The following is a 112477-nucleotide window of genomic DNA, read 5'->3' as shown; positions in this document are numbered from 1 at the left end:
AGGCGCGTGGTCTGGGCGTCGAAGGCCACGATGAGGACGATCGCCATCACCGCGAGGAACACGATGCCGTTCGAGTACGCGAGCCGGTCGCCGCGCGAGGCCAGCGCCCGCGGCGCGAACCCGTCCCGAGCCAGGATCGAGCCCAGCACGGGGAAGCCGTTGAAAGCGGTGTTGGCGGCCAGCACCAGGATCAGCCCGGTGACCGCGACGACGAGGTAGAAGCCTGGCGGGAAGAAGTCCCAGACCGCCTTGGAGACCTGGGCGATCACGGCGTTCTGGGTGTGGTCGTCGCCCAGCGGGACTCCGTTGAGCGTGAGCCGGTGCATGTCCGAGGGATCGACGAACCGCAGACCCATCTTGTTGGCCAGCAGGATGATGCTCAGCATCATCGTGATCGCGATGAGGCCCAGCATGAGCAGCGTCGTCGCCGCGTTCTTCGACTTCGGCCGGCGGAAGGCCGGGACGCCGTTGGAGATCGCCTCGACACCTGTCAGCGCCGCACAGCCGGAGGAGAAGGCCCGCATCAGCAGGAAGATCAGCGCGATCCCGGCGAGGTTGCCGCCGCCCTCCTTGGGGACGATGTCGTACTGCGCGCTCTCCACGTGCGGCAGGTGGCCGCCCGCCAGCCGGACGACCCCGACCACCGCCGTACCGAGGATCGCGACCATGAACGCGTACGTCGGGATGGCGAAGGCGGTGCCGGCCTCGCGGATCCCGCGCAGGTTCATCGCGGTGAGCACCACCACCAGCGCGACCGCCAGGAGCACCTCGTGCCCCTGGAGGGCCGGGATGGCGGCGCTGACGTAGTTGGCGCCCGAGGAGATCGAGACGGCCACGGTGAGCATGTAGTCGACGAGCAACGCGGCGGCCACCGTCGTACCGGCGCTGCGTCCGAGGTTGACGGTGGCGACCTCGTAGTCGCCGCCGCCGCTGGGGTAGGCGTGCACCGTCTGCCGGTAGGAGGCGATGACCGCTGCCATCACCAACGCCACCGCTACGGCGATCTTCCAGGACCACACGTACGCCGACGCGCCGGCGATCGAGAGCATGATGAACACCTCGTCCGGCGCGTAGGCGACCGAGGAGAGCGCATCGCTGGCGAAGACCGGCAGCGCGATGCGTTTCGGAAGCAGGGTCTCGCCCAACTGCGAGCTGCGCAGCTTGCGGCCCAGCAGGATTCGTTTGGAGACGTCCGCCATACCCACGACGACGAGGCTAGGGCATGGAGGCCCGCTGGCGTCCGTCGGCGACGCGGCTGCGGACGCCGCGAAGGACGCGGGCGGTGGCGACCTGCTCGACGAGTGGGCGGTCACGGGCGAAGTGCGGATACGGTAGCCGCGTGCACGTCGTGATCATGGGCTGCGGCCGCGTGGGCTCCACGCTCGCCCGCAGCCTCGAGGACCGCAACCACACCGTCTCGGTGATCGACAGCGAGCCGGACGCGTTCCGCCGCCTCGGTCCAGGGTTCAACGGCGACAAGGTCACCGGCATCGGCTTCGACCAGGAGGTGCTGGAGAAGGCGGGCATCCGCCGCGCGGACGCCTTCGCCGCCGTCTCCAGCGGTGACAACTCGAACATCATCGCCGCCCGGGTCGCGCGCGAGACGTTCGGCATCCGCAACGTCGTGGCCCGCATCTACGACCCCGGTCGTGCCGAGGTCTACCAGCGGCTCGGCATCAGCACCGTCGCGACGGTGAAGTGGACGGCCGACCAGGTGCTGCGCCGGCTGCTGCCGCAGGGCAACGAGCCGGACTTCCGCGACATGTCGGGCACCATCCGGCTCGACTCGGTCCCCGCACCGGAGGTGTGGATCGGTCAGCGCACCATCCACCTCCAGGAGCAGTCCCGCTCCCGGATCGCGTGGATCGACCGGCTCGGCGAGGGCGTCCTGCCCACCCGCGAGAGCGTCATCCAGGAGGGCGACGTGCTCCACCTCGTCATGCGCGAGGAGAACGCCGCCCACGCCTACTCCGCTATCAAGCACGGTCCTGAGGAGGGCTGAGGGACATGCGCGTCGCCATCGCCGGAGCCGGCGCGGTCGGTCGTTCGATCGCCCGCGAGCTCATCGCCAACGGCCACGAGATCCTGCTCATCGACAAGGACCCGAACTCCATCCGCCCCGAGCGCGTCCCGGACGCCGAATGGCTCCTGGCCGACTCCTGCGAGCTCTCCTCGCTCGAGGAGGCCCGGATGGAGCGCTGCGACGTGGTCATCGCCGCCACCGGTGACGACAAGGTCAACCTGGTCACCTCGCTCCTGGCCAAGACCGAGTTCGGTGTGCCGCGCACGGTCGGGCGGGTCAACCACCCGAACAACGAGTGGCTCTTCACCGAGGCCTGGGGCGTCGACGTCAACGTCTCCACCCCGCGGATCATGTCGGCCCTGGTCGAGGAGGCCGTCACGGTCGGCGACCTCGTCCGGCTCTTCTCGTTCCGACAGGGCCAGGCCAACCTCGTCGAGCTCACCCTCCCCGCCGACAGCCCGTACGTCGGCAAGCCGTCAGGGCTGATCCCGCTTCCCGAGAACTGCGCCCTCGTCACGATCCTGCGCGACCGCAACGTCTACGTGCCCACCCCGGAGGAGCCGGTGGAGGCCGGAGACGAGCTGCTCTTCGTCGTACCGGCCGAGCACGAGGATGCCCTCGAGCGCCTCCTGGCCCCCGGCACCCACGGCGGCTGAACGGGACATCACCCGGACGCGGCGGCGCGGCCGGACGGACGGTGCCCGAAGACGTGTTGCGCGGCGGCACGGCCGGACGGACCGTGCCCGAAGGGGCGCTGCCGTAGGACGCGCCGCGACGAAGGAGCGCCGCGCGGCCGAAGGCCTGCCCCGAGGGTGCCGTCCGGCCGTCCGCGCCGGACTCAACCCGGACGGAGGGCGGACTCAACCCGGACGGAGGCCGGACTCAACCCGGACGGAGGCCGGACTCAAGCCTCGAGCGGGGTGGCGTTGCGGGCCAGCAGCCAGACCATCCCACCCCAGGCGACGAGCCGCAACGGCCAGCCGATCCCGAGCCGGATGATGCCCAGCACCAGGACGGCCGCGTCCTTGTGCATCGCTCCGCCGTACCCGAGCAGGATCACCACTCCCTCGACGATGGCCAGGATCGCGCCCGGGGCCAGGAAGAGCCAGGTCAGGCGGGTGCAGAGCGAGACGATCTGCTTGTTCTCGTGCCACTCCAGCGGATCGCCGGCGACGCTGCCGACCATGAACCCGATCGCCGGCCAACGCACCAGGCAGCTGAGCACCAGCACCACCGTGTAGACGCCGGTGATCACCACGCCGGGCACGAAGAACGCCAGCGCCTGGTCCTCCTGGCTGCCGCCCATCCCACGGGCGATGTGCACGACCAGCCAGCCGATGGCGATCCCGACGACGGCGTTCGCGACGTACTGGATCGTGGAGCGCTGCACCAGTCGCAGCACCAGGGCGACGCCGGCCAGCGCCGCGCCGGCGATGAGCGCGACCCTGATGTCCTTCACGATCAGCCAGGCGGCGGTGAAGGCGAGACCGGGCAGGCCGGCCTCGAGCATGCCGCGCCGGCCGCCCAACGAGGCCGACATCTGGCGGCGTACGACCGCCTCGACGGTCTCCACGTCGACCGGATGGGACTCGGCGTGGGTCTCAGGCTGCTCGGGGTCGGTCACGGGGTCCGTCCCAGGATCGGCGGAGGTGTCGCTCACGGGATGAGCTCGTAGCGGGGGTTGTAGATCGTGCGGGTCCCGTCGTGCCGACCGATCCGGCCCTGCACCTGCAGCGAACGGCCGGGTGTGATCCCGGCGATGCGCCGCCGGCCCAGCCAGACCACCGTCACCACGTCGGTGCCGTCGAACAGCTCGGCCTCCAGCGCCGGTACGCCGCCGCGCGGTCGCAGGGTGACCGTCCGCAGCGTGCCACGCAACCGCAGCAGCTCCCGGTCGGGCGCCTCCGCGATCGGGGTGACCCCGGCATCGGCGTACTCCTGCTGGAGGTCGCGTGCGTGCTGGTCCTCGTTGTTGGCCCAGTTGCTCAGCGTCTGCCGCAGTCGTCCCTTGCTCATCAGCGGTCCCCTGTCACGCCTCGACGACCTGCTGTGCCTCGGGCGGGATGACGATCGGCAGCGCCTCGCCCTTGGGCATGGCGGTCCTGCCCCGGCTGACCACCACGTGGTGCAGCACCTGCTCCCAGGCCTCGCCGACCTCCTGCTCGACCGCGGGGCGGCCGAGGAAGGTCGCCCGCAGCAGCCAGCGGGGGCCGTTGATGCCGAGGATGCGCGACGGCTGCACGCCCTCCTGTCCGTCGGGCATGGTCACCGTCAGCTGGCAGACCAGCTCGGGACCGAAGTTGCCGTCGCGCTGCCCCACCTGGCCACCGCGCTGCTGCACGTCGGCGATGAGCTGCGGCAACACCTCGCCCCACAGGTCGCCGTTGCGTGGCGCGGCGAACGCCCGCAGCTCGATGGCGCCGTCCTCACCGGTGAGCAGGACGGCGGCGATCTGGCCGGTGGTCTCGTCGACCTGCAGCCGCAGCTCCAGTCCCTCGACGGCGGGGATGTGCAGCGAGCCGAGGTCGACGCGGTTGACCGGCGCGGCGTCAGCCGGGATCTCGTCGATGTCATAGGGACCGTGCGGCCCGCTCGCCTCGGCGGTCCCGCTCGCGACCACACCCTCGCCCTCGGTCGTGCCGGCGCTCTCGGAGTCGGCCTGGGGGGCGGACTCGGTGACGGTCTCGGCGACCTCGGTCCGGTCCTCGGCCTTGGACTTGCGACGGAACTTCAACGCGCTGCTCTCTCTGACGTCTTCTCCCGCAGGCTCAGCCCTGCGAGAACCCTCCGGTAGAACCGTAGCCTCCCGCGCCGCGGACCGAACCAGGAAGGACCTCGACCTCCACGAAGCGGGCGGTCTCCACGCGCTGGATGACCAACTGCGCGATCCGGTCGCCGCGGCGCAACACGATGCTCTCGGCCGGATCGAGGTTGATCAGCAGGACCTTGATCTCCCCACGGTAGCCCGCATCCACGGTGCCGGGGGTGTTCACGATCGACAGACCGTGCCTGGCGGCCAGTCCCGAGCGTGGGTGCACCAGCGCGACGAAGCCGTGCGGCAGCGCGATCGCGATCCCGGTGGGGACCAGCGCGCGCTCCCCCGGCGCCAGGGTGAGATCGACGGCGGTGACCAGGTCTGCGCCCGCATCGCCGGGGTGCGCATAGGCTGGCGCCGGCAGATCGCCATCGAGACGAAGGAGGGCTATGTCCACGGTCGGACCGGAGCTCACCTCAGGGCCTGTTTCAGAGCACGCTTCGGGCACGGGGCGGACCCTATCTCGCACCGGCGACGGCGGGATGAAAAACTCTCCCCTCGTGAGCACCCCTGGCTACGACGAGCGCCTCAGCGTGCCGCTGCGCTGGTGGGTGCAGGGCATCATGTTCGAGGCCACGCTGTGGCTGGCCATGATCGTCTCCATGCCGGCCGCGCTGGCCTGGGGTCTGACCGCCGCGATCGTGGCGCTGCTCGTGCTGGCCTTCAACGCCTACGGCTCGGCGCGCCTCGTGGTCGCCGACGGCGTGCTGCGGGCCGGCCGCGCCCGGATCGAGGCGACGTACCTCGGCACCGTCGAGGCGCTCGACCCGGAGGCCACCCGCCGCGTCGCGGGCATGGAGGCCGACGCGCGCGCCTTCCTGCTGCTGCGGCCCTACCTGAAGCGGGCCGTCAAGGTGCAGATCGTCGACCCCGCCGACCCGGCTCCGTACTGGCTGCTCAGCACCCGGCATCCCGACCGACTCGCCGCCGCCATCCAGTCGCTGGCGGCGGACGCCCGCTGACCGCCTACGCGGCGCCGGTCTCCTCGCCGGTCTCCTCGCCCGTCTCCTCGCCGGCCCCACGCCACTGCGAGCGCGCGCTCCATCGGCCCCGTTCCCGCTCGACCCGGATCGGGTGCTCGAACGCCTCGGAGATCGTCCGGGTGGTGATCGCCTCCGCGACAGCGCCCGCGGCGACCACCCGGCCGTGCGAGATCACCAGCGCGTGACTCGTGCTCACCGGGAGCTCCTCGAGGTGGTGGGTCACCAGCACCGACGCCAGTCCCGGATCGGTGCGTGCGAGCGTGCCGATCGTCTCCAGCAGCTGCTCGCGGGCTGCGACGTCCAGGCCGGTGGTCGGCTCGTCGAGCAGCAGCAGCTGCGGCCGTGAGATCAGGGCGCGCGCGATCAGGGTGCGGCCACGCTCGCCCTGCGACATGGTCGGCCAGGAGGCGTCGATCCGGGCAGCCAGCCCGACGTCGGCCAGCAGCGAGCGCGCCAGGTCCTGCTGCTCCTCGGTCGGCGTCCAGCGCATCGGCTGCTCCACGGTGCCGGTGAGGCCGGTGAGGACCACCTCGGCGGCGGTCAGCGGGGACTGCAGCGCGTGCCGCGGATTCACGTGTCCGATCACCCGGCGCAGCTCCTGCAGGTCCACCCGCCCCAGCCGGCGGCCGAGCACGTCGACGGTCCCGGACGTGGGGTGCGTCAGGGCGCCGCAGAAGCCCAGGATCGTGCTCTTGCCGGCACCGTTGGGACCCAGCAGCGCCCAGTGCTCACCCGCGCGCACCGTCAGGTCGACGCCGTGCAGGATCTGGTTGCCCTTCCGACGGAAGGTGACCTCGCGCAGCTCCAGGACGGGGTGACTCATCGCAGGCTCTCCTTCAGCGACAGCAGGTGGGCGCGGCTCAGCTCGGCGGCCGCCGCCGTGTCGTGGGCTGCGATCGCGTCGTAGAGCCGCACGTGGGCGTCATGATCGGCCTGGTCGAGGTGACCCTCGCTGTCCCGGGCCGGGTTCGGGCGCAGCCGCAGCATGTCCACCATCGCGTGACGCAGCCGCGGGACGAAGCCGTCGAACAGCTCGATCAGGATCGGGTTGTGGGCAGCGCTGACCACGCTGCGATGGAAGGCGGTGTCGGCGTCGACGTGCTGCTCCAGGGAGGGGCTGGGCGCGCCGCGCAGGTCCAGGGCGCGGCGGATGGCGCGCAACTGGACCGGCGTACGTCGTTCGGCGGCCAACGCCGCAGCCTCGGACTCGATGGCGACCCGGGCCTCGATCACCGCGACGATGTCCACGCGGCGCAGCACCGCGTCCCAGTCCTCCGGGACGTCGAGCGCCGTCACGAAGACGCCTGCACCCTGGCGGGAGGTCAGCACGCCCCGGCCGGCCAGCTGGCGGATCGCCTCGCGCACCGTCGAGCGGCCGACCTCCAGCTGCACCGCCAGCGTGGTCTCCCCGGGGAGGCGCTCACCGAGCTGCCACTCCCCGGACCGCACCCGTGCCAGCAGCACCTCCGCCGCCTGGTCGGCGAGCGGTTCGCGTCGTACGATCATCGGCCTCGTCATCTCTCCGCAACTTGTCTGAGGAGCAGCCTAATCGTCGCCGCAGCGCGGCGGGTGTCGGCCGTCCGCGCGGAACGCCGACGGGCGATGCCCTAGGGTGAGGTCATGGCGAAGAAGAAGTCGGCAGGCGGGTCGAACTCCAAGGCCTGGTCGGCGATGGCGCTGATCTCCGGCCTGGTCGCCGCGCGAGGCGCCAACATCGCGCTCAACAAGTTCTGGAAGACGAGCACCAAGCGCAACCCGCCGGCGAATCCCGCCGACCCGGACGTCGAGCTGTGGGAGGCCGTCGCCTGGTCGGCGCTCACCGGCGCGACGGTGGCACTGGTCAGGATGTTCGCGCAGCGTCGGGCCGCGCGCTACTACGTGAAGTCGACCGGCCAGCTGCCCCCGCAGCTCGCCAAGGACGGTCGCTGAGCGTCACGAACGACGAAGGGCCCCACCGAGGTGGGGCCCTTCGTGATTCGCTGTGGTTCAGGCACAGTCCTTGCAGATCATCCGCTTCGCGTCTGCGAGCTGGCTGCGGTGGTGCACCAGGAAGCAGCTCATGCAGGTGAACTCGTCGTCCTGCTTCGGCTTGACCTCGACGGCAAGCTCCTCGTGCGACAGGTCCGCGCCGGGGAGCTCGAAGGACTCAGCGGCCTCCGCCTCGTCCTCGTCGACCTTGCCGGAGTTCTTGTCGTGACGGCGCGCCTTGAGCTCTTCGATGCTCTCCTCGGACTGCTCTTCCTCGTTCTTCCGCGGTGCGTCGTAGTCCGTCGCCATGCGTCACTCCCCTTCTTGGTCCTACAGAGCATCGTCTGCCCGACCAGCTGTCCCCATCGGCCCCCGGTCGGGCCGTGATTGTGCCCTATCGGTGCCGGTCCGTGCACGCTGGTACCGGGATCGACGCGTGAACATCTGGTGACGCACGCCTATTCCCCGGCTCATCGCAAAGGATTCACCCGCTCTCACGCCTCGGCGAAGTAGCCCGCCCCCAGGGCGGCGGTGCGCAGCTCGTCGAACCCGTGCTCGGGGGCGACCAGCAGCAGTCGCCCCCCACCCAGTCCGGTGGCCACCTCGACCCGGGCACCGGCACCCTGCGCGATGAGACCCGCAGCAGCATGATCCCACACATGGACGCCCTCCTCCAGGTAGCCGTCGAAGGTGCCCTGCGCCACGTCGCAGACGTCGAGGGCGCAGGAGCCGGCGCGCCGGATGTCGCGCACCTGCGGCAGCAGCCTCACCAGGCACTGCGCCTGGAGGCGGCGCAGGGCCGCGTCGTACCCGAACCCGGTGGCGACCAGGCGCTTGCCGAGCGGAGCCGGCGCGGCGACCTGGATCTGCTTGCCTTCGCGGCGTGAGACGATCGCGCCGTCCGCGGCGCGGTAGCCGGTGAACTCGATCCCGTGCGGCACGTCGATGACCACCCCGGCGACGACCTCGCCGTCGCGTTCGGCCGCCACCGAGACGGCGTAGCGCGCGATGCCGTAGAGGAAGTTCACCGTGCCGTCGATGGGGTCGACGATCCAGCGCACGCCCGAGCGGCCCTCGGTCTGGCCCTCACTCTGGCCGTCACTCTGGCCGTCACTCTGGCCGCCCTCCTCGCCCAGGAATGCGTCGTCGGGTCGCTTCGCGGCCACGATCCGGCGGATCAGGTCCTCGCTGGCGCGATCGGCCTCGGTGACGACGTCGGTGTCGGTGGACTTGGTCGCTGCCACCTCGACCGTGCGCGCGGCGCGCTCGCGGACCAGATCGGCCGCCGCGCGGGCGGCCTCCTGGGCGAGCGCGAGCAGCTCGGTGGCCGAAGGAGAGGCCGAAGGCGTGCTCACGCCGGGTCTCCGACCCCGGTCAGGGCCGGCTTCTCCGCACGGAGATTGGCGCAGCACCCCACCGGGCAGCGGTCCCACAGCGCCCCGATCTCGCCGACCGCCGTGCGGGCGACAGCCTCGCCGCGCTCCACCGCCGCCCGCTCGAGGAGCAGGTCACGCACCGCGGCGACGAAGCGCGGGTCGTTCCCGGCGGTTGCGCTGCGCGCCGCGGGCAGGCCGAGCCGCTCGCAGGTGGCCAGCGCCTCGGTGTCGAGGTCGTAGACCACCTCCATGTGGTCGGAGACGAAGCCGACCGGGCACATCACGACGGCGGGCACGCCCTCGGCGACGAGCTCCTCGAGCCGGTCGTTGATGTCGGGCTCGAGCCACGGGATGTGCGGGGCACCGGAGCGCGAGCAGAAGGCGAGCTCGTGCTCGTGGGCCACGCCGGTCTCCGCATGGACCCGGTCGATGACGACCTGCGCCACGTCGAGGTGCTGGGCGACGTACGCCCCTCCGCCCTGGGCCGGCGGACCGGACGCGTCGTTCATCGCCGTCGGGATCGAGTGGGTGACGAAGACGATCCGGGCGCTGTCGCGCACCGGTTCGGGAAGCTGCTGCAGCGCCTCGAGGACACCGTCGACGACCGGCTCGGTGAAGCCGGGGTGGTTGAAGTAGTGCCGCAGCTTGTCCAGCTCGACGCCGCGCCCGACGCCGTCCCAGGCCTCGAACAGGTTCTCCCGGTACTGCCGGCACGAGGAGTAGGACGAGTAGGCGCTGGTGGTGAAGACAGCCGCCCGCCGGATGCCGTCCGCCTTCATCCGCGCCATCGTGTCGGTCAGATAGGGGTCCCAGTTGCGGTTGCCCCAGTAGACCGGGAGGTCGAGCCCGTGCTCGGCGAGATCGGCGCGCAGCGCGTCGAGGAAGCCTCGGTTCTGGTCGTTGATCGGCGAGCGGCCGCCGAAGAGGTAGTAGTGCTGGCCGACCTCCTCGAGCCGCTCGCGTGGGATGCCCCGGCCGCGGGTGACGTTCTCCAGGAAGGGCACCACGTCCTCCGGTTTCTCGGGTCCACCGAAGGAGAGGAAGAGCAGCGCGTCGTACGGCGAGACGTCCATGCCGCCCATCGTATTTGCCAACCGCTAGCCTGCCGCACATGGGCTGGAGCAACTGGTCAGGACTCGAGCACGCCGCGCCGTCCCGCGTGGTCACGCCTACGACTGTCGAGGAGGTGGTGGCCGAGGTCGTCGCGGCTCGCACCGGCGGTCGGACGGTGAAGGCAGCCGGCACCGGGCACAGCTTCACCGCCATCGCCTCTCCGGGCCGCGGGGTGCACCTGCTGCCCGGCGGGATGAGCGGCATCCTGGCCGTCGACCGGGACGCGCTGACGGTCACCGCTCGCGCCGGGATGCAGCTCAAGGCATTCAACGCGGCCCTGGAGCACCTGGGCCTCTCGCTGCACAACATGGGCGACATCGCCGAGCAGACGCTCGCCGGCGCCGTCTCGACCGGGACGCACGGCACCGGGGGCCACGCTGCCGGCCTGGCGGCCCAGATGGCCGGGTTCACGCTGGTCAGCGGCACCGGCGAGGTGCTGCGGTGCAGCGCGGAGGAGAACGCCGAGGTCTTCGACCTGGCGCGGGTCGGTCTCGGCGCCCTCGGCGTCCTCGTCGACGTGACGTTCCGGGTCGAGCCGCTGTTCGCGCTGGAGGCCCGCGAGCAGCCGATGTCGTGGACGCAGTTCCGCGCCTCGTTCGAGGACATGACCGCGAGCGCCCACCACGTCGACGCCTACTGGTTCCCGCACACCGACCGGCTGCTCACCAAGCGCAACAGCCGGCTGGCCTCGCTGGCCGAGATCGAGCCGCTCCCCCGCGCCAGGGCCTGGTTCGAGGACGACTTCCTGCAGAACACCGCGTTCGGGGCGGTGACGGCGGCCGCCAACCTCGCCCCCGGCCTGATCCCGCGGATGAACCGGATCAACGCCTCCCTGCTCTCGGCCCGCACCTACTCCGACATCGCGCACCGGGTCTTCACCACCGAGCGTCGCGTCGTCTTCCGCGAGATGGAGTACGCCGTTCCACGCGCCGACGGGCTCGAGGTGCTGGCCGAGTGTCGGCGCGTCATCGACGCCTCCCGGGAGCGGATCTCGTTCCCGGTGGAGCTCCGGGTCGCACCCGCCGACGACGTACCGCTGTCGACCGCCTACGGGCGCGACTCGTTCTACCTGGCCTTCCACACCCACAAGGCCGCCGAGCACCGCGCGTACTTCGCGCTCGTCGAGCCGATCCTCAAGGCGGCGGGCGGCCGGCCGCATTGGGGCAAGGTGCACACCCGCGGCGCCGACGACCTCGCCCCGCTCTACCCGCGCTTCGCGGACTTCCTCGCCCTGCGCGACCGGCTGGACCCGGACCGGGTCTTCGCCAACGACTACCTGCGGCGGGTGCTGGGCGACTGAGACGGGGCGGTCTCCACGATCCGGCCCACCGGTCCGCACCCCCGGCGACGGCTCCGTCACGAGCGGGCCGCACCGGGCCGTACCGGGCCGCCGCGATCATCGACCGGGCGTGATGGGCATCCTCCTCGCCAGCCTCGGCCTGACGACGATCGACATCCACAAGGGATCGAGCGCTATCGCCACACCGGCCTCGCGGTGTGCACGCCGCTGTTCGGCAACCTGATCTCGGGGATCCTGATGCGGGTGGACGACGGCAACCGCCAGCACCGCCCGCGGGGGTAGCCCGCCGCGGGCCGGCGGCGCTAGACCGAGGCCGGCCCCTGCGGCATCGGCGCCTGCCAGTTGCGCCAGATCGCCAGGATCCGCCACACCGCCACCACGAGCGCGCCCACCGCCGTCGGTGCGGCGTCGTGCAGCCCGAGCCGCAGGCCGAGCACCGCCACCGCCGAGCCGGCCAGCGCCGGGATGGCGTAGAGGATGCCCGGCTTGAGCACCAGCGGCACCCGTCCGGCCAGGACGTCGCGCAGGATGCCGCCGCCGATGCCGGTGACCATGCCGAGCAGCGTGGCCGGCAGGAACCCGAGGCCGAAGTCGACCGCCTTCAGCGCACCGGCCGGCGCGAACAGGGCCAGCCCGAGGGCGTCGACGACCAGCATCGAGCGCTCCATCCGGCCGAGCGTGGGATGGAACCAGAACGTCAGCAGGCCGGCCGCGACCGGTGCCAGCAGGTAGCGCCAGTCGTTCAGCGCGGCGGGCGGCGTGGCGCCGATGAGCACGTCGCGGATGAAGCCGCCACCCAGCCCGGTGCACGCGGCCAGGACCGTCACGCCGAAGACGTCGAGCTCCTTGCGCACCGCCACCAGAGCGCCGGAGATACCGAAGACGAAGATGCCCAGCAGATCGAGGACGACGAGGGTGGTGGAGTGCTCGGTTGCCACGGCGACATGGTTCCAGCACGGCGTGAGGAGAAAGGCGCAGGCACGCCGGTGTGCCACGTCGGATCGCCGTCGCCGGTGCCGTAGGCTGACGGGCATCATGTCGGCCGAAGAACTGCCCCTGACGGCTCCGGCACACCAGCCGGAGCAGGACGCTGACACGCGTCCGGTCGCTGTCACGCTGGCTTCGGTCACCCGCGACGGGCGGCGCGCCATCCTGGTCGACGAGCAGGGGCGCGAGTTCACCCTCGAGCTCGACCCGAGGCTGCGTCCCGCCGCACCCCAGGAGCAGTCCCGCCGAACGGAGGTCCCGATGGAAAGCGCCTTGCGCCCCCGCGACATCCAGGCTCGGATCCGCGCGGGAGAGAGCCCGGAGCAGGTCGCCGAAGCGGCGCGCAGCACGGTCGAGAAGATCATGCCCTTCGCGGCGCCGGTGCTCGCCGAGCGCGAGCACACCGCCGAGCGGGCACAGAAGGCGTCCGTACGCCGCCGGCCCGGCGAGGCCTCCGCCGTACGCACGCTCGGCGATGCTGTCGCCACCCACCTGCGTGGCTTCGAGCTGGAGCCGGACGCGATCGCCAGCGCCGTCGCGTGGGACTCCTACCGCCGCCACGACGGGCGGTGGAAGCTGATCGGCTCCTACGACCTGCCCTTCCGCGCAGGCACCGCCGAGCTCACCTTCGACATCCCCGGCAACTACGTCTCCCTCGACAACGACGACGCCCGCTGGCTGGTCGGCGAGCAGATCGCCGAGGAGCCGGCGACGGTGGTCCGCGACGACCTCGAGGCGGCCCGGCTGAGGAGGCTGCAGCCGGCTCCGGCCGAGCCGACGGCGGAGGCTGCGCCCACGACCCATGTCGAGGAGGTCGAGGAGGTCGACGAGGCCGAGCAGGTCAGTGCGACCGAGCAGACCATCGAGACACCGCTGATCGACATGCCGGCCGAGGCCTACCTGTTCGACGCTCCCGCGACCCCCGAGCCGGCGACCCGCGAGGCCGACGAGCCTGTCGCCGAGGCAGCGCCGGAGCAGCCCGAGGCCGAGGTGACTGCGGAGCAGGCACCCGAGGCGCCGGTGCGGCGTACGAAGCGCAAGGGCCGCGCGTCGGTCCCGAGCTGGGACGAGATCATGTTCGGCGGCGGGCCCTCCAAGTAGGACGGGGCGGTCGAGGCGACGGTCGGGGTAGTCCGGGGCGGAAATCAGGGGTTTCCGGCTCGCAGGCCTGATTTGCGCCCCGGACTACCCCAACTCCCCCGTGGAGCCGACTGACAGTGGCTCGTTGCGACCTCAGTCGACGACCTCGACCAGGTGTCCCTGGTCGAGGTACCAACGGATCGGTCGGCCCAACACGACCATCGCGCCGCCACCCGGCTGGGCGAACCATGGGGCGGCGACTCCCTCCTGCGCCTCGGGGAGCTGCGAGAGCACCAGATAGCGATGGTAGGGAGCATCCACGTCGGTCGGTGGCTGCGAACGCTCGGCGAACGGCGTGCCCAAGGCGTAGAGATGGTGGGTCGTCGCGGCGCCGAAGGTGTCGAGGGCCTCACCGGCGGCGCCAGCCGCCGGACCGGCCGCCCCTTCACGGGCCCGCGTGCGCTGCTTGATCGCCGCGGCGGCGACCTCGCCGCGGCGCTCCAGCGCCTCGACCTCCGCCGAAGGCACGGTCCGCGGCCGCGTCAGGACGAGTCTGGTGACGATCGCCGCGGCGGCGTCGAGGTCTGCTGCGCTGCCGTAGGGGGCGAACCGTCCACGAGCCACCGCGCCGACCACGAAGGCGTCCCCGTAGGGGACCACGACCCAGACGCCCTCGGGCGGCGGCGGCGTGCCCGGGGTCGGAGGGCGCGTCAGAATCGCGGACGTTCCGGGAACGCCGCCCGCCCGGAGCCGCTTGCCGAACTCCTCCTGCTGGCGCGCGGTCACTGCGATCCTCCGTGCCGGCTGCGCAACCGAGCCAGGACGTCCTGCGCGACGTGCTGCATCCGCTGGCCGTCCCGGCGATCCTCACCGGCGGTGCGCGCGGGTGGCGCCGGCGAGAGCAGGACGCGTGCCAGCTCCTGCACCGCCGCCAGCTCGCTGGCGAACGCCTCGACGTAGTCGTCGTTGTCCCCACGGCCGAAGGTCACGATCTCCGCGCGGCCGTCCGGGAGCGTCCGCACGGCGCTGGATCCTTCGGCGTGGGAAAGGCCCGGGTCACCGAATCGCCCGACGTTCTCAGGAGGGCGATGAGACCGGGCGAGCGCATCCTTGAGGTCCTCGACCGTCCGGATCGCTGAAAGCTCGCTCATCTGACCACCTTCAGGGATCCGTGGTCGACGTACCACTGGACCGGTTTGTCGAACTTGTACTGGACGCCACCGCCGGGCTGCTCGAACCACGGCGCGATCTCGCCTTGGGTGACGTCGGGGGGCAACGGTTTCTCCACACGGTACTGGTGGTAGGGCTGGCCCGCGCTGTCCGGCGGGATGGCACGCTCGTCGTACGGCGTCGCATCGGGTGAAGCGTATCTTCCGCGCGGCTCGCCGAACCGGTCGATCGTGTCACCGGGGCTCAGCGTGTTGGGCTCCAGCATCGGTGCACCATCAGGGCCGATCTGGAAGCCATCCTCCGGCGGATACTTCCAACCGCCCGCACCGCCGCTGCGTCAGCCCGCTGAGCACCCCGAGCGCCGCGAGCAACGACAGCCCGGTGTCACCCATCGCGGCCTGCACCTCGTGCGTAGGGACTGCTGGCCGCCCAGCGCGTGCTCATCCCTTGGCTGAACGGCCGGGATCGGCCGGGCGCCCGCCCGGCGAAAGGACCACGTCGCCTCGGTATCGATAGGTGACTTCCCTTCCGAGCTGATCCGCCACTTGCTGGCTCAGCGCTCGACCTCGAGCCGCGAAGTCGTGCTCCGCCTCCTCCGAGCCGAACGATGCTTGACCCGGATCTTGGGGATCGAAGATCGCATCGAACTCGTCGGCCCACGCAACCAGCTCATCGGCAAGCGCCGAATCGACGAGGTCGTGCGGATCCGGGTTGTCGAGGGTTCCTGCCAGATCCGTGGTCCATGTCGGCCAGCACTGCCACTCCGCCGCGATCCGGATCTGAGGGTCGGTCACTTCACGCTCCTTGGATTCGCCCCGACGATATAGCCATTCTTGCCGACGGTGATGGCGACGTGTCGCACCTCGCCGTCGACCGTGACCTCATAGATCAGCCGCCCGCGCCCCTGCGTTCCGACGACATTTCCGTCGGTGAGTGCCTGCTTGATCACCGACTGAATCTCACTCTTGGGTATGCCCGCCTTGACGAAGTCGTCCGCATGTTCGCCAAGGATGTGCTCGAAGCCGGCATTCGCGTTGCCCTTCTCAAGAAACACGATCCGCCCGTCGGAGTCTCGGAAGACCATCATCACGTCGTCGCGACTGAACTTCACTCCCTCGCGGTCGAGTTCCGCCAGCAGTGCTGCCGGCCGCTCCCCTCGCGCGACGCCCACCCCGGCCTTCTCCAGGGCCGTGACCAGCTTGGCGTTGACGAACTTCCCGAGCTTGAGCACCACCTCACCGATCGACTTGATCGCCGTCTCGATCGCCGTCTTCACGGTGCGAGCCAGCTCGATCAGCTCATTGAGAATGCGGATGACCTTGGACGCGGCATTGGCCACCTCAGCACCCTCGGCCGCCTGAGCGGCCGCCTCCGAGATCCCGACCGTGACAACCGACAACAGCCCACCAGCAGCCTCGATCCCGATCGTCCACTCGATGAAGCTCCTCAGCTCATCCTCGATCTCCTTGTGCTTGTCATCAACGTGCCGCGCATAGTCGTCACACGCCTTCCCGACCGCCGCACAGGCCCCACCCAACGTCCCCAGATGCCCCGAAATCTCCCGGCACGCACCATGCACGTCATCCATCTCCGGCGAGACAATGGCATACAGCGCACCGTCGGCAGCATCGACCGCATACTGCTGATCAGTGATCGACGCTCCAGCCTTCACCCAGGCCGCACCCGCACCGCGCAGCTTCCCGGTATCGGCATCAGGCCACAGCAGACCACCCACATGGCCGGCGATCCAGTGCCACCAACCCGGCTGGTCACCGGTGCCACCCGCCGCGGAGGGCGGCGCCGGCGCACTGAGACTCTCGGTGCCATGCGCAGGATCGGTGTCGCCACTGGCCGCAGCCGGCATCCCGGGATACATCAACGCGGCATGCTCGGCACCCTCATGGTTGGCCAACGAGCCATTGAGCAGATTCGCCATATTCGCCAGCGCATCGCCCATCGAGCAGCCGGCCTGCACCAGCTGGGCCGCGGCGGGATCGTACTGCCGGGCCCACTCCTCTCCACCGGTATCGGTACCGGCCATCGCACCACTGGCATAGAGAACATCGGTCAGCGAGTCGACCGCGTCCACAACGGCCCGATTGGCACCGGCCAACTGGCCGACCGCATCAACGTAACCCGTGCTGTCGACCTCCACCGGCAGCATCAGCGCAACTGCTTCCAAGTCGAGGAGTTGGCCCGGACCGCGGCCGAGTAGGACGCGTGCGCCTGTCGGGCCGCCTGGTGCAGCTCCAGCACCGCGGCGTGGATCTCCCGGCCCCCCTTCGCGAGCCGCGCCTGCGCGAGGGCCTGCGCCTCGGCGGCCTCGCCGAGCCAGTCCTGCTGCAAGGCGTCGACAGTGCTCTGCAGGTCGGTGAGCCGGGCGGCGAGCGCTGTGCTGAACGTCTCCAGGCTGCTGACGACATGGTCCAGCTCATCGAGGTCGACCTTGAACGCTGTCATCGCCTAGCCCAGCCGGTCCGTGAGCCGCTGGTGCAGTGCCTGCGCCGCGTCGGCGCGGTCACGGTCGGTGCCGGCCAACTCCGCGCGCGTGGCCGCTATCGCGGCGCTCTCCAGCCCCAGCCCGGACAGGACGTCGGACATGCCCTGGCACCACTGCGTCCAGGCCGTCCGGAACTGCTCTGCCGCCTCCCCCGACCAGCGCGCGTCGAGCAGGTCGTCGACCTGCGTCTTCAAAGTGGTGTGCTCGTCGACCAGACCCGCACGGATCTGGCCGATCTGCTGACTTGCCCGGTCGAGGGCGGCGAGCTCGGCTTGCAGCGTCATCTGGAGGTCCTTCCCGAGGTTCCTCCGTGTTCTACCGCGCCCGAACGCCACCGAAACCTGGCGAGTCGACCGGCCCTCAGTCGAACGGCAGGGGCTCGGCGCCGAGCGAGACAGCGCGAGCACGACCGGCCGTCATCCGGCGCCGGTGGTGCTGGCGGCAGAGGACCTCATAGGAGACGACGCCCGGCTCGTCGAGCGCCGGCGGCGCCTCCTCGGTGTCGCCCACCACGATCACCTCGCCCTCGGTGACCATGATCCCGTCCTCGACCCGGGCGTTGTGGGTCGCCCGCTTGCCGCACCAGCACAGCGCCTCCACCTGGAGGACCTGGGTGGCGTCGGCGAGCTCGACCAGCCGCGCCGATCCGGGGAAGAGCCGGGTGCGGAAGTCGGTGAGGATGCCGAAGCAGAAGACGTCGATCTGCAGCTCGTCGACGATCTTGGCGAGGGCGTCGATCTGCACAGGGCTGTAGAACTGGGCCTCGTCGCAGATGAAGTAGTCGATCCGCCGGCCGTGGGTCAGCGCGTCCACCGTGAAGCGCCAGAAGTCGAACTCGGGCGCCACCTCGATGGCGTCGTGGGTCAGCCCCAGGCGGGAGGAGACCATCGCCGACCCGGCCCGGTCGTGCGCGGTGAAGATGAGCCCCGCGAGGCCGCGAGCGGCACGGTTGTGGTTCGTCTGCAGGGCGAGGGTGCTCTTGCCCGAGTCCATCGGGCCGGTGAAGAACGTCAGCGAAGCCACGACCGAGGATCCTCCCACGAGGGGTCAGCTGATCAGGATCGGGATCAGCATCTCGTCGGCCGTCAGTGAGCCGTGCAGGCCCACCAGGGTGTTCTCGTAGGGGAAGTCGACGGTGGAGACCACGGCATGGTCGCCCCGGGAGGCGACGACCACGTCGCCCAGGCGCGGGAGTACGCCGGGCACGACGGATCCGAACCAGCCCTCGGCGATGGCATCCTCGCGGGTCATCACCTCGGCGCGCTCGCCCAGCACCTCGCGCCAGGTGGCGACCACGTCCCCGACCGCCCCGCGGGCGCAGTACAGGTGGCGGAACCGGGCCTCGCCGCCCAGCAGCGCCACCCCGTCGCGCAGCTCGAGCCGCTCGTCGACGTCGATGCGCCGCTCGGGCGCGGAGTCGATCATGCCGTGATCGGCCACCACCATGAGCCGGGTGCTGTGCGGCAGGGCGTCGCGCAGCTGCTCGGCCTCGGCGTCGATCATCGAGAGCTGCTGCAGCCAGGGCGCCGACGCGACCCCGTGCCGATGGCCGGTCCAGTCGAGATCGCCGTCGTAGAGGTAGGTCAGCGAGCACCGGTGCCGGGAGGCCTCCACCGCCGCGGCGATCCGCTCGCCGACCCGGTCCGCGCCGACGAACTCGGCGCCCCGGTGCGCCGCCACCGTCAGCCCCGACCCCTCGAACTCGCGCTTGTTCACCACCGTCACGCTCGCGCCGCCCTCGACCAGCCGCTGGAACGCGGTGGTGTTGGGCTGCCACTCCAGCGGGTCGACGTCCTTGCGCCACTGCAGGGCGTTGAGCAGGTGGTCGGTCCCGGGGATGCGCGAGGTGTACCCGACCAGGCCGTGCGAGCCCGGGGTCAGCCCGGTGCCGAAGGAGGTCAGGCTGGTCACCGTCGTGGACGGCACACCCGCGGTCCCCGGCTCGGAGTGGGCGAGCAGCGAGGACAGGAACGGGGCTGCGTGCGCGTAGCGCTCCAGCAGCCTGGCGCCCAGGCCGTCGATGAGCATCACCACGTACGCCGGCGCGTTCGGCAGATGCAGCCCCGCGGGCACGCCGTCGCACCCCAGGGCGGCGGCGATCGCCGGCACCACGTCACCCAGCGACCGGTCGGCGTACGCCGGGGGGACGAACGTGGGATCGGGCCCGGGCCTCACGCGCGGGGCCCGCTCACGCGCGCCCGGTGCGCGCCGAGAGCGACTCGGCGAAGGCCAGCATCTGGGTGACCGCCGAGACCCCGTCGGCGGCGGCCGAGACCCGCAGCGAGAAGTCGTCGGAGGACAGCGAGCCGGTGTAGCCGTGATCGGCCTCGCAGTTGGGGTCGGCGCAGCCTGCGGGCTCCAGGTCGAGCCGGCCGACGGCTCCCCACCCGATGGTGAGCACCGCCTCCGCGGCCCGACCCGCGCCCTTGGCGGGGTTGGTGACCATCCGGGTCACCACCACCGACTTCACCGCCGAGAGCGCGACGGCCTCGGTCGAGGTCGAGGTGTAGGGCTCGGGCAGCAGGTCGTCACCGGCGTGCTCGTCGGTGTGGGCGAGGATCAGCCGGCTCGGGGTCAGCACCAGGACGCTGAGGTGGCGCCGTACCTCGTCGTGCTCGAAGGTCGGCTCGTGATGGACGAAGTAGGCGCTGACCTGCTCGCCGGCCACGGCTGTGCGCACGCCGTCGAAGACCACCTCGGGGTAGTAGCCGGTGCGCTCGATCTCCGCTCGCAGCTCGCGGCTCTGGTCCACGTCTGTGAAACTCATGGCCTCAGTCTCTCACCCGTCGCCGACACGGCCCTAGGACGGAAGGGTGTCGGCGGCCGGGGCCGTCAGCCGCCGCACGAACCAGTCCGACCGCGGGTCGTCGACCGGGTCGATCCGTGCCGAGGCGGTGAGGACCGCCGCGCCCTCGAGGCCGACGAGCACGAGACCGAGCTCGATGCCGCTGACCTGCGGCAGGTCGTTCTGCAGCTGCGCCACCCGGCGCACCAGCCGCTCGACCTCCTCGACGTCGACCACGTCGGCACCGCGGTAGCCGAACAGCAGCGGGGCGGCCTTCACCTCGCGCACCATCGCAGCGGCGTCGCGCTTGGTCAGCGGCGGGATCCGGTAGGACCTGTCGCCGACCAGCTCGGACAGCGGGCCGGCCATGCCGAAGGAGACGACCGGACCGAAGAGCGGGTCCTCGCTGGTGCGGATCGTCACCGGTACGCCGGGGCGCGCGTTGGGCTGCACGACGAAGCCGGTCCGATGGGCCGGGTCGGGCTCGCCGATCGCCTCCAGCAGGAACCGCCAGGCATCGCTCATCTCGGCGGCGCCGAGGATGTGCTGCACGACGTGGGCCTGGTCGGGGCGCTCGCGGAGGTGGTCGGCCGTCGCCTTCAGCACCACGTCCCACCCGAACTCGGCGCCGGCCGCTATCGCCTCCTCCGGTGTCGCGACAGCGCGCGAGGGCCACAGCTCGACGCCGTACGCCGCCAGCAGCCCGGTGACCTCCTCGCGCTCCAGCTCGCCCCCGGCGGGTCGCCGGCGCAGGATGTCCTGCACCAGGCGCCTGGCGGCCACGATGTCGGCGGCGTCGGCCTGTTCGAACTCGGCGGGACCGTCGTTGCGCAGCCACACGGCGTACTCGACGACCTTGGCCAGCGCCCGGACGGCACTCTCCACGCTGGAGTAGGACGGCACCGAGCCCCGGCCGGCCGTCGAGCCGGCGACGTCGGGCACGCGCAGCAGCTCGGGCACGCCCTCCGCGCCGAGGAAGGAGGTGACCAGGGGCTTGTCGGACTGCTCGCCGACCGCTGCCAGCACGTTCGCCACCTCGTCGCCGGAGACGTTGAGCGGCGGGATGTAGACGGCGACCACGGCGTCCACGTCGGGATCGTCGATCGCCGAGTCGAGGGCGTCCTCGAAGTCCTCCGGCGAGGGCTCGGCGGGCAGCGCCACCTGCTTGTTGACGGCGAGGCCGACTCCGGCGGCGGCATCGGCTGCGAGCAGCCCGAGCGCGTCGGAGTTGCCGACGATGGCGACCCGGCGGCCGCGGGGCAACGGCTGGTGGGCCAGCAGCTGCGCGACGTCGAACATGTCCTCGAGCGTGTCGACCTGGATGATGCCCGCCTGCTTGAACATCGCGTCCACGGCCTGCGGCGGCGCCGCGATCCGGCGCACCATCTGGCCCATCGGCACGCCCTGGGTGGTGCGCCCGGAGCGGACCGCCACCACGGGCTTGCGCAGCGAGACGCGCCGGGCGATCCGGGAGAACTTGCGCGGGTTGCCGATCGACTCGAGGTACATCATCACGACCTCGGTCGACTCGTCCTCCTCCCAGTACTGGAGCAGGTCGTTGCCCGAGACGTCGGCACGGTTGCCCGCGGAGACGAAGGTGGTCAGCCCGAGGCCGCGGTTGTTGACCTTCTCCAGGATCGCGCTGCCCAGCGCGCCGGACTGGCAGAAGAACCCGGCGCGACCGCGCGGCGGCATCGTGGGGGCGAGCGAGGCGTTGATCGAGACCTGCGGGTCGGTGTTGATGATGCCCAGCGCGTTCGGGCCGATCAGGCGCAGGCCGTAGGACCGGGACAGGCCGACCAGGCGACGCTGTCGGCGGCGGCCCTCCTCGCCCGTCTCGGCGAAGCCGCTGGAGATCACGACCAGGCCGTGCACGCCCTTGGCGGCGCAGTCGAGGACGACCTCCTGCACCGCCTCGGCCGGCACCGCCACGATCGCCACGTCGACGTCGCCGGGGATCTCGGCCACGGACTTGTACGCCGGCATCCCGCTGACCGCCGTGGTGTTCGGGTTGACGACGTAGACCCGGCCGGTGAAGTCGCCGGTGACCAGGTTGCGCACGATCAGCTGCCCGACCGTCTCCTGGCGGCGGGAGGCGCCGATGATCGCCACGCTGCGGGGGTTGAAGAACCGGTGGATCGAGGCGGCCTCCGCCTCGTGCTCGCGCGCCGCGAGGACGCCGATGGCGGTGTCGGTGACCTCGATCGGGAACTCCAGCGAGATCACGCCGTCCTCGTAGCCGCTGGCCACCTTGTAGCCGGCGTCGCGGAAGGTCTGGATCATCCGGTGGTTGTCGGGCAGCACCTCGGCCACGAACCGCTGCACCCCGCGCTCCCGGGCCGCCTGCGCCAGGTGCTCGAGCAGCAGCTGGCCGATGCCGCGACCCTGGTAGGCATCCTCCACCAGGAAGGCGACCTCCGCCTCGCCCGCCCGGACGACGTCGTAGCGGCCGATGGCGATCATCCGGCCGCGCAGGGTCAGCACGAACGCCACCCGGTCGACGTAGTCGACCTCGGTGAAGCGGTCCACGTCCTTCTCGGACAGGACCGGCATCGGTGAGAAGAACCGGTAGTACTTCGACTCGTCCGAGACCCGGGCGTAGAACTCGACCAGGAGCTCCTTGTCGTCGGGAGTCACCGGCCGGATGTGGGCGGTGCGGCCGTCGCGCAGCAGGACATCGGCGGTCCAGTGCGCCGGGTAGGTGGGGGCGTCCTGCGAGGTCACAGCGCAAATCTAGCGGGGCCGCGGCCCGGTACGGCGTGGCCTGCAGCCGAACTGTCGGTGCCACCAGGGAGAATGCGCCCCATGGCACGCAGCAAGACCCAGCAGGAGCTCCCGGATGACGACTTCGAGGAGCACATCCTCGACACCGACATCAAGGACGAGATGCAGTCGTCCTTCCTGGAGTACGCCTACTCGGTCATCTACTCGCGCGCCCTGCCCGATGCCCGAGACGGTCTCAAGCCCGTCCAGCGCCGGATCCTCTACACCATGAACGACATGCGGCTGCTGCCCGACCGCGGCCACGTCAAGTCGGCCCGCGTGGTCGGCGAGGTGATGGGTCGCCTGCACCCGCACGGCGACGGCGCCATCTACGACGCGCTCGTCCGGCTCGTCCAGCCGTGGGTGATGCGGCTGCCGATGGTCGACGGGCACGGCAACTTCGGCTCCCCCGACGGCGTCTCCGGCGCTGCGGCGATGCGCTACACCGAGTGCCGGATGGCGCCGCCGGCTGTCGCGATGACGGCGAGCATCGACGAGAACACCGTCGACTTCCGGCCCAACTACGACTCCCGCGAGCTGGAGCCGACCGTCCTGCCGGCCGCACTGCCCAACCTGCTGGTCAACGGCGCCTCCGGCATCGCGGTGGGCATGGCGACCAACATGGCGCCCCACAACCTCGTCGAGGTGGTCGCGGCCTGCCGCCACCTGATCACCCGCCCGCAGGCGGACCTCGACGAGCTGATGCGGTTCATCCCCGGCCCCGACCTCCCGACCGGCGGCACCATCGTGGGCCTGGACGGCATCCGGGACGCCTACGAGACCGGTCGAGGCACGTTCAAGATCCGCGCGACCGCCCGCGTGGAGCCGGTGGGCCGGCGCAAGGGCATCGTGGTGACCGAGCTGCCGTACGGCGTCGGCACCGAGAAGGTGATGGAGCGGGTCAAGCAGCTGGTCCAGGCCAAGAAGCTGCAGGGCATCAGCGATCTGGTCGACCTGACCGACAAGACCCACGGCACCCGGCTGGTGATCGAGGTCAAGAACGGGTTCGTCCCCGAGGCTCTCCTCGAGCAGCTCTACAAGCAGACGCCGCTGGAGGACTCCTTCGGGATCAACAACGTGGCGCTGGTCGACGGGCAGCCCCGCACGCTCGGGCTCAAGGCCCTGCTGGAGGTCTTCCTCGGCCATCGCTACGAGGTCGTGCGCCGACGCTCGCAGTTCCGGCGGGACAAGGCGGCCGCGCGGCTGCACCTGGTCGAGGGTCTGCTGCTGGCCATCCTCGACATCGACGAGGTCATCCAGCTGATCCGTTCCAGCGACAACGCGCCGGCCGCCAAGGAGCGGCTGATGAGCGTGTTCGACCTCTCCGAGCTCCAGGCCGAGTACATCCTCGACATGGCGCTGCGCCGGCTCACCAGGTTCTCCCGCATCGAGCTGGAGAAGGAGCAGTCCGAGCTCCAGGCGACCATCGAGCAGCTCGACGCGATCCTCAGCGACGACACGCTGCTGCGCAAGGTCGTCTCCGACGAGCTCGCCGAGGTCGCCAAGACCTACGGCACCCCTCGCCGCACGGTGCTGCTCTCCTCGGCCGGTACGGCGGCGGCCGCCGCTGCGTCGACGCCCCTGGAGGTGGCCGACGACCCCTGCTACGCCCTGCTCAGCTCGACGGGACTGCTCGCTCGCACGCAGGGCGACGAGCCGCTGGGCAGCTCGGAGGGCGGCGCCCGCGCCAACCACGACGTGATCGTCTCGGCGGTCGCGACGACCGCCCGCGCCGACATCGGCGTGCTGACCTCGCAGGGCCGGCTGCTCCGGCTCGGCGTGCTCGATCTCCCGGCCATCCCGCCCACGGCCGGCGAGCCCAACCTCCAGGGCGGCCTGCCGCTGAGCGCGCTGCTCTCGCTGGATCCGGGCGAGCGCGCGCTGGGGCTGTGCACGCTGGTCGCCGACGGACCGGGCCTCGCGCTCGGCACCCGGCTCGGCACCGTCAAGCGGGTCAACCCCGAGGTGCTGAACAAGGACGAGTGGGAGGTCATCCGCCTGGCCGACGGCGACGAGGTCGTCGGCGCCGTCCAGCTGCGGACCGGCGAGGAGACGCTCTGCTTCGTCACCTCCGATGCGCAGCTCCTGCACTTCACCGCCGACCAGGTGCGCCCTCAGGGCCGCTCCGGCGGTGGCATCGCCGGCGTGCGGGTGGCGCACGGCTCGCGGGTGGTCTTCTTCGGGGCGTTCGACCCGGCCGGCCCCGACGGCGCGTCGGTGGTCACCGTGGCCGGTGCCTCCACCGCGCTGCCCGGCACGGAGACCGGCTCGGTCAAGGTGACGCCCTTCAGCGAATACCCCAGCAAGGGGCGCGCGACCGGCGGCGTGCGCTGCCAGCGCTACCTCAAGGGCGAGGACAGTCTGATCTTCGCCTGGGCGGGTCCGGCCCCTGCGCGGGCAGCGGCCAGCAGCGGCGCGCCCGTCGAGCTGCCGCCCGCGGACGGCCGCCGCGATGGCTCCGGCGTACCGCTCGCGCAGCCGATCGACGCCTGCAGCGGCCCGGTGAGCGCGTTGCAGTCGGGCGCCGGCGCGCACTGAGTGTGGGAGGCTGTGGCGCGTGCGCATGCTCCGACGTACGGCCCTGTCCCTGGTGGTCACGGCCCTTCCCGTCCTGGCGCTGAGCGCGTGCGGCGGCGGGAGCGGCGCCGGCGCGCCGCCGCCCGCCGAGGCGATCGCGCAGGCCAAGTCGGCGCTCGACCATGCCGCCGGGGTGCAGCTGCATCTCGTCGGCAAGGACCTGCCCAGCGGCAACGTCCTGGTCGGCGCTGACGGCACGCTGACCCGAGCGCCCGCCTTCGACGGCACGATCGCGATCAAGGTGCTCGGCGCCACCGCTCAGGTGCCGGTGGTCTCGGTCGACGACAAGGTCTACGCCAAGCTGCCGCTGACGACGTCGTGGCAGACCATCGATCCGGCACAGTACGGCGTGCCGGATCCCGCGACGCTGATCGCACCCGACACCGGCATCTCCCGGCTGCTGACCGCTACCACCGACCTGAAGAAGGGCGACACCGTGCGCGGCGGCAAGGACAACAAGCAGGTGCTGACCACCTACACCGGCACCCTCCCCGCCTCGGCGGTGGCGGCGATCATCTCCCAGGCGGCCGGCACGTTCGCCGTCTCCTACACGATCGACGACGACCACCGGCTGGAACAGGCAGCGATCCGCGGCCGGTTCTACGGCGCCGACACGGCTGCGTCGACCTACACCGTCACGCTCGACGACTACGGCGTGACCAAGACGATCACCAAGCCGTGAGACAGGGGCGCCTGCTCGCCCTGGCCGCGATCGCCGTGGCCTTCGCGGCGGCCGACACCTACGTGGTGGTGCTCGCGCTGCCCGAGATGATGGCCGGGGTCGGGCTCTCCGTGGAGCAGCTGCAGGAGGCGGCCCCGATCGTCTCGGCGTTCCTGCTGGGCTACGTCGCCATGCTCCCGCTCATCGGCTCGGTGGCGGACCGGCGCGGCCGCGTCCCGGTGCTGACGGCGGGCCTGGTCGTGTTCGCCTTCGGCTCGCTGCTGACGGCCCTGGCATACGGGCTCGGTCCGATGATCGCCGGCCGGTTCCTGCAGGGACTCGGTGGCGGCGCCCTCGTGCCGGCCACCCTGGCCCTCGTCGCCGACCTCTACCCGGCCGAGCGTCGCGGCGTCCCCCTCGGCGTCGTCTCCGCCATCCAGGAGGCGGGCTCCCTGCTGGGTCCGCTCCTGGGTGCCGTCGTGCTGGCGGTCGCCGACTGGCGCGCCATCTTCGCGATCAACCTCCTGGTCGCGGCGGTACTCGCGGTCGCCGTCGAGCGCTCCTCGTCCCTCCGGTACGCCGAGCCCGGCCCGGCTCCCCGACGGGCCCGGCCGGGGGCTGCGCCACGGGCGTGGCCCGACCCCATCGGCATGCCCCTCCTGCTCGTCGCGGCCGCCACCGGCGCCCTGGTCTTCGTCGAGCCGACGGCCATGATGCGCGACCTCACCTGGGGCAGGCTCTACATCCCGATCACCGGCGAGAGCCGTTGGAGCACCCCGCTCGGCGTGACCTGCCTGGGAGCGGCGGTCCTGTTCGCGCTCAGGTGCACGCTCGCGCGGCGCACGAGGTGGCCGCTGGTCGACGTACGCGGCTGGGCGGCGAGCCTCCGGGAGGTCGACGTGCCCGGCGCGCTGCTGCTGGCAGGGGCGCTCGCCGGCCTGATCCTGACCTTCGCGACGGCCGACCCACAGGTGCAGGCGATAGCACCCGGAGGCTGGTGGTACCTGGCCGGTGCCGTCCTGGCGCTCGCCGCGTTCCTGGTCCGGCAGCGCACCGCCGCCACTCCCCTGCTGCCCCGCGGCGCGTTGCGCGCCCGGCCGGCCTGGGGTGCCGTGCTGGTCAGCCTGCTGGTGGGTGCGGCGCTGGTGGCGGCGCTGATCGACGTACCGCTCTTCGCGCGCACCACGGTCTACCCCGACAGCCAGCTCGATGCAGCGCTGGTGCTGGTGCGCTTCCTGGTGGCGCTGCCGATCGGGGCGATCGCCGGCGGCCGCCTCACCCGGCGCGCGTCCGCCGGGGCGATCGCCTGCGCGGGACTGGTGCTGGCGGCCGCCGGACTGGCCTGGATGGCCCGCTGGGACGTCGACGCGCTGCGACACGCCACCGCCACGGTGCCCCTGCTGCTGTGCGGGCTGGGCTTCGGGGTGGTGCTCGCCCCGGTGAACGCCGCCGTGCTCGCCGCCACCGATGCGGCCATCCACGGCCTGGCCGGCGCGCTGGTGGTCGTCGCGCGGATGATCGGCATGCTGGTCGGCCTGTCGACGCTCACCACGCTGGGACTGCGGCACTACTACGCCGCCCAGGCCGATCTCCCCTCGATGAGCTCGGTGTGCGGGACGCACGGGCTGTGCGACCGCTACCAGATCCTGTTGCAGCGGGCGGGGATCGCCCAGGAGCACACCGTGTTCGGAGTCGCGGCCGTCGTGGCGGTGGCCGGCGCCGTACTCGCTCTGGGTCTGCTGCGGGGCGCTGCCACTCGAGAGGTGGACACTCGCGAGGCGCTGCAGGGGCTCGGCTAGCCTGCGGGCATGGCTGATTCCGCTGACTTCGACGACCTCCTCGCCGCCAACGCCGACTTCGCCGCCGACTTCCAGTACGGGGGCTTCGACGGCATCGCCCGGGCCGGGGTCGCGCTGGTGACCTGCATGGACTCCCGGATCGACCCGCTGCGCATGATCGGGCTCAAGCCCGGCGACGCGAAGATCTTCCGCAATCCCGGCGGCCGGGTCACGCCGCAGGCGATGGAGGCGCTGGTCCTGGGCGTGCACCTGCTCAACGTCTCGCGCATCCTCATCGTCCCGCACACCCGCTGTGCGATGGCGTCGGGTACCGAGGCGGAGATCCAGGCCCGGATCGCTGCCTCGGCCGGCGTGGACGTCTCGTGGCAGCCGATCGGTGTCATCACCGACCAGCACCGCGCGCTCACCGAGGACGTGCACAAGGTCAAGGCGCACCCGCTCATCCCCGACAGCGTGCAGGTCGGCGGCTTCATCTACGACGTGGACAGCGGGCTGCTCAAGCGAGAGGCCTGAGATGGCGCTATCCCTCCAGGAGACGCTGTACCCGCAGCTCACCTGCTTCGGCTGCGGGCAGGCCAACGCCAAGGGGCTCCGGCTGCGCAGCTTCCGGGAGGGAGAGCGGTACGTCGCTCAGTTCCTGCCCTGGCCCGAGCACGACAACGGCACCGGCTTCCTCAACGGCGGGATCATCGGCACCCTGCTGGACTGCCACAGTGCGGCGGCGGTCGTCGACACCGCCTACCAGCACGACTGGCGCCCGCTGGGCGATGCGCTGCTGCCGTACCTGACGGCGGGTCTCGACGTGCGCTACCGGCGCCCGGCGCCGCTGCACGAGCCGGTCAGCCTGGGGGCCGAGGTGACGGCCGCGGCCGAGAGTGAGATCACCGCGCATGTCTGGTTGGAGCACGACGGCAAGGTGCGCGCCGAGGCCGAGGCGCTGTGGAAGCGGTGGCGGCCACGGCCGTGAGGACGGGCACTGTGTCACGGGGACACGGTGACATTCGCGCGAACTGTCGCCGTGACCGTTCGCGCCGCGTCAGTCGACCAGGTCCTCGCCCGCGTACACGTTGAGCTGACCGCCGCGGACCATGCCGGCCAGCAGCAGACGGTGCTCGCGGGCCAGGTCGACGGCCAGCGAGGACGGCGCGGAGACGGCGACGATGCCGGCCACGCTCGCCGCGACGGCCTTCTGCACGATCTCGAACGACACCCGGCCGCTGACCACCAGCAGCTCGCCCGTGGCCGGCAGCAGGCCGTCCAGCAGGGCCCGGCCGATCACCTTGTCGACCGCATTGTGCCGTCCGACGTCCTCGAACGCGTGCCGCAGGGCGCCATCGGCCCCCGCCAGGGCCGCCGCATGGACGCCGCCGGTCTTGTCGAAGGCACGCTGCCGGCTCCGCAGCGCATCGGGCAGCGCCGTCAGCACGGCGGCCTGCACGCGCCAACCGTCCTGGTGGGGTACGGCGCGACGCAGCGGGGCCAGGTCGAGCACGTCGGCGCTGCACACCCCGCAGGCCGCCGAGGTCACGAAGGCGCGTGGCCGGGGCGGTCGTACGCCGGAGGCCAGCGTGATGTGGACCCGGTCGGTGTCGTCCTCCCGGCAGGAGCGCAGCTGCACGATGTCGGTCGGCCGCTGGACGCCTGACTCCACCGTCAACCAGCCGGCTGCGAGCTCGAGATCGTGCCCCGGCGTCCGCATCAGGGTCGCGATCGCCTCGCTCTCCCCTCCCGGGCTCGCCGGCTCCAGGCCCAGGACCAGCGGCGACTCCACCGCCAGATCGTCCGGGGCGCGCACGCCGCGCCGTACGATCGCGCGCCGGGTCGTCATCACTGCCACGGCTCCAGCCTAGGCCGACCTACCAGCGACTCGGGCCTCCGTCCCCGTCGAGTCGGGCCTCCGTCCCCGTCGACTCGGGCCTCCGTCCCCGTCGACTCGGGCCTCCGGACAGCCGGCCCCGCCTCACCGGTCGACCCGAGCGGCCCGGATTGGGTATTTCCGCACCGATGCCTGGTCCGCCCACGGGTGCCGGCCCTAGCGTCCTGACATGCCGCTCTACATGGATGTCCATCACGTCGGCGAGGTCAGCCTCGACGACGTCGCGAAGGCGCATGCCGCCGACCTGGCGACGCAGGACGAGTTCGACGTCAACTACATGAGCTACTGGGTGGACGAGGCCAACGGGACGATCTTCTGCCTCGTGGACGCCCCCGACGCCAGCGCGGCCAGCGAGGTGCACCGCAAGGCGCACGGCCTCGTCGCCGACGAGATCCACGAGGTGCGCGCCGGCACGTGAGGCTCAGCGCTCCAGGACAGCGCGCAGGTTCTTGTCGACCAGCGCGCCCTCGAGCGCGCCCCGGGCGACGAACGCTCGCAGTGCCGCCACATCTGTCACCGGCGCGAGCAGCGCCACCAGCGCCTCGGCCGCAGCGATCACGTCCGCGCCGATCGGTACGTCGGCGAGCAGCGGGCAATCGATCGCGCCGCCCTCCGGCTCGGGGCCCGCAGCGGGCAGCCAGCCGCCTACCTCGAAGACGAGCTCCGCCGTCGGCGCGGGTGAGTCGGCGCGGACGTCGACGTACCAGAACACCTCGCCGGCCTGCAGCCGCAGATGACCCTTGCGCGGCTTGGCGCCCCCCGCCTTGAGCGCCTTGGTGATGGCCGCCCGGCGGGTCTTCTGGTCAGCGGGCATCGTGACGTCGGTCTCGGGCGGGCATGGGGCAAGTGTTGCGCATCACGCCGACGGCCGACGGCGCGGGGTGACTACGCGTCGATCGCGTCCGCGTCGACCTCGTAGGCGCCGGCGATGACGAACTCCTTGCGCGGCGCGACGTCCGAGCCCATCAGCAGCTCGAAGACGTCGGAGGCGGCCTCGGCGTCGTCGACGGTCAGCCGGCGCAGGGTGCGGTGCCGCGGATCCATGGTGGTCTCGGCCAGCTGGTCGGCGTCCATCTCGCCCAAGCCCTTGTAGCGCTGCACCGGATCCTTCCAGTTGACGCCGCGCTTCTTGAGGTCGGCGAGCTTGCGCTGGAGCTCGTCGTCGGAATAGGTGTAGACGTACTTGTCCATCCCCTTCTTGGGGTTGGACAGCTCGATGCGGTGCAGCGGCGGTACGGCGGAGTACACGCGGCCGGCGTCGATCAGCTCGGGCATGTACTTCATGAACAGCGTGGCCAGCAGCGTGCGGATGTGCGCGCCGTCGGCGTCGGCGTCGGCCATGAAGATGATCCGGCCGTAGCGACGCGCCTCCAGGTCGAAGGTGCGCCCGGAGCCGGCGCCGACGACCTGGATGATCGAGGCGCACTCGGTGTTCTTCAGCATGTCGCCGACCGAGGCCTTCTGCACGTTGAGGATCTTGCCGCGGATGGGCAGCAGCGCCTGGAACTCGGAGTTGCGCGCCATCTTCGCCGTACCGAGTGCGGAGTCACCCTCGACGATGAACAGCTCGGTGCGGTCGTTGTCGTTGGACCGGCAGTCGGCGAGCTTGGCCGGCAGCGAGGACGACTCGAGGGCGTTCTTGCGGCGCTGGGTCTCCTTCTGCTGCCGCAGCGTGAGCCGCGTCTTCGCGGCGCCGTACACCTTCTCCATCACCCGCTTGGCGACGGCCTTGTCGGCTGCCTTCGCCGAGGTCAGGAACTTCTTCAGCTCGGCGGCGACGACCTTGCGCACCACCGTGCGGGCCGCGGGCGTGCCGAGGATCTCCTTGGTCTGGCCCTCGAACTGGGGCTCGGCGAGGCGCACCGTCACCACCGCTGTCAGGCCTTCGAGGACGTCGTCCTTGATCACGTCGTCGTCGTTGGCCTTCAACACCCGGGCGGCCTTCATCGACTCGTTGAAGGTGCGGGTGATCGCCTGCTCGAAGCCGCTGACGTGGGTGCCGCCCTTCGGCGTGGCGATCACGTTGACGAAGGAGCGCAGCTCGACGTCGTAGCCCATCCCCCAGCGGCACGCGACGTCGACGGTCAGCTCACGCTCGACGTCCTGCGGCGTCATATGACCCTGCTCGTCGAGCATCGGCACCGTCTCGGTGAAGGTGTCCGAGCCCTGCAGCCGCAGGATCGGGGTGACCCCCTCGTCGTGGGCGAGGAAGTCGACGAACTCCGCGATGCCGCCGTCGTGGCGGAACTTCTCCTCCACCGGAACCTCGCCGCGCAGATCGCGGATGACCAGCTCCAGGCCCGGGACGATGAAGGAGGTCTGCCGCGCCCGGGTGACCAGGTCGTCGTAGACGAAGCCGGCGTCCTTGGTGAAGATCTGCCGGTCGGGCCAGAACCGCACCAGCGTTCCGGAGCGACCCTTCGTCACCCTCGCGCCCTTGCGGCTCAGCCCGCTCTGCTCGGTGAAGGCCGCCTTCTCGCCCTCGCCGTCGAACACGCCGGGCACACCGCGGCGGAAGCTCATCCCCTGACGCGCCGGTGAGCGGTCGACGTCGATGTCCATCCGGGACGAGAGCGCATTGACGACCGAGAGGCCGACGCCGTGCAGACCGCCGGTGGCGGCGTAGGAGGAGCCACCGAACTTGCCGCCGGCGTGCAGCTTGGTGGCGACCACCTCGACGCCGGGAAGGCCGGTCTTGGGCTCCTTGTCGGTCGGAATGCCGCGACCGTCGTCGTACACCTCCACCGAGCCGTCGGCGTGCAGCGTCACCTCGACCCGGTTCGCGTAGCCGGCGAGTGCCTCGTCGACGCCGTTGTCGATGATCTCCCACACACAGTGCATGAGACCCCGGGTATCGGTGGAACCGATGTACATGCCCGGACGCTTGCGCACCGCCTCCAGACCCTCCAGGACGAGGAGGTGCGCGGCGTTGTACGTGTTGGTGCCAGCGTGCTCGGCGATGACGTGCTCCCGGTGGTGCGAGGGGTGGTGCGGGGGGTCGTGCTGTGGGACCCGAATCTACCCGCGACACGCCCGCGTGCCCTCCTCGCCACGCTCACTTGGCACTCAGGACTACCGTGAGCGCAGATCAGGATCTACTGATACCGAAGCTCGGGTACCGGGAAGCCGATGTGGAGAACAACTCTTCATGGTGAGATGGAGTGGCAGGTGACACAGGAGCTGGGGAATCTTCGCCAGCCCCGCTACGTTGCACCAGTCGCCGAACGATCGAGAAATGAGGCCGATGTGAACACTGCCGTTGCTCCCAGCTCTCCGCTGACCGCCGCGGACCGCTGCGACCGTTGCGGAGCCCAGGCCTACCTCCGCGTGGAGCTCCAGACGGGCGGCGAGCTGCTCTTCTGCGCGCACCACGCCCGTGAGCACGGCGACAAGATCAAGCAGATCGCCGTCGCCGTGACCGATGAGACCCACAAGCTCTCGGAGAGCTGATCCGCTGACCCAGACGATCCAGCGGCCCCGGACCAGCGTCCGGGGCCGCTGGCTTTCCCGCCCGGGGTCCGGCGGCCTGCGCCGGCCCGCGGAGGACGTGAGAGGCTGACGCCGTGCTGGTCCTGCTCTGTGCTGTCCTGATCGTGCTGGGGCTGGCGGGGATCGTGCTCCCGGTGCTCCCCGGAGGAAGCGTGCTGGTCGCCGGCGCCGTCCTCCTCTGGGCCTGGGCGGGCCCCGACGACCGGGCGGCCTGGCTGGCCTTCACCGTCGCCGCGCTGCTCGTGGTGACCGGCCTGGTCACCAAGTACGTCGTGCCCGGTCGCGGCCTGAAGGCCGCCGGCATCCCGCTGTCGACCCAGCTGACCGGAGCGGTCGCGGGCGTCGTCGGATTCTTCGTCGTCCCCGTGGTCGGCCTGCTCATCGGGTTCGTCCTCGGCATCTACCTCGCCGAGGTCCGTCGCCTCGGTCACGCGACGGCCTGGCGATCGACCCGGCTCGCCGTCCGCGCAGCCGTCACCTCGATCCTCATCGACCTCGCCGCCGCGCTGCTGGCGACCGGCACGTGGATCGTCGCGGTGACGGTGGCCTGATGGCGATCCTGCTCGCGCTCATCTCCGCGGTGCTCTATGGCACCTCCGACTTCATCGGCGGCGTGCTCTCGGCACGCATCCGGCCCTGGACCGCCGCCTTCACCGGCCAGCTCGCCGGCGGCCTGATCCTGGTCGTCGTCAGCCTCGTGACCGGCTCGACGCTCTCCTGGCCCGCCGCCGGCTGGGGAGCGGTGTCAGGGGTCGGCGGCGGCATCGGCGTCATCTTCCTCTACCGCGGCCTGGCCAGCGGCCGGATGGGCGTGGTGGCGCCGCTCTCCGGCGTCGGCGCCGCCCTGGTTCCGGCCGCTGTCGGCGTAGCGCTCGGGGACCGCCCGTCCCTGCTGAGCTGGATCGGCATCGTCGCCGCGCTCCCGGCGACCTGGCTGGTGGCGGCCGGCGAGGGCGATCGCTCCGCGGCCGGTCCCGGCGCGGACTCGTCGCCTCGGCGGGGTGCGGGGGTGCTGGACGGCCTGATCGCCGGCGCCGGCTTCGGGGTCGGCTTCGCGGCCGTCGCCCAGGCCCCGGCGGCCAGCGGCCAGTGGCCTGTGGCGGTCGATCTGCTGCTCGCGGCGGTGGTCGCGGTGGTGGGGGCGACCATCGCCCACGAGGCGTGGCTGCCCCGCGACCGGACCGCGGCCCTCGCCGTCAGCACCGGCATCCTCGCCGCGGCCGCGCTGGTGGCCTTCCTCGCCTCGACGCACCACGGGATGCTCGCCGTCACCGGCATCATCGCGGCGCTCTACCCGGCCGCGACCGTGGTGCTGGCCATCGGGGTCCTGCACGAACGCGTGCACCGCAGCCAGGCGCTCGGGCTGGGCCTGTGCGCCGTGGCGGTGGCGCTGGTCGCGGGCGGCTGACCTCGACTCGGGCCTCCGTCCCAGTTGACTCGGGCCTCCGTCCCGGTTGAATCGGGCTCCGTCCCGCGGGACGGGTCAGATCCGCTGGAACGACCCCGACTCATTGGTCCACACGTCCGTGCCGTCGCGCCGGATGGTGTAGAGCGCCACGGAGAAGTCGACAGCCTCCTGGGCCGCGGCCAGGGCCTCGTCCTCGGTGTCGTACTCGCCCATCGTCTCGCTCGGGGCGTCACCCACTACCTGCACCAGCTCCCACATGAGGGGCAGGTACCCAAAGAGGCCGTTCCGTCACGGTGACGGAACGGCCTCTCGGCGATGCGTAGCGCCTCAGTCGAGGTAGTCGCGCAGGACCTGCGAGCGCGACGGGTGCCGCAGCTTGGACATGGTCTTGGACTCGATCTGGCGGATCCGCTCACGGGTCACGCCGTACACCTTGCCGATCTCGTCGAGGGTCTTGGGCTGGCCGTCGGTGAGCCCGAACCGCATCGAGACCACACCGGCCTCGCGCTCGGAGAGCGTGTCGAGGACCGCGTGCAGCTGCTCCTGCAGCAGGGTGAAGCTGACCGCGTCGGCGGGCACGATGGCCTCGGAGTCCTCGATCAGGTCGCCGAACTCGGAGTCGCCGTCCTCACCGAGCGGGGTGTGCAGGGAGATGGGCTCGCGGCCGTACTTCTGGACCTCGATGACCTTCTCCGGGGTCATGTCCAGCTCCTTGGCCAGCTCCTCCGGGGTGGGCTCGCGACCCAGGTCCTGGAGCATCTGACGCTGCACCCGGGCCAGCTTGTTGATGACCTCGACCATGTGCACCGGGATACGGATGGTGCGAGCCTGGTCGGCCATGGCTCGCGTGATGGCCTGACGGATCCACCACGTCGCGTACGTCGAGAACTTGTAACCCTTGGTGTAGTCGAACTTCTCCACCGCGCGGATCAGACCGAGGTTGCCCTCCTGGATCAGGTCCAGGAAGAGCATGCCGCGGCCGGTGTAGCGCTTGGCCAGCGAGACGACCAGTCGGAGGTTCGCCTCGAGCAGGTGGTTCTTGGCGCGGCGACCGTCCTCGGCGATCCACTCCAACTCCTCGTAGAGCTGGGGCTTGATCTTGCCGCCCTTGGCGAGCTTCTCCTCACCGAAGAGGCCGGCCTCGATCCGCTTGGCGAGCTCGACCTCCATCTCCGCGTTGAGCAGCGGGACCTTGCCGATCTGCTTCAGGTAGTCCTTGACCGGGTCGGCCGTCGCGCCGGCGACCATGACCTGCTGCTCGGGCTCGTCGGTGTCGTCGGCGGCCGAGACGACGAAGGAGGCCTCCTTCTCGTCCTCGGCGATCGTCGGGTCGGTCGCGACATCCTTCTCGAACTGGTCGTCGGGGATGTCGGGCAGGATCTTCTTGCCGTCGGGACCCACGGCGTCGGCCGGCTTCGCCGCGCCCGTGTCGTCCGCACCCACCACATCGTCCTCGACCTCGATCTCGTCAAGCTCGAGATCCTCCTCGTCGACGGCGTCCTCGTCGGCGACGGCCGGCTTGGCCGGCGCCTTCTTCGCGGCCGCCTTCTTCGCCGGAGCGGTCGTGGTGGCCTTGCGGGCCGAGGAGGCAGCGGCGGCGCGACCGGCGACGGCGCCGAGGTCGACGGAGATGCCGAGCGTGCTCAGATGGGCGAGCAGGGCCTTGAGGTGGCGCGGCTCGACGGCAGCGTCCTCACTGGCCCGGCGCACCTCCTCAGGAGTCACGCTCCCGGTGGGCGCGCCTGCCTCGATCAGCGCCACGACGGCGGGATGGGCGAGCACCTCAGCGGGAATCTTGCGTGCGATCGAGGACACTGACACCTCTCGTGGAACTGGCTTCGGGGCGCGGCAAGGCCCGGATACGTCAAGGCCGCGACTCCATTCTGCCACGGACCCGGCGACGATCCAGCCACGGGGCCACACAGAACCTCAGGCCTAGGGCCTCGCAGCTTCCTTGGCCGCCCGCTTGGCCGCCTGCTTGAACTCGCGCACCTTCTGGAGGGAGGTGCCGTCGACGACATCGGCCACGGAGCGGTACCCGCTCTCGGCGTACGCGCCCACAGCGCTCTCCCAACCCTGCGGACGGACTCCCACCTGCTTGGCGAGCAGGGCGAGGAAGATCTGGGCCTTCTGCTTGCCGAACCCGGGCAGGGACTGGATCCGCTTGAGCAGCTCGGAGCCGGTGGTCACGCCGGCCCAGAGGTTGGTGGCGTCGCCGTCGTAGTCCTCGGCGATGATGCCGGCGAGCTGCTGCAGTCGGGCCGCCATCGACCCGGGGAAGCGATGGATCGCCGGCGGTACGGCGCACAGTGCGGCGAACTCCTCGGGGTCCGCCGCCGCGATCGCTGCGGGCTCGAGCGTGCCGAACCGCTCCAACAGCTTCGCCGGACCTCGGAAGGCGTGCTCCATGGGGTACTGCTGGTCCAGCATCATCCCGACGAGCAGGGCGAACGGCGAGTCGGAGAGCACCTGATCCGCGGCAGGGTCCTGAGCGATCTGGAAGGCCATGGGGCCATCCTGCCGCACCCTCGAGCCGCGGGCCTCTGTGCGGCCGGGGCTCACTCCGGCTTGACCGCCAGCACCGGACACGGGGCGTCGAGCAGGATGCGCTGGGCCTGGCTTCCGAGGATCAGCTTGCCGGTCGGTGTGCGGCGCCGGATCCCGATCACGAGAAGGGCTGCCTGCTCGTCGCGGGCGACCTGGACCAGGTCGTCGGCCGCGTCGACGTCCTCGTCGGTCAGGCTCTCATGCACCGCGTAGTCGATCCCCGCCGCCTCGAGCCGCTCGCGGGCGGAGGCGAGCTCGGCCTGCGTCCTGGCCAGCCACTCCGGATCGGACTCGCTCTCCCGGTGGGTGCTCGCCACCACCAGGCGGCCGCCGCGCCGCTGGACCTCCTCCATCGCCGCGAGCAGCGCTGCCTCGCCCTCCGGCTTGGGGACGAACCCGACCACCACCGTCGCCATCGCATCCTCCCTCGCCGTGGCCCTGCCTGGGAACCGTACCCGGCGGCCGAGCGGACCCACACCCCGTCGGCGCGCCGCCGCCTGTGGACAGAGCACGACGTCACCGTGCGAATGCGTGCAGGCTGGACCCGTGCCACGCAAGCGCAACCCCGAGCGCGTCCTCGCCGTCCTCCTGCGGCGGGCGGTGCTGGAGCACGCCACCGCCGAGCGTCGCCGGCGGCACGTGCCCATCCTGCACGTCGGGTCGCCCGGCCGGCCGCACGAGCTCTTCGCGATCGTGCCGGGCGAGGTGATGGACCACGCACTGCGCACCGACATCGTCGCGGCCATGCGCCGCCAGGATGGCCGACGCGCCGCCGGGTCGCCCCCGGACGAGCGCGACAGCGTCCTGATCTGGCTCACCCGCAGCGGCGACCTCGACCTGCAGGACGTCGACGTGACGTGGCATGCCGCCGCTCGGCAGGCCTGCGCCGAGGCCGGCGTCGAGCTCTGCTTCGCGGTCGTCAACCGACGGGGCTGGCACCTCCCCGCCTCCGGCGTGCGTCGGGAATGGTCACGTCCGCGCACCCTCGCCTGACCAGCCGCCCGGATCGACCGCTTCGTCCAGCGCCGGACGCATGGACTCCCAGGCCGTCGGTGGCAGGGCCTCCGAGAGCAGGTGCGCGACCAGCCTGCCGAGGCTGTGTCCCGGGTCCGTCGCGAAGCACCGGTCCAGAGCACACCAGGCGAGCGCGCCGTCACCCTGCAACCAGGCCGCGAAGGCCAGCACCGCTGCCGCCGCGGGCCGCAGGGCCTCCGGGGCACGACGGACGAGGCCGCGCCACAGCCGCACGTGCCCGGACGCGCTGTCGCGCGTCAGCGGCACCCAGGCCGCGTCGCGTCGCGCGCCGACCTGCACGGTCGAGAGAAGGGCCGCCGCCTCCACGTCGGTGGGCACGGTGCCGGCGTCGGCGTGACGCGCGCAGACCGTCGCGAGCTCGGCGGCACTGAGGAGCACCGCCTCCCCCAGCACCGCCTCGACGCCGGCCCGGCCCGGCTCGTCCACGGCCAAGCTCGCCGCGAGCTCATCGCGCGAGCCGAGCGTGACGTGCCCGGCCATCACGGCCTCGGCCCGGAACCGGTGCCGGTCGCTGTCGTAGGGCACGCCACCCGCCGGTACGTCCGGGCGCCGTCCGTCGGCGGAATACCACCGGCCGCCATCGACCCGCAGGCACTCGAGGACCTCGATCCTCTTCCGCTCGAACCCCCGGCGCAACGCCCGCACGACATGGCGCCCGTGGACGGCGCCCGCGCCGTACAACACGAACACGACCCGCGGGGCGGCGTGCAGCAGGCAGGGGCCGAGCAACGACTCCACCACCGCCGCGAGCGCATCGGGGTCTCCGCGTGGTGGCAGGTCGATCCGCGCGTGCAACGGCGCCGGACCACCGAAGGTGAGCATGACGACGGAGTCCTGCGGCTCGAAGCCGAGCGTGACGGGAATGGCGGCGAGGAGGTCCTCGGGGGTCTTGGCGCGCAAGGTGATGGTCATGCCTCCACGCTCCCCGTGCGGCGCCCGCCTCGCGAGGGTCTGGATGCGGGCTGTGAGGAACGCTGTCGCGCAGCAGCCCTGTGCACCGAAACCGCACGATCCAGGCCCGGGCTGGCGTGGCCGACAGCCCCGCAGCGCGTAGGTTGCCTCCATGCGGACGCAGGCCTCGGTGCTCCACCTGGACCTGGACGCCTTCTACGCCTCGGTCGAGCAGCGGGACAAGCCGTCGCTGCGGGGCAAGCCGGTCGTGGTCGGCGGTGTGGGCGGGCGCGGCGTGGTCGCCACCGCCAGCTACGAGGCGCGGCGCTACGGGGTCCACTCCGCGATGTCGACCCGGGAGGCCCGCTCCCGCTGTCCCCATGCAGCCTTCCTCTACCCCCGCTTCCACGCCTACCGCGAGGTCAGCGAGAAGGTGATGACGCTGCTCCGGGCGACCTCGCCCCTCGTCGAGCCGCTCTCCCTCGACGAGGCGTTCGTCGACCTGGCGGCCGCCGACCACCCAGACCTGCCCGACCTCGAGCTCGAGACGGTCAGCGCCTTCGCCGAGGGGCTGCGGGCGCGGGTCAGCGACGTCACCGGCGGTCTCACCGCCAGTGTGGGTCTGGGCACGAGCAAGTTCATCGCGAAAGTGGCCAGCGACCTGGAGAAGCCCGACGGTCTCGTCGTCGTCGCGCCCGGCACCGAGCAGACCCTGCTCCGGCCGATGAGCGTCCAGATCATCCCGGGCGTCGGCCCTGCGACCGCCGAGCGCCTGCGCCGCGCCGGCATCCACACCGTCGCCGACCTGGAGGCGGTCAGCCTCGAGGAGCTGATCAGGCTCGTCGGCAAGGCGCACGGCACCGGCCTCCACGCGCTCGCCCGGGCGGAGGACGACCGGCCGGTCGAACCGGAGCGGGAGACCAAGTCGGTCAGCGTCGAGGGCACCTACGACACCGACCTGACCGACCGGACCCTGATGGAGCACCTGCTGACCCGACAGGCCGGCGAGGTCGCCGCACGCCTGCGCAAGAGCGGCCTGTCGGGACGCACCATCACCATCAAGGTCCGCCTCGGCGACTTCACCACGCTCAACCGCTCCACCACCCTCGCCGGCCCCACCGACCAGGCCGCCACCATCGCCCGGCTGGCCCGCGCCCTCCTCACCGACCTCGACACCTCGTACGGCGTACGTCTCCTCGGCGTCGGTGTCTCCGGGCTGGCCGACTGGATCCAGGAGGACCTGTTCGGCGAGGAGCCCGAGCCGGACGATCTGCCGGAGCTGCCGGTGCCGGAGCAACCCGCACGCAACCGCCGGACCTGGAACCCGGGGATGGACGTGGAGCACGTCGAGCTCGGTCGCGGCTGGGTCTGGGGTGCGGGGCGCGGTGTCGTGACCGTGCGGTTCGAGACCGCCGAGCGCGCCACCGGCCCGGTGCGCTCGTTCGCGGTCGACGACCCCGCCCTCAGCCCGTGGCCGGACCAGCCACCCGAAGAGTGACCCGCTCCCCCGGCCGCACCTGGGCGAGCTGCCACAGGTCGTCGGGGTGGATGACCGCGGCCACCGGGTAGCCGCCCGTCGGACCGTGGTCGGCGAGCAGCACGACAGGGCGCCCGTCCGGCGGGACCTGGACGGCCCCCAGCACCATGCCCTCGCTCGGCAGCTCACCGCTGCGCCGGTCGAGCACCGCGCCCTCCAACCGCAAGCCCACCCGATCGGAGGCCGCTGCCGCCGTCCACGCCGCCTCGGCGAGCCGGTCCAGCACGTCCGCCGCGAACCACGCCGGATGAGGTCCGGGCAGAAGCCGGACCGCTCCGGCCGACGGGGGACGCGGCGTGTCCAGGGCGGCGGGTACGCCGACGGCCGGCCCGATCGGCAGCCGGTCCCCCACGGCGACCGGCGCGGGTCCGACCCCGGCCAGCGTGTCGGTCGCTCGCGAGCCGAGCAGCGGCGCGACGGCGATGCCGCCGCCGACGGCCAGGTAGGACCTCATCCCGATGGCCGGTGCGCCGAGCGTGAGCTCGGCCCCGGCCGGCAGCCGCACCGGCTGCCCGTGGGCGACGGCGACCCCGGCGATCCGCGCGGGTGCCCGCGCACCGGTCACCGCCACCCAGCACGCGTCGGTGGCGCTGACCGCCAGCCCACCGAGGAGCACCTCGAGCACCGCTGCGTCCGGGCCGTTCCCGACCAGCCGGTTGGCCAGGGCGGCGGCGGGCCCGTCCAGGGCCCCGGCCCGCGGGACGCCCAGGTGCGCGTAGCCGAACCGGCCGCGGTCCTGGACCAGCACTTGTGGCCCCACCCCCGTCACCCTCAGCATGCCCGCAGCACCACCCGCGTCCCCGGTGCCAGCAGTGCCGGCGGCTCTCGGTCGACGTCCCAGAGCACCGCGTCGGTGTGTCCGACGATCCGCCAGCCCCCGGGCGAGGCGCTCGGGTAGATCCCGCACCAGGAGCCGGCCAGCCCGACCGACCCCGGCGCCACCCGCTCGCGGGGCGACGTCAGCCGGGGCACGGCCAGCTCCTCCGGCAGGCCCGCGAGGTAAGCGAAGCCGGGCGCGAAGCCGCAGAACGCCGAGGTGAGCTCGACCGAGGTCAGCCGGCCGACCGCCTCGTCCGCCGCGACGCCCCACCGCTCGGCCACGTCGGCCAGGTCGGGACCGTCGAACCGGACCGGCACCTCCACCAGCGCGCCCGTCATCGCCGCCGACCGGGGCTCCCACCCGGCGAGCAGCTCGTCCAGGCCTCGCAGGTCGACGCCGTCGAACAGGACGGTCCGCGCGGCCGGCACGATGTCCTCGACCTCCAGCCGACCGGCCCTGACCGCGGCGCGCGCCCAGTCGGCCAGCGCCGCTGCCTGCATCGCCGACTCGACGTCGGCAAGCGCTGCCCTCTTCCCGTATGGGCGCAGCGGCACCCTCACAGGTCCAGCTCCTCGCTCCACCGCGCCAACAGGGCGGCCAGCAGCTCCCGGTCGGCGTCGTCGAAGAGCCTCAGCAGGCGGTGCTCGTTGGCGAGGTGGTCGGCGAAGGCGGCATCGATCAGGGCCCGGCCCTCCTCCGTCAGCGCGATCACCCGGCCGCGCGCGTCGATGTCGCTCGGGGACCGCGAGACCCAGCCGCGGGCGAGGCAACGATCGACCCGCTTGGTGATCGCACCCGAGGTCACCATCGTCTGGGCGGCGAGCTCACCGGCGGTGAGCGCGTACGGCGCCCCCTGCCGTCGCAGCGTTGCCAGGATGTCGAACTCGCCCTCGGCCAGCCCATGGCTCGCGTAGACGGCGACCAGTTCCTCGGTGAGCCGGTTCGCGATCCGGTGCAGTCGGGCGATGACACCCTGAGGCGCAGGGTCGAGATCGGGTCGCTCCCGGCGCCACTGCGCCATCACCCGGTCGACGTGGTCGGTCATGGCACTGGAATATATCTTCCCGGGAAGCAATAATGTCTTCCATGGAAAGCAAATGGCTGGTGGCCGCGGCCGCCGCGCCGGTCGCGTGGGGCTCGGGCTACTACGTGACCGCCACCTACCTGCCACCCGATCGGCCGCTCTTCGGCGCCACGGTGCGCGCTCTCCCCTTCGGCCTGTTGCTGCTCGCGCTGCGGCCGGCCCGGCTGCGTGGCTCCTGGTGGTGGCGTACGGCGCTGCTCGGCGCGTTGAACTTCTCGGCCTTCTTCACGCTGGTCTTCGTGGCCGCCGAGCGACTCCCGGGCGGCCTGGCGGCGACCCTGACCGCCACCTCGCCCCTGGTGATCATGTCGTTCGCCTGGGCCCTGGCCGGCGAGCGGCCGGCGAGAGCATCGCTGGCCGGGGCCGGCCTCGGCATCGTCGGGGTGGCGCTGCTCGTCCTGCGCGGCGGGACGCACGTCGACGCGCTCGGCGTGATCGCCTCGCTGGCGGCCGTGGCGGTCTCCTCCCTGGGCTTCATCCTGGTCAAGACCTGGCGCCCGCCGGTCGACCTGCTGCCGTTCACCGGCTGGCAGCTGGTCTTCGGCGGCCTGCTCCTGCTCCCGGTCGCCCTCACCGTCGAGGGGGCGCCTCCCCACCTCGACGCCCGAGCGCTGGCCGGCTTCGCATGGATCGGACTGGTCGGCACCGTGCTGGCCTACGCGGTCTGGTTCCAAGGGATGCGCCGCCTGCCCGCCGCGGCCGTCTCCCTGGTGGGGCTGCTCAACCCGGTCGCGGGCACCGTGATCGGCGTGGCCCTGGCCGGCGAGTCGTTCGGCCCCGGCCGCGCGATCGGCATGGTCCTGGTGCTCGGCGGGATCGTCCTGGGCCAGCCGACGGTGCTGCGTGCACTCCGCGGAGACCGTCGGACATCCGCCGGCTCAGTCGACCGGGCGCAACTCCCAGCCGGCAGCCTCCAGCGCCCTGCGGACCAGGCGAGCGTGCTCGACAGCACCCGGTGAGTCGCCGTGCAGGCACAGTGAGTCGACCCGTGCCGCCAGCGCGAGCGCGTTGCCCACGATCGCCTCCCCGTCGGTGACCAGCGCACCCGGCCGGTCGCGCGGCACCAGCCGCCCGCCATCGTCGTACCCCCGGTCGGGGAACCCCTCCCGCCACACCGCGCGGCCGGCGGCCTCGGCCAGCGAGAGGAGCATGCCCGGCATCCCGAGGACGGGCAGCGCCCCCGAGGCGTCCAGCACGGCCCGGGCCTGGTCCTCGTCGTCCATCGTGCGGTGATAGAGGGCGCCGTGGGGCTTGAGGTAGCGCACCACGGTCCCCTCGGCCGAGGCGATCGCCCCGAGCGTCGCGACCTGCTCCTCGACCTGCTCGCGCAACACCTCGTAGGACACCTCCAGCGCGACCCGACCGAAGTTCTCCCGGTCCGCGTAGGAGACCTGCGCACCGACCGCGACGCCGAGACGGGCCGCCTGCGCGCACACCGACCGCATGATGCCCGCGTCGCCGGCGTGGAAGCCACAGGCGACGTTGGCCGAGGTGACCACCGCGAGCAGCCCGGCGTCGTCGGTGACCTCCTCACCGAGGTCGGCGTTGAGATCCACATGCATGACAGGTCGCCCGGCAGGTCGCATGGCACCCGAGGATAGGGTCACGATCATGTCCGGCCAGCCGCCCGTCGCGAAGAAGTCACCGCACACCACCACCCACCACGGTCGCACGCGCACCGACGACTACGAGTGGCTGCGCGCCAAGGACGATCCCGAGGTGATCGCCTACCTCGAGGCGGAGAACGAGTGGACGACCGAGCGCACCGCCCACCTCGCCGGCCTGCGCCAGCGGCTCTTCGACGAGGTGAAGGCGCGGACGCTCGAGACCGATCTGTCCGTGCCCACCCGCAACCGTGGCTACTGGTACTACGGCCGCTCCTTCGAGGGCAAGGAGTACGGCGCCTCCTGCCGCGTCCCGGTCGCCGACCCCGAGTCCGACTCCTGGCAGGACTGGACGCCCCCGACCCCGGCCCAGGTCGCCGCCGACCAGCCCGCCCTGCCGGGCGAGGAGGTGCTGCTGGACCACAACGAGCTGGCCGAGGGCCACGCCTTCTTCTCCTTGGGCGGCTCCGCGGTGAGCCCGAGCACGACGCTGCTGGCCTACAGCACCGACACCGTGGGCGACGAGCGCTACACCGTGCGGGTCAAGGACCTGACCACCGGCGAGCTGCTGCCCGACCTCCTCGAGGGCGTGATGGGCGGGGTCACCTGGGACCGCGCCGGGGAGAGCTTCTACTACTCGACGGTGGACGAGTCCTGGCGCCCGGACAAGGTCTGGCGACACCTGCTCGGCAGCACCCAGGCCGACGACGAGCTCGTCTACCACGAGACCGACGAGCGCTTCTGGTGCGGCGTGGGCCGCACCCGCAGCGACCGCTTCCTGGTCATCGAGTCGGGCGCCAAGACCAGCACCGAGTACCGCTTCCTCGACCAGGACAGGCCGGAGGCCGGCTGGCAGCTCTTCGCCGCCCGTGAAGAGGGCATCGAGTACAGCCTCGAGCATGCCCGCCTGCGTGCGAACGGCGGACCCGGCGAGGACCTCTTCCTCGTGCTGCACAACGCCACCGGCGCCGACTTCGAGCTGGCGACCGCCCCGATCGCGCCGACGCCGCGGTCACAGTGGAAGCCGCTGATCGCCCACGACCCCGCCGTACGGCTGGAGGACGTGGACGCCTTCGCCGGCCACCTCGTGGTGCACCAGCGCAGCGAGGGCCTGACCCAGCTGCGCATCATCGAGCTCGGCGACGACGGCATCGGCGACGACTACCTGGTGCGCTTCGAGGACGAGATCTACACCATCGGGTCCGGCGGCAACCCGGCCTTCGACCAGCCCACGGTCCGGCTGGGCTACACCAGCCTGCGCACGCCGAGCTCGGTCTACGACTACGACGTCCGCGACCGCAGCCTCACCCTGCGCAAGCAGCAGCCGGTGCTGCCGCTGGACGGCCGGGACTTCGACCGTGAGGAGTACGAGGAACACCGGCTGTGGGCCACCGCCGAGGACGGCGTACGGGTGCCGATCTCCCTGGTCGTACGGCGCGACGTCCGCGCGGCGGCCCTGGCCGCGGGCCGGCCGCTGCCGCTGCACCTCTACGGCTACGGCTCCTACGAGGCCTCGATGGACCCGGGCTTCTCGCTGTTCCGGCTCTCCGAGCTCGACCGGGGAGCGGCCTTCGCCATCGCGCACGTCCGGGGCGGCGGCGAGATGGGCCGCGGCTGGTACGACAACGGCAAGGTGCTGCACAAGCGCAACACGTTCACCGACTTCATCGCCTGCGCCCGGCACCTGGTCGAGACCGGCTGGACCTCGCCGGAGCTGACAGTGGCCGAGGGCGGCAGCGCCGGCGGCCTGCTGATGGGCGCGATCGCCAACCTCGCGCCGGAGCAGTGGGGCGGCATCGTGGCGGCGGTGCCCTTCGTGGACAACCTCACCACCATGCTGGACGCGTCGCTGCCGCTGACGGTGGTCGAGTACGACGAGTGGGGCAACCCCGAGGCCGATCCGGAGGTCTACGACTACATCGCCTCCTACGCGCCCTACGACAACGTCGCCGACCTGCCCTACCCACCGATCCTCGCGGAGACCTCGCTCAACGACACCCGGGTCCTGTACGTGGAGCCGGCGAAGTGGGTCGCCCGGCTGCGCGCCGTCGCCGGGGCCGACGTCCTGCTCAAGACGGAGATGAACGCCGGGCACGGCGGCGTCTCCGGCCGGTACCAGGCCTGGCACGACCGTGCCTTCAGCCTCAGCTGGATCCTGGACCGTCTCGGCCTTGCCTGATCCGACCGTCCTGCGCGCCGGCTTCTCGGCGGTCAAGGGCACGCGCCACCTCAGCCTCGAACGGGTGGTGCTCGATCCCCACGGTGCTGTCGGCGACCGTCGGCTCTGCCTGGTCGACGCCCCCGCCCGCCGGGTGCTGCGCACGGTGCAGCACCCGGCGCTGACGGCGGTGGACGCGAGCGATCGGGACGGCGTCCTGCGCATCGCTCTGCCCGACGGGCGCAGCGCCGTCGCCACGCCCCACCCGACCGGCGAGCGGCTGATCTGCGAGTACTGGGGACGTCCGGCCGAGCTCGCCCTGCTCGACGGTCCGCACGCTGCGCTGCTCTCCGACCACCTCGGTCGGCCCGTCACGCTCGCCGCGGCGCCGCCACGCGCCGTCGTCTACGGCGCCGGCGTCTCCGTGGTCACCCGGGCCTCGCTGGCGGAGCTGGCCGCCCGGACGGGTACGCGAATGGATCCGGCGCGGTTCCGGGCGACCTTCGTCATCGACTCCGCCGAGGGCCCGGGCGCCGAGGACGGTTGGGAGGGACGGGAGCTCCGGCTCGGTTCGGCGGTGGTCCGCGTCGGCGCCGGGATCGGGCGCTGCGCTGTCATCGACGTCGATCCGCGCACGGGCCGGCGCGAGGGCCGGCTGCTGCGCACGCTCTCGGCGTACCGGCCGCGCAACGCCGACGGCGAGCCGTGCTTCGGGGTCTATGCCGAGGTCGTGGTGCCGGGTGTCGTCACCGTCGCCTCCGCGAACCCGTCCCAGGGCTTGCCCTGAGAACTCCCTGAGATCTGCCGGCAGCGGCAACTTCTCGTGGCTCCCGCGCGTCGAACCTGGCAAGAGCACGACGCGGCAGCCGGTCCGCCCGAGGGCATACCGAGGGAATCTCCGGGGCACTTGCTGCGTTGTCATCAACATCGGGCTAGTGCCCGCTGCGTGAGGAGGGCCCCATGGCGACGAAGACCGCGACACGTGAGATCGAGGGACGCGACAGCGTCGGTCTCTACCTGGACGAGATCGCGCGCAACGACCTCCTGGACGCGGCCAAGGAGGTAGAGCTCTCCAAGGCGATCGAGGCCGGGTTGATGGCCGAGCACCTGCTGGCGGAGAGGCGCACGGGCCGCAAGGCACCGGGCGGCGCCACCCGCGAGGAGCTCGAATGGCTGGCCGAGGAGGGCCAGAAGGCCGTCGACCAGTTCATCACCGCGAACCTGCGGCTGGTGGTATCGATCGCCCGGAAGTACGGCCGTGCCCAGATGCCGATGCTCGATCTGATCCAGGAGGGCAACACCGGCCTGATCCGGGCCGTCGAGAAGTTCGACTACACCAAGGGCTACAAGTTCTCCACCTACGCCACGTGGTGGGTGCGACAGGCCATCACCCGAGGCATCGCCCAGCAGGCCCGCGTCGTACGGCTGCCGGTGCACGTGGTGGAGGAGCTCAACCAGGTCGGTGGCGCCCGCCGCACCCTGGAGCGCCAGCTCGGTCGCGACCCGGAGCCGGAGGAGATCGCCAAGGAGCTGGGCATGGAGGTCGAGCGCGTGCTGGACCTGATGGCCTGGGGACGCGAGCACGTCAGCCTCGATTCGCCCGTCGACGAGGACGGCGACACCTCGCTGGGCGACCTGATGGCCCAGGAGACCTCGCCGGGTCCGGACTCGACCGTCCTGGACACCGAGTCCCGGGAGCGGCTCAACAGCCTGGTCGGGCAGCTCGACGACCGGGCCGCCGACATCATCCGGGCCCGCTACGGCCTGGTCGACGGCCGCCAGCACAAGCTCGCCGACATCGGCCAGAAGCACGGCATCTCGGCCGAGCGCGTGCGCCAGCTGGAGCGTGAGGCGCTGCAGAAGCTGCGGCGCTTCGCCGACCCCGATCTGGCGGCCTGAGGCCTCAGCTCGGGACCAGCCGCTCGAAGACCTCCGCTACTGCTTGGCGGAGGTCTTCGCGCGTCCCGGTGTTCTCGATGACGTACGTCGCCACGGCGCGCCGCTGGTCCCGGGTCGCCTGGGCGGCGATCCGGGCGAGCGCGTCCTCGCGAGTCATCGCGCGGTCGCGCAGCAGACGCTCGATCTGCGTCTCCTGCGGTACGTCGACCACGACGACAGCGTCGAACCGCTCCGCCTGACCGGTCTCGGCCAGCAACGGGATGTCGTGCACGACGACCGATCCGGCCGGGGCCGCGGCCTCGAGCTCGGCACCGCGCTCGCGGACGAGGGGGTGGACGATCGCCTCCAGCATGCGCAGCTTGTCCGGGTCGGCGAAGACCAGGGCACCGACCTTGGGCCGATCCATCTCGCCTCCCGGGGTCAGCACCTCGGGACCGAACGCGTCGACGATCCTCGCCAGGCCAGGGGTCCCCGGGGCGACCACGTCCCGCGCCAGCTGGTCGGCGTCGATCACCACAGCCCCCAGCTCGGCCAACAGCGCCGAGACAGTGCTCTTGCCCGAGGCGATACCGCCGGTGAGTCCCACTCGCATGGAAGGTGAGACTACTGCTCGACGATGAGCCGCAGGATCCGGTCCAGCGCGGCACGGTCCTCCGGTGCCAGGACGGCGAGCAGGTCCTCTGCCTGCGTCGTTCGTGCCTCCTCCAGGAGCGCCGACACCTGCCGACCCCTGGCCGTGGGGACGACCGAGGTCGCGCGCCGATCGGCCGGGTCGGCCTCGCGGATCACCAGCCCGCGCTCCTGCAGCGCGTCGACGACCTCGGTCGCCGAGCGGGGCACGATGCGCAGTTCGTCGGCGATCGCGGAGAGTCGCAGCGCGCCTGCCTCGCAGACCACCCGCAGGGCCCGAGCCTGGCCGGGGGTGATCTCCCAGCGCGCCATCGCGGCGCCGTAGCGACGTCGCAGCGTGCGAGCAGCCGCCATCAACAGGTCACCCGTCGCTTCCACGGAATGAATCCTACCGATGGTGCGTTCGCCTCATAGTGAGGTAACCTCAACGAAAGAGGTGAGAGATGAGTGACTTCATGACGGCGGTGCGCGCCGGCGCACCGGGCCGCGGCGCCCGGATCGCCGCCTCCGGCGGCCGAGACGGCCGCGACCCGCACAACAAGGCGAGCGACAGGCGACAGCTCCGGGAGCATCCCGTCGAGCTGCGCCGCATCGCGCGCCTGTTCGCCCCCCACCGCGCCACGCTCGGCGTGGTCGTCCTGCTCATCGTGGCCAGCTCCGTCATCGGGCTTGCCCAGCCGTTCCTGGTCCGTCACGTCATCGACCAGGCGCTCCCCCGCCACGACCACGCGCTGCTGATCGGCTGCGTCGCGGCCATGGTCGGCGTCGCCATCGTGACCGCCGCCCTCGGCGTCGGGCAGACACTGCTCTCCACGCGGGTGGGCCAGCAGGTCATGCACCAGCTGCGCACCGGCCTCTTCGCCCACCTGCAGCGACAGTCCGTCGGCTTCTTCACCCGCACCCGCGGCGGCGAGATCCAGTCGCGCATCATCAACGACATCGGTTCCATGCAGGCCGTCGTCACCAGCACTGCCACCTCGATCGCCGCCAACGTGACAGTGGTCGTGGGCACCATCGTCGCCATGCTCGCGATGGACTGGCGGCTCGCACTGATCAGCCTGGTGGTGCTGCCGCCGGCCGTCGTCACCACCCGCCGCGTCGCCCGCCTGCGCTATGCGGTGACGAACGAGCGCCAGGCCAAGATGGCCGACCTGCACGTCCAGATCGAGGAGGGGCTCTCCGTCAGCGGCATCCTGCTGACCAAGACCCTCGGCGCAGCACCGGCCCTGGCGGACCGGTTCGAGGAGACGAGCCGCGACCTGATCGAGCTCGAGGTCCGCTCCACCCTCGCCGGGCGCTGGCGGATGGCATGGATGCAGATCGTGTTCGCCGCGGTGCCGGCCGCCCTCTACCTGGCAGCCGGCTTCCCCGCCACGAGCGGGGGGATGACGATCGGCACCCTGGTGGCGTTCGTGTCGCTCCAGGGCTCCCTGTTCCGGCCGCTGATGGGCCTGCTCAACGTCGGCGTCGACGTCACCTCGAGCCTGGCCCTGTTCAGCAGGATCTTCACCTACCTCGACCTGCCCGTCGAGATCGACGACCCGGTCAGCCCGACCAGCCTCGGTGCGGTGCGCGGAGAGGTCACCTTCGACCACGTCGGGTTCGCCTACGACACGACGCCGGTGCTGCACGACATCACACTGTCCGTTCCCGCGGGCGGCAGCCTGGCCCTGGTCGGCGCGACCGGCAGCGGCAAGTCCACCCTGGCCGGACTGGTCGCGCGCCTCCACGACCCGGTCGCGGGCCGGGTGCTGCTCGACGGGGTCGACCTGCGTGACCTCACCCTGGCCGACGTCGCCGATGCCGTCGGGGTGGTGACCCAGGAGACCTACCTGCTGCACGCCACCGTCCGGGAGAACCTGCGGCACGCCCGTCCCGACGCCACCGATGCGGAGATCGAGGCCGCTGCCCGCGCCGCCCAGATCCACGACCTGATCGCCGCGCTGCCCGACGGCTACGACACCATGGTGGGTTCGCGGGGACACCGGTTCTCCGGCGGCGAGCAGCAACGGCTGGCCATCGCCCGCACCCTGTTGCGCGATCCGCGCGTCCTGGTGCTCGATGAGGCCACCAGCGCGCTCGACAACACCACCGAGCGCGAGGTGCAGGCCGCCCTCGACCGGCTGGCGGAGGGCCGCACCACGATCACGATCGCCCACCGGCTCAGCACGGTGCGCAACGCCGACCTCATCGCGGTGATGGATCACGGCCGGATCGTCGAGCTCGGCACCCACGAGGAGCTCCTGCTCGCCGGCGGCACCTACGCCGAGCTGGTGCGCGGCGGGCTCCAGCAGGCGGCGTGAGGCGGCAGCCGTGCGAGGCGGTCGCCGGCACCCGGACGTGCAGCCGCGTCGCCCGAGCCACGTCACCCGAGCCATGTTGCCCGAGGCGCGACGAATCAGCTGCCGAAACGGCGCCGGTAGGCCTGCGGGCTGATGCCCCGGGCCTTGAGGAAGTGGTGCCGCAGGGTGGCGGCGTTGCCGAAGCCGACCTCCTGCGCGATCCACTCCACCGAGCGGTCCGACTGCTCGAGCAGCTCCTCGGCCCGCAGCAGCCGCTGGCGCGTCACCCAGGCGTGCGGCGTCGCGCCGGTCTCGGCACGGAACCGGCGGGCGAACGTGCGCGGCGACATCAGCGAGCGTCGGGCCAGTGACTCGACGTCGAGGTCCTCACCGAGGTTGGCGGCGATCCAGCCGAGCAACGGGCCGAGCGTCTCGGCCTCACACTCGGGCACCGCCCGGGCGATGAACTGCGCCTGGCCGCCGTCGCGCTGCGGCGGCACCACCATCCGGCGGGCGATCGTGCTGGCGATCGCGGCGCCGTACTCCTCGCGCCAGATGTGCAACGAGGCATCCAACCCGGCTGCGGTGCCGGCGCTGGTGACGACCTGGCCGGAGTCGACGTAGAGCACCTCCGGCACCACCTTCGCCTCGGGGTGTCGCTCGGCGAGCTCGTCGGTGTACATCCAGTGCGTCGTGCACTCGCGCCCGTCGAGCAGACCGGCAGCGCCCAGCGTGAAGGCGGCCGAGCAGTAGCTCAGCAGCCGGGCGCCGCGCGCGTACGCCGCCTGCAGTGCCGCGACGACCTCGGGTGGCACCTCCGGACCGCGCCCGGTCGCGGGCACCGCCACCAGGTCCGCCTCGGCGACCCGCCCCAGATCGTGATCGGCGGTGATGCCGAAGCCGAGTCGGGTGCGGACCGATCCGGCCCGCGGGGCGCAGACCGCGAAGTCGAGCAACGGCACGCCGTGATCGCGGCGATCCAGGCCGAACGCCTCGCAGGCGGAGCCGAACTCGAACGGGTTCACCCCGTCGAAGATGACCACCGCGACGTTGGACAGCACGAGTCGAGCCTGTCATCTGGCAGTAAATCGCGCAAGAGTGTCATCCCTGCCACTCGTGGCCGGATCTGAACGAGCGCACGATTCATGCCATGACCATCATCGCCGCGCTGCTCCTGCTGATCGCCCTGACCTCGTTGATCGCCTGGGCCACCCACGACCGCTTCGCCACCCGTCGCCGGCCCGCCTGGTTCGACTGAGCGAGCACCGACAACGCCGAAGGCCCGACCCCCAGCAGGGAGTCGGGCCTTCGATCCTCACGTGCGTCCGGTGCGTGCCCGGCGCGCTCGATCAGTTGTTGCCGGTCAGCTTCTCGCGCAGAGCCTGCAGCGCCTCGTCCGAGGCGAGCGAGCCGCCGGTCTCCTCGGCGGCCGGAGCCGCGGAGGAGTACGAGGTGGCCTCGCCGGCCTCGGCCTCGGCCTGCTTGGCCTCGGCCTGCTGCTTGACGTGGGCCTCCCAGCGAGCGTGCGCCTTGGCGTACTGCTCCTCCCAGGCGGCGCGCTGCTCGTCGAAGCCCTCGAGCCACTCACCGGTCTCCGGGTCGAAGCCCTCCGGGTAGATGTAGTTGCCCTGCTCGTCGTAGGTCGCAGCCATGCCGTAGAGGGTCGGGTCGAACTCCTCGACGTCCGCGGCGGCCGTGGTCTCGTTGGCCTGCTTGAGGGACAGCGAGATCCGGCGACGCTCGAGGTCGATGTCGATGATCTTGACCATGACGTCGTCGTTGACCTGGACGACCTGCTCCGGGATCTCGACGTGGCGCTCGGCCAGCTCCGAGATGTGGACCAGGCCCTCGATGCCCTCCTCGACGCGGACGAACGAGCCGAACGGCACCAGCTTGGTGACCTTGCCCGGGACGATCTGACCGATCTGGTGGGTACGGGCGAAGTGCTGCCACGGGTCCTCCTGGGTCGCCTTCAGCGACAGGGAGACACGCTCGCGGTCCATGTCCACGTCGAGAACCTCGACGGTGACCTCGTCGCCCACGGTGACGACCTCGGACGGGTGGTCGATGTGCTTCCAGGACAGCTCGGAGACGTGCACCAGACCATCGACGCCGCCGAGGTCCACGAACGCACCGAAGTTGACGATCGAGGAGACGACGCCCTTGCGGATCTGGCCCTTCTGGAGCTGGGTCAGGAAGCCGTGGCGAACCTCGGACTGGGTCTGCTCGAGCCAGGCACGGCGCGAGAGGACCACGTTGTTGCGGTTCTTGTCGAGCTCGATGATCTTGGCCTCGAGGGTCTGGCCGACGTAGGGCTGCAGGTCGCGGACGCGACGCATCTCCACGAGCGACGCCGGCAGGAAGCCGCGCAGACCGATGTCGAGGATCAGGCCGCCCTTGACGACCTCGATGACGGTGCCCTCGACGACGCCGTCCTCATCCTTGATCTGCTCGATGGTGCCCCAGGCACGCTCGTACTGAGCGCGCTTCTTGGACAGGATCAGACGACCCTCCTTGTCCTCCTTCTGGAGGACGAGAGCCTCGACCTTGTCGCCGACCGCGACAACCTCGGAGGGGTCGACGTCGTGCTTGATCGACAGCTCACGCGAGGGGATGACGCCCTCGGTCTTGTAGCCGATGTCGAGCAGAACCTCGTCGCGGTCCACCTTGACGATGGTGCCGTCGACGATGTCGCCGTCGTTGAAGTACTTGATGGTCTCGTCGATGGCGGCGAGGAAGGCCTCTTCGGACCCGATGTCGTTGACCGCGACCTGCGGCGCGTCGTAGTCCGGAAGGGAGATGGTCGTCATATTGAAGGATTGTCCTTGGATGGGCAGATAGTCGTACGGGCGCGCGAGGAAGCCTCGTTTTCACTACCGACCGGTTGGAGCACCGAGCACCAGTTCGTCGAACTCGGCATCAATAGCGAGCCTGGATCCGCTCGGTCTGGGACCTGGGCAGACTCCACACGCCCTATCAGGGTACGACGCCGGGCGGGGCCGCGTCCAACCGCGGCGTCAGCCCGCTTCCGCACCCACGACGACGCCGGGATCGGCACCTGTCAAGGGTGATCTGGACCAGTGCGACCAGTATCCGGCGTACCGATAACCCGCGCTCGCGCCCCTCGTTGGAGGCGCGACGATCCGCCGCTGTCCCCGCATCGGTGACGGACCGTCGCGATCACGACTCCCCTCGCCCGGAACGGGAGTCGTCGCACGACGACTGCTCCTGCGGGATCAGCCCAGACCGCACCATGGCGGGGCGGGGGCGGGCGCGGAACCGACCGGTCCGCGCCCGCTTCGTCATCGCGGACATCGGTAGAGTCTGTCCGCGTGGAGCAACCGATCGTCTGGCCCGCGCCCACGCCGGTGCGAGCCGAGCGCCGCCCCGTCAGCGAGGACGAGTCCCGCCGGGCCAACGGGCCCGACTGGGACCGCTACGCGGACGAGTACCAGGACACCCACGGCACCTTCCTCGGGGACATCGGCTTCGTCTGGGGACCGGAGGGCATCGGCGAGGCCGAGCTGCGGGTCCTGGGCGACATCGCCGACAAGGACGTGCTGGAGCTCGGCTCCGGCGCCTGCCAGTGCTCGCGCTGGGTCCGGACGCAGGGTGGTCGGGCGACCGGGCTGGACCTGTCCCACCGCCAGCTGCAGCACTCGCGGCGCATCGACGAGTCCACCGGCGTCGTCGTCCCCGCCGTCCAGGCGACGGCCACCCAGTTGCCGTTCCGGACCGGCAGCTTCGACGTGGTGTTCTGCTCGTTCGGCGCCCTGCAGTTCGTCAAGGACATCGACGTCGCCGTCGGCGAGGTGGCACGCGTGCTGCGGCCAGGCGGCCGGTTCGCGTTCTCGATCACCCACCCGACGCGCTGGATGTTCCCCGACGACCCCGGCGAGGAGGGCCTGATCGCCTCGCAGTCCTACTGGGACCGCACGCCGTACGTCGAGGTCGACGACGCGACCGGTCTCACCACCTACGTGGAGCATCACCGCACCCTGGGCGACTGGGTCGCGCTGCTCGCCGGCGCCGGATTCCGGATCACCGACCTGGTCGAGCCGCAGTGGCCCGAGCACCACGAGCGGGTCTGGGGCGGCTGGTCCCGGACGCGGGGGCTGATCACGCCGGGGACGGCCATCTTCGCGGGGAACCTCGACTGAGCCGGGGCGCGGCAGCGGAGGACAGACACACGTAGGGGGCGACGGCCTGTGCGAACAGGCCGTCACCCCCTCGGATGTCGGGTGAATCCCCGAAGCGAGCCGCCTAGGCCCAGAAGCGGCGCCGCAGCAGCATCCCGCCGGCCGCCACCACCAGCAGGCCTCCGCCCAGCAGCGTGCGGGTCACGTTGCGGCCGACCTGGCCGTCGGCGCCGGTGATGACGAACTGGTAGGCCATCAGCGACGACGCGCCCTTCGGCGCACCTACCGCCATCGCCTCGGTGTTGGCGCGCTTGGCACCGGCGACGAGCTCGGCGTACATCTCGCCGTAGCTCTGCGCGGTGTCCTCACCGGCCGCGGCGATCTTCTGGCTGCCCTTCACCGACAGCTTCTTGGCACCCGCCACGATCTTGGGGGCACCGGCCGAGGCGGTCCCGAGACCGTCGTCGATCTGACCGGCGCCGTCCGCGGCGGTTCCCAGGCCGTCGGCGAGCTGATGCGCGCCGGTGTTGGCCTGACCGAGGCCGTCGCTGAGCTGGCCTGCACCCGTCGAGAGCTTGGTGCTGCCCGCCGCCAGCTGGTTGACGCCCGAGCGCAGCTTCGGCACGGCGTGGTCGAGCTTCTTCCCGCCGGCGACCAGGGCCGCCATGCAGCCACGCAGCGTCTGCTTCGTCTTGTCCGTCGGGCAACCCGAGGAGGGGGTGCCGAGTCCGTTGGCGATGTCCTGCAGCGACGACTGCACCTGCTTGAGGCCGATCCCGATCAGTCCCGCCTTGAAGGCCAGGTCGGTCGGCAGGGCGCCAGCGGTCCACTTGCCCGAGGAGTCCTTCGACAGCCATTTGCGAGCGGCGTCGAGGGCGGCGGTCTTGTCCGCCGAGTCGGGCAGATTCGCCAGATGATTCTCGATCGCTGCGAGAGAGCCCGCGACCGTGTTCAGGTTCTCGTTCTCGGCGTCGGCGGCAGTGCCCAGCTCGGTCTGCACCGTGTTCGCCCAGCCGACCAGCTGCTGCAGCTGCGCCTTCTTGTCCGGGTCCGTGACGCCGTCGTAGAGCGTGGTGAGGCCGGCGGCGATCTGTTGCTGTCCGTCGGAGATCTGGCTGACTCCGTCGGCCAGGGCCGGCGCCTTGGACTTCAGCTTCTTCAGGCCCGCGGTCAGTTGGCCGGCGCCGTCGGCGAGCTGCTTGCCGCCGTCATCGAGCTGGGTGGTCCCGTCGGCAAGCTTCGCGGCTCCCGGTGCGGCAGTGTCCTTCAGGCCGGTGCTGAGCTGGCCGGCGCCGTCGTGCAGCTTGATCAGACCGGCGACCAGGTCGGAGGCGCCGCCCTGGAGCTTGACCAGGCCGGCGTCCATCTTCAGCGCGCCCGCGGTCAGCTGGACACCGGTGTCGGCACCGCCCTTGTAGCTGGAGGCGGCGCTGGCGAAGGTCGGGCTGGCCAGCGGGTCCACGGGCAGCGCGTTGATCTCGGCGCTGGGGACGACGCCGTCGGTGATGTCGGCGCTGTAGCCGAACGTCGCCTCCGCGGGCCCGATCGGCGGCAGCAGCGTGAGGGTGAACTGCATCAGCGTCCCACCGTGACCGTCGCCGCCCATGCTCGCCTCGTGCGAGGAGACGTCGCGGAAGTCGGTCGGCGCATCGACGCTCATGCTGGCGACCATCGGGATCGGCACGTTCACCATCTTGCTGACGGTGCCGCCCTTGCCGTCGTCGAAGCTGAGCTGGGTGGGCTTCCCGCTGGTGTTCTTGATCGTGTACGAGACGTCCAGGTGGCCCGACTTGCCGACGATGTCGGCAGCTTTGACCGGCTTGCCGTTCAGCTTGTACGAGACCTTGAGCGTGAGCGGCAGATCGCCGTGGTAGTTGCTGACCGTGCGCAGGTCCTTCTCACCGTCGACGGTGGTGTCGACGATCTGGTTGCCGTCCTTGACGTGCACCCCGGAGAAGCTGTCGAGGTTGCGCAGGCCGCTGGTCGTGATCGGGTTGACCACGTCCGCCTTGCCGTGCCCGGTGAGGACCAGCTGCTCGTAGATGTGCTGCTGGCCGAGCTTGCCGTCGGGACTGACGTAGACCTGCACGGTCTCGGTGTTGCTGACGTCGACCCCCGCCCCGGCGGTGCCGGTGGCGGCGCTGGCGGCTCCGGTGCCGAGCAGACCCGTGGTCAGGACGGCGGCGATGGCGAGCGGCCGGATGAGGGGGGTGCGGTTCATCGGGTCACCTCGGTGTTGGGAGCGGCGGTGGTGGCAGCGGTGTCGGTCAGCCGATCGCGGCGCGGCCGCATCGACCAGGTCGACGCGCTCGGCGTGACATCGGGAGCGGTGTCGCCGGCGGGAACCCGCCCGGCGGAGAGCACCGCGACGGCGAAGCCGACGGCTACGGCGAACACCAGAGCGGTGGCGGCGTCGAGCGAGGTGGAGACGACCCGGGGCTCGTCGGCCACGAACGCAGCCTCGTAGGAGGCACTGAACAGCACGACGCCGAGCAGCATCGCCGACAGCGGCAGCCGGCCCCGCGCCACGGCGAGGGCGATCAGACAGATGACCAGGGTGACGACGGCAGCCACCGCCCGGCCACCCTCGGTGTCGGGCAGCAGGCCCGCGCGCAGCAGGAAGCCGATCCAGACCGCAACGAAGCCGACGGCGAAGGAGCCCAGCCGCGTCCAGGCCGAGCGGTCCGGGATGAGTGCCACGATCGCGCCGGCAAGGACGCCCGCCAGGGCATAGGGCTCGATCTCCAGGTCGAGCGCGGAGCTCACCGCGATCACGACCACGACGGCGACCGCCAGCACGGCCGGCGTCAGCAAGGACGACAAAGTTGCGCGCATCGCGCGGACTCCCTCCAGATGCGTCCCGCGGCCCAACCTGCGCGCGGGGGTTTGCTACCCGCGGGTCACAAACTGTCGTGAAGTGTAGGTTGCGTCACACTTTTTGCCCATTCAACGGGGCGTTAGATGCCGATTCGAAATAGTTAACCCCCAGTTACACCTCCCGACGGCGGGCGCGCTCGCGGCGTGCTGATCCGACCGGTCGGCATCGCGTGGCCTAGGCTCTGTCTCCGTGACTGTGACGGCTCCCCCATCCGGCCGCTCCAGGCTGCTGTCGTTCTTCCAGGGCAGCGGCGGTCTCGCGATCGCCATCGTGGTCATGAACGTCGCCACCTACGGCTTCCAGATCGCTGCGGCGCGGCGGCTCGGCCCGGAGCAGTACGGCGGCGTCGCCAGCCTGATGGCCCTCCTGCTGGTGATCGGCGTCGTGCAGCTGGGCCTCCAGGCGACGGCCGCGCGCCGCATCGCTGCCGCACCCGACCACATCGCGAGCATCGAGCGGACGATCAAGACGGTCAGCCTCCGCGGCAGCCTCGTCGTCGGAGCGATCATGCTGGTCGCCTCCCCGCTCGTGTGGCATCTGCTCCAGCTCGACAGCATCGTCCCGGCGCTCCTGGTCGCCGTGGTCGCCGTACCCCTCACCATGATCGGCGGGCAGGCGGGCATGCTGCAGGGCGAGCGCCGCTGGCTCCCGCTCTCGCTGCTCTACCTGGGGCTCGGCATCCCGCGCCTGCTCGTCGGCACCGTCTGCATCCTGATCAGACCCAGCGAGACCTCGGCGATGGTGGGGGTGACCCTGGCGGCCTTCGTTCCGGTGGTGGTCGGCTGGTGGGCGCTGCGCCACCCGCGTCCGGACGCCTCCCCGGCCGGGGCGCAGGAGCACTCGCTGCGCAACGTCGTCAACGAGACAGTGCGCAGCTCGACAGCGCTGCTCGCGTTCTTCGTGCTCTCCAACCTCGACATCGTGATCGCCCGCAACACCTTGAGCCACCACCAGGCGGGGCTCTACGCCGGTGGCCTGATCATGACCAAGGCCGTGCTGTTCCTGCCGCAGTTCGTGGTCGTCGTTGCCTTCCCCTCGATGTCGACCGAGGGCTCCCAGCGCAGCGCCCTGATGCGCAGCCTGGTGGCCGTCGGCATCGTCGGCGTGGCCTCGACGCTCGGGGCCTGGCTGCTCTCCGGGCTGGCCATGATCTTCGTCGGCGGTGCGTCGTACTCCGGCGTCCAGCACCGACTGTGGCTCTTCGCCGTCGTGGGCACGCTGCTCGCGATGCTGCAGATGCTGGTCTACGGCGTCCTGGCGCGCCAGCACCGCGGCGCCTCGCTCCTGGTGTGGGTCGCTGCTGTCGCACTGACGCTGGTGGGCATCACGATGGGATCCTTGACCCACCTGGTGCTGGTGGTCGTGGTCGTGGACGCGATCCTGACCGCTGTGCTGTTGGTCCTCAGCCTGCGACACCTGCAGGACGAGACGCCTGCCGCGGTCGCCTGAGGCTAGTGCGCCGCCTCGTGCCAGGAGCGGCCCGTCCCCACCGAGACATCGAGCGGTACGGCGAGGTCGGCGGCGCCGCCCATCTGCTCGCGGACCAGCGCCTCGAGCGCCTCGCGCTCGCCGACCGCCACCTCGAACACGAGCTCGTCGTGCACCTGCAGCAGCATCCGCGACGCGAGCCCTGAGGCGTCGAGAGCGGCCTGGGTGTTGAGCATGGCCACCTTGATCAGGTCCGCCGCCGATCCCTGGATCGGCGCGTTGAGCGCCATCCGCTCGGCCATCTCACGACGCTGCCGGTTGTCGCTGGTCAGGTCGGGCAGGTAGCGACGGCGGCCCAGGATGGTCTCGGTGAAGCCGGTGCGACGAGCCTCGTCCACGACGCCGGCCAGGTAGTCGCGGATGCCCCCGAAGGTCTGGAAGTAGTCGTCCATCAGGCCGCGGGCTTCCGCGGGCTCGATGCCCAGCTGCTGGGAGAGACCGAAGGCGGACAGGCCGTAGGCCAGGCCGTAGTTCATCGCCTTGATCTTGGCGCGCTGCTCGGAGGAGACCTCGTCGGCCGGCACCCCGAACACGCGGGAGGCGGTGGTGGCGTGGAAGTCGTGGCCGGACCGGAACGCCTCGATCAGGGCCTGGTCGCCGGACAGGTCCGCCATGATCCGCATCTCGATCTGGCTGTAGTCGGCCGTCATCAGGCAGTCGTACGCCGTGCCCCCCACGCTGTGCCCCACCACGAAGGCCTCGCGGATCCGGCGGCCCTCCTCGGTGCGGATCGGGATGTTCTGCAGGTTGGGATCGGTGCTGGAGAGCCGACCGGTGGCGGCGATCGTCTGGTTGAACGTCGTGTGGATGCGACCGTCCGGCTGCACGGTCTTGAGCAGCCCCTCGATCGTCACCCGCAAGCGGGTGACGTCGCGGTGGCGCAGCAGCGCGAGCAGGAACGGGTGCTCGGTCTTGACGTAGAGCGCCTGCAGCGCGTCGGCGTCGGTGGTGTAGCCGGTCTTGGTGCGCTTGGTCTTGGGCATGTCGAGCTCGTCGAAGAGCACCACCTGCAGCTGCTTGGGAGAGCCGAGGTTGATCTCCTTGCCGATCACCGCGTAGGCCTCCTCGGCGGCCTGCTTCACCTCGGCGGCGAAGTGCCGTTCCAGGTCGTCGAGATGGTCGGCATCGATCGCGATCCCGGTCTGCTCCATCCGCGCGAGCAGGCCCAGCAGCGGCAGCTCGAGGTCGGCCAGCAGGCGCGTGCCGCCGGCACCCTCGAGCTCGGTGTCCAGCGCGTGCGCCAGGTCCAGGACGGCGCGGGCGTGGAGCATCGCGGTGGCGGCGAGGTCGTCGGCGCCGCCCTCGAGCTCGTCGAAGAGCGCGCCCTGCCCGTCGTCCGCTTCGGACTTGAGCTCGCGCTTGAGGTAGCGCAGGGTCAGGTCCGCCAGATCGTAGGAGCGCTGGTCGGGACGCACCAGGTAGGCGGCGAGGGCGGTGTCGCTGGCGAGACCCGCCAGCGGCCAGCCGTGGGCGGCGAGTGCGAGCTGGGGACCCTTGGCGTCGTGGAGCACCTTGGGCCTCCGGGCGTCGGCGAGCCAGGTGGCGAGCGCCGTCTCGTCCTCGGGTGTCAGGTCGGCGACCTCGAGGTAGCCGGCACGACCGGCACCGTCCGGGGTGGGCGCGGTGGCGAAGGCGATGCCGTCGACGCGGCCCGTGCCCGAGCCCCAGGCACCGCGCACGTGCAACCCGATCCGGTCCGAGCCGAGTCCGTCGAGGAACCCGGCGACCTCGCCGGCGGCGAGCTTGCGCCCGTCGAGGTCGAAGCCCCCCTCCTCGATCTGCTCCTCGCTGGTGAGGGTCTCGAAGAGCCGGTCGCGCAGCACGCGGAACTCCAGGCTGTCGAAGAGCGTGTGCACCTCCTGCCGGTCCCACGGCTGGACCGCCAGGTCGGCCGGGCCGCGCCCGAGCTCGAGGTCGCAGACCAGCGCGTTGAGCTGGCGGTTGCGGATCACGTCGCCGAGGTGGGCCCGCAGGTTGTCACCGGCCTTGCCCGTGATCTTGTCGGCATGCGTGATCACGTTGTCGAGGCCGTCGTAGGTGGCGATCCACTTCGCCGCGGTCTTGGGCCCGACACCGGGCACGCCGGGAAGATTGTCGGAGTCCTCCCCCACCAGCGCCGCCAACTCGGGATAGCGCTGCGGGCTCACGCCGTACTTCGCCTCGACCGCCTCCGGCGTCATGCGGGCCAGGTCGGACACGCCGCGCATCGGGTAGAGCACCGTCACCTCGTCGCGGACCAGCTGCAGCGAGTCGCGGTCGCCGGTCAGGATGAGGACGTCCATCCCGTGCTCGCGCGCCTGCGTCGCGAGAGTGGCGATGATGTCGTCGGCCTCGAAGCCGTCCTTCTTCAGGAACGGGATGTGCAGGGCGGTCAGGACGTCCTCGATCAGCGGCAGCTGGCTCTTGAACTCGTCGGGCGTCTTGTTCCGCTTGGCCTTGTACTCGCTGTACTGCTCCATCCGGAACGTCTGCCGGGAGACGTCGAAGGCGACGGCGACGTGGGTCGGCTGCTCGTCGCGCAGCACGTTGATGAGCATCGAGGTGAAGCCGTAGACCGCGTTCGTGTGCTGGCCGGTGGTGGTCGAGAAGTTCTCCACCGGCAGCGCGAAGAAGGCTCGGTAGGCCAGCGAGTGGCCGTCGAGCAGCAGCAGGCGCGGACGGGCGGAGGAGGCGATGTGGCTCGGCACAGGCCGAGCCTATCCGCCCTCACCGACAGGTTCGGTCCCCGGCTTCTGCCACCATGCTGGCATGACGAACGCCGAGACGACCCCCGCCACGAGCGAGCAGCTGCGCGCCTTCATCGACTCCATGCCGCACGGCATGGGCGGCCTCAACGACAAGATGGGCGTCGAGCTGCTCGAGGCGAGTCCCGAGCGCGTGGTCGCGACCATGCCGGTCGAGGGCAACACCCAGCCGTACGGGTTGCTGCACGGCGGCGCCTCGATAGCGCTCGCGGAGACGCTCGGGTCGGTCGGCTCGGGGATGCACGCGCAGACGATGGGCAAGCTCGCGGTCGGGGTGGACATCAACGCCACCCACCACCGCTCGGCGACCCGGGGAACCGTGACGGGCGTGGCGACGCCGGCACACCTGGGACGCACGTCGGCGACGTACGAGGTCGTGGTGACCGACGAGCGGGGCAAGCGGGTGTGCACCGCTCGGATTACCTGCGCGCTGATCGATCCCGAGCGGGTCGGCTGAGGCGGGTCCTCCGGCGGCGTGCGGGCTCAGGCCGACGCCGAGGTACCCCGCGGCTGCCGCATCGAGCGCCGGGCGGCCAGCACCTGCCCGAGGTGACCGCGGTTCGCGACGGCTCGCTGGCCGGCTGTCAGCCGGGCGGTGAGCCGACCGCGCAGGATGGCGGTGGGGGCAACGCGCAGCGTCGCGTGCGAGCCGAAGCCGAGCCGGGCCAGGAAGCGGTTGCCGTCGCGCGAGGTGGACGAGGCTGCCGTCATCACGTGTCCCATGCCCAACTCGTCGGCGAAGGTCACGGCCGCCTCCATCAACGCCCGTCCGACGCCCTTGCGACGCGCCGAGGGCAGGACGTGCGGTGCCACCACCTGCATGACCGGCTCGAGGTTGATCGGGCTGAGGCTGGTGGCGCGCAGGAAGACAGCGCCGACCGGCTCGCCGTCGTACTGGGCGATCACCAGGCGCTGCTCCGGGGAGGCGGCGGCGGCCTTGATGACGACCTCGAGGTCGGCGACCTGATCCTGGCGATCGGCACGGCGCAGGCTGTGGTGCCAGACCTCCGCCAGGAAGAGCGCATCGGCAACCACGGCCTCACGCAGCGTCACGACTGAGCGCGTCACTCCAGTACACCCCACTAGTCGGTGGATCCCTCGGTCCTGGGAGCGCTCCCGTCCTCCCCCAGGACACGGGCTCCCAGCCGCAGAGAGTACGCCGCCCACACCGTTCGGTACACCCTTGACAGCGGCCGCCCGACCTGCGTAAAGGCCGCCGCCCCGTCCGAGGAGGCCGTGCGGGGACGCCGCTTGTTACGAACGTGAAAATCCGTCCCCCGATGGTGCGACAGAGCATGACGGCGGGTCTAGGGTGTGCGTCCATGATCAAGCGCACGTTGCTCGGCGTCACCGCCGCAGCCGCCACCCTGATGCTCGCCGCCTGCGGCAGTTCCTCGAACACTGCGACGGACACCTCGTCGACGACGGCCAGCGGCGCCGCCGCCAACCTGTCGCTGATCTCCTCGGGGACGCTCACCGTGTGCAGCGACGTCCCCTTCGCCCCGTTCGAGGACTTCGACAAGTCCTCCTCGCTCGGCTTCAAGGGCTTCGACGTCGACATCGTCTCCAAGCTGGCCAGCGACCTGGGTCTGAAGCTGAAGTACCTCGACGAGGACTTCGACGGCCTGCAGAGCGGCCTCACGCTCAACGCCGGCACCTGCGACCTCGTCGCCTCCGCGCTCACGATCACCCCCGACCGGGCCAAGCACCTCGAGTTCTCCGACGGCTACTACGACTCCGAGCAGTCGTTGCTGGTCCCGGACGGCTCCTCGATCACCTCGATCGCCGACCTCAAGGGCAAGAAGGTCGGTGTCCAGAAGGGCACCACCGGCAAGGACTACGCCACCGAGCATGCCAGCGGTGCCAGCATCGTCGACTTCCCCAGCGACGCCGAGGAGTTCCAGGCACTCAAGGCCGGTCAGGTCGACGCGCTGCTGCAGGACCTCCCGGTCAACCTGGCCCACCAGCAGGCCGGCGGCTACAAGGTCGTGGAGAAGTACAGCACCGGCGAGAAGTACGGGCTGGCCGCCAAGAAGGGCAACACCGGCCTGATCGACGCCATCGACGCCGACCTGGCCAAGATGAAGTCGGACGGCACGTACACCACGATCTACAACAAGTACTTCGCGACCAACTGAGGTGAAGCGCTCCACCAAGAGGAGACTGCGTCAGGGCGTCCTCTACGGCGTCCTGGCCGCGGTCGTCGTCTTTCTCGCGGTCTCGGTCGACTGGCCCAACGTCCGCGCCAACTTCTGGGCGCCCGGCCTCGCCGGCAACTGGCACGACCTCATCGTGACCGGCGTGAAGAACACGGCTGTCTACACGATCATCGCGTTCGCGCTCGGCCTGGCGCTGGCACTGCTGCTCGCCCTGATGAAGATGTCCGACGTCGTGGCCTATCGCTGGCTCGCGACCGGCTACATCGAGCTGTTCCGTGGCCTGCCCGCCCTGGTGACGATCCTGTTCATGGCCTTCGCCGTGCCGATCGCCTTCCACTGGAAGCCGCCTGGCGGCACCGCCGGAGCGGGTGTGGTCGGGCTGGTGCTGGTCGCCGGCGCCTACATGGCCGAGACCCTGCGCGCGGGCCTCCAGGCCGTGCCCAAGGGCCAGGCCGAGGCCGCCCGCTCGCTCGGCATGGGCCCGGTGGCGACGATGGTCCACATCGTGATCCCGCAGGCCTTCCGGATCATCATCCCGCCGCTGACCAACGAGTTCGTGCTGCTGATCAAGGACACCTCGCTGCTCTCGATCGTCGGTGCGACCGTCGGCCAGCGCGAGCTGACCAACGTGATGCGCGACTTCCAGACGTCGGGCAACACCACGGGCACTGCCACCAGCCTCACCCAGGCCGCGTTGCTGTACCTGGTCATCACCCTTCCCCTGACCCGCCTGGTGGCGTGGCAGGAGAAGCGACAGCAGAGGGCTCGGTGAGCACCGTGAGCACGACAGCAACCACCGCGGCGATCCACGTCAGCGACCTGCACAAGAGCTTCGGGGACAACGAGGTGCTCAAGGGGGTCGACTTCCACGTCGACCCCGGCCAGGTCGTGTGCGTGATCGGCCCCTCGGGATCCGGGAAGTCGACGCTGCTGCGCTGCGTCAACCGGCTGGAGGAGCCGAGCAGCGGCCAGATCCTGGTCGAGGGCATCGACATCACCGACCCCGAGACGGACCTGGACAAGGTCCGCACCCGGATCGGGATGGTCTTCCAGCAGTTCAACCTCTTCCCGCACATGACGGTGCTGCAGAACCTGTGCATCGCCCAGCGCACGGCGAAGAGGCGGTCCAAGGCCGAGGCGGTCGAGATCGCCCGGGCCAATCTGGTCAAGGTCGGGTTGGCGGAGAAGGAGTCGGCCTACCCCGCCCACCTCTCCGGCGGCCAGCAGCAGCGGGTGGCGATCGCGCGAGCGCTGTCCATGGACCCGGACATGATGCTCTTCGACGAGCCCACCTCGGCACTCGACCCCGAGCTGGTGGGCGACGTGCTGGCGATCATGAAGCAGCTCGCCTCGGAGGGCATGACGATGATGGTCGTGACCCATGAGATGGGCTTCGCCCGCGAGGTCGGCGACAAGCTCGTCTTCATGGACGGCGGTGTGATCGTCGAGGAGGGCGACCCCCGCGAGGTGCTGGCGGCACCGAGGCACGAGCGCACCAAGGCGTTCCTGTCCAAGGTCCTCTGAGTCGCCGAGCCCGCGTCCGACGTACGACGATGGCCCCAGCCGGATCGGCTGGGGCCATCGTGCTGTGTCAGGCGGGGATCAGCGACTCAGAGGTCGCCACCGAGGTAGGCGGCCTTGACCGAGCCGTCCTTGGCGAGCTCCGCGCCGGTCCCGGACCGGACGATGGAGCCCGTCTCGAGGATGTGCGCGGTGTCGGCCCGCTTGAGCGCCTGAGCGGCGTTCTGCTCGACGAGGAGCACGGTGGTGCCCTGCGCCTTGATCTCGTCGATGATCGAGAAGATCTGCTGGATCAGCTTGGGCGCCAGTCCCATCGAGGGCTCGTCGAGCAGCACCAGCTTGGGCCGCGCCATCAACGCTCGCCCGATCGCCAGCATCTGCTGCTCGCCGCCCGACATGGTGCCGGCGATCTGACCCACTCGCTCCAGCAGGCGCGGGAAGAGCCCGAAGACCCGGTCCACATCCTCCTGGTAGGCCCGGGAGCCGCGGTCCTTGCGGACGTAGGCACCCATGTCCAGGTTCTCCCGGACCGTCATGCCGGGGAAGATCCCACGGCCCTCCGGCGACTGGCTCAGGCCGAGCTTCACCCGTTCGTAGGGCGGCAGGGTGGTGATGTCCTTGCCCTGGAAGACGATCCGACCGGCCCGCACCGAGCGCAACCCCGAGATGGTCTTCATGGTGGTGGTCTTGCCGGCGCCGTTCGCCCCGATCAGGGTGGCGATGGTGCCCTCCTCCACCCCGAAGCTGATGTCGCGGATGGCCTCGATGTGGCCGTAGTTGACGCAGAGACCCTCGACCTCAAGAAGCATCCTCGTCCTCCTCCACACCCAGGTACGCCGCGATCACGGCCGGATTGTCACGGATCTGTGCGGGTGTGCCCTCGGCGATCTTGCGGCCGAACTCCAGCACCACGATCCGGTCGGTGACGCCCATGACCAGTCGCATGTCGTGCTCGATGAGCAGCACGGTGTAGCCCTGGTCGCGCACCTTGCGGATCAGCTCCATCAGCCGTTGCTTCTCGGCCGGGTTGAAGCCGGCGGCCGGCTCGTCGAGGCAGAGCAGCTTCGGCTTGGTCGCCATCGCGCGCGCGATCTCGAGACGGCGCTGATCGCCGTAGGAGAGGTTCGCGGCGAGCTCGTCGGCGCGGCCGTCGACCCCGACGAACTTCAGCAGCTCGCGAGCGGACCGCTCCGCCTCGGCCTCGGTGCGCCGGTGCAGCGGCGTACGGAACAGCGCGTTGAGCAGGCCGACCTTGCTGTGGGCGTCCGCGCCGACCATCACGTTCTCCAGCGCCGTCATCGACTTGAACAGCCGGATGTTCTGGAACGTGCGGGCGATCCCCAGCTTGGTGATGGCGTAGCGCTTCAGCTTGGCCAGCGGCTTGCCGTCGAAGCGGACCTGGCCGCTGGTGGCCTGGTAGACGCCGGTCATCACGTTGAAGCAGGTCGTCTTGCCAGCACCGTTCGGGCCGATCAGCCCGAGGATCTCGCCCTCCTTGATGTCGAAGGTGACCCCGTCGAGCGCCGTGACACCACCGAACTTGATGGTGACGTCGTCGACCTCGAGCAGCGCTCGACGCCGGTCGTCGCCGGCGTGCGTGCCGGCTTGGGTGCCTGCTTGCGTGCCGGTCTGTGCGGTGTTCTCAGACATCGACCGTCTCCCCCTCCAGCTCCTCGATCTCGGCCTCCGCGGCGAGAGCTCTGCGCGTTCGTCGCGGCGGGAAGATCCCCTGCGGGCGCCAGATGGCCAGTGCCATCATCGCCAGGCCGAAGACGAGCATGCGCCAGTCGCTGAAGCCACGGAAACGCTCGGGCAGGTAGGCCACCACGATCGCACCGGCGATCGCACCCCACCGGTTGCCGGCACCGCCGATGATGACGGCGGCCACGAACAGCTCGGAGAGGATGATGACGAACGTGTCGGGGCTGACGAAGCCGTTGCGCGCGGCGTAGATGCCGCCCGACAGGCCGCCGATGCACGCACCGAGCGCGAAGGCCAGGAGCTTGTAGCGGAACGTCGGCACGCCCATGATCTCGGCGGCGTCCTCGTCCTCGCGGGTGGCCTCCCAGGCCCGGCCCACCCGGCTGTCCTTGATCAGCTTGTCGGCGACCAGCACGACCGCCAACGCTGTCAGCATGAGCCAGTAGTACGGGATCGCGTCGAGCACGCCGAACTTCAAGAAGTGGGTCTCGTGACCCACGTCGATGATGTTGGGGAACGTGCCCCACGACAGGTGCGGGATCGAGAACAGACCGCCGTCGGGACCGGGCGGGTTGGGACCGATGCTCGGTGGCGGCGGGATCTGCGAGATGCCCGACGCGGCGCCCAGCCACCCCGTGTTGTGGATGACCAGCCGGATGATCTCGCCGAAGCCCAGCGTCACGATGGCCAGGTAATCGCCGCGGACGCGCAGGGTCGGCGCGCCCAGGAGCACACCGAAGACCATCGTCACGAGGATCGCCATCGGCAGCGCGAGCAGGAAGGGCCAGTGCCAGTGGTACTGCGTCAGGATGCCGACGGTGTAGGCGCCGGTGGCGTAGAAGCCGACGTAGCCGAGGTCAAGCAGGCCGGCGTACCCGATCACGATGTTGAGGCCCACCGCGATCAGCGCGTACGACGCGGCGGTGAACAGCACGCCGCCGAAGTCGCTGCCGGTGGTCGGGATGATCGGCAGGTCCAGCAGCGGGAGCGCGTAGGCGAGGAGCACGCCGAGCACCAACAGGACGATCTTCACGGGCTTCGGCATGCCGCCGAAGAAGGAGCGGATCGCACCGAAGCCCCTGTCCAGGCCGGTGCCGATGCCGGTCCCGATCCCCTTGAGCGCGCTCTGCCCGCTCAGCGCCACGGCGTCGGTTGCCCTGCTCATGCGCGCGCCTTTCCGAGAGCCTCGCCGAGCAGGCCCGAGGGCCGCACCAGCAGGATGAGGACCAGCAGCACGAAGGCGACCACGTCCTTCCACTCGGTGCCCAGGATGGCGGAGCCGTAGTTCTCCGCGACCCCCAGGATGAGACCGCCGAGGAGAGCTCCGCGCAGGTTCCCGATGCCGCCCATGACGGCGGCGGTGAACGCCTTCACGCCGAAGATGAAGCCGGCGTTCTGCCGGGTGGTGCCGACGCGGATCATGTAGAGCGTCGCCGCCGCCCCCGCCATCAGGCCACCGATGAAGAACGTGACCTGGATGATGCGGGTGGAGTTGACGCCCATCAGCGCGGCCGACTCCGGGTCCTGGGCGGTCGCCCGGATGCCCCGGCCGAACCGGGTGTGCCGGACGAACCAGTCGAGCGCGAACATCATCGCCAACGCGGCCACGATCACCAGGAGGTCGACGTCGGTGACGGTGTAGTCACCGATCTTGAGCCAGGAGATGGGGTGCGGGTCGATGGTGACAGGGCTGGCGTAGAGGTCGCGTGCCTTGCCGGGCGAGACGTAGTTGGACAGGTTGTCGTCGAGCCCGAACCAGGCCGCGATCCGGTCCCGCAGACCCATGATCTCGGCCAGGGCGAAGGAGGCGCCGATCGCGGAGATCAGCGCGATCAGCTTGGGCGCGTTCTTCTTGATCAAGGGCCGGTAGGCGACCCGCTCGAGGAGCAGGGCGACGAGGCCGGAGAGCAGCATGGCTGCGATCAGCGCGAGGATCAGGATCGGTGCGGCGGCCCACAGGCTCTCGGTGGTCGAGCCGGTGCCGTGCACGAGGACGACGATCCATGCCACGGCGAAGGTGCCGTACATGAAGACCTCGGAGTGCGCGAAGTTGATCAGCTGCAGGACGCCGTACACGAGGGTGTACCCGAGGGCGACCAGGGCGTAGATGGATCCGAGCGCCAGACCGGTGATGGTCAGCTCGAAGAAGTGGTGGATCAGGAAGTCCAAGGCTCTCCCTCCGAAGGCGTGGCTGCGGCCGAGGGTCTCTCGGCCGCAGCCACGCTCGTGGTCAAACGGTGACGGGTGCTGTCAGTCGCTTGTCGATCAGAGATGAGCCGTCACTTGATGGCGGTCGGGTTGGCGGTGTCGAGCTTGCCGTTCTTGACCATGTAGGCGTAGATGGTCGACTGCTTGATGTCGCCCTTGTCGTCGAAGGCGATCGGGCCGCTGACGCCGGTGCCGGTGAAGCTGTTGACGAAGTCGTTCATCGAGGAACGGTCCTTGCCGGCGTCGATGCCCGCGAGGAACACGTTGGCCGCGTCGTACGCCTGGGTGGAGTACAGACCGGCCGGCGAGCCGTTCGTCTTCTGGTAGTCGGCGCTGAACGAGGCCGGCGCCGGGCCGGCCGGAGCCGACAGCACAGCACCCTCGGCGGCCTGAGCGCCGGCGGCCTTGACGAACGCCGGGTCCTCGGAGCCGTCGCCGGACATGAACAGACCCTTCCAGCCCGCCTGGCGCAGCTGCTTGACCAGCAGGCCGGCCTCCGGGTAGTAGCCACCGTAGAAGATCGCGTCGGCACCCGACGCCTTCACCTTGGTGACGGTCGCGGAGAAGTCGGTCTGACCGGTCTGGACCTCATCGGTGCCGATCTTGTTCTTCACGCCCTGGGCCACGACGGTGGCCAGGCCCTTGCCGTAGTCCGAGCCGTCGTCGATGACGTAGACCTTCTTGTCGGCCAGGTACTTGGCGTCGGCGGCGCCCTGGGCGGCGTCGTTGCCGATGACCCGGTGCCAGGTCTTCCAGCCCTTCTGGGTGATGGTGACGTTGGTCGCCGAGGCGGAGATCGAGGTCAGGCCGGCCTGGGAGAACGTGTCGCCGGTCGCGAGGGACTCACCCGAGAAGCCCGGACCGACCAGGCCGACGATCGACTGGTCGCTGACGATCTGGCTGGCGAGCGGCGGCGCCTTCGACGGGTCACCCTGGGAGTCGAAGTCCTTCAGGTTGACAGTGCAGTCCTTGTGCTTGGCGTTGTACTCCGCGAGCGCGAGCTTGATGCCGCCGACCATGTTGAGGCCGAGCGCGGCGCTGTCGCCGGTCTCGGCGCCGAGGAAGGCGATGTTGTAGTGACCGCACGAGCCGCTACCGGACGAGCTGGAGTCGCTGCCGGCGTTGCTGCTGTTGTTGCCACCGGTGGTGCCGCAGGCGCTGAGGGCGAGCGCGGCGATACCGGCCAGCGCGAACGCGCGCACGGTCTTCTTGGTTCCCGTCATGGGTGAGTCCTCCACTGTTTCACTGGACGTGATCGGGCGAATCTACCCACAGCGGAGCCCCGCTTGCGACCCAAGTCACACAATCGGGTCATTACGAGGCCGAAGCGTTACCTGAACGTCACATAAGAAAGGCCGCGGCCCGGGCGGGGTTACTCCACCGCAGCATCGCCGGCCGAAGCGCGCGGGCCGTGCTCGATGACGCCCTCGGCGACCTGCCGCATCGAGAGCCGCAGGTCCATCGCCGTCTTCTGGATCCAGCGGAAGGATTCCGGCTCGCTGAGGCGCAGCTCCTGCTGGAGGACGCTCTTGGCGCGGTCGACCAGCTTGCGCGTCTCCAGCCGCTCGGTCAGGCCTGCCACCTCCGCCTCGAGCTGGGCCAGCTCCTGGAAGCGGCTGACCGCCAGCTCGATCGCCGGGACCAGGTCACTGGGGTTGAACGGCTTGACCAGGTAGGCCATCGCGCCGGCGTCGCGGGCACGCTCGACCAGGTCGCGCTGGGAGAAGGCGGTCAGCATCACCACCGGGGCGATCCGCTGCCGTGCCACCTGCTCGGCGGCCGCGATGCCGTCCAGGACCGGCATCTTCACGTCCAGGATGACCAGGTCGGGTCGCAGCTCCTGGGCCAGCCGGATCGCCTCCTGGCCGTCGCCGGCCTCGCCGACGACGTCGTACCCCTCGTCGGTGAGCATCTCTTTGAGGTCCATCCTGATCAGGACCTCGTCCTCGGCGATGACGACGCGGCGGGGTGTGCTCGGGCTCTGGGTCACGGCGAAAGATTAGCGGGGGCTCCCTGACTCGGTCCCGCTGATGCTGTTCCGGTAGGTTGTGCCTGCCGGCCGGGTTGGTGGAATCGGCAGACACGGCGCTCTCAAAAAGCGTTGCCCACAAGGCATGCGGGTTCAAGTCCCGCACCCGGCACAGACTGTCACTGGTCGCTGCGACAGTGGGGCCCATGCCTCACGTTCGGTCCCTCGAGACGGTGGAGGGCGCCCCCGCGCCTCTACACCGTGTCGGCGGTCGGCCACCTACGCGACTCGTCCCCGGGGGCCGTGATCACGACGGTGTCGTGGGAGACGATCAGCGTGTCGCGTCGTACCGACGTGGCACGACTCGACACGCTGATCGGTCTGAAGCGCTGATCAGTTTCGCCGGTACGCCGGCGCGACCTCGTTGATCGCGTCGCCGATGCGGTGGATCCGCAGCGCGTTGGTGGAGCCGGGGATCCCCGGCGGCGAGCCGGCGATGATGACCACCAGGTCACCCTCGGCCACGCGGCCGATCTCGAGCAGCTGCTCGTCGACCTGGCGCACCATCTCGTCGGTGTGCTCGACCTCGGCGGTCTTGAAGGTCTCCACGCCCCAGCTCAGCGCCAGCTGCGAGCGCACGGAGGGGAACGGCGTGAAGGCCATCAGCGGGATCGGACCACGCAGGCGCGCCAGACGCCGCGCGGAGTCACCGGAGGTGGTGAAGGCGACCAGGAACTTCGCACCGACGCGCTCGGCGACCTCCTCGGCGGCCTTGGCGATGACGCCCGAACGGGTGTGCGGGTCCCAGCTGATCTGGGAGAGGTGGCCGACCCCGGAGCCACCGGCCGCGAAGGCGTGGCCCTCGGTCGCGGAGATGATGCGGGCCATCGTCTCCACGGTGTGGATCGGGTACTCCCCCACGCTGGTCTCGGCCGAGAGCATCACCGCATCGGCGCCGTCGAGCACCGCGTTCGCGACGTCGTTGGCCTCGGCCCGGGTCGGCTGCGGGTTCGCGACCATCGAGTCGAGCATCTGGGTGGCGACGATGACAGGCTTGGCGTTGAGGCGCGCCTTCTCCACGATCCGCTTCTGCAGGAAGGGCACCTCCTCCAGCGGGCACTCCACACCCAGGTCGCCGCGGGCGACCATGAACATGTCGAAGGCGTCGATGACCTCGTCGAGGTTGTCGACCGCCTGCGGCTTCTCGATCTTGGCGATGATCGGGACCATCCGGCCGACCTCGCGCATGATCTCGCGCACGTCCTCGGCGTCCTTGGCGTTGCGCACGAAGCTCAGCGCGACCATGTCGACGCCGAGCTCGAGGGCGAACTTCAGGTCCTCGATGTCCTTCTCGCTCAACGCGGGCACCGAGACGGCCACGCCGGGCAGGTTGATGCCCTTGTGGTTGCTCACCGGGCCGCCGACGAGGACCTCGGTGATCACGTCGGTGCCGTTCTCCACCGCCGTGACGCGCAGGCGCACCTTGCCATCGTCGATCAGCAGCGGGTCGCCGACGCTGACGTCGCCGGTCAAGCCCTTGTACGTCGTCCCGCAGATCGTCTCGTCACCCTCGACATCGCGGGTGGTGATGGTCCAGGTCTGCCCACGGCGCAGCGTGACAGGCCCGTTCGCGAACGTCTCCAGACGGATCTTGGGGCCCTGGAGGTCGGCGAAGATGCCCACGCCGCGGCCGCTGGAGTCGGCCGCCTCGCGCACCATCCGGTAGCGCTCGGCGTGCTCCTCCTGCGAACCGTGGCTCATATTGAGCCGGGCAACGTCCATCCCCGCATAGACCAACTCACGGATCCGGCGCTCGGTCCCGACGGCCGGCCCCAAGGTACATACGATCTTCGCTCGCCTCACGAGGTAGAGCCTAGCGGGAATGGATCGTTCCAATGAGATCCGGGCCACTGACTGTCAGGTAACAAGAGGCGAACAGGCGCAGTCCCACGCGACTGAGCGTGGTCCTGCGCCTGTTCGGGGCCTGTGGTCTCAGACCATCAGCGGCCTGTCCGTGGGCTTGATCGGCGCCGGCAGCGTCGTCGAGCCGGTCAGGTAGGCGTCGACCGCCGCCGCGGCGGCCCGGCCCTCGGCGATCGCCCACACGATGAGCGACTGGCCGCGACCGGCGTCGCCGGCGACGTACACGCCCTCGACCGAGGTCTTGAACGAGCTGTCGCGCGCGATGTTGCCGCGGGCGTCCAGCTCGACCCCCAGCTGCTCGACCAGGCCGGGCTGCTCGGGCCCGGTGAAGCCCATCGCGAAGAGCACCAGGTCGGCGAGGATCTCGCGCTCGGTCCCCTCGACCTCGGTGAGCCTGCCGCCCTCGAAGACGACGTCGACCAGCTTCAGCGCCCGGATGTTGCCGTCGGCGTCGCCGAGGAACTCCTTGGTGGAGACGCCGTAGACCCGGTCGCCGCCCTCCTCGTGCGCCGAGGAGACCCGGAAGATCATCGGGTACGTCGGCCACGGCTGGCCGGTGGGACGGTCGTCGTAGCGACCGCTGGAGTCGGCCGGCCGGGGCATGATCTCCAGCTGGGTGATCGACTTGGCGCCCTGACGGATCGAGGTGCCCAGGCAGTCGGCTCCGGTGTCGCCGCCGCCGATGATCACCACGTGCTTGCCGTCGGCCCGGATCTGACCCTCGACGCTCTCCCCCAGCGCGACCCGGTTCGCCTGCGGCAGGAACTCCATCGCCTGGTGGATGCCGGCCAGCTCCCGGCCGGGGACCGGCAGGTCGCGCGCCACGGTCGAGCCGACCGCCAGGACGACGGCGTCGTAGCGATCCCGCAGCTGGTCGCCGGTGATCGACGTACCGACCTCGACACCGGCGCGGAACACGGTGCCCTCCCGGCGCATCTGCTCCAGGCGGCGGTCGACGTGCTTCTTCTCCATCTTGAACTCGGGGATCCCGTAGCGCAGCAGGCCGCCGATCTTGTCGGCGCGCTCGTAGACCGCCACGGTGTGGCCGGCCCGGGTGAGCTGCTGGGCGGCGGCCAGACCGGCCGGACCCGAGCCGATCACCGCGACCGTCTTGCCCGAGAGCCACTCCGGGGGCTGGGGCTTGACGTTGCGGTCCTCCCAGGCCCGGTCGATGATCGAGACCTCGATGTTCTTGATCGTCACCGGGTCCTGGTTGATGCCCAGCACGCAGGCCGTCTCGCACGGGGCCGGGCAGAGCCGGCCGGTGAACTCCGGGAAGTTGTTGGTCGCGTGCAGCCGCTCGATCGCGGCATCCCAGTCGTCGCGCCAGACCAGGTCGTTCCACTCCGGGATGATGTTGCCCAGCGGGCAGCCCTGGTGGCAGAACGGGATGCCGCAGTCCATGCAGCGGCTGGCCTGGGTGGTGATGATCGGGAGCAGCGCCTTGCCGATGCCGCCCGGATAGACCTCGTTCCAGTCCCCGATGCGCTCCTCGACGGGCCGACGGCTCGCCACCTCGCGACCGGTCTTCAAGAACCCCTTCGGGTCAGCCATGCAGCACCTCCATGATCCGGGCCGCAGCCTCGTCCTCGGAGAGACCCTCCTCGAGGGCCTCCTCCTGGGCCTCGAGGACCCGCTTGTAGTCACTGGGCATGATCCGGGTGAACCGGGTCAGCGCCGTCGGCCAGTCGGCGAGCAGCGCCGCCGCTACCTCGGAGCCGGTCTCCTCGTGGTGGGTGCGGACGATCTGCTCGAGCTCCTCGGCGAACCTGCCCTCGACGGCCGCGAACTCGACGAGCTCGGGGTTGACCCGCTGCTCCTTCAGGTCGAGCACGTAGGCGACGCCGCCCGACATGCCGGCCGCGAAGTTGCGACCGGTGGGACCGAGCACGGCGACGCGGCCGCCGGTCATGTACTCGCAGCCGTGGTCGCCCACTCCCTCGGTGACGACGGTGGCACCGGAGTTGCGCACGCAGCACCGCTCACCGACGCCGCCGCGCAGGAAGATCTGGCCCGAGGTGGCGCCGTACGCGATGGTGTTGCCGCCGATGATGTGCTTCTCGGGCGGGAAGGTCGCGGCCCGGTCCGGCCGGATCACGATCCGGCCGCCGGAGAGACCCTTGCCGATGTAGTCGTTGCCGTCGCCCTCGAGCCGCAGGGTCACACCGCGCGGCAGGAAGGCACCGAACGACTGGCCGGCCGAGCCGGTGAAGGTGATGTCGATCGTGCCGTCCGGCAGCCCCGCACCCTGGTAGCGCTTGGTCACCTCGTGACCGAGCAGGGTGCCGACGGTGCGGTTGACGTTGCGGATCGGCAGCTGCGCGCGGACCGGCTCACCGCTCTCGAGCGCCGGCTTGGCCAGCGGGACGAGCGTGGTGTAGTCGAGCGAGCGCTCGATGCCGTGGTCCTGGGTCTTGGTGTGACGCAGGTCCTGGTCGGCGAACTGGTCGGGCGAGGTCACCACGTGGAAGATCGGCGCCAGGTCCAGACCCTCGGCCTTCCAGTGGTCGACCGCGTCGCGGGTGTCGAGGACGCCTGCCTGGCCCACCGCCTCCTCGATCGAGCGGAAGCCCAGCTCGGCGAGGATCTCGCGCACCTCCTCGGCGATGTAGCGGAAGAAGTTCACGACGTACTCGGCCTTGCCGTTGAAGCGCTCGCGCAGCACCGGGTTCTGGGTGGCGACGCCCACCGGGCAGGTGTCGAGGTGGCAGACCCGCATCAGGATGCAGCCGCTGACCACCAGCGGCGCGGTGGCGAAGCCGAACTCCTCGGCTCCGAGCAGGGCCGCGACGACCACGTCACGTCCGGTCTTGAGCTGGCCGTCGGTCTGCACCACGATGCGGTCGCGCAGGCCGTTGAGCAGCAGGGTCTGCTGGGCCTCGGCGAGGCCGAGCTCCCAGGGGCCGCCGGCATGCTTGAGCGAGGTCAGTGGCGAGGCGCCGGTGCCGCCGTCGTGGCCCGAGATCAGGACCACGTCGGCATGCGCCTTGGACACGCCCGCGGCGACGGTGCCGACGCCGACCTCGGCGACCAGCTTCACGTGCACCCGAGCCGCCGGGTTGGCGTTCTTCAGGTCGTGGATCAGCTGGGCCAGGTCCTCGATCGAGTAGATGTCGTGGTGCGGCGGCGGGCTGATCAGGCCGACGCCCGGCGTCGAGTGCCGGGTCTTGGCCACCCACGGGTAGACCTTGTGGCCGGGCAGCTGACCGCCCTCCCCGGGCTTGGCACCCTGGGCCATCTTGATCTGGATGTCGTCGGCGTTGGTGAGGTACTCGCTGGTGACGCCGAACCGACCGGAGGCGACCTGCTTGATCGCCGAGCGGCGTGCGGGGTCGTGCAGTCGCTCCGGGTCCTCGCCGCCCTCGCCGGTGTTCGACTTGGCGCCGAGCATGTTCATCGCGATCGCGAGGGTCTCGTGCGCCTCCTTGGAGATCGAGCCGTAGGACATCGCCCCGGTCGAGAACCGCTTGACGATCGACTCGACCGGCTCGACCTCGTCGATGCTGATCGGCTGGCGACCGGTCGCGGCGGCGTCCTTGAACTTGAACAGGCCACGCAGCGTCATCAGCCGCTCGGACTGCTCGTCCACCCGCTGGGTGTACTGCTTGAAGATGTCGTAGCGGCCCTGGCGGGTGGCGTGCTGGAGCCGGAAGACGGTCTCCGGGTCGAAGAGGTGCGGCTCGCCCTCGCGGCGCCACTGGTACTCGCCGCCGATCGGAAGCTCGCGGTGCGCCGGCGCCACCCCGTCACGGGGGTAGGCGGTCGCGTGCCGCTTGGCGACCTCCTCGGCGATGACGTCGAGCTCGATGCCGCCGAGCTTGGAGGTGGTGCCGGTGAAGTACTTGTCGACCACTGCCTGGGAGAGCCCGACGGCCTCGAAGATCTGGGCGCCCGTGTACGAGGCCAGCGTGCTGACGCCCATCTTGGACATCACCTTCAGCACGCCCTTGCCGAGCGCCTTGATCAGGTTCGCGACGGCCTTCTCCGGGTCGTTCTTGACGAAGAAGCCCTCGTAGGCCAGGTCCTCGACCGACTCCATCGCCAGGTAGGGGTTGACCGCCGCGGCGCCGTACCCGACCAGGAGGGCCACGTGGTGGACCTCGCGGACGTCGCCGGCCTCGACCAGCAGGCCGACCTGGGTGCGGGTCTTCTCCCGGACGAGGTGGTGGTGGACGGCACCGGTGAGCAGCAGGGACGGGATCGGGGCCAGATCGGCCGTCGAGTGCCGGTCCGAGAGCACGATGATGCGCGCACCCTCGGCGATGGCCCGGCTGACCTCGGCGCAGATCTCCTCGAGCCGCGCCGCCATCGCGGTACCGCCGCCCTCGACGTCGTACAGGCCGCGGACCACGTGGGTGATGAAGCCCGGCATGTCGCCGTCGCGGTTGATGTGCCGGATCTTGGTCAGGTCGTCGTTGGAGATGACCGGGAAGGGCAGCACGACCTGGCGGCACGAGCGCGGGCTGGGGTCGAGCAGGTTGGCCTCGGGACCGATGGTGCTCTTGAGGCTGGTGACGAGCTCCTCGCGGATGGCGTCCAACGGCGGGTTGGTGACCTGCGCGAAGAGCTGGCTGAAGTACTCGAACAGCAGCCGCGGCTTGGCCGACAGCGCCGCGATCGGGCTGTCGGTGCCCATCGAGCCGATCGGCTCCGCACCGGTGTTGGCCATCGGAGCCAGCAGCACGCGCAGCTCCTCCTCGGTGTAGCCGAACACCTGCTGGCGCCGCGTCACCGAGGCATGCGTGTGCACCACGTGCTCGCGCTCGGGGATGTCCTCGAGCTTGATCTGGCCGGCGTGCAGCCACTCGTCGTAGGGGTGCTCGGCCGCGAGGTCACCCTTGATCTCGTCGTCCTCGATGATGCGGTGCTCGTCGGTGTCGACCAGGAACATCCGACCCGGCTGCATGCGGCCCTTGCGGACCACCGTGGCGGGGTCGATGTGGTCCAGCACGCCGGCCTCGGAGGCGTAGACGACCAGGCCGTCCTCGGTCACCCAGTAGCGACCCGGGCGCAGCCCGTTGCGGTCCAGTACGGCGCCGACCTGCGTGCCGTCGGTGAACACCACGTTGGCGGGGCCGTCCCATGGCTCCATCAGCGTGGAGTGGAACTCGTAGAACGACTTGCGCTTAGCGTCCATCTCGGCGTGGTTCTCCCACGCCTCCGGGATCATCATCAGGACCGCGTGGGGCAGGCTGCGGCCACCCAGGTGCAGCAGCTCGAGCACCTCGTCGAAGCTGGCCGAGTCCGAGGCGCCGGGCGTGCAGATCGGGTAGAGCCGCTCCAGGTCGCCAGGGATGAGGTCGGAGCCGAGCAGCGCCTCGCGGGCCCGCATCCAGTTGCGGTTGCCCATCACGGTGTTGATCTCGCCGTTGTGCGCGATGTAGCGGAACGGGTGGCTCAGCGGCCAGCTGGGGAAGGTGTTGGTCGAGAAGCGGGAGTGGACCACCGCGATCGCCGACTTCATCCGCGCGTCGTGCAGGTCCGGGAAGACCTCGCCGAGCTGGCTGGTCGTGAGCATGCCCTTGTAGACCAGCGTGCGGCCCGAGAGCGAGGGGAAGTAGACGTCGGTCTCGCGCTCCGCGCGCTTGCGCAGGCAGAACGCCTGCCGCTCCAGCGCCATGCCTGTGACGTGGCCGCCCTTGGCCTGGACGAAGAGCTGGCTGAAGGTCGGCATCACCGCGAGGGCGGTGGCGCCGAGGCTGTCGGGGTTGACCGGGACCTCGCGCCATCCGAGGACCTCGAGCCCCTCCTCCGCGGCCAGGTGCTCGATCTGCTCGCGACACTTGGCCACGTGCTCGGCGTCGCCGGGCAGGAACGCGGTGCCGACGGCGTAGGCGCCGGCGCCCGGGAGCGAGAAGCCGGCCTCGGTCGCCACCGCCCGCAGGAACTCGTCGGGGACCTGGAGCAGGATGCCGGCGCCGTCGCCGGAGTTGGTCTCGGCGCCGGCGGCACCACGGTGGTCGAGGTTGACCAGGGCGGTGATGCCCTGCTCGACGATCTCGTGGGTCGCCTCACCGGTCAGGGTCGCGACGAAGGCGACGCCACAGGCGTCCTTCTCGAAGCGCGGGTCGTACAGCCCTTGCGGGGTGGGGAATGAGTGCTCGTACGGCACCAGGTTCTCCCGTCGTTGTCGGAGCGCCAGCGCGTCCCGGCTCCTCGGTGAGGAGTCGACAGGTGCGCGCACCTTGCTGTGTCGGCAATGGCAGGTGGTTGTGCAGGGGACGGCATTGGCCCGCGCGATGGCCAAACGTTACCACCTTGTAACGGCGGCTGTCCCCCGAGATGACCCAGGCGTGGACCGGGGGCCTGCTCAGGCCTCGGCGGTGTCGCCGTCGGGGAGCGGCTCGCGGCCCTCGACGTACAGGCGATCATCGCGGCCGGGACGCTTGCGACCCACCACGACGAAGTACGTGAGCGCACCAAGGAAGACGATCAGGGCGGTCCAGTCGTTGAGCCGCAGGCCGCCGAAGGTGTGCTCGACGGAGTCGACCCGCAGGTACTCGATCCAGGCCCTGCCCACGCAGTAGATCATCGCGTAGAGCGCGAAGACCCGACCGTGGCCGAGCTTGAACCGACGCTCGATCCAGAACACCAGGGCCGCCGCACCGAGGTCCCAGAGCGACTCGTAGAGGAACGTCGGGTGGAAGGTGGCGTAGGCGTGGGTCGTGCCGACGTCGTGCTGCACCGAGGAGGGCACCGAGACGTTCTTCCCGCCGACGGTGGTGGGCCAGTTGTCCTGGTCGATCCGCAGCCCCCACGGGAGGCTGGTCGCCTTGCCGTAGAGCTCCTGGTTGAACCAGTTGCCCCACCGTCCGATGCCCTGCGCGACCAGGATGCAGGGGGCCAGCACGTCGGCGAGGGCCGGCAGCCGGATCCCTCGCTGCCGGCAGGCGATCCAGGCGCCGAGGGCGCCCACGGAGATCGCGCCCCACACCCCGATGCCGCCCTGCCAGATGGCGAAAGGCTGCCACCAGGGATGGCCCGCCCCGAAGTAGCGGTCGGAGTCGGTGATCACCGAGTAGAGCCGCGCACCGACCAGACCGAACGGCACCGCCCACAGCGCCACGTCCTGGACCTGGCCCGGGGTCCCGCCGCGCGCCTTCCAGCGCCGCTCGGCCAGCCAGATGCAGACGATGATCCCCGCGATGATGCACAGCGCGTAGCCGCGGATCGGAAGGGGACCGAGGTGGACGACACCCTTGCTCGGGCTGGGGATCGACAACGGCAGCATGCTCGGGCCCTATCTGTGTGCAGCCCTCAGGCTGACTTCTGCAGCAGCGCGTGGATGTCGGCCGCGTACTGGGCCGACGAGGTGTCCATCGTCCACAGCACCCGGGCCTCGTTGTCCGCGCCGATCGCGGTGACCTGCGTGGAGTGGGTGTTGAGGTCGTAGCCGCCGTCGGGCAGCTTCTGGCCCTGGGCGACGTAGACAGCCATCGGCTCGGCGATCGAGGCGATGGTATCGATCGGGCCCGTCAGGCCGATGAACGACTTGTCGTAGTGGTCCAGGTAGCGGCGCAGCACGGTGGTGGTGTCGCGGGAGGGGTCGGTGGTCACGAAGACCACGTCGACCCGCTTGCGGTCGGCGCTGTCGAGGCGGGTCATCGCGCTGGCGAGGTTCGACATCACCATCGGACAGTAGTCAGGGCAGTGCGTGTAGCCGAAGAAGACGAGCGTCAACGGCTTCGCCGTGTCGGTGACCAGGCTGTAGGGCTGGTCGTCGGTGTCGGTGAGCGCCGTCGGCATCACCTTGTAGGCGTCGTGGGTGATGCCGGCGAACTTCGTCCCGCCCCCGCTGCTGCCGCAGGCCGAGACGGCGAGGGCGAGTACGGCGAGGGCCGCGGCCAGGCCGCGGCGCCGCAACGGGCTACGCACCGCGGCGCACCCCGCCCGCCAGGTCCTCGGTCAGCGCTGTCAGCGCACCGAGCGCGGCGGCCCGATCGCCCGGGTGATCCAGCAGCGCGCGGACGAACGCACTGCCCACGATGACCCCGTCGGCATAGCCCGCGAGCTCGGCGGCCTGGTCGCCGTTGCTGACGCCGAGACCCACGCCGATCGGCAGGTCGGTGGTGCTCTTGGCGCGCGCGACCAGCGGTCCGGCCAGCTCGGAGGTGGTGGCACGCGCACCCGTCACGCCCATGACGGCTGTCGCGTAGACGAAGCCCCGACACGCGGCGGTCGTCATCGCGATCCGCTCGTCGGTGCTCGACGGCGCGACCAGGAAGACCTTGTCGAGGTGGTGGGCGTCGGCCGCCGCGATCCACTCCTGGCCGTAGTCGGGCGTGATGTCGGGGGTGATCAGGCCGGCGCCGCCGGCGCTGGCCAGGTCGCGGGCGAACCGCTCGACGCCGTACTTCTCCACCGGGTTCCAGTAGGTCATCACCACGGTGGGCACCCCGGTGGCGGCGACGGCCTCGACGGTGCGCAGCACGTCATGGGTCCGCACCCCGCCGTCGAGCGCCTGCTGGGCGGCAGCCTGGATCGTCGGGCCGTCCATCACCGGATCGCTGTAGGGCAGGCCGATCTCGATCACGTCGCACCCGGCCGCGACCATCGCCTTGATCGCCTCGATCGAGCCGTCCACATCGGGGAAGCCGGCAGGCAGGTAGCCGACCAGGGCGGCGCGGTTCTCGGCCTTCGCCGCGGCGAAGGCGGTACTGGTGCTGGTCACGCGCCGGTCTCCTCATCGGGGTCGCCGAGCTTGAACCACTCCATGGCGGTCCCCATGTCCTTGTCGCCGCGGCCGGAGAGGTTGACCAGCAGGGTCGCCTCGGGGCCGTGCTCCTCGCGCAGCTGCGGCGCGATCCGCAGTGCGCCGGCGAGCGCGTGGGCGGATTCGATCGCCGGGATGATGCCCTCGGTGCGGGCGAGCAGCGCCATCGCGTCCATGGCCTCGACGTCGGTGACCGGCTCGTACGTCGCCCGGCCGCTCTTGGCGAGCCACGCGTGCTGCGGGCCCACTCCCGGGTAGTCCAGACCCGCCGAGATGGAGTGCGACTCGATCGTCTGGCCGTCCTCGTCCTGCAGGACGAAGGTGCGCGCCCCGTGCAGGACGCCCTGGTCGCCCGCGAAGATGGTGGCGGCATGCCGACCCGTGTCCACGCCGTCGCCGCCGGCCTCGAAGCCGTAGATGCGCACCGCCGGGTCGTCGAGGAAGGCGGTGAACAGCCCGATCGCGTTGGAGCCCCCGCCGACGCAGGCGGCGATCGCGTGCGGCAGCGCGCCGTACTGCTCGAGGCACTGCGCGCGCGCCTCGTCGCCGATCCCCCGGGTCAGATCACGCACCAGCGTCGGGAACGGGTGCGGGCCGGCCGCCGTGCCGAACAGGTAGGCGGTCTCGTCCACGCTGGCGACCCAGTCGCGCAGCGCCTCGTTGATCGCGTCCTTCAGCGTGGCGCTGCCGGAGTCGACGGCGACGACCTCGGCGCCCAGCAGACGCATCCGGGCGACGTTGAGCGCCTGCCGCTCGGTGTCGACCTTGCCCATGTAGACGGTGCAGTCGAGGCCGAAGTAGGCCGCCGCGGTGGCGCTGGCGACGCCGTGCTGCCCCGCACCGGTCTCCGCGATCACCCGGGTCTTGCCCATCCGCCTGGTGAGCAGCGCCTGGCCGAGCACGTTGCGGATCTTGTGCGCGCCGGTGTGGTTGAGGTCCTCGCGCTTGAGCAGGATCCGCAGACCGACCTGCTCGCTGAGCCGCTGGGCGTGGTAGAGCGGGCTGGGCAGGTTGGCGTAGTCGCGCAGGATCGCGTCGAACTCCGCCACGAAGGCCGGATCCTGCTTGGCCTCGGCCCAGGCGGCGTCGAGCTCGTCGAGCGCCTTGATCAGCGCCTCCGGCATGAACCTGCCGCCGAAGCCGTCGGCCACGCCGCCGAACCAACCGAGCCGGTCGGCGTCGAAGCTGGTGGTCTCGTTGAGGTGGGTGGTCATGAGGTCAGTCCTGTCATGCTGCGTACGGCCCCCTCGGGGTCCCCGTCCTTGACCAGCGCCTCGCCGACGAGCACCGCGCGGGCGCCCTCGGCGACGTACCGCTGGACGTCGGCGGCCGAGAAGATGCCCGACTCCGCCACCTTCACCCGGTCGTCGGGGATCAGCGGGGCGAGCCGGCCGAAGACGGAAGGATCCACCGCGAGGGTCTTGAGGTTGCGGGCGTTGACGCCGATCAGCTCGGCACCCAGCGCTACGGCGCGCTCGGTCTCCTCCTCGTCGTGCACCTCCACGAGGGCGGTGAGCCCGAGCTCGCCGGCGTAGGAGAACAGCCGCTGCAGCTCCTCGCCGTGGAGAGCCGAGCACATCAGCAGCGCGAGGTCGGCCCCTGCCGCGCGGGCCTCGAGCAGCTGGTACTCCTCGACGATGAAGTCCTTGCGCAGGATCGGGGCGTCCACCGCGGCGCGGACGGCGCGCAGGTCATCCAGCGAGCCACCGAAGCGGCGCTGCTCGGTCAGCACGGAGATGGCGCCGGCGCCTCCGCGCGCGTAGCTGGCTGCGAGGTCGGCCGGATCGGGGATCTGCGCGAGGTGGCCCTTGCTGGGGCTCTTGCGCTTGACCTCGGCGATCACGCTGCTGCCAGCACCACGCAGGTGCGGCATCGGGTCGCGCGGGGCGTCGACGTCGGCGAGGGCCGCGCGGAGATCGGCCACGCCGACCTGCGCCTTGCGCCCCTCGAGATCCTCACGGACTCCGGCGAGGATGTCGTCGAGTACCGACATCATGCCTCCATCAGTGGGTCTCGGTGTGGTAGCCCATCTTCGCCAGCACGAGGAAGACCACGCCGGCGGCGACGACGATGGCCACGCCGATCCAGAACACCACGTAGTTGAGCGGGTCCAGCATGAGCCCGATCGAGCCGACCAGGAAGCCGAGGAGGCCCACGACGACGGCGCTCCAGGCGGCCGGGGTGTTGCCGTGGCTGTCGGACATGCGAACTCCTTGGTGATGCGAAGGCTTGGACGGGTCGTGCTCTGGCAGAGTCTATTCAGTCCGGACGTCGGTCCACGTCCCGGGTCGGGTCGTGGCCCTCGTCCAGGGACTTCCACAGGTCCAGGCTGCTCTGCTCCTCCAGCGGCGTGCGCTCGGCCGCCGGCGTGGCGGTGGCCGAGCGCGCGCCGGTCGGGGCGTCGTACTTCGCACCCATCTCCGGCCACTGCGGCGCCATCCTTACGGCGACGACGGCCATCGCGGCGCTCACCAGCGCCGCGACCAGCGCCACCCAGGGCCACGCGTCGGCGTGGGCGCCGGCGTTGCTGGTGAGCAGGTGGTGCCGGGTGGTGACGACGGTGGGGAGCACCGCCACCGCCGCGGCGCCGGCCAGCACCGCCACGCCCCGACGTACCCAGCGCCGCGTCACCAGCACGACGCCCCACGCAGCGAGGGCCACCAGGGCGAGCGCGGTGGTGGCCGGGCTGTCGAGACCGGCCTGCTGCCCGGCGGCGAACGGATCGGTGTGGCTCAGGCCGACCCAGTGCCGATGTCCGGCGTACGCCGCCAGACCGGCTCCCGCGGCACCGAGCAGCACGGTGGGCCAGAAGGTCCGGCGGCCCTCAGCCATAGACCAGGTCCGCGTCGAAGCAGGTCCGGTCGCCGGTGTGACAGGCGGCGTCGACCTGGTCGACCTTGACCAGCAGCGTGTCACCGTCGCAGTCGAGCCGGATCTCCTTGACGTGCTGGGCGTGCCCCGAGGTGTCGCCCTTGACCCAGTACTCCTGGCGGCTGCGACTCCAGTAGGTGGCGCGGCCGGTCGCGATCGTGCGCGCCAGCGCCTCGTCGTCCATCCAGCCGAGCATCAGCACCTCGCCGGTGTCGTGCTGCTGGACCACCGCCGGCACCAGCCCGTCGGCGGTGCGCTTGAGGCGGGCGGCGATCTGCGGGTCGAGGCTCACCACGCCATTGTCCCAGACGGCGGGCGCCGCTCCGATTCAGGCGCGTTGCTGCGCGACCCAGGAGGCGTACAGGCCCGCATAGACGCTGCCCTCCTGGCGGACGAGGTCGCGGTGCGGCCCGCGCTGCACGATCCGGCCGCGGTCCACCACCACCACCTCGTCGGCGCTCTCGGCGGTGCTGAGCCGATGCGCGATGGTGACGCTGGTCCGCCCGCTCATCAGACGCTCCAGGGCACGGCTGATCCGCATCTCGAGCGCCGGATCGACGGCGGAGGTGGCCTCGTCGAGCACCAGCAGGTCCGGATCCGCCAGCTGCGCCCGCAGCAGCGCGACCAGCTGCCGCTCCCCGGCCGAGAGCGCCTCACCGCGCTGACCGACCCGGGTGAGCACGCCGTGCGGCAGCCCGGCCAGCCAGTCGCCGAGGCCCAGTGAGCCGGCGGCGGCGAGGATCTCCTCGTCGGTCGCGCCGATCCGGCCGTAGCGAGCGTTGGCGGCCAGGGTGTCGTCGAAGAGGAAGCCCTCCTGGGGCACCAGCACGACGCTGCTGCGCAGGCTGCTGCCAGCGATCCGCCGGACGTCGACGTCATCGAGCCGCACCACGCCTGAGGTCGGGTCCATCAGCCGGGTCAGCAGCTTGGCGATCGTGGACTTCCCCGACCCGGTCTCCCCCACCACCGCAACCCGGCGCCCGGGCTCGATCCGCAGCGTTAGGTCGTGCAGGACCGGGGCTCCGCCGGGGTAGGCGAAGCTGACCTCGTCGAAGGTCACGCTCAGCGGACCCCGCGGCAGCCTCGCGCCGTCGGCGCCCGGATCCACGAGGTCGGCGGGGGTGTCCAGGATGCCGATCACGCGCCGCCAGCTGGCCACGGCGTTCTGCGCGTCGGTGAGGATCTGGGACCCGGTCTGGACCGGGCCGACGAACAGCGAGACCAGGAACGCGAAGGCAAGGATCTTGCCGCTGGAGAGGTTCCCGTGGATGCCGAGCTCGACGCCGAGGACGACGACGCCGGCCAGCGCCAGACCACCGGCGAGACCGCCGAGGCTGAAGAAGCCCGCGACCAGGCTCTGCGCCCGGATCTGCGCGGTCATGTTCTCCTCCACCGCCTCGTCGATGCGCTCCTGGGTGCGCGCCTCGACGGCGTACGCCTTGACCACTGCCGCACCCACGACGGGCTCGGCGATCGCGGAGAGCAGGGCGCCGACCTGGCGGCGTACGACGGTGTAGGCCTGCGAGAGGCGACGCTGGAAGAACCGCAGGCTGGCGAAGAGCGGCACGAAGCACGCCCACACCACCAGCGCCAGCTGCCAGGAGTAGATCACCATCACCACGCTGGCGATCAGCATCTGCCCGACGGAGACGACCAGGAGCAGGCCGCCGTAGACCACGAACTGGCTGATCTGGTCGACGTCGCTGGTGACCCGGGAGACCAGCGCGCCGCGACGCTCGGTGTTCTGGGTCAGCATCGGCAGGTCGTGGACGTGGCGGAAGGCCTTGGTCCGCAGCGTGGCCAGGCCGCGCTCCGCGGCGGTGAACAGGCGGGCCGTCATCAGGTAGGAGGCCCAGCTCGCGATGGCCAGCGCGACGGCCGCTCCCACGCCCGTCCAGACGGTGAACGAGACGTCGGGACCGCCGGCATGGTTGAGGCCGTGGTCGAGCGTCTGCTGGACCGCTATCGGCACGATCACCTGGCCCAGGCTGGCGACCACGGCCAGGGCGAGCGTCCGGCCGGCGCCCTCGACCAGCTCGGGCGAGTGCCGCAGCCCGCGCCGGATCGTCTCGATGCCGCCCAGCTGCTCGCCGGTCTCGACGGTGCTCATCGGTCGGCCTCGCTCCGCGCGGGGCCGGTCTCGTGGTCGGTCTCGGTCTCGTAGGCGTTGACGAGCTCGGCGTACCGCGGGCTGGAGCGGAGAAGCTCCTCGTGGGTGCCGCGCGCCACGATCCGGCCACCGTCGAGGTGGACCACCTCGTCGGCCAGGGCGATGGTCGCCTTGCGGTAGGCCACCACCACGAGGGTCGCCCCCTCACCGGTACCGCCGGTCGCGCCGCGCAGCGCGGCCAGGATCCGCTGCTCCACCTCCGGGTCGACAGCGGAGGTGGCGTCGTCGAGGATCAGCAGCCGAGGACGACGGACCAGCGCCCGCGCCAACGAGATCCGCTGCCGCTGACCGCCGCTCAGGCTCGTGCCACGCTCACCGAGCCGGGTGTCCAGCCCCCGGGGCAGCGCCGCCACGAAGCCGTCGGCCTGGGCCGCGCGCAGGGCCGCCCAGACCTCGTCGTCGGCGTACGCGCCCCCCAGAGTGACGTTGCCGCGCACCGTGTCGTCGAAGAGGAACGCCGTCTGCGGCACCATCGCCACCGCCTCGGCCAGGGCACCGGGCGCGAGGTCGCGCAGATCCACGCCGTCGACGCTGATGCTGCCGTCGTCGGCGTCGACCAGGCGGGCCATCAAGGTGGTCAGCGTCGACTTGCCCGACGCGGTCGGACCGACGATCGCGACCGTCCGTCCCGGGCCGACCTCGAAGCTCACGTCTCGCAGCAGCGGCTGCTGCGGCTCGTAGGCGAAGGCCACCGCGTCGACCTCCAGCCGGGCACCTCGGGTGGCATCGCCCGGGGCGGTCCCGGGCAGCCGCGCATCGCCGTACGCGAGGCCTCCGGTCGCGTCCAGGACGTGCTGCACGCGGCGGAACCCGACCACGCTGCGAGGGAACTCCCCCAGCACCCAGCCCAGCGACCGGATCGGGAAGGCCACGATGGTGAGCAGGTAGCCGACCTGGACCACGTCACCGGCGGCGGCGTGACCGTGCAGAACCCGGACCACGCCGACGGCGAGCACGACGAGCACCCCGATGTCCGGCAGCGCCGCCAGGGTCGGATCGAAGGCGGCGCGGATGCGGCCCGCTCGGATGTTGGTGTCGCGCAGCTCCCGCGCCTTGGCGGCGAAGCGTTCGGTCTCCTCACCCTCCCGGCCGAGCGTCTTGACGACCAGCGCACCGTCGAAGGACTCGTGGGCCACCTCGCTGAGCTCGGCACGCAGCTGCTGGGCCCGGGTGATGAGCGGGCTGGCTCGGCGCTGGTAGGCGAGGTTGGTCACGATCACCGCCGGGAAGACCAGCATGCCCAGGCAGGCGAGCACGACGTCGGCCAGGAACATCTGGGCGACCGCTATCACCATCATCGCGATCGTGCCGACCGCCATCGGCAGCGGCGCGATCGGGGCCCAGGCGGCCTCCACGTCGGCGTTGGCGTTGCTCAGCAACTGCCCGGTCGGGTGGGCCTGGTGCCAGGCCAGCGGGAGCCGGAGGTACTGCCGGGTCACGGCGCGGCGGTAGTGAGCCTGCATGCGGTACTGCATGACGCCGGCGCCGAGGCGACGGGCGACCACGCCGACCGCGCGGCCGATCGCGACGGCCACGAAGAGGGCCACCACGGCGACGAGCCAGCCGGGGCCGATGTGGCCGGTGCGGAAGGCCGGCAGGATGACGTGGTCCGTCGACCAGCCGAGCACCCAGGCGTCGGCGACTGTCAGCGCCCCGAACAGGGCGCTGCCCACGGTGGAGAGGGTGAAGATCCACGGTTCGCGCCTGATCGCCACGGCGAGCACCTTGAAGCCGTCAGTCGTGCTCGCCCGCTCCACTCGGGGAATCCTAGGACTCGGCCCCCGTGAGCCTCGCAGCGGTGCGGCTACGGTGGGCGGTGTGACGACCACCCGTGCCGGCTCCCTCGCTCGCCGCGAGCGGCTGGACCTGTGCGACCTCGCGCTCGCGGTCGGGCCTGCCGCACCGACACTGTGTGCGGGCTGGACGGTCCTCGACCTGGTCGTGCACCTGCTGGTGCGCGAGCGCCGGCCGTGGGCCGCCGCCACCACGTCGGTGCCGGCGTTGCGCGGGGTGATGGAGCGGACGTCGGCCGAGCTGCGCAGGGAGCCCTTCCCGGTCCTGGTCGAGCGGTTGCGGACCCCGCCGCTACCGCTGCGGGTGGACGCGCTGGACGCCGTGGTCAACACGGCGGAGCTCTTCGTGCACCACGAGGACGTACGCCGGGCGCAGCCCTCGTGGACCTCCCGCGAGCTCTCCAGTGCCGACGCATCGGCGCTGTGGCGCCAGCTGTCCTTCGCCGGACGGGCGCTGGTGCGGCCGGCCGGCGTGCCGGTCGAGATCGTCTCGGGATCGCGCCGCACCACGCTGCGGCGCGGGGAGGACCCGGTCGTGGTCTCCGGACCGGTCGGCGAGGTCACTCTGTTCATCTTCGGCAGGTCAGCGGTGGAGCGACTGGACTTCTCCGGGCCGGCGGACAGGGTCGAGGCCCTGCGGCGCGCGAAGCTGGGCTGGTAGGTCGCTCGCGGAGCGGCCGCGCGCCACCCCGTCGTCGTACCCCTGGCTTCGGCACGGGTGGAGACAAATCGGTCCGCCCGCCCTTGCCGCGTCGTGACCTCGGTGCGACGCTCGTGCCATGACCACGATCACGAGCATCAGCACTGCCATGTTCACGGTCGCCGACCAGGATGCCGCGATCGAGTTCTACACCCACAAGCTCGGCTGGGAGCTGCGCTCCGAGACGTCGTTCGGCGAGGGCGACCAGGCCGGTCGCTGGATCGAGGTCGCTCCGCCCGGTTCGAGCGCGGTGCTCGCCCTCAACCCGCCGATGAACGGCGAGCCGGGCGGCGGCGCGATCGGCGTGGAGACACCCGACGCCGAGGCCGAGCGGACCCGACTCGGTGGCGTCGACGGCGTCCAGGTGGGCGAGCTGATGGGCGGTGAGGGCCCGGTGCCGCGGATGTTCCCCATCCACGACCCGGACGGGAACTGGATCTGGGTGGTCCAGACCGCCGGCTGACCTTCCCGGGGCCCGCGGCGGGGGTGGCTCGGGTGGCTCAGGCCGGCTCGCGGCCCTCCCAGGTGGTCAGGCATGCGCGGTTGCCCTGCGGGTCGGCGAGCACCCAGTACGCCGGCGCGGCCGAGTCGTCGACCAGCTCACCGCCGGCCTCGATCGCGGCGGCGATGCGGGTCTGGACCACCTCGGGCGGGATGCGCAGGTCCAGGTGCCAGCGCTGCCGCGGCACCTCGTGGGGCTCGGTCGGCTGGAACCAGATGGTCGGTCGGCGGCCGGTCGCGTCGCGGAGCTGGAGCTCGCCCCACGCCTGGACCGGGTCGTAGTCGAGCAACGCCGCCCAGAACGGTCTGATCTGCGCCTCGTCGGCCGAGTCGAGGCCGAGTTCGAGCACGCTCGTCCGTTCGGGGTGCGACGTGGCTCCCGCTGTCGCGGCCAGCTCGCTGATGGCCCGGGCCAGCTCCACGTCACGCACGGTGACCCCACCGGCGTCGTGGCTGAACAGCCGGACGTCGAGGCGTCCGTAGGAGAGATCGAGGTCGGGATGGTGGGCCGCCTCCTCGGCGGCCAGCGCGATCGCGTCGACGAGCCTGACTCCCGTCGCGAAGTCGCCGGTGTCGAAGCTGGCGTGCAGCCGGTCGATCAGCATCCGCCAGTCGGCCAGCTCCGCGCCGACCAGATCCCGCTCTCTCAGCGTGCGCCTCGGGTCCGGCGTCTGTGCCCTGTCGCTCACCCGCCTGAGTTTTGCACAGATCCGGATCCCACGGTGAGGCTCGCGCGGTTCTTTCTCCGGGGGCTGCGTGCTGACGGGTCAGCGTCGGTTTCGTATATCGGCCGCTTAATAGCGCGAATCGACCGCCTTTTTCCACAGCTCTAGACCGGCGCTGGTCAGCGGTTTCTCCCGATCGTATGGTTCCGGTCAGGTGTACTGGTCACGCACCATCTCGGGAGGACCACCATGGGGACAATGCGTCGCGTTCTTGCCGCCGCCATATTCGTCGTGCTGCTTGCCGGCTGCGGCAACAAGGCCCCTGAGGCGCCACCCAGACGAGCGCCCAGCGCGACCACCACGCCCACGGCGTCGAGCGCAACGTCGAGCGCGGCGGTCACGGTGCCGGTCATGCCGGAGGTGGCGAGATCACACACCGAGGCCGGGGCAAAGGCGTTCGTCGTGTACTACTGGCACGTCGTTGACTATGTCCAGCAGACACTTAATACGGCGCCGATCGAAGTCATCTCCGCCACAACTTGCGCGGGTTGCCAGGCAGGGATCGAGGCGATGCGCAAGCTCGCGCGCCGCCATTCGCACCTGACAGGCGGTGCCGAGACGGTCTCTTCTCTGCGCTCAGAGGCGGTGATCCCGAATCACTCGGTGCTGGTCGCCTTCAATCTGACGAACGAGCCGCAACGCGTCGATACCCCGGGCAAGAAGACCGTCTTACATCCCGGCGGGACCACAAATAAACTCATGTCGCTGCTCCCGCGCGAGGACGGCTGGATCGCCGGAGAGTTGCGGAGTCAACCATGATCCGCGCCTTCATCGCTCTCGCTACTACTCTCGCAGTCTCTCTACCTTCGTTCAGCTTCGCCGACGGTCCAGCACACGTTGGTGCGCTCGACGATGCATTTTCTGCCTCCTCGAATTCGGTCGGTAAGAACTCATCCGAAAAGGCAAGCGAATCGTCGTCGGCGCAGACCGGCCACTGGGAAAGTCGGCCCCAATGCGCTCTCGGCGGAAGTCAGGTCTGCGGCGAGGTTCAACTCTGCTCCGATGGCTCGGCCATGCAGCGCCAGGACTATGTGCTCGCTGACGGCACCATTGCGGAGAGCAGATCGTCCTGCCCCGGCGACCCGCCACCCACCACGAACAAACCCACGACCGCCGACATCCGCGCCGCCTTCGAGAAGATCCCGATGGCACCCTCGCCACTCCACATCCAACCGCCCCGCGGCGAGACGCTGGTCAACTTCGACACCATCTTCTACACCGACCCCACCACCCTCGACCGAAGCGTCACTGTCCTCGACTCCACCGTCACGTTCCACATCACCGCCGCGCGTTACACCTGGCACTACGGCGACGGAACCACCGCCGCCACCACCAGCCCCGGCGCGGCCTACCCCCGCCAGACGATCGTGCACCGCTACCCGCACCGAGGACCCGTCACCGTCAGCCTCGACACCACCTACCAGGCCGACTACCGCATCGACCACGGGCCCCGGCACCACCTCCATGCCACCGTCACCATCGCCGGCACACCGACACCCCTGGAGGTCCGCACCGCCACGCCCCACCTCGTCGGCAACTGAGCAATCGCTCAATCCGCCGACACACCCGCCGACACACCGAACAGTCGTTCAGCCCCGCGACCGTACGGCGTAGCGCAGCTCGGCGAACTGCCCGACCTGCTTCACGCCGAACAGGCGGAGCCGCGACGACTCGATCCGGCGCGGTAGGAGCGGTGCGCCCGAGCCCAGCGTGACAGCCGCGACCGACAGCATGATCTCGTCGAGCAGGCCGGCCTCCCAGAACTGACCGGCCAGGTCTCCGCCGCCGACGATCCAGACGTCCTTGCCTGCAGCCGCATCCCGCAGGAGCTCCGCGTGTGCCTCCACCGGCCCGCTCAGCACGCGGATGTCGGCGCCGGGCACCAGCGGCAGATCGGTCCGCGAGGAGAAGACGAAGGTCACCTTCTCGCCGTAGAACTCCTGCCACCTCCTCGGCGCGGCCATCAGGTCCTCGTGCTCGACCACCCAGCGGTAGGTCGTGGATCCCTCGACCATCACCGTGACGCCTTCCACGAAGGCCGACAGACCTGCGATGGAGTCCTCGCCGCCGTCGACGGCGAACAACCAGTCCAACGAGTTGTCGGCATCGGCGAGGAAGCCGTCGAGCGAGGTGGCGGTGGCGTAGACGAACCGGGTCATTCCCCGACGCTAACGCCGCGGCCGGACTCAGCGCACCGGCAGCCCGGCGTCCGACAGGGCCGCCTTCACCTCGCCGATCCGCAGCGTTCCGAAGTGGAAGACCGATGCCGCGAGCACCGCGTCGGCGCCGGCACCGACCGCCGGCGCGAAGTGGTCCGCAGCGCCCGCCCCGCCCGACGCGATCACCGGGATCGAGACCTCGGCACGCACCGCTGCGATCATCGCCAGGTCGAAGCCGTCCTGCGTGCCGTCGGCATCCATCGAGTTGAGCAGGATCTCCCCGGCCCCGAGCGCGGCGGCACGCACGGCCCACTCCACCGCGTCGATCCCGGTGGACTGCCGGCCACCGTGGGTGGTCACCTCGAAGCCCGACGCCGTACCCGGCGCCCGGCGCGCGTCGACCGAGAGCACCAGCACCTGGTTGCCGAACCGGTCGGCGATCTCCGCGATCAGCTCCGGACGCGCGATGGCGGCGGTGTTGACGCCGACCTTGTCGGCCCCCGCCCGCAGCAGCCGGTCGACATCGGCCACGGCGCGGACGCCGCCTCCGACGGTCAGCGGGATGAAGACCTCCTCGGCCACGCGCGAGACCACCTCCATCGTCGTGGCCCGGCCGTCCGCCGAGGCGGAGATGTCCAGGAAGGTCAGCTCGTCGGCGCCCTCCGCGTCATAGGCCCGGGCCAGCTCCACCGGGTCACCCGCATCGCGCAGCGCCTGGAAGTTCACGCCCTTGACCACCCGACCGGCGTCGACGTCCAGGCACGGGATCACCCGTACGGCGAGGCTCATGACGCGCTCCCCCGCGTGACGGCCAGCGCCTCCTCCAAGGACAGCGAGCCGGTGTAGAGCGCCGTACCAGCGATGGCGCCCTCGACGCCGCCGGCCTCGCCGTCCGGGCGGACCAGCGTCATCAGCGCCCGGATGTCCTCGATCGTGGTGACGCCCCCCGAGGCGACGACCGGCGCCGAGGTGCGCGAGCAGACGTCGCGCAGCAGGTCCAGGTTCGGGCCCTGGAGCATGCCGTCCTTGTTGACGTCGGTGACGACGTAACGGGCGCACCCCTCGGCGTCGAGCCGGGCCAGGGTCTCGTAGAGGTCGCCGCCGTCCCGGGTCCAGCCTCGGGCGGCAAGCGTCGTGCCCCGCACGTCCAGGCCGATCGCGACCCGGTCGCCCCACGTCGCGATCGCCGCGGCGCACCACTCCGGCTTCTCCAGCGCAGCGGTGCCGATGTTCACCCGTCGGCAACCGGTCGCCATCGCCGCCTCGAGCGACTCGTCGTCACGGATGCCGCCGCTCATCTCGACCTTGATGTCGAGCCGGCCGACGATCTCGGCCTGCAGCTCACGGTTGGACCCGGCACCGAACGCCGCGTCGAGGTCGACGAGGTGGATCCACTCGGCGCCCATCTCCTGCCAGCGCAGGGCCGCCTCGATCGGATCGCCGAAGCGCTTCTCGGACCCGTCGACGCCCTGGACCAGCTGGACGGCCTGGCCGCCCTTGATGTCGACGGCGGGCAGCAGCTCGAGGTAGGACACGTTCAGGCCTTTCGGAACAACACGGTGTACAGGACGGGGGCCACCAGGACGCTGGCGATCAGGGCGAGCGCACGCCCGGCCCAGGACGGCTCAATCAGCCAGACGACGACGTTGGCCACCACGAGGAGGGCGATCAGCAGCCGGGTCTGGGTGCGGCGGCGCGCGGCGAGGATGCCGGTCTGCCGGCCGCGACGACGCCGACGCGGGCCGAGCCTGCTCGCGCTGACCCCGATCCTGGCCAGGCGCTGTCGTCGCCGCGCGATCGACGCCTCGCGCACGACACGCTCGGCAGCGGCCTCGGCGGCCAGCCGCTCCCGCTCCGCGCGTGCCCGTGCGCGCACCCCGGACGGCATCAGGCCGACTTCAGCGACTGGACCCAGTTGCGCAGCAGCGCGGCGCCGGCGTCGCCCGACTTCTCGGGATGGAACTGGGTCGCCGACAGCGGCCCGTTCTCCACCGCCGCCACGAAGCGGTCACCATGCTGCTGGTCGGGCCCGGTCTCGGCCCAGGTCACCAGCGGAGCCTGCGTGCGATCGTTGGTGACGAGCTCCCAGCGGCGTACGCCGTAGGAGTGCACGAAGTAGAACCGCTCCTCCTCGATCCCGGCGAAGAGCGCCGAGCCGGACGGCACCTCGACGGTGTTCCACCCCATGTGCGGCACCACCGGCGCCTGCAACCGCTCGACCACGCCGGGCCACTCGTCGCAGCCCTCTGTCTCCGTGCCGTGCTCGACGCCTCGGGAGAAGAGGATCTGCATCCCGACGCAGATGCCGAGCACCGGACGGCCGCCGGCGAGCCGACGGCCGATGATCCGCTCGCCGCGGATGGCCCGCAGCCCGCTCATGCACGCCTCGTAGGCGCCCACGCCGGGCACCAGCAGACCGTCGGCCGCCATCGCGGTGTCGAGGTCGCCGGTCAGCTCGACCGATGCTCCGGCCCGCTCCACCGCCCGTACGGCGGAACGCAGGTTGCCCGAGCCGTAGTCGAGGACCACGACCGAGGGAGCCGCCACTACAGGGCGCCCTTGGTCGACGGGATGCCCGACTCGCGCGGGTCGCGCTCGATCGCCTGCCGCAGTGCCCGGGCGAACGCCTTGAACTGCGTCTCCACGATGTGGTGCGGCTCGCGGCCGTCGAGCACCCGGATGTGGGTGGTGATGTAGGCGTGGTGGGCGATGGACTCGAACACGTGCCGTGTCAGGGAGCCGAGGTAGGGCACGCCCGAGCCGTAGAGGAGGACGTGCTCCTGCCCCGCGGGCTCGCCGGAGTGCACGAGGTAGGGGCGACCCGATACGTCGACGACGGCCTGGACGAGGGCGTCGTCGAGGGGCACCGTCGCATCGCCGTACCGGCGGATCCCGCTCTTGTCGCCCAGCGCCTCGCGGATCGCCTGGCCGATGACGATGGCGGTGTCCTCGACCGTGTGGTGGGCGTCGATGTGCAGGTCGCCCTCGGCCGCCACTGTCAGGTTGATCAGGGAGTGCCGTGCGAGCGCGGTGAGCATGTGGTCGTAGAACCCGACACCGGTCGAGATGTCATGGGCGCCGGTGCCGTCGAGATCCAGCTCGACGACGATCTTCGACTCCGACGTCTGGCGCTCGATGCGGGCGGTGCGAGTCATCGCGTGACCTCCAGTAGGGCCTTCTTGAATGCGTCCATCTCGGCGGGGGTGCCGATCGAGACCCGCAACCAGCCGGCCGGCCCGGTCTCGCGGATCAGCACGCCCCGCTCCAGCAGCCCCTCGAAGACCGCGTGCCGGTCGGGGAAGGTGCCGAAGAGGGCGTAGTTCGCATCGCTCTCGGCGACGGTGAACCCCTGCTCGCGCAGCCACGCCACGCACCCGTCGCGCTCCTCGCGCAGCGCGGCGACGTTGGCGAGCAGTTCGTCGGCGTGCCGCAGCGCCGCCTGCGCGGCGGCCTGGGTGAGCGCCGAGAGATGGTAGGGAAGGCGTACGACGCGGACGGCGTCGCAGATCGCCGGGTCGGCTGCGAAGTAGCCCAGGCGCAGGCCGGCCCCGGCGAACGCCTTCGACATGGTGCGGGTGACCACCAGGTTGCGATGGGCGGCGAGCGACTCGAGCGCCGACGGGACGCCGGCGCGGCGGAACTCGCCGTACGCCTCGTCGACCACGAGGACGCCACGCTCCCCGACCGCCTCGGACAGCGCGCTGATGGCGGCGGGGTCCAGCGCCGTGCCCGTCGGGTTGTTGGGGCTGGGCAGCAGGACCACGCTGGGGCGGACCTCCTCGACCAGCGCGCGGGCCTTCTCCAGGTCCAGCGAGAAGTCGGACTCGCGCTGGCCGGTGACCCATTCGGTGCTGGTGTCGCGGGCATACTCCGGGTACATCGAGTACGTCGGCGCGAAGCTCAGCGCTGTCCGGCCCGGACCACCGAATGCCTGCAGCAGCTGGAGCATCACCTCGTTGGACCCGTTCGCCGCCCACACCATGTCGGGGCTGACCGGTGCGTCCCGGGACAGGTAGGCGGCCAGCGCCGAGCGCAGCGCGACGAACTCGCGGTCCGGGTAGCGGTTGAGGCTCGCGGCGGCCTCCGCGACCGAGGCGGCGATGTCGGCGATGCACGCCGCGGAGGGACCGTAGGGATTCTCGTTGACGTTGAGCTGGACGGGTACGTCGAGCTGCGGAGCGCCGTACGGCTCGATGCCGGCGAGCTCCTCGCGGATCGGCGGGAACATCAGCCCTCGACTCCGGTGTCGGCGAACCGCACCGACACGGCCGCCCCGTGTCCGGGCAGATCCTCCGCGTGCGCCAGCGTGACGACGTGGTCCTTGACGGCGGCCAGGCCGTCACGGGAGTAGTCGATGACGTGCACCGACTTGGTGAAGGCACGCACGCTCAGCCCCGAGCTGTGGCAGGCGCAGCCGCCGGTGGGCAGCACGTGGTTCGAGCCGGCGCAGTAGTCGCCGAGGGAGACCGGCGCGAACGGCCCGATGAAGATCGCACCGGCGTTGCGGATGCGACCGGCATCCACCGTGGCGTTGCGGGTCTGGATCTCCAGGTGCTCGGCGGCGTACGCGTTGACCACCGCGATGCCCTGCTCGATGTCGTCGACCAGGACGATGCCCGACTGGGAGCCCGACAGGGAGGTGCGGATCCGCTCGACGTGCTTGGTCACGCTCACCTGCTTGTCCAGCTCGGCCTCCACCTCCTCGGCCAGCGTCTCGGAGTCGGTGACCAGGACCGCCGCGGCCAGCGGGTCGTGCTCGGCCTGGGAGATGAGGTCCGCCGCGACATAGGCCGGGTCGGCGGAGTCGTCGGCGAGGATGGCGATCTCGGTGGGGCCCGCCTCGGAGTCGATCCCGACCTCACCCTTGAGCAGGCGCTTGGCCGTGACGACGTAGATGTTGCCAGGACCGGTGACGAGGTCCACCCGCTCGCACGCGCCCGCGCCGTAGGCGAACATCGCGATCGCCTGGGCGCCGCCGACGGCGTAGACCTCGGTGACGCCGAGCAGCTCGCACGCCGCGAGGATGCTTGGGTGCGGCAGACCGCCCCACTCCCGCTGCGGCGGCGAGGCCAACGCGATGGAGCGAACGCCCGCGACCTGGGCCGGCACCGTGTTCATCAGCACGCTGGAGACGAGGGGCGCCAGGCCGCCGGGGACGTAGAGCCCGACGCGGCCGACCGGCACCTTGCGGTGGGTCACCTGGGCGCCCGGGCCGAGGTCGGTGACGGCGTCGGTCTCCAGCTCGTTCGCGCAGGTCGCCCGCAGGCGCGCGATCGACTCCTCCAGACCGCGGCGGATGGCGGGATCGAGCTCGGCGAGGGCGCGCGTGAGCGCCTCGCGGGGAACCCGGATGTCCTCGACGCGCACGCCGTCGAAGCGCTCGCCGTACTCCACGATGGCGTCCACGCCCCGCGCCTTGACGTCCTCGAGGATCGGCTGGACGGCATGGGTGGCGGCCTCGATGTCGAACTCGGCGCGCGGGACCGCCGCGCGGTAGTCGACCGGGGTGCCGGCCGCCCGGAGGTCGATGCGGCGGATCCGGTGGATCGAGCCTGTCGAGGTCATGGGTCGATTCTACGAGTACGGCGGGGGTGCACCCCGCTCGGACGACGTCATGCGGACGGCGGCCTCGCGCGCCGCGGGCGGGGGTGTGGAGGAGCCACTAGGTTGGGGGCGTGTCCGACACGCTCCCGATGTTCCCCCTGAACGCGGTCCTGTTCCCCGGCGTGACCCTGCCGCTCCATGTGTTCGAAGAGCGCTATCGCGCGCTGGTCGAGCACCTGATGAGCATCGACGACCCCGCCGAGCGGGTGTTCGGCTCGGTGGCGATCCGGGAGGGCTACGAGGTCGGTGACCATGGGGCGCAGTCACTGTTCCGGATCGGCTGCAGGCTGCAGCTGACCGAGGTGGAGGCCAACCCCGACGGCAGCTTCGAGGTGGTCGTCGTCGGTCTCGACCGCATCCAGCTCGACTCCCTCGACGGCAGCGGCCCCTTCCCGGTCGGCACCGTCCAGGACCTGCCCGAGCCGACCGTCGCCGTTCCCGACCACGTCGTCCAGCGTGCCCGCGCCACCTTCTCCGCCTACCGGCTGGCACTGACCGAGTTCCGACCCGACCCGTACGACGGGACGTTGCCGCGCGACGCGGAGTACCTGTCGTGGACCCTCGCCGCCGTCGCTCCGCTGCCGATGGCCGAGCGGCAGGGGCTGCTCGAGGCCAGCGATGCCGAGGAACGGCTGATCCTGGTCACCGACCTGCTGCGCGGGGAGCTGCAGGCGATGAACGTGATCCCGTCGCTGCCCGCGACCGATGTCGCGCGGAACCGGTGGTCGCCGAACTGATCGCCCGACCCGATCGCCGGGCGCCCGCTTCGGGGTGCTGCTACTGGGTGCTCAGCCGCATCAGCCCGTGCACGATGCCGCCGTCGGTCCAGCTGCTCTCGCCGAAGGCCCGCAGATGCCGCAGGTTCGCCCGGGCATCGGCCGAGACGCCGGCGGCGTCACTGTCGAGGATCGTGCGGAGGTGGTCGAAGGAGACGAACGCTGCCGCGCTGGCGGTGTCGGCGTGCGGGATCACGTCGGTGAAGGCGGTGCTCTTGCCCAGGGATCCCTTCTTGGCCAGCTCGGCGCGATAGGCCGGATCCGGACCGACCGCGACCACCCCGTCCCCGCTCGTCGTGCCCAGGAACTGCCCTGCGCCCGGCAGCTTCAGCTTGTCCAGCACCGCGGCGATCTGCTGGGGGTCGCCCTGGACCTTGATGCCGGCTGCCAGCCCGGTCGGATCGGTGGAGTCGCTCAGCGCGTCGGGGTCGACCGACCCCGAGACGGCGAGAGTGACGCCCTTGCCGAACAGGGTCTCGAGGTCGCCGGGCAGGGCCAGACCGGTGAGCTGGGTGAGCCCGCGCGTCACCTTGTCGGCGCTCGAGCCGCACCCCTGGGCGATGCCCTGGGTGAAGGCGGTGAACCAGGTCGCGACCGCCTGAGGGTCGGTGCCGCCGCCCAGGGCGACGGCGGTGTCGGCGGGAAGGGTCGCCAGACCGGTGTCGCCGGCGCCTGCCGTGTCGGCATCGGTGGCTGGCGTCGCCGACTCCACCTCGAAACCGCTGTGCGCGAAGCGCAACGTCGCAGCGCCACCCTGCAGCTTCGAGAGCGCCTGCTCCTGCTGCTTCAGCTGGGAGCTGTCCGGAGCGAGCCCCCCGTTCGCGCCCGCCAGGGGGCAGACCGCCTGCAGCGCCGAGAACGGGTCCGCGCCACCGGAACCGCCGAACGGGTCCAGCGGGTCGTCGTCGCTCGCGGCACTGCGCGCCGCCGCGGTGTAGCCGGCTGTCGAGAAGCCGCTCGCCGACGCGGGAGCGAGGAGGAGGCCCGAACTCAGGTGGTCGACGTAGCGGGCCAGTGTCCTACCGGCGTCCTTGGAGGCGAAGAAGGTCGCCACGCCCGGCGTACCGGTGCGGTCGACCCAGGTCTTGAAGTCGCTGGTGTCGGCCAGCGACGCGCTCTTCGCGGCGGTGCTGACCGACGTGGCGACCGCGTTGCTCTTGCCGATGACGGCCCAGCCGTCGGCGATCGAGAGGCCGTAGGGGTCGCTGTTGTCGCAGCCGAGCAGCTTGGGCAGGTCCTTCTTGGCGGCCGACTCGTCGGTGACGGCGAACAACGTCACCGGTTGCGGTGTGCCGCCGTCGGCACCGGGCACGACGGCTGCCCCGATGTCGTTGCCCAGCCACGGCTCGACGTCCTTGCCCCAGTCCACGTTGCACCCGTCCCCCGCGAGCTGGTCCTGCACGAACAGCTTGCGCAGGTCGCTGCTCGGGTCCAGCGCGTGCCCCTGGGTGAACCCGGGGAACTTGCGCAGCGCCTGGATCGCCGCGATCTTCTGCCCCGCGGACGGATCGAGGTCGATCGCCGCATAGGCCAACGTGTCGCTGGGCAGCCCGGCCGCCGGGCCCGGATCGTGACTCTTGCCGATGTGGCTGGCCGCGAAGACGGTGCCGCCGGCGACCAGGGCGATCGCCGCCACGGCGCCTGCGCCGACGTACCACCAGGTCCGGCCGCGCCGGTCACCCTTCGGGTCGTTCCACGCTCCCCCTTCCAGCGTGAGCACGTCGGTCGGCGGCACCTGGCCGCCCTGCCCGTAGTTGGGCTGGAACCCGGAGGAGGACGAGCCGTAGGCGGGGCCTTCGCTCGGCGGCTGCTGCTGGTCGGACACGACTCCCCCAGGGGCTCGGTGCCGGCGCGAGGTCGACCGGCGAACCCCTCGAAGTCTACGCGGTCGGAGGTCCCGCCGGTGCGGGTTCGCTCCCGTCCTGGGGATGACGGACGGGGGTCCGCTTGGTGACCGTCAGGAAGACCACGCTGAGCGAGGCCAGTGCGCCACCGGGCATCGCCGCCAACATCCACCAGTTGGTCAGCGTCAGCTGGCTGGGCAGCTTGGTGCCGTCGGCCGCCGTCTTGGCGAGGCGTTGCGGGTCTCCGGGCCCCCGGTGCAGACCCACCACGCGCATCAGGTACGCCGCCAGCAGTCCGCCGAGCACCACCGCCGCGAGCGTGACCAGCTCGGCACGGTCGCAGAGCCAGGCCGCGAGCGCCCCGACGATCGCACCGGCGATCATGCCGATCACGACGTACCACCCCGTGCCGGCGAAGTAGGTCGGCTGGGCCCGGTCCCAGGAGAGGGGATACCAGACGTGCTTGACCACGGCCCCCTGCGCCGGGCTCCACGCCGCGGCCCAGATGAAGCCGCAGATCACGCCGATCACGGCGAAGGCGACCACGATGGCGCCGGCCTGGATCAGAGCGACGCGCAGGACCGCGCTGCGGGCAGCGGGTCCTCGCTCGGCGGGTCGAACGGGCTCGGCCGCTCCACCGGTGCCGGTGGTCAGCTGGTCAGACATCCAGGTCCCAACAGGTGCTTGAGGTCGGCGAACAGCGCTGAGCTCGGGGTGACGCGGAGACGGTCGTCGAGCCGCAGCACCCGGGTGGACTCACGCGTGAGCAACCGTAGCCGGACCTCGGTCATCCCGGGGTGCGCGGCGAGCACGTCCCGCAGCTGTGCCACCACCGGCGGCGTGCATCGCGTGGCGGGCAGACTCACCACCACCGGACCGCTCGGGCCATCGGTCAGGTCCGGAGCGCTGACCTCCTGGCCGCGGATCTCCGGCTGCTCCTTGTCCCGGGAGAGCTGACCCTTGACCCGGATGATCGCGTCCTCGATCAGGTGCGGAGCCGCCAGCACGTAGCTGCTGGGGAAGAAGAGCACCTCGATGGCTCCCTCGAGATCCTCGATGGTGACGGTCGCCCACGGATCACCCTTCTTGGTGATCCGCCGGTTCACCCCGGTGACCAGGCCGCAGATGGTGATCGTGCTGTTGTGCGGACGGGTCTCGTCGCCGAGCAGCTGTCCGATGGTGCAGTCGGACCCGTTGGCGAGGACGTGCTCGAGACCGAACAGGGGGTGGTCGGAGACGTAGAGGCCGAGCATCTCCCGCTCGTGGCCGAGCAGGGTCATCTTGTCCCACTCGTCGATGTCGGGGATCGTCACCGAGACGCCGAAGGAGCCACCGAGGTCGTCGTCGAGGCCGCCGAAGAGCGAGTCCTGGCCGATCGCCTCGTTGCGCTTGATGTCGACGAACTGGTCGACAGCCGTCTCGTGCACGGCGACCAGGGCGCGGCGGCGGTGCTTCATGTCGTCGAAGGCACCCGCCTTGATCAGCGACTCGATCACGCGCTTGTTGCACGCCGTGGCCGGCACCTTGGCGAGGAAGTCGTTGAAGTCCTCGTAGCGGCCCTTCTCCTCGCGGGCGCTGACGATCCCGTCGACGACGTTCCAGCCGACGTTGCGCACCGCTGTCAGGCCGAAGCGGATGTCGTTGCCGACGGCGGTGAAGTTGTGGGCCGACTCGTTGACGTCGGGGGGCAGGACGTTGATCTTCATCCGGCGGCACTCGCCGAGATAGATCGCCATCTTGTCCTTGTCGTTCTTGACCGAGGTCAGGAGCGCGGCCATGTACTCGGTCGGGTAGTTCGCCTTGAGGTAGGCGGTCCAGTAGGTGACCACGCCGTAGGCGGCGGAGTGGGACTTGTTGAACGCGTAGTCGGCGAACGGGACCAGGATCTCCCACAGCGTCTTGACCGCGTCCTTGGGATAGCCGCGCTCCAGCATGCCGGCTTCGAAGCCGGCGTACTGCTTGTCCAGCTCCTCCTTCTTCTTCTTGCCCATGGCGCGACGCATATTGTCTGCGGCGCCCAGGGAGAAGCCGGCGAGCACCTGGGCGATCGCCATCACCTGCTCCTGATAGACGATCAGGCCGTAGGTCTCGCCCAGCACCGGCTCCAACGCCTCCGCGAGCGCGGGGTGGATCGGCTCGATCGGCTCGCGGCCGTTCTTGCGGTGGGCGTACTTGTTGTGCGAGTCGGCGCCCATCGGGCCGGGTCGGTAGAGGGCGGAGACGGCGGTGATGTCGGCGAACTGGTCCGGCAGCATGGAGCGCAGCAGCGCGCGCATGCCGCCGCCATCGAGCTGGAAGACGCCGAGCGTGTCTCCGCGACCCATGAGCTCATAGGTCGCCCTGTCGTCGAAGGGCAGGTCCTCGAGGACGAGGTCCTCGCCGCGGTTCGCCTTGATGTTGGCGACAGCGTCCTCGAGCGTGTGCAGGTTGGACAGGCCCAGGAAGTCCATCTTGACCAGCCCGAGCGACTCGCACATCGGATACTCGAACTGGGTGATGATGGCGCCGTCCTGCTTCGGGTCCATCAGGGGGACCACGTCGAGCAGTGGCTCGCTGGACATGATCACGCCGGCGGCGTGCACGCCCGTCTGGCGGATCTGACCCTCGAGGCCGAGCGCCACCTCGTAGATGCGCCTGACCTCGGGGTCGGCGTCGTGCAGCGCCCGGAACTCCCCGCCCTCGCTGTAGCGCTTGTGCTCGGGGTTGAACAGCTCCTTGAGCGGAACGCCCTTGCCCATCACGTCCGGCGGGAGCGCCTTGGTGATCCGGTCGCCGATGGCGAAGCCGTGGTCGAGGATGCGGGCGGCGTCCTTGATCGCCTGCTTGGCCTTGATCCGGCCGAAGGTGGCGATCTGCGCGACGCGCTCGGAGCCGTACTTCTCGGTGACGTACTGGATGACCTCGCCTCGGCGGTGGTCGTCGAAGTCGATGTCGAAGTCCGGCATCGAGGGACGCTCGGGGTTGAGGAAACGCTCGAAGAACAGACCGTGCTCCAGCGGACACAGGTCGGTGATCTTCAGCGCGTAGGCGGCGATGGACCCAGCGCCGGAGCCACGGCCCGGGCCGACCCGGATGCCGTTGTTCTTCGACCACTGGATGAAGTCCGCGACCACCAGGTAGTAACCGCAGTAGCCCTTCTGGGAGATGATCGCGAGCTCCATCTCGACCCGGTCCTTGACCTCCTGGGTGAGCCGGTCGCCGGGGTAGCGCAGCTCGATGCCGCGCCATACCTCCTTGCGGAACCAGCTCTCCTCGGTCTCCCCCGCCGGGATGTCGGCGCGCGCCATGTAGCCACCGGTGGACTCGGTGAACTCGACCTCGCACCGCTCCGCGATGAGCAGGGTGTTGTCGCAGGCCTCCATCAGGTCCTGGGAGCCCCACAGCTCACGCATCTCCGCCGCCGACTTGATGTAGTAGCCGGTGCCCTCGAAGGCGAACCGCTTCCCGCCCTGGGCGTAGGTCGGCTCGGAGAGCCGGCTGCCGGAGTTGACGCACAGCAGCGCTTCCTGGGCCGCGGCGTCCTCGGGGTTGTTGTAGTGCGAGTCGTTGGTGGCGATCGGCTTGATGTTCATCTCGCGGCCGAGGCGGAGCAGGTCGTCGCGGACCCGCTTCTCGATCGAGATGCCGTGATCCATCAGCTCGAGGAAGACGTTGTCCTTGCCGAAGATGTCCTGCAGCTCGCCGGCCTCGCGCACGGCCTCGTCCCACTGGCCCAACCGGAGCCGGGTCTGGATGGCGCCGCTGGGGCAGCCGGTCGAGACGATCAGGCCCTTGCTGTAGGTCTGCAGCAGCTCCTTGTCCATCCGAGGCTTGAAGTAGTAGCCCTCCAGGCTCGCCCTCGAGGACAGCCGGAACAGGTTGTGCATGCCCTCGGTCGACTCGGCCCACATCGTCATGTGGGTGAAGGCTCCGCCGCCGGAGACGTCGTCGCCGCCCTCCTCGGACTGGTCGCCCTTGCCCCAGCGGATCTTCTTGCGCTCGCCGCGCGGGGTGCCGGGGGTGAGGTAGGCCTCGATGCCGATGATCGGCTTCACGCCGTACTTCTTGGCCTTGGAGTAGAAGTCGTAGGCGCCGTGCAGGTTGCCGTGGTCGGTCATCGCGATGGCCGGCATCTGCAGATCGCTGGTGCGCTTGAAGAGACCGTCGAGCAGGGAGGCCCCGTCCAGCATCGAGTACTCGGTGTGGACGTGGAGGTGGACGAACGAGTCGCTCGACATCTCACGCTCCTTCTCGCTGGGTCGATCTGGGCATGCGTCATCAGGGTCGGTCGCAAGCCGCGGCCAGGCTCTGGGGGAAGGACCTCAGACTACCTGGTCCACGGCCGGTCTCGGCCACCCCCGAAGCGTGTCATCGACCCCCGACAACTTTGCTCAGCCGAGCCCCTCGGCCCCGCTCCACTCCATCCGCAGGTCGGGCTCGCGCTCCTCGTTGTCCGTGCCGCCAGCACCCTCGACCACGGCGAAGCCGCGGCGCTCGTAGAAGCGCCGGGCCGGCTCGTTGACGGCGAACACGTAGAGCCCCAGGCCCTCGGGGCGCAGCGACTTCACCAGGTCCAGGAGCGCGCCGCCGAGACCCGTTGCCTGCCACCCGGGTAGCACGTAGAGGTCGTCGAGCCAGGTGGCGGTGAACCGGGCGTAGCCGACGACGTCGCCCTCGACCTCGGCGACCCAGAGCTCGTCCACGGCGAGCCGGGCCGTCAGGAAGGCCGCGATCTCGTGCTCGGGATGGATGTTCGGTGGCATCGGCGCGATCGCTCGGGCCGCGACCTGGATCGCCGCCAGCTCCCTGGCGTCGGCCGGCTCGCCGGGCCGCAGCACCGTCACGGAACGACCGGTCGACGGGCACGGAACGACTTCTGGGCTGTCACGACGTGACCCCTCGGCTCAGTCCGACTCGCGGATGACGTCGAGGGCCCGCTGCAGGTCCGCTGGGTACGGCGAGGAGAACTCGACGTACTCGCCGGTCTCGGGATGCTCGAAGCCCAGCCGGTGGGCGTGCAACCACTGGCGCGTCATCTGGGTCCGTCGCGCGAGCGTCGGGTCTGCGCCGTAGGTCAGGTCGCCGACGCAGGGGTGCTTGGTCGCGCTCATGTGCACCCGGATCTGGTGGGTGCGCCCGGTCTCGAGGTGGATCTCCAGCAGCGAGGCGAACCGGTGCGCCTCCAGCGTCTGGTAGTGCGTGATCGAGGGTCGGCCGTCGGCCCGCACGGCGAACTTGTGGTCGAACCTCGGGTTGCGACCGATCGGGGCATCGATGGTCCCCTCGAGCGGGTCCGGATGACCCTGGACGAGCGCGTGGTAGACCTTGTGCGGCGTACGGTCGCGGAAGGCCTGCTTGAGGACCGAGTAGGCATGCTCCTGCTTGGCGATCACCATCAGGCCGGTCGTGCCGACGTCGAGCCGCTGCACGATGCCCTCGCGTTCGGTGGCTCCCGACGTCGAGATCCGGAAGCCGGCCGCGCGCAGGTGACCGACCACCGTCGGGCCGCTCCACCCCGGGGAGGGATGTACGGCGACCCCGACGGGCTTGTCGATCACCACGATGGCGTCGTCGTCGTGGACGATGCCGATGCCCTCCACGAGCTCCGGCACGATCTCGAGCGGATCGCGCTCGACCGGGATGGTCGCGTCCAGCATCGAGCCTGCGGAGACCCGGTCGGACTTGGCCGCCGCCCTGCCGTCGAGCGTCACCAGTCCCTCGGCGATCAGCTCCGCAGCACGCGTGCGGGAGACACCGAAGAGCCGCGCCATCGCGGCGTCCAGTCGCTCCCCTTCGAGCCCGTCGGGCACGAACAGGGTGCGCTGGTCACTCACCAGGCTTCTCCCGGCCCGGCGCGTCGCTTCCCCCCACGACGTCCTCGGGCTCCGCAGCCGGTCGGGCCCCGCTCAGACGAACGCCTCGCCACGCGAGGATCAGGATGAGGAGGGCCGCGATGTTGATGCACACGTCGGCGACGTTGAAGATCGGCCAGTGCGGCAGCTCGAGGAAGTCGACGACGTGGCCGCTGAACCCGCGCGGGGCACGCAGGATGCGGTCGGTGAGATTGCCCGCGATCCCGGCCGCGAGCAGGCCGAGCGCCGTCGCCCACAGCCGGGTGCCGGCACGGACGGCGACGAAGAGCGTGACCGCCAGCGCGACGATCGCGAGCACGGTGAAGAAGACGGTGTGGGACGTGCCGGTGCTGAAGGCGGCCCCCGGATTGCGGGTCAGGTCCAGTCGCAGCAGTGCGCCGACCAGGTGCCGTGGCTCCCCGGGCGTCAGGTGCGCTGCCGCCAGGGCCTTGGTGATCTGGTCGACGGCGTACGCACCGAGCGCGACCGCGACGAACAGCAGTCGCAGCGCCGGGCTGCGTCCGAGCGTCGTGGCCTGGGGTCTGGTGTCGCTCAGCGACGTTCCTCGCGCGTCTTGCATGTCATGCAGAGTGTCGCACGCGGGAATGCCATCAGCCGCATCTTGCCGATCGGCTGACCGCACGACTCGCACTGCCCGTAGCTGCCGTCGGCGATCCGGCCCAGGGCCCGCTCGATCTGGTGCAGCTTGTCGCGCTCGCTGTTCACCACCGTGAGCTCGTGGTCGCGCTCGAAGCTCGTCGCGCCGACGTCCGCCTGGTCCTGGCCCGCTCCGTCGCCCGAGTCCTTCATCAGGCCGTCGAGCTCGGCCTCGGCCGCCTGGAGCACCTCGAGGCTGTGCGCCCGGGTGGTGGTGAGCTCGTCGAGGACCTCGTCCAGCTCGTCGTCGGTCCAGGGCTCCTCGCCCTCCTTGACCACGAGGGTCTCGGCCGAGGCCTTCAGGGGTGCTGCCTTCTTCGCCACGACGCTCACTTTCTTCGGAACGGACTGCGACACTGTCGCGGATGCGGCCAACTCGTCGGGCATGGTTTCTATTCCCGCTCTCTCCCCCGGCCTGTCCCCGAATCGCAGGCGCGTCCGGGGAGGCTATCCGCTGGGGCGCGCACGCTCAACCGACAGGCCGGGCCCACCTCGTCGCCCCTGCGTGAATTCTTCGTGCCCTGAAGACACCGACGGCCGGCTCCCATCGGGAGCCGACCGTCGGTGGACGTGCTGGTGAGGACTCAGCCCTCTTCCTCGCCGAGGATCGAGCGCAGCCGCTTCGGCGCTGCCGGAGCCTCGTCGCCGCCGCCCTGGCCGGGCGTCTCGGGCGTGGTGTTGAGCGCCTCGAGCTGCTGGGTGAAGTAGCTCTTGAGGCGGGAGCGGTACTCCCGCTCGAAGGAGCGCAGCCCCTCCACCTCGTGGGTGAGCTTGTCCTTCTCCCGCTCCAGGTCGCCGAACAGCTGCTGGCGACGAGCAGCCGTCTCGGAGTCGAGCATCGACGCACGGGTGCGCGCGTCCGACTCCATCTTGTCGGCCTTCTCCTTCGACTCCGACTCCAGGCGCTCGGCCTTGGTCCGAGCCTCGCCGACGATCTTGTCGGCGTCGTTCTTCGCCTGGTCGATCAGCGCGTCGTGGTTGCGCGTGGCCAGCTCCAGGAGCCGAGCCGCGGCGTTGGACGCCTCAGGCACCGTCTCCACGCGGATCGTCTCGATCCCACCCGTCGCCGGCGCTGCCGCCGGAGCGGCGACCGGAGTGGGCTGCGGAGCCGGCGGCTCCGGAGCCTTCTCGACCACCGGCGCCGGCGTCTCGACCTGAGCGCTGCGTGCGCCACCGGCGCTCTGCGCAGCCGAGAGCTTCGCGCGCAGGTCCTCGTTCTCCTTGGTGAGCCGCGCGAGCTCAGCCTCGACCTCGTCGAGGAACTGGTCGACCTCGCCCATGTCGTAGCCCTCGCGGAGCCGGACGGGAGTAAAGCGCTTGTTGCTCACGTCCTCTGGCGTCAGCGGCATGACCTCACCCATTCATCTCGTTGTTGCAAAACAATGGTGCTCGAGTCGAAACTCTAGCGCTTGCGGACCGGGCGGACTCCCCCGCCGTCCCTGCATCCCTGCCCGGGGCAGGACCTGGTGCGGTTCAGAGCAGGTATCTGACGTCGATCTGCAGCAGGACGTACGCCACCAGCATCACGATCAGGAAGCTCAGGTCCAGCGCCACCGTACCGAGCCGCAGCGGCGGGATCACCTTCCGCAACGCGTTGATCGGTGGATCCGTGGCGCTGTAGACGCCCTCGAGGACGACGAGCAGGGCTCCCCGTGGCTCCCAGGACCGGGCGAAGACCTGCACCCAGTCCACGATGAAGCGGATCCACATCAGGGCGAGGAAGACCCACAGGAGGACGTAGAAGATCATGCCGATCGCGTGCATAGCGGTCGTAACCCTAGTGGAGCCCGTCAGCTCTGGTTGAAGAACCCACCCTCGGCCAGTCGCGCCTTGTCCTCAGCGGCGATGGTGACGTTCGGCGGTGAGAGCAGGAAGACCTTGTTGGTGACCCGCTCGATGTCCCCGCGCGTGGCGAAGACGAGACCCGCGGCGAAGTCCACCAACCGCTTGGCGCCGGCGTCGTCCATGTCGCTGAGGTTCATGATCACCGGGATGCCGTCACGGTAGGACTCCCCCACCAGGCGCGCCTCGTTGTAGGCCGTCGGGGTGACGGTGACGATGCGGGACAGCTCGATCGGCGCGGGTGCGGCCTGCACGGGCGCCGTACGGCGGCGCTCGGCCAGATCGGCGACCGGGGCCGGACGCTGCTCGCGCACACGCGGCGCCTGGGTGCCGGTGACGGCTCGGCCGTCGTGCTCATCGGACTCGTAGCCCCGGTCGTACCCACGCTCGTCGCGACGGTCGTAGCCGCGATCGTAGGCGGACTCCTCGTCGTACCGGCCGGTGTCCTCGACCAGGCCGAGGTACTCACCGATCCTGCGCATCGCGCCGCTCATGTTGTTGCCTTCCGGTGGTATGGAACTGTCTGGGACATTACTTGACCGCCGGCCTCGAGCCGAGCACCGCGGAGCCGACACGCACATGTGTCGCACCGTGGCGGATCGCCTGCTCGAGGTCGCCGCTCATCCCGGCCGAGAGCCGGGTCGCGTCGGGATGCCGGTGCAGGAAGCCGGCACGGATCGTGGCGAGCCGTGCGAAGGCCTCCGCTGGGTCGGCGCCGAGGGGCGCCACCGCCATCAGGCCGCGCAGCCGCAACCCGTCGTACGTCGTGACCTGCTCGGCGAGCTGCGCCAGCACCTCCGGCGCCGCCCCGCTGCGGTGGGTGGCGTCGGGGGCGTCCAGGCTGACCTGGAGCAGCACGTCCAGCGGACGGCCGCGCTCGGCGGCGCCTCGGTCCAGCCGCGCGAGCAGCTCGGGCCGGTCGACCGACTCGACGACGTCGGCGTAGCGGGCCACCGCAGCGGCCTTGTTGGTCTGCAGCCCCCCGATGAAGTGCCAGGCGATGTCCAGGTCGGCGCACTCCTCGGCCTTGGCCTGGGCCTCCTGGTGCCGGTTCTCGCCCACCTCCCGCACGCCCAGCGCCGCGAGGAGTCGTACGTCGGAGGCCGGGAAGAACTTCGTCACGACCACCAGGCCCACGTCCCCGGCAGGCCGGCCGGCAGCGCTCTCAGCGGCGGCGATCCGCTCCCGGACGCGGTCCAGACGGCTCGCCAGCTCCTGCTCGCGCGCGCTCATCCGAACCACACCAATCCCGCCAGCCGGCCCGACCGCTCGCCGTCGCGGCGATGGGAGTGCAGCCGCTCGTCCTCGAGCGTGCACCGCTCCACGCTCCTCACCCGCTCGCCGTCGATACCGGCGGCCGCGAGCTGGTGCCGCACACCCGCGCCCAGGTCGAGGGACGGCGTGTGCCAGGACGTCTCCGCGAAGGTGGCCGGCACGACGGCCGCGACCTCCGCGCGCAGCTCCTCGGGCACCTCGTAGCAGCGACCACACACGTGCGGCCCGATCCACGCCCTCAGCTCGCTCGCCCCGAGGTGGCGCATCCGCTCGACGGTTCGGCCGACGACGTCGAGCGCGACACCCTTGCGCCCGGCGTGGACGGCGCCGATGACGCCGGCCGCCGGGTCCGCCAGGACGACCGGGACGCAGTCGGCCACCCGGATCATCAGCCCGACGTCGTGGCGACCGGTGACCAGAGCGTCGGCGACGGGTGTCGCCGCACGGGGCGCCGGCACGTCGGCGTCGACCACCTCGAGCACCGCGTCCCCGTGCACCTGGTGCAAGCGGGCGAACGGCACACCGGCGACCTCGACGATCCGGGCCAGGGCGTCGGGGAAGCCGTCGCGCAGGCCCTGAAGATCGAGGGACGCGTCGGTGAACGCGACCTCGACCCGGGAGCTGCCCGGACCGAGGTCGCAGGTGTCACGGAACGCGAACATGGCTCACTTGAGGAAGTCGGGCACGTCCAGGTCGTCGTCCTCGAACTGGACCGACGGAGCCGCCTGGCGCGGCGTGGCAGCCGGCGGAGGCGTCGACGGACCAGCCGGGGCCGCAGCCTGCTGGGGTGCCTGCACCGCCGGAGCGGACGCGGCAACGGCGGGGACCGGAGTCGGCTGCTGGTCCCGCCGTACGGGTGCCTGCGCGGCCGCCGGACGGGTGTCCTGGCCGCGCAGGGTGGTCTCGCGCTTCTTGGGCATGCCACCGTCGAACCCGGCCGCGATGACGGTCACCCGGACCTCGTCGCCGAGGGCGTCGTCGATGATGGTGCCGAAGATGATGTTCGCCTCCTCGTGCACGGCATCGGCGACGAGCGCGGCGGCCTCCTGGATCTCGAACAGACCGAGGTCGGAGCCACCGGCGATGGAGAGCAGGACGCCGTGCGCCCCGTCGATGCTCGCCTCGA

General features: G+C 70.9%; 116 protein-coding genes and 1 tRNA gene (2 of these 117 cut by a window edge). 34 read left to right on the top strand and 83 right to left on the bottom strand.

Annotated features, from left to right (window positions below; all coding sequences use genetic code 11):
- On the bottom strand, nt 1–1199 hold the 5' portion of the coding sequence (locus P5P86_RS09115; protein WP_280611239.1) for an APC family permease. The gene continues 832 nt to the left of window position 1, outside the view; only the first 1199 of its 2031 coding nucleotides appear in the window; it begins with the start codon at nt 1197–1199; its stop codon lies beyond the left edge, outside the window.
- A 140-nt stretch (nt 1200–1339) separates the two neighbouring features.
- Between P5P86_RS09115 and P5P86_RS09110 the strand changes: the two genes are divergently transcribed.
- Entirely contained in the window at nt 1340–2002 is a 663-nt protein-coding gene (locus P5P86_RS09110) for a potassium channel family protein (protein ID WP_280611001.1), read from the top strand.
- Nucleotides 2003–2007: 5 nt separating this feature from the next.
- The gene (locus P5P86_RS09105; protein ID WP_280611000.1) at nt 2008–2679 is read left to right on the top strand and encodes a potassium channel family protein; all 672 of its coding nucleotides are present in this window, start codon (nt 2008–2010) and stop codon (nt 2677–2679) included.
- A gap of 248 nt (nt 2680–2927) precedes the next feature.
- On the opposite strand, the gene P5P86_RS09100 is transcribed toward P5P86_RS09105, so the two are convergent.
- The 4 genes from P5P86_RS09100 to dut are packed head-to-tail and all read right to left on the bottom strand — an operon-like array spanning nt 2928 to nt 5235.
- Nucleotides 2928–3683, bottom strand: a complete 756-nt coding sequence (locus P5P86_RS09100) for a DUF3159 domain-containing protein (RefSeq protein WP_280610999.1) — start codon at nt 3681–3683, stop codon at nt 2928–2930.
- Nucleotides 3680–4039 carry an OB-fold nucleic acid binding domain-containing protein gene (locus P5P86_RS09095; RefSeq protein ID WP_280610998.1) on the bottom strand — a complete coding sequence of 120 codons (360 nt, stop codon included), beginning with the start codon at nt 4037–4039 and terminating at the stop codon, nt 3680–3682. The genes P5P86_RS09100 and P5P86_RS09095 overlap by 4 nt, the downstream gene beginning before the upstream one ends.
- A gap of 13 nt (nt 4040–4052) precedes the next feature.
- Complete coding sequence (locus P5P86_RS09090; RefSeq protein WP_280610997.1) at nt 4053–4757, bottom strand: DUF3710 domain-containing protein; 705 nt, start codon at nt 4755–4757, stop codon at nt 4053–4055.
- 34 nt (nt 4758–4791) lie between these two features.
- Nucleotides 4792–5235, bottom strand: coding sequence for a dUTP diphosphatase (gene dut / locus P5P86_RS09085; RefSeq protein WP_280610996.1), 444 nt, complete (start codon nt 5233–5235; stop codon nt 4792–4794).
- 103 nt (nt 5236–5338) lie between these two features.
- Between dut and P5P86_RS09080 the strand changes: the two genes are divergently transcribed.
- Nucleotides 5339–5800, top strand: coding sequence for a DUF3093 domain-containing protein (locus tag P5P86_RS09080; RefSeq protein ID WP_280610995.1), 462 nt, complete (start codon nt 5339–5341; stop codon nt 5798–5800).
- Nucleotides 5801–5804: 4 nt separating this feature from the next.
- Here the strand turns inward: P5P86_RS09080 and P5P86_RS09075 are convergent, their stop codons facing one another.
- Together P5P86_RS09075 and P5P86_RS09070 are read right to left on the bottom strand one after the other, a co-directional pair.
- Complete coding sequence (locus tag P5P86_RS09075) at nt 5805–6644, bottom strand: ABC transporter ATP-binding protein (protein ID WP_280610993.1); 840 nt, start codon at nt 6642–6644, stop codon at nt 5805–5807.
- On the bottom strand, nt 6641–7327 hold the full coding sequence (locus P5P86_RS09070) for a FadR/GntR family transcriptional regulator (protein ID WP_280610992.1): 687 nt from the start codon (nt 7325–7327) through the stop codon (nt 6641–6643). Before P5P86_RS09070 ends, P5P86_RS09075 begins: the two co-directional genes overlap by 4 nt.
- A gap of 114 nt (nt 7328–7441) precedes the next feature.
- Between P5P86_RS09070 and P5P86_RS09065 the strand changes: the two genes are divergently transcribed.
- Nucleotides 7442–7750: a DUF4235 domain-containing protein gene (locus P5P86_RS09065; protein ID WP_280610991.1), complete on the top strand. Its 309-nt coding sequence runs from the start codon at nt 7442–7444 to the stop codon at nt 7748–7750.
- 57 nt (nt 7751–7807) lie between these two features.
- Here the strand turns inward: P5P86_RS09065 and P5P86_RS09060 are convergent, their stop codons facing one another.
- The 3 genes from P5P86_RS09060 to P5P86_RS09050 form a co-directional block, all read right to left on the bottom strand.
- Nucleotides 7808–8098: a DUF4193 domain-containing protein gene (locus P5P86_RS09060; RefSeq protein WP_280610990.1), complete on the bottom strand. Its 291-nt coding sequence runs from the start codon at nt 8096–8098 to the stop codon at nt 7808–7810.
- Between the two features lie 185 nt (nt 8099–8283).
- Complete coding sequence (locus tag P5P86_RS09055; RefSeq protein ID WP_280610989.1) at nt 8284–9144, bottom strand: inositol monophosphatase family protein; 861 nt, start codon at nt 9142–9144, stop codon at nt 8284–8286.
- On the bottom strand, nt 9141–10238 hold the full coding sequence (locus P5P86_RS09050) for a ferrochelatase (RefSeq protein ID WP_280610988.1): 1098 nt from the start codon (nt 10236–10238) through the stop codon (nt 9141–9143). Before P5P86_RS09050 ends, P5P86_RS09055 begins: the two co-directional genes overlap by 4 nt.
- Before the next feature lie 38 nt (nt 10239–10276).
- Between P5P86_RS09050 and P5P86_RS09045 the strand changes: the two genes are divergently transcribed.
- Nucleotides 10277–11578, top strand: a complete 1302-nt coding sequence (locus P5P86_RS09045) for a D-arabinono-1,4-lactone oxidase (RefSeq protein WP_280610987.1) — start codon at nt 10277–10279, stop codon at nt 11576–11578.
- A 302-nt stretch (nt 11579–11880) separates the two neighbouring features.
- Here the strand turns inward: P5P86_RS09045 and P5P86_RS09040 are convergent, their stop codons facing one another.
- Complete coding sequence (locus P5P86_RS09040) at nt 11881–12516, bottom strand: trimeric intracellular cation channel family protein (RefSeq protein WP_280610986.1); 636 nt, start codon at nt 12514–12516, stop codon at nt 11881–11883.
- Between the two features lie 97 nt (nt 12517–12613).
- Here P5P86_RS09040 and sepH point away from each other — a divergent pair, with 97 nt between their 5' ends.
- The gene (gene sepH / locus P5P86_RS09035; protein ID WP_280610985.1) at nt 12614–13666 is read left to right on the top strand and encodes a septation protein SepH; all 1053 of its coding nucleotides are present in this window, start codon (nt 12614–12616) and stop codon (nt 13664–13666) included.
- 132 nt (nt 13667–13798) lie between these two features.
- Here sepH and P5P86_RS09030 read toward each other — a convergent pair whose 3' ends face one another.
- The 11 genes from P5P86_RS09030 to P5P86_RS08980 form a co-directional block, all read right to left on the bottom strand.
- Nucleotides 13799–14431, bottom strand: coding sequence for a TNT domain-containing protein (locus P5P86_RS09030; RefSeq protein WP_280610984.1), 633 nt, complete (start codon nt 14429–14431; stop codon nt 13799–13801).
- Entirely contained in the window at nt 14428–14667 is a 240-nt protein-coding gene (locus tag P5P86_RS09025) for a hypothetical protein (protein WP_280610983.1), read from the bottom strand. Before P5P86_RS09025 ends, P5P86_RS09030 begins: the two co-directional genes overlap by 4 nt.
- Before the next feature lie 125 nt (nt 14668–14792).
- Nucleotides 14793–15080: a TNT domain-containing protein gene (locus P5P86_RS09020; protein ID WP_280610982.1), complete on the bottom strand. Its 288-nt coding sequence runs from the start codon at nt 15078–15080 to the stop codon at nt 14793–14795.
- A gap of 175 nt (nt 15081–15255) precedes the next feature.
- Complete coding sequence (locus P5P86_RS09015) at nt 15256–15609, bottom strand: immunity protein CdiI family protein (RefSeq protein WP_280610981.1); 354 nt, start codon at nt 15607–15609, stop codon at nt 15256–15258.
- Nucleotides 15606–16979, bottom strand: a complete 1374-nt coding sequence (locus tag P5P86_RS09010; protein ID WP_280610980.1) for a WXG100-like domain-containing protein — start codon at nt 16977–16979, stop codon at nt 15606–15608. The genes P5P86_RS09015 and P5P86_RS09010 overlap by 4 nt, the downstream gene beginning before the upstream one ends.
- On the bottom strand, nt 16979–17275 hold the full coding sequence (locus tag P5P86_RS09005; protein ID WP_280610979.1) for a WXG100 family type VII secretion target: 297 nt from the start codon (nt 17273–17275) through the stop codon (nt 16979–16981). The genes P5P86_RS09010 and P5P86_RS09005 overlap by 1 nt, the downstream gene beginning before the upstream one ends.
- A gap of 3 nt (nt 17276–17278) precedes the next feature.
- Nucleotides 17279–17599, bottom strand: a complete 321-nt coding sequence (locus tag P5P86_RS09000) for a WXG100 family type VII secretion target (RefSeq protein WP_280610978.1) — start codon at nt 17597–17599, stop codon at nt 17279–17281.
- Between the two features lie 76 nt (nt 17600–17675).
- Nucleotides 17676–18338, bottom strand: coding sequence for a thymidine kinase (locus tag P5P86_RS08995; RefSeq protein ID WP_280610977.1), 663 nt, complete (start codon nt 18336–18338; stop codon nt 17676–17678).
- A gap of 24 nt (nt 18339–18362) precedes the next feature.
- Nucleotides 18363–19490, bottom strand: a complete 1128-nt coding sequence (locus P5P86_RS08990; RefSeq protein ID WP_280610976.1) for an alkaline phosphatase family protein — start codon at nt 19488–19490, stop codon at nt 18363–18365.
- Nucleotides 19491–19503: 13 nt separating this feature from the next.
- The gene (locus tag P5P86_RS08985) at nt 19504–20082 is read right to left on the bottom strand and encodes a DUF5998 family protein (protein ID WP_280610975.1); all 579 of its coding nucleotides are present in this window, start codon (nt 20080–20082) and stop codon (nt 19504–19506) included.
- Nucleotides 20083–20115: 33 nt separating this feature from the next.
- Nucleotides 20116–22824 (bottom strand): bifunctional acetate--CoA ligase family protein/GNAT family N-acetyltransferase, encoded by a 2709-nt coding sequence (locus P5P86_RS08980; RefSeq protein ID WP_280610974.1) that lies wholly within the window; start codon nt 22822–22824, stop codon nt 20116–20118.
- An 81-nt stretch (nt 22825–22905) separates the two neighbouring features.
- Here P5P86_RS08980 and P5P86_RS08975 point away from each other — a divergent pair, with 81 nt between their 5' ends.
- The 5 genes from P5P86_RS08975 to P5P86_RS08955 are packed head-to-tail and all read left to right on the top strand — an operon-like array spanning nt 22906 to nt 28867.
- Entirely contained in the window at nt 22906–25401 is a 2496-nt protein-coding gene (locus P5P86_RS08975; protein WP_280610973.1) for a DNA gyrase/topoisomerase IV subunit A, read from the top strand.
- 25 nt (nt 25402–25426) lie between these two features.
- Entirely contained in the window at nt 25427–26122 is a 696-nt protein-coding gene (locus P5P86_RS08970) for an LppX_LprAFG lipoprotein (protein WP_280611238.1), read from the top strand.
- Nucleotides 26119–27900 (top strand): MFS transporter, encoded by a 1782-nt coding sequence (locus P5P86_RS08965; protein WP_280610972.1) that lies wholly within the window; start codon nt 26119–26121, stop codon nt 27898–27900. Before P5P86_RS08970 ends, P5P86_RS08965 begins: the two co-directional genes overlap by 4 nt.
- A gap of 9 nt (nt 27901–27909) precedes the next feature.
- Nucleotides 27910–28413 (top strand): beta-class carbonic anhydrase, encoded by a 504-nt coding sequence (locus P5P86_RS08960; RefSeq protein ID WP_280610971.1) that lies wholly within the window; start codon nt 27910–27912, stop codon nt 28411–28413.
- A gap of 1 nt (nt 28414) precedes the next feature.
- Entirely contained in the window at nt 28415–28867 is a 453-nt protein-coding gene (locus P5P86_RS08955; RefSeq protein ID WP_280610970.1) for a PaaI family thioesterase, read from the top strand.
- A 69-nt stretch (nt 28868–28936) separates the two neighbouring features.
- Here P5P86_RS08955 and P5P86_RS08950 read toward each other — a convergent pair whose 3' ends face one another.
- A complete protein-coding gene (locus P5P86_RS08950) occupies nt 28937–29728 on the bottom strand; it encodes a formate dehydrogenase accessory sulfurtransferase FdhD (protein ID WP_280611237.1) in 792 nt (263 codons plus the stop codon).
- Nucleotides 29729–29945: 217 nt separating this feature from the next.
- On the opposite strand from P5P86_RS08950, the gene P5P86_RS08945 reads away from it, so the two are divergent.
- A complete protein-coding gene (locus tag P5P86_RS08945) occupies nt 29946–30194 on the top strand; it encodes a DUF4242 domain-containing protein (protein ID WP_280610969.1) in 249 nt (82 codons plus the stop codon).
- A gap of 3 nt (nt 30195–30197) precedes the next feature.
- Here P5P86_RS08945 and P5P86_RS08940 read toward each other — a convergent pair whose 3' ends face one another.
- Both P5P86_RS08940 and P5P86_RS08935 read right to left on the bottom strand, forming a co-directional pair.
- Nucleotides 30198–30590 carry a hypothetical protein gene (locus tag P5P86_RS08940; protein ID WP_280610968.1) on the bottom strand — a complete coding sequence of 131 codons (393 nt, stop codon included), beginning with the start codon at nt 30588–30590 and terminating at the stop codon, nt 30198–30200.
- Nucleotides 30591–30661: 71 nt separating this feature from the next.
- Nucleotides 30662–32737 (bottom strand): DNA gyrase/topoisomerase IV subunit B, encoded by a 2076-nt coding sequence (locus tag P5P86_RS08935; RefSeq protein WP_446724937.1) that lies wholly within the window; start codon nt 32735–32737, stop codon nt 30662–30664.
- A gap of 285 nt (nt 32738–33022) precedes the next feature.
- Between P5P86_RS08935 and P5P86_RS08930 the strand changes: the two genes are divergently transcribed.
- The 3 genes from P5P86_RS08930 (at nt 33023) to P5P86_RS08920 (ending at nt 34673) form a co-directional block, all read left to right on the top strand.
- A complete protein-coding gene (locus P5P86_RS08930; RefSeq protein WP_280610967.1) occupies nt 33023–33226 on the top strand; it encodes a DUF7455 domain-containing protein in 204 nt (67 codons plus the stop codon).
- A 113-nt stretch (nt 33227–33339) separates the two neighbouring features.
- Entirely contained in the window at nt 33340–33816 is a 477-nt protein-coding gene (locus tag P5P86_RS08925; protein ID WP_280610966.1) for a DUF456 family protein, read from the top strand.
- Nucleotides 33816–34673 carry an EamA family transporter gene (locus P5P86_RS08920; protein ID WP_280610965.1) on the top strand — a complete coding sequence of 286 codons (858 nt, stop codon included), beginning with the start codon at nt 33816–33818 and terminating at the stop codon, nt 34671–34673. Before P5P86_RS08925 ends, P5P86_RS08920 begins: the two co-directional genes overlap by 1 nt.
- 75 nt (nt 34674–34748) lie before the next feature.
- Here P5P86_RS08920 and P5P86_RS08915 read toward each other — a convergent pair whose 3' ends face one another.
- The 4 genes from P5P86_RS08915 to P5P86_RS08900 all read right to left on the bottom strand — a co-directional run bounded on the left by P5P86_RS08915 (nt 34749) and on the right by P5P86_RS08900 (nt 37636).
- Nucleotides 34749–34931: a hypothetical protein gene (locus P5P86_RS08915; RefSeq protein ID WP_280610964.1), complete on the bottom strand. Its 183-nt coding sequence runs from the start codon at nt 34929–34931 to the stop codon at nt 34749–34751.
- 69 nt (nt 34932–35000) lie between these two features.
- Nucleotides 35001–36488, bottom strand: coding sequence for an RNA polymerase sigma factor (locus P5P86_RS08910; protein WP_446724929.1), 1488 nt, complete (start codon nt 36486–36488; stop codon nt 35001–35003).
- A 120-nt stretch (nt 36489–36608) separates the two neighbouring features.
- Complete coding sequence (locus tag P5P86_RS08905; protein ID WP_280610962.1) at nt 36609–37181, bottom strand: HhH-GPD-type base excision DNA repair protein; 573 nt, start codon at nt 37179–37181, stop codon at nt 36609–36611.
- A gap of 50 nt (nt 37182–37231) precedes the next feature.
- Entirely contained in the window at nt 37232–37636 is a 405-nt protein-coding gene (locus P5P86_RS08900) for a universal stress protein (protein ID WP_280610961.1), read from the bottom strand.
- Between the two features lie 130 nt (nt 37637–37766).
- On the opposite strand from P5P86_RS08900, the gene P5P86_RS08895 reads away from it, so the two are divergent.
- Complete coding sequence (locus P5P86_RS08895; protein WP_280610960.1) at nt 37767–38213, top strand: hypothetical protein; 447 nt, start codon at nt 37767–37769, stop codon at nt 38211–38213.
- On the opposite strand, the gene P5P86_RS08890 is transcribed toward P5P86_RS08895, so the two are convergent.
- Nucleotides 38190–39167, bottom strand: coding sequence for a DUF4192 domain-containing protein (locus P5P86_RS08890; RefSeq protein WP_280610959.1), 978 nt, complete (start codon nt 39165–39167; stop codon nt 38190–38192). The genes P5P86_RS08895 and P5P86_RS08890 overlap by 24 nt on opposite strands.
- Before the next feature lie 151 nt (nt 39168–39318).
- Here P5P86_RS08890 and P5P86_RS08885 point away from each other — a divergent pair, with 151 nt between their 5' ends.
- Complete coding sequence (locus P5P86_RS08885; RefSeq protein WP_280610958.1) at nt 39319–40644, top strand: DNA polymerase IV; 1326 nt, start codon at nt 39319–39321, stop codon at nt 40642–40644.
- Here the strand turns inward: P5P86_RS08885 and P5P86_RS08880 are convergent.
- The 3 genes from P5P86_RS08880 to P5P86_RS08870 are packed head-to-tail and all read right to left on the bottom strand — an operon-like array spanning nt 40610 to nt 42548.
- Nucleotides 40610–41443, bottom strand: coding sequence for a 5-oxoprolinase subunit C family protein (locus P5P86_RS08880; protein ID WP_280610957.1), 834 nt, complete (start codon nt 41441–41443; stop codon nt 40610–40612). The genes P5P86_RS08885 and P5P86_RS08880 overlap by 35 nt on opposite strands.
- Nucleotides 41444–41454: 11 nt before the next feature.
- Nucleotides 41455–42063 carry a 5-oxoprolinase subunit B family protein gene (locus tag P5P86_RS08875; protein ID WP_280610956.1) on the bottom strand — a complete coding sequence of 203 codons (609 nt, stop codon included), beginning with the start codon at nt 42061–42063 and terminating at the stop codon, nt 41455–41457.
- Entirely contained in the window at nt 42060–42548 is a 489-nt protein-coding gene (locus P5P86_RS08870) for a MarR family winged helix-turn-helix transcriptional regulator (RefSeq protein ID WP_280610955.1), read from the bottom strand. The genes P5P86_RS08875 and P5P86_RS08870 overlap by 4 nt, the downstream gene beginning before the upstream one ends.
- A 41-nt stretch (nt 42549–42589) precedes the next feature.
- On the opposite strand from P5P86_RS08870, the gene P5P86_RS08865 reads away from it, so the two are divergent.
- A complete protein-coding gene (locus tag P5P86_RS08865) occupies nt 42590–43546 on the top strand; it encodes an EamA family transporter (RefSeq protein WP_280610954.1) in 957 nt (318 codons plus the stop codon).
- Here P5P86_RS08865 and P5P86_RS08860 read toward each other — a convergent pair.
- A complete protein-coding gene (locus P5P86_RS08860; RefSeq protein ID WP_280610953.1) occupies nt 43466–44149 on the bottom strand; it encodes a LamB/YcsF family protein in 684 nt (227 codons plus the stop codon). The genes P5P86_RS08865 and P5P86_RS08860 overlap by 81 nt on opposite strands.
- Before the next feature lie 49 nt (nt 44150–44198).
- On the opposite strand from P5P86_RS08860, the gene P5P86_RS08855 reads away from it, so the two are divergent.
- The 3 genes from P5P86_RS08855 (at nt 44199) to P5P86_RS08845 (ending at nt 48248) form a co-directional block, all read left to right on the top strand.
- On the top strand, nt 44199–46370 hold the full coding sequence (locus P5P86_RS08855) for a S9 family peptidase (protein ID WP_280610952.1): 2172 nt from the start codon (nt 44199–44201) through the stop codon (nt 46368–46370).
- Nucleotides 46363–47136: an MOSC domain-containing protein gene (locus P5P86_RS08850; RefSeq protein WP_280610951.1), complete on the top strand. Its 774-nt coding sequence runs from the start codon at nt 46363–46365 to the stop codon at nt 47134–47136. Before P5P86_RS08855 ends, P5P86_RS08850 begins: the two co-directional genes overlap by 8 nt.
- A 173-nt stretch (nt 47137–47309) precedes the next feature.
- Nucleotides 47310–48248, top strand: coding sequence for a sigma-70 family RNA polymerase sigma factor (locus tag P5P86_RS08845; protein ID WP_280610950.1), 939 nt, complete (start codon nt 47310–47312; stop codon nt 48246–48248).
- Between the two features lie 4 nt (nt 48249–48252).
- Here P5P86_RS08845 and coaE read toward each other — a convergent pair whose 3' ends face one another.
- Entirely contained in the window at nt 48253–48840 is a 588-nt protein-coding gene (gene coaE, locus P5P86_RS08840) for a dephospho-CoA kinase (protein ID WP_280610949.1), read from the bottom strand.
- An 11-nt stretch (nt 48841–48851) separates the two neighbouring features.
- Nucleotides 48852–49256, bottom strand: a complete 405-nt coding sequence (locus P5P86_RS08835; RefSeq protein ID WP_280610948.1) for a MarR family winged helix-turn-helix transcriptional regulator — start codon at nt 49254–49256, stop codon at nt 48852–48854.
- Nucleotides 49257–49321: 65 nt separating this feature from the next.
- Between P5P86_RS08835 and P5P86_RS08830 the strand changes: the two genes are divergently transcribed.
- A complete protein-coding gene (locus tag P5P86_RS08830) occupies nt 49322–51181 on the top strand; it encodes an ABC transporter ATP-binding protein (RefSeq protein WP_280610947.1) in 1860 nt (619 codons plus the stop codon).
- 95 nt (nt 51182–51276) lie between these two features.
- On the opposite strand, the gene P5P86_RS08825 is transcribed toward P5P86_RS08830, so the two are convergent.
- Together P5P86_RS08825 and rpsA are read right to left on the bottom strand one after the other, a co-directional pair.
- On the bottom strand, nt 51277–52221 hold the full coding sequence (locus P5P86_RS08825) for a GlxA family transcriptional regulator (RefSeq protein WP_280610946.1): 945 nt from the start codon (nt 52219–52221) through the stop codon (nt 51277–51279).
- 288 nt (nt 52222–52509) lie between these two features.
- Nucleotides 52510–53970: a 30S ribosomal protein S1 gene (gene rpsA / locus P5P86_RS08820; RefSeq protein WP_280610945.1), complete on the bottom strand. Its 1461-nt coding sequence runs from the start codon at nt 53968–53970 to the stop codon at nt 52510–52512.
- A 522-nt stretch (nt 53971–54492) separates the two neighbouring features.
- On the opposite strand from rpsA, the gene P5P86_RS08815 reads away from it, so the two are divergent.
- A complete protein-coding gene (locus P5P86_RS08815) occupies nt 54493–55320 on the top strand; it encodes a class I SAM-dependent methyltransferase (protein WP_280610944.1) in 828 nt (275 codons plus the stop codon).
- 103 nt (nt 55321–55423) lie between these two features.
- Here the strand turns inward: P5P86_RS08815 and P5P86_RS08810 are convergent, their stop codons facing one another.
- Together P5P86_RS08810 and P5P86_RS08805 are read right to left on the bottom strand one after the other, a co-directional pair.
- Entirely contained in the window at nt 55424–57520 is a 2097-nt protein-coding gene (locus tag P5P86_RS08810; RefSeq protein ID WP_280610943.1) for a hypothetical protein, read from the bottom strand.
- Nucleotides 57517–58113 (bottom strand): hypothetical protein, encoded by a 597-nt coding sequence (locus P5P86_RS08805; RefSeq protein WP_280610942.1) that lies wholly within the window; start codon nt 58111–58113, stop codon nt 57517–57519. The genes P5P86_RS08810 and P5P86_RS08805 overlap by 4 nt, the downstream gene beginning before the upstream one ends.
- 253 nt (nt 58114–58366) lie before the next feature.
- Here P5P86_RS08805 and P5P86_RS08800 point away from each other — a divergent pair, with 253 nt between their 5' ends.
- A complete protein-coding gene (locus P5P86_RS08800) occupies nt 58367–59626 on the top strand; it encodes a lipopolysaccharide biosynthesis protein (protein ID WP_280610941.1) in 1260 nt (419 codons plus the stop codon).
- Between the two features lie 2 nt (nt 59627–59628).
- Here P5P86_RS08800 and polA read toward each other — a convergent pair whose 3' ends face one another.
- Nucleotides 59629–62352 carry a DNA polymerase I gene (polA, locus tag P5P86_RS08795; RefSeq protein WP_280610940.1) on the bottom strand — a complete coding sequence of 908 codons (2724 nt, stop codon included), beginning with the start codon at nt 62350–62352 and terminating at the stop codon, nt 59629–59631.
- Nucleotides 62353–62413: 61 nt separating this feature from the next.
- Between polA and P5P86_RS08790 the strand changes: the two genes are divergently transcribed.
- On the top strand, nt 62414–62866 hold the full coding sequence (locus P5P86_RS08790; protein ID WP_280610939.1) for a hotdog fold thioesterase: 453 nt from the start codon (nt 62414–62416) through the stop codon (nt 62864–62866).
- Nucleotides 62867–62892: 26 nt separating this feature from the next.
- On the opposite strand, the gene P5P86_RS08785 is transcribed toward P5P86_RS08790, so the two are convergent.
- On the bottom strand, nt 62893–63462 hold the full coding sequence (locus P5P86_RS08785; RefSeq protein ID WP_280610938.1) for a GNAT family N-acetyltransferase: 570 nt from the start codon (nt 63460–63462) through the stop codon (nt 62893–62895).
- Nucleotides 63463–63731: 269 nt separating this feature from the next.
- On the opposite strand from P5P86_RS08785, the gene P5P86_RS08780 reads away from it, so the two are divergent.
- Genes P5P86_RS08780 through P5P86_RS08770 form a run of 3 tightly spaced genes read left to right on the top strand, consistent with a single transcriptional unit; the run spans nt 63732 to nt 66092 of the window.
- The gene (locus P5P86_RS08780; RefSeq protein ID WP_280610937.1) at nt 63732–64547 is read left to right on the top strand and encodes an ABC transporter substrate-binding protein; all 816 of its coding nucleotides are present in this window, start codon (nt 63732–63734) and stop codon (nt 64545–64547) included.
- Nucleotide 64548: 1 nt separating this feature from the next.
- Nucleotides 64549–65340, top strand: coding sequence for an amino acid ABC transporter permease (locus P5P86_RS08775; RefSeq protein WP_280610936.1), 792 nt, complete (start codon nt 64549–64551; stop codon nt 65338–65340).
- 5 nt (nt 65341–65345) lie between these two features.
- The gene (locus P5P86_RS08770) at nt 65346–66092 is read left to right on the top strand and encodes an amino acid ABC transporter ATP-binding protein (RefSeq protein WP_280610935.1); all 747 of its coding nucleotides are present in this window, start codon (nt 65346–65348) and stop codon (nt 66090–66092) included.
- Nucleotides 66093–66178: 86 nt separating this feature from the next.
- On the opposite strand, the gene P5P86_RS08765 is transcribed toward P5P86_RS08770, so the two are convergent.
- From P5P86_RS08765 to P5P86_RS08740, 6 genes are all read right to left on the bottom strand, one after another.
- Complete coding sequence (locus P5P86_RS08765; RefSeq protein ID WP_280610934.1) at nt 66179–66898, bottom strand: ABC transporter ATP-binding protein; 720 nt, start codon at nt 66896–66898, stop codon at nt 66179–66181.
- Nucleotides 66888–67739, bottom strand: a complete 852-nt coding sequence (locus tag P5P86_RS08760; protein ID WP_280610933.1) for an ABC transporter ATP-binding protein — start codon at nt 67737–67739, stop codon at nt 66888–66890. The genes P5P86_RS08765 and P5P86_RS08760 overlap by 11 nt, the downstream gene beginning before the upstream one ends.
- Entirely contained in the window at nt 67732–68955 is a 1224-nt protein-coding gene (locus tag P5P86_RS08755; RefSeq protein ID WP_280610932.1) for a branched-chain amino acid ABC transporter permease, read from the bottom strand. The genes P5P86_RS08760 and P5P86_RS08755 overlap by 8 nt, the downstream gene beginning before the upstream one ends.
- Entirely contained in the window at nt 68952–69959 is a 1008-nt protein-coding gene (locus P5P86_RS08750; RefSeq protein WP_280610931.1) for a branched-chain amino acid ABC transporter permease, read from the bottom strand. Before P5P86_RS08750 ends, P5P86_RS08755 begins: the two co-directional genes overlap by 4 nt.
- A 110-nt stretch (nt 69960–70069) precedes the next feature.
- Entirely contained in the window at nt 70070–71221 is a 1152-nt protein-coding gene (locus P5P86_RS08745) for a branched-chain amino acid ABC transporter substrate-binding protein (RefSeq protein WP_280610930.1), read from the bottom strand.
- A 149-nt stretch (nt 71222–71370) separates the two neighbouring features.
- A complete protein-coding gene (locus tag P5P86_RS08740; RefSeq protein WP_280611235.1) occupies nt 71371–71925 on the bottom strand; it encodes an ANTAR domain-containing response regulator in 555 nt (184 codons plus the stop codon).
- A gap of 131 nt (nt 71926–72056) precedes the next feature.
- On the opposite strand from P5P86_RS08740, the gene P5P86_RS08735 reads away from it, so the two are divergent.
- Nucleotides 72057–72139 (top strand) — tRNA-Leu (locus P5P86_RS08735).
- 221 nt (nt 72140–72360) lie between these two features.
- On the opposite strand, the gene pyk is transcribed toward P5P86_RS08735, so the two are convergent.
- From pyk to P5P86_RS08670, 13 genes are all read right to left on the bottom strand, one after another.
- Nucleotides 72361–73830 carry a pyruvate kinase gene (pyk, locus tag P5P86_RS08730; protein ID WP_280610929.1) on the bottom strand — a complete coding sequence of 490 codons (1470 nt, stop codon included), beginning with the start codon at nt 73828–73830 and terminating at the stop codon, nt 72361–72363.
- Nucleotides 73831–73959: 129 nt separating this feature from the next.
- Nucleotides 73960–75444, bottom strand: a complete 1485-nt coding sequence (locus P5P86_RS08725; RefSeq protein ID WP_280610928.1) for a glutamate synthase subunit beta — start codon at nt 75442–75444, stop codon at nt 73960–73962.
- Nucleotides 75437–80002 carry a glutamate synthase large subunit gene (gltB, locus tag P5P86_RS08720; protein WP_280610927.1) on the bottom strand — a complete coding sequence of 1522 codons (4566 nt, stop codon included), beginning with the start codon at nt 80000–80002 and terminating at the stop codon, nt 75437–75439. Before gltB ends, P5P86_RS08725 begins: the two co-directional genes overlap by 8 nt.
- A gap of 198 nt (nt 80003–80200) precedes the next feature.
- Nucleotides 80201–81121: a prolipoprotein diacylglyceryl transferase gene (lgt, locus tag P5P86_RS08715; protein WP_280610926.1), complete on the bottom strand. Its 921-nt coding sequence runs from the start codon at nt 81119–81121 to the stop codon at nt 80201–80203.
- A 26-nt stretch (nt 81122–81147) separates the two neighbouring features.
- Nucleotides 81148–81765: an SCO family protein gene (locus P5P86_RS08710; protein ID WP_280610925.1), complete on the bottom strand. Its 618-nt coding sequence runs from the start codon at nt 81763–81765 to the stop codon at nt 81148–81150.
- A complete protein-coding gene (gene trpA, locus P5P86_RS08705) occupies nt 81758–82561 on the bottom strand; it encodes a tryptophan synthase subunit alpha (protein WP_280610924.1) in 804 nt (267 codons plus the stop codon). Before trpA ends, P5P86_RS08710 begins: the two co-directional genes overlap by 8 nt.
- Nucleotides 82558–83817, bottom strand: a complete 1260-nt coding sequence (gene trpB, locus P5P86_RS08700; RefSeq protein ID WP_348537912.1) for a tryptophan synthase subunit beta — start codon at nt 83815–83817, stop codon at nt 82558–82560. Before trpB ends, trpA begins: the two co-directional genes overlap by 4 nt.
- Nucleotides 83814–84596 carry an indole-3-glycerol phosphate synthase TrpC gene (gene trpC / locus P5P86_RS08695; protein WP_280611232.1) on the bottom strand — a complete coding sequence of 261 codons (783 nt, stop codon included), beginning with the start codon at nt 84594–84596 and terminating at the stop codon, nt 83814–83816. Before trpC ends, trpB begins: the two co-directional genes overlap by 4 nt.
- 10 nt (nt 84597–84606) lie before the next feature.
- Nucleotides 84607–84807, bottom strand: coding sequence for an HGxxPAAW family protein (locus P5P86_RS08690; protein ID WP_280610923.1), 201 nt, complete (start codon nt 84805–84807; stop codon nt 84607–84609).
- A gap of 55 nt (nt 84808–84862) precedes the next feature.
- Nucleotides 84863–85435, bottom strand: coding sequence for a Trp biosynthesis-associated membrane protein (locus P5P86_RS08685; RefSeq protein WP_280610922.1), 573 nt, complete (start codon nt 85433–85435; stop codon nt 84863–84865).
- Entirely contained in the window at nt 85428–85769 is a 342-nt protein-coding gene (gene hisI, locus P5P86_RS08680; RefSeq protein ID WP_280610921.1) for a phosphoribosyl-AMP cyclohydrolase, read from the bottom strand. The genes P5P86_RS08685 and hisI overlap by 8 nt, the downstream gene beginning before the upstream one ends.
- 33 nt (nt 85770–85802) lie before the next feature.
- Nucleotides 85803–87584: an ABC transporter ATP-binding protein gene (locus P5P86_RS08675; protein WP_280610920.1), complete on the bottom strand. Its 1782-nt coding sequence runs from the start codon at nt 87582–87584 to the stop codon at nt 85803–85805.
- Nucleotides 87581–89401: an ABC transporter ATP-binding protein gene (locus P5P86_RS08670; RefSeq protein WP_280610919.1), complete on the bottom strand. Its 1821-nt coding sequence runs from the start codon at nt 89399–89401 to the stop codon at nt 87581–87583. The genes P5P86_RS08675 and P5P86_RS08670 overlap by 4 nt, the downstream gene beginning before the upstream one ends.
- Before the next feature lie 61 nt (nt 89402–89462).
- Between P5P86_RS08670 and P5P86_RS08665 the strand changes: the two genes are divergently transcribed.
- Entirely contained in the window at nt 89463–90098 is a 636-nt protein-coding gene (locus P5P86_RS08665) for a TIGR03085 family metal-binding protein (RefSeq protein WP_280610918.1), read from the top strand.
- A gap of 118 nt (nt 90099–90216) precedes the next feature.
- Nucleotides 90217–90600, top strand: a complete 384-nt coding sequence (locus tag P5P86_RS08660; RefSeq protein ID WP_280610917.1) for a VOC family protein — start codon at nt 90217–90219, stop codon at nt 90598–90600.
- 37 nt (nt 90601–90637) lie between these two features.
- Here the strand turns inward: P5P86_RS08660 and P5P86_RS08655 are convergent, their stop codons facing one another.
- Complete coding sequence (locus tag P5P86_RS08655; RefSeq protein WP_280610916.1) at nt 90638–91327, bottom strand: 4a-hydroxytetrahydrobiopterin dehydratase; 690 nt, start codon at nt 91325–91327, stop codon at nt 90638–90640.
- A gap of 234 nt (nt 91328–91561) precedes the next feature.
- Here P5P86_RS08655 and P5P86_RS08650 point away from each other — a divergent pair, with 234 nt between their 5' ends.
- Together P5P86_RS08650 and P5P86_RS08645 are read left to right on the top strand one after the other, a co-directional pair.
- Nucleotides 91562–92122 carry a DUF6318 family protein gene (locus P5P86_RS08650; RefSeq protein ID WP_280610915.1) on the top strand — a complete coding sequence of 187 codons (561 nt, stop codon included), beginning with the start codon at nt 91562–91564 and terminating at the stop codon, nt 92120–92122.
- 386 nt (nt 92123–92508) lie between these two features.
- Nucleotides 92509–92904: a hypothetical protein gene (locus tag P5P86_RS08645; protein ID WP_280610914.1), complete on the top strand. Its 396-nt coding sequence runs from the start codon at nt 92509–92511 to the stop codon at nt 92902–92904.
- Nucleotides 92905–92952: 48 nt separating this feature from the next.
- Here the strand turns inward: P5P86_RS08645 and P5P86_RS08640 are convergent, their stop codons facing one another.
- From P5P86_RS08640 to hisD, 8 genes are read right to left on the bottom strand one after another with little or no spacing between them, the layout of a single operon-like run.
- Nucleotides 92953–93522: a dihydrofolate reductase family protein gene (locus P5P86_RS08640; protein WP_280610913.1), complete on the bottom strand. Its 570-nt coding sequence runs from the start codon at nt 93520–93522 to the stop codon at nt 92953–92955.
- A gap of 27 nt (nt 93523–93549) precedes the next feature.
- Nucleotides 93550–94311, bottom strand: a complete 762-nt coding sequence (hisF, locus tag P5P86_RS08635; RefSeq protein ID WP_280610912.1) for an imidazole glycerol phosphate synthase subunit HisF — start codon at nt 94309–94311, stop codon at nt 93550–93552.
- Nucleotides 94308–95057 (bottom strand): bifunctional 1-(5-phosphoribosyl)-5-((5-phosphoribosylamino)methylideneamino)imidazole-4-carboxamide isomerase/phosphoribosylanthranilate isomerase PriA, encoded by a 750-nt coding sequence (gene priA / locus P5P86_RS08630; RefSeq protein ID WP_280610911.1) that lies wholly within the window; start codon nt 95055–95057, stop codon nt 94308–94310. Before priA ends, hisF begins: the two co-directional genes overlap by 4 nt.
- Before the next feature lie 2 nt (nt 95058–95059).
- A complete protein-coding gene (locus P5P86_RS08625) occupies nt 95060–95410 on the bottom strand; it encodes a hypothetical protein (protein ID WP_280610910.1) in 351 nt (116 codons plus the stop codon).
- The gene (gene hisH, locus P5P86_RS08620; RefSeq protein ID WP_280610909.1) at nt 95410–96069 is read right to left on the bottom strand and encodes an imidazole glycerol phosphate synthase subunit HisH; all 660 of its coding nucleotides are present in this window, start codon (nt 96067–96069) and stop codon (nt 95410–95412) included. The genes P5P86_RS08625 and hisH overlap by 1 nt, the downstream gene beginning before the upstream one ends.
- Nucleotides 96069–96677, bottom strand: coding sequence for an imidazoleglycerol-phosphate dehydratase HisB (gene hisB, locus P5P86_RS08615; RefSeq protein WP_280610908.1), 609 nt, complete (start codon nt 96675–96677; stop codon nt 96069–96071). The genes hisH and hisB overlap by 1 nt, the downstream gene beginning before the upstream one ends.
- Nucleotides 96674–97750: a histidinol-phosphate transaminase gene (locus P5P86_RS08610; RefSeq protein ID WP_280610907.1), complete on the bottom strand. Its 1077-nt coding sequence runs from the start codon at nt 97748–97750 to the stop codon at nt 96674–96676. The genes hisB and P5P86_RS08610 overlap by 4 nt, the downstream gene beginning before the upstream one ends.
- A complete protein-coding gene (gene hisD, locus P5P86_RS08605; RefSeq protein WP_280610906.1) occupies nt 97750–99087 on the bottom strand; it encodes a histidinol dehydrogenase in 1338 nt (445 codons plus the stop codon). The genes P5P86_RS08610 and hisD overlap by 1 nt, the downstream gene beginning before the upstream one ends.
- Before the next feature lie 110 nt (nt 99088–99197).
- Here hisD and P5P86_RS08600 point away from each other — a divergent pair, with 110 nt between their 5' ends.
- Nucleotides 99198–99863 (top strand): LON peptidase substrate-binding domain-containing protein, encoded by a 666-nt coding sequence (locus P5P86_RS08600; protein WP_280610905.1) that lies wholly within the window; start codon nt 99198–99200, stop codon nt 99861–99863.
- Between the two features lie 40 nt (nt 99864–99903).
- Here P5P86_RS08600 and P5P86_RS08595 read toward each other — a convergent pair whose 3' ends face one another.
- The 13 genes from P5P86_RS08595 to ftsZ all read right to left on the bottom strand — a co-directional run.
- Nucleotides 99904–101727 carry a DUF3352 domain-containing protein gene (locus P5P86_RS08595; RefSeq protein WP_280610904.1) on the bottom strand — a complete coding sequence of 608 codons (1824 nt, stop codon included), beginning with the start codon at nt 101725–101727 and terminating at the stop codon, nt 99904–99906.
- 55 nt (nt 101728–101782) lie between these two features.
- The gene (locus tag P5P86_RS08590; protein WP_280610903.1) at nt 101783–102412 is read right to left on the bottom strand and encodes a hypothetical protein; all 630 of its coding nucleotides are present in this window, start codon (nt 102410–102412) and stop codon (nt 101783–101785) included.
- Nucleotides 102397–105963 (bottom strand): DNA polymerase III subunit alpha, encoded by a 3567-nt coding sequence (dnaE, locus tag P5P86_RS08585; protein WP_280610902.1) that lies wholly within the window; start codon nt 105961–105963, stop codon nt 102397–102399. The genes P5P86_RS08590 and dnaE overlap by 16 nt, the downstream gene beginning before the upstream one ends.
- A 153-nt stretch (nt 105964–106116) precedes the next feature.
- A complete protein-coding gene (locus P5P86_RS08580; protein WP_280610901.1) occupies nt 106117–106569 on the bottom strand; it encodes a GNAT family N-acetyltransferase in 453 nt (150 codons plus the stop codon).
- Between the two features lie 60 nt (nt 106570–106629).
- Nucleotides 106630–107496 carry an RluA family pseudouridine synthase gene (locus P5P86_RS08575; protein ID WP_446724936.1) on the bottom strand — a complete coding sequence of 289 codons (867 nt, stop codon included), beginning with the start codon at nt 107494–107496 and terminating at the stop codon, nt 106630–106632.
- A gap of 55 nt (nt 107497–107551) precedes the next feature.
- Nucleotides 107552–108157, bottom strand: a complete 606-nt coding sequence (locus P5P86_RS08570; protein WP_280610899.1) for a signal peptidase II — start codon at nt 108155–108157, stop codon at nt 107552–107554.
- Nucleotides 108130–108558, bottom strand: coding sequence for a TraR/DksA family transcriptional regulator (locus P5P86_RS08565; protein ID WP_280610898.1), 429 nt, complete (start codon nt 108556–108558; stop codon nt 108130–108132). The genes P5P86_RS08570 and P5P86_RS08565 overlap by 28 nt, the downstream gene beginning before the upstream one ends.
- Before the next feature lie 260 nt (nt 108559–108818).
- Entirely contained in the window at nt 108819–109583 is a 765-nt protein-coding gene (locus P5P86_RS08560; RefSeq protein ID WP_280610897.1) for a DivIVA domain-containing protein, read from the bottom strand.
- 124 nt (nt 109584–109707) lie between these two features.
- On the bottom strand, nt 109708–109998 hold the full coding sequence (locus tag P5P86_RS08555) for a YggT family protein (protein WP_280610896.1): 291 nt from the start codon (nt 109996–109998) through the stop codon (nt 109708–109710).
- Between the two features lie 26 nt (nt 109999–110024).
- Complete coding sequence (locus tag P5P86_RS08550; RefSeq protein WP_280610895.1) at nt 110025–110570, bottom strand: cell division protein SepF; 546 nt, start codon at nt 110568–110570, stop codon at nt 110025–110027.
- A gap of 37 nt (nt 110571–110607) precedes the next feature.
- The gene (locus tag P5P86_RS08545; protein ID WP_280610894.1) at nt 110608–111309 is read right to left on the bottom strand and encodes a YggS family pyridoxal phosphate-dependent enzyme; all 702 of its coding nucleotides are present in this window, start codon (nt 111307–111309) and stop codon (nt 110608–110610) included.
- Entirely contained in the window at nt 111306–112013 is a 708-nt protein-coding gene (gene pgeF / locus P5P86_RS08540) for a peptidoglycan editing factor PgeF (protein WP_280610893.1), read from the bottom strand. Before pgeF ends, P5P86_RS08545 begins: the two co-directional genes overlap by 4 nt.
- Nucleotides 112014–112016: 3 nt before the next feature.
- Nucleotides 112017–112477, bottom strand: partial view of a cell division protein FtsZ gene (ftsZ, locus tag P5P86_RS08535; protein ID WP_280610892.1) — the 3' end only. The gene runs 739 nt beyond the window's last position; only the last 461 of its 1200 coding nucleotides appear in the window; the start codon falls outside the window, past its right edge; its stop codon occupies nt 112017–112019.

The organism is Nocardioides sp. BP30, assembly GCF_029873215.1.
Taxonomy (GTDB): domain Bacteria; phylum Actinomycetota; class Actinomycetes; order Propionibacteriales; family Nocardioidaceae; genus Nocardioides.
The sequence above is the reverse complement of the archived record's forward strand: the minus strand, read 5'-3'. Positions and strand labels throughout refer to the sequence as shown.

Coding starts and splice junctions, on each gene's coding strand:
- P5P86_RS08780 (WP_280610937.1), top strand. CDS start 63,732: ATGATCAAGCGCACGTTGCTCGGCGTCACCGCCGCAGCCGCCACCCTG.
- P5P86_RS08550 (WP_280610895.1), bottom strand. CDS start 110,570: ATGAGCGGCGCGATGCGCAGGATCGGTGAGTACCTCGGCCTGGTCGAG.
- P5P86_RS08915 (WP_280610964.1), bottom strand. CDS start 34,931: ATGTGGGAGCTGGTGCAGGTAGTGGGTGACGCCCCGAGCGAGACGATG.
- hisB (WP_280610908.1), bottom strand. CDS start 96,677: ATGACTCGCACCGCCCGCATCGAGCGCCAGACGTCGGAGTCGAAGATC.
- P5P86_RS09105 (WP_280611000.1), top strand. CDS start 2,008: ATGCGCGTCGCCATCGCCGGAGCCGGCGCGGTCGGTCGTTCGATCGCC.
- coaE (WP_280610949.1), bottom strand. CDS start 48,840: ATGCGAGTGGGACTCACCGGCGGTATCGCCTCGGGCAAGAGCACTGTC.
- P5P86_RS08860 (WP_280610953.1), bottom strand. CDS start 44,149: ATGCATGTGGATCTCAACGCCGACCTCGGTGAGGAGGTCACCGACGAC.
- P5P86_RS08740 (WP_280611235.1), bottom strand. CDS start 71,925: ATGGACCTCAAAGAGATGCTCACCGACGAGGGGTACGACGTCGTCGGC.
- P5P86_RS08640 (WP_280610913.1), bottom strand. CDS start 93,522: ATGACCCGGTTCGTCTACGCCACCGCCACCTCGCTCGACGGCTTCCTC.
- P5P86_RS08855 (WP_280610952.1), top strand. CDS start 44,199: ATGTCCGGCCAGCCGCCCGTCGCGAAGAAGTCACCGCACACCACCACC.
- P5P86_RS08660 (WP_280610917.1), top strand. CDS start 90,217: ATGACCACGATCACGAGCATCAGCACTGCCATGTTCACGGTCGCCGAC.
- P5P86_RS09065 (WP_280610991.1), top strand. CDS start 7,442: ATGGCGAAGAAGAAGTCGGCAGGCGGGTCGAACTCCAAGGCCTGGTCG.
- dnaE (WP_280610902.1), bottom strand. CDS start 105,963: ATGTCGAGCGACTCGTTCGTCCACCTCCACGTCCACACCGAGTACTCG.
- P5P86_RS08765 (WP_280610934.1), bottom strand. CDS start 66,898: ATGCTTCTTGAGGTCGAGGGTCTCTGCGTCAACTACGGCCACATCGAG.
- P5P86_RS08760 (WP_280610933.1), bottom strand. CDS start 67,739: ATGTCTGAGAACACCGCACAGACCGGCACGCAAGCAGGCACCCAAGCC.
- sepH (WP_280610985.1), top strand. CDS start 12,614: ATGTCGGCCGAAGAACTGCCCCTGACGGCTCCGGCACACCAGCCGGAG.
- P5P86_RS08690 (WP_280610923.1), bottom strand. CDS start 84,807: ATGTCCGACAGCCACGGCAACACCCCGGCCGCCTGGAGCGCCGTCGTC.
- P5P86_RS09050 (WP_280610988.1), bottom strand. CDS start 10,238: ATGGACGTCTCGCCGTACGACGCGCTGCTCTTCCTCTCCTTCGGTGGA.
- P5P86_RS08865 (WP_280610954.1), top strand. CDS start 42,590: ATGGAAAGCAAATGGCTGGTGGCCGCGGCCGCCGCGCCGGTCGCGTGG.
- trpC (WP_280611232.1), bottom strand. CDS start 84,596: ATGTCGGTACTCGACGACATCCTCGCCGGAGTCCGTGAGGATCTCGAG.
- P5P86_RS08645 (WP_280610914.1), top strand. CDS start 92,509: ATGGCACCCTCGCCACTCCACATCCAACCGCCCCGCGGCGAGACGCTG.
- P5P86_RS08945 (WP_280610969.1), top strand. CDS start 29,946: ATGCCGCTCTACATGGATGTCCATCACGTCGGCGAGGTCAGCCTCGAC.
- lgt (WP_280610926.1), bottom strand. CDS start 81,121: ATGCTGCCGTTGTCGATCCCCAGCCCGAGCAAGGGTGTCGTCCACCTC.
- P5P86_RS08555 (WP_280610896.1), bottom strand. CDS start 109,998: ATGCACGCGATCGGCATGATCTTCTACGTCCTCCTGTGGGTCTTCCTC.
- P5P86_RS08625 (WP_280610910.1), bottom strand. CDS start 95,410: ATGCCGTCCGGGGTGCGCGCACGGGCACGCGCGGAGCGGGAGCGGCTG.
- hisD (WP_280610906.1), bottom strand. CDS start 99,087: ATGACCTCGACAGGCTCGATCCACCGGATCCGCCGCATCGACCTCCGG.
- P5P86_RS08545 (WP_280610894.1), bottom strand. CDS start 111,309: ATGAGCGCGCGCGAGCAGGAGCTGGCGAGCCGTCTGGACCGCGTCCGG.
- P5P86_RS08900 (WP_280610961.1), bottom strand. CDS start 37,636: ATGGCGACGGTGGTGGTCGGGTTCGTCCCCAAGCCGGAGGGCGAGGCA.
- P5P86_RS08885 (WP_280610958.1), top strand. CDS start 39,319: ATGCGGACGCAGGCCTCGGTGCTCCACCTGGACCTGGACGCCTTCTAC.
- P5P86_RS08905 (WP_280610962.1), bottom strand. CDS start 37,181: ATGGCCTTCCAGATCGCTCAGGACCCTGCCGCGGATCAGGTGCTCTCC.
- P5P86_RS08985 (WP_280610975.1), bottom strand. CDS start 20,082: ATGAGTTTCACAGACGTGGACCAGAGCCGCGAGCTGCGAGCGGAGATC.
- P5P86_RS08955 (WP_280610970.1), top strand. CDS start 28,415: ATGGCGCTATCCCTCCAGGAGACGCTGTACCCGCAGCTCACCTGCTTC.
- P5P86_RS08755 (WP_280610932.1), bottom strand. CDS start 68,955: ATGAGCAGGGCAACCGACGCCGTGGCGCTGAGCGGGCAGAGCGCGCTC.
- P5P86_RS08960 (WP_280610971.1), top strand. CDS start 27,910: ATGGCTGATTCCGCTGACTTCGACGACCTCCTCGCCGCCAACGCCGAC.
- P5P86_RS09060 (WP_280610990.1), bottom strand. CDS start 8,098: ATGGCGACGGACTACGACGCACCGCGGAAGAACGAGGAAGAGCAGTCC.
- P5P86_RS09000 (WP_280610978.1), bottom strand. CDS start 17,599: ATGACGCTGCAAGCCGAGCTCGCCGCCCTCGACCGGGCAAGTCAGCAG.
- P5P86_RS08830 (WP_280610947.1), top strand. CDS start 49,322: ATGAGTGACTTCATGACGGCGGTGCGCGCCGGCGCACCGGGCCGCGGC.
- P5P86_RS08890 (WP_280610959.1), bottom strand. CDS start 39,167: ATGACCATCACCTTGCGCGCCAAGACCCCCGAGGACCTCCTCGCCGCC.
- P5P86_RS08845 (WP_280610950.1), top strand. CDS start 47,310: ATGGCGACGAAGACCGCGACACGTGAGATCGAGGGACGCGACAGCGTC.
- rpsA (WP_280610945.1), bottom strand. CDS start 53,970: ATGACGACCATCTCCCTTCCGGACTACGACGCGCCGCAGGTCGCGGTC.
- P5P86_RS08590 (WP_280610903.1), bottom strand. CDS start 102,412: ATGTCTGACCAGCTGACCACCGGCACCGGTGGAGCGGCCGAGCCCGTT.
- P5P86_RS08810 (WP_280610943.1), bottom strand. CDS start 57,520: ATGAACCGCACCCCCCTCATCCGGCCGCTCGCCATCGCCGCCGTCCTG.
- P5P86_RS09010 (WP_280610980.1), bottom strand. CDS start 16,979: ATGCTGCCGGTGGAGGTCGACAGCACGGGTTACGTTGATGCGGTCGGC.
- P5P86_RS09005 (WP_280610979.1), bottom strand. CDS start 17,275: ATGACAGCGTTCAAGGTCGACCTCGATGAGCTGGACCATGTCGTCAGC.
- P5P86_RS08610 (WP_280610907.1), bottom strand. CDS start 97,750: ATGTTCCCGCCGATCCGCGAGGAGCTCGCCGGCATCGAGCCGTACGGC.
- P5P86_RS09045 (WP_280610987.1), top strand. CDS start 10,277: ATGGGCTGGAGCAACTGGTCAGGACTCGAGCACGCCGCGCCGTCCCGC.
- P5P86_RS08975 (WP_280610973.1), top strand. CDS start 22,906: ATGGCACGCAGCAAGACCCAGCAGGAGCTCCCGGATGACGACTTCGAG.
- P5P86_RS09075 (WP_280610993.1), bottom strand. CDS start 6,644: ATGAGTCACCCCGTCCTGGAGCTGCGCGAGGTCACCTTCCGTCGGAAG.
- hisF (WP_280610912.1), bottom strand. CDS start 94,311: ATGAGCCTCGCCGTACGGGTGATCCCGTGCCTGGACGTCGACGCCGGT.
- P5P86_RS08790 (WP_280610939.1), top strand. CDS start 62,414: ATGACGAACGCCGAGACGACCCCCGCCACGAGCGAGCAGCTGCGCGCC.
- P5P86_RS08560 (WP_280610897.1), bottom strand. CDS start 109,583: ATGCCGCTGACGCCAGAGGACGTGAGCAACAAGCGCTTTACTCCCGTC.
- P5P86_RS08745 (WP_280610930.1), bottom strand. CDS start 71,221: ATGACGGGAACCAAGAAGACCGTGCGCGCGTTCGCGCTGGCCGGTATC.
- trpB (WP_348537912.1), bottom strand. CDS start 83,817: ATGACCACCCACCTCAACGAGACCACCAGCTTCGACGCCGACCGGCTC.
- P5P86_RS08575 (WP_446724936.1), bottom strand. CDS start 107,496: ATGGCGCGGCTCTTCGGTGTCTCCCGCACGCGTGCTGCGGAGCTGATC.
- P5P86_RS08950 (WP_280611237.1), bottom strand. CDS start 29,728: ATGACGACCCGGCGCGCGATCGTACGGCGCGGCGTGCGCGCCCCGGAC.
- P5P86_RS08940 (WP_280610968.1), bottom strand. CDS start 30,590: ATGCCCGCTGACCAGAAGACCCGCCGGGCGGCCATCACCAAGGCGCTC.
- pgeF (WP_280610893.1), bottom strand. CDS start 112,013: ATGTTCGCGTTCCGTGACACCTGCGACCTCGGTCCGGGCAGCTCCCGG.
- P5P86_RS08685 (WP_280610922.1), bottom strand. CDS start 85,435: ATGGCTGAGGGCCGCCGGACCTTCTGGCCCACCGTGCTGCTCGGTGCC.
- P5P86_RS08970 (WP_280611238.1), top strand. CDS start 25,427: ATGCTCCGACGTACGGCCCTGTCCCTGGTGGTCACGGCCCTTCCCGTC.
- P5P86_RS08725 (WP_280610928.1), bottom strand. CDS start 75,444: ATGGCTGACCCGAAGGGGTTCTTGAAGACCGGTCGCGAGGTGGCGAGC.
- P5P86_RS08675 (WP_280610920.1), bottom strand. CDS start 87,584: ATGAGCACCGTCGAGACCGGCGAGCAGCTGGGCGGCATCGAGACGATC.
- P5P86_RS09020 (WP_280610982.1), bottom strand. CDS start 15,080: ATGCTGGAGCCCAACACGCTGAGCCCCGGTGACACGATCGACCGGTTC.
- P5P86_RS09095 (WP_280610998.1), bottom strand. CDS start 4,039: ATGAGCAAGGGACGACTGCGGCAGACGCTGAGCAACTGGGCCAACAAC.
- P5P86_RS08570 (WP_280610899.1), bottom strand. CDS start 108,157: ATGCAAGACGCGCGAGGAACGTCGCTGAGCGACACCAGACCCCAGGCC.
- P5P86_RS08870 (WP_280610955.1), bottom strand. CDS start 42,548: ATGACCGACCACGTCGACCGGGTGATGGCGCAGTGGCGCCGGGAGCGA.
- P5P86_RS08650 (WP_280610915.1), top strand. CDS start 91,562: ATGCGTCGCGTTCTTGCCGCCGCCATATTCGTCGTGCTGCTTGCCGGC.
- P5P86_RS08920 (WP_280610965.1), top strand. CDS start 33,816: ATGGCGATCCTGCTCGCGCTCATCTCCGCGGTGCTCTATGGCACCTCC.
- P5P86_RS09070 (WP_280610992.1), bottom strand. CDS start 7,327: ATGATCGTACGACGCGAACCGCTCGCCGACCAGGCGGCGGAGGTGCTG.